Annotated in this window: 88 protein-coding genes, 2 tRNA genes and 1 pseudogene; 34 read left to right on the forward strand and 57 right to left on the reverse strand. The window is 60.8% G+C overall.

Annotated elements, in window-relative coordinates; genetic code table 11:
* Positions 1–877: pseudogene (locus IFT59_RS16045) on the reverse strand (ice nucleation-like protein); the annotation flags it as partial.
* 830 nt (positions 878–1,707) lie between these two features.
* Between IFT59_RS16045 and IFT59_RS16050 the strand changes: the two are divergent.
* The 5 genes from IFT59_RS16050 to IFT59_RS16070 all read left to right on the forward strand — a co-directional run bounded on the left by IFT59_RS16050 (position 1,708) and on the right by IFT59_RS16070 (position 14,729).
* Positions 1,708–3,759 (forward strand): O-linked N-acetylglucosamine transferase, SPINDLY family protein, encoded by a 2,052-nt coding sequence (locus IFT59_RS16050; RefSeq protein WP_192087529.1) that lies wholly within the window; start codon positions 1,708–1,710, stop codon positions 3,757–3,759.
* Between the two features lie 107 nt (positions 3,760–3,866).
* Positions 3,867–10,703 (forward strand): beta strand repeat-containing protein, encoded by a 6,837-nt coding sequence (locus IFT59_RS16055; RefSeq protein ID WP_192087530.1) that lies wholly within the window; start codon positions 3,867–3,869, stop codon positions 10,701–10,703.
* A gap of 154 nt (positions 10,704–10,857) precedes the next feature.
* Positions 10,858–11,940, forward strand: a complete 1,083-nt coding sequence (flhB, locus tag IFT59_RS16060) for a flagellar biosynthesis protein FlhB (RefSeq protein WP_062453826.1) — start codon at positions 10,858–10,860, stop codon at positions 11,938–11,940.
* Between the two features lie 4 nt (positions 11,941–11,944).
* On the forward strand, positions 11,945–12,400 hold the full coding sequence (locus tag IFT59_RS16065) for a hypothetical protein (RefSeq protein ID WP_062453827.1): 456 nt from the start codon (positions 11,945–11,947) through the stop codon (positions 12,398–12,400).
* A gap of 130 nt (positions 12,401–12,530) precedes the next feature.
* Positions 12,531–14,729 carry a DUF1217 domain-containing protein gene (locus IFT59_RS16070; RefSeq protein WP_192087531.1) on the forward strand — a complete coding sequence of 733 codons (2,199 nt, stop codon included), beginning with the start codon at positions 12,531–12,533 and terminating at the stop codon, positions 14,727–14,729.
* Between the two features lie 5 nt (positions 14,730–14,734).
* Here IFT59_RS16070 and visR read toward each other — a convergent pair whose 3' ends face one another.
* From visR to IFT59_RS16140, 14 genes are all read right to left on the reverse strand, one after another.
* Positions 14,735–15,481, reverse strand: coding sequence for a transcriptional regulator VisR (gene visR / locus IFT59_RS16075; protein ID WP_192087532.1), 747 nt, complete (start codon positions 15,479–15,481; stop codon positions 14,735–14,737).
* A gap of 17 nt (positions 15,482–15,498) precedes the next feature.
* Positions 15,499–16,215, reverse strand: a complete 717-nt coding sequence (visN, locus tag IFT59_RS16080; RefSeq protein WP_082471832.1) for a transcriptional regulator VisN — start codon at positions 16,213–16,215, stop codon at positions 15,499–15,501.
* Positions 16,216–16,584: 369 nt separating this feature from the next.
* Positions 16,585–18,267: a flagellar basal-body MS-ring/collar protein FliF gene (fliF, locus tag IFT59_RS16085; RefSeq protein ID WP_062579079.1), complete on the reverse strand. Its 1,683-nt coding sequence runs from the start codon at positions 18,265–18,267 to the stop codon at positions 16,585–16,587.
* Positions 18,268–18,418: 151 nt separating this feature from the next.
* Positions 18,419–18,808, reverse strand: a complete 390-nt coding sequence (gene cheT, locus IFT59_RS16090) for a chemotaxis protein CheT (RefSeq protein ID WP_062453832.1) — start codon at positions 18,806–18,808, stop codon at positions 18,419–18,421.
* A 31-nt stretch (positions 18,809–18,839) separates the two neighbouring features.
* Positions 18,840–19,397, reverse strand: coding sequence for a chemoreceptor glutamine deamidase CheD (gene cheD / locus IFT59_RS16095; protein WP_062453833.1), 558 nt, complete (start codon positions 19,395–19,397; stop codon positions 18,840–18,842).
* The gene (locus IFT59_RS16100) at positions 19,394–19,783 is read right to left on the reverse strand and encodes a response regulator (RefSeq protein WP_062453834.1); all 390 of its coding nucleotides are present in this window, start codon (positions 19,781–19,783) and stop codon (positions 19,394–19,396) included. Before IFT59_RS16100 ends, cheD begins: the two co-directional genes overlap by 4 nt.
* Positions 19,783–20,823, reverse strand: coding sequence for a protein-glutamate O-methylesterase CheB (gene cheB, locus IFT59_RS16105; protein WP_062453835.1), 1,041 nt, complete (start codon positions 20,821–20,823; stop codon positions 19,783–19,785). Before cheB ends, IFT59_RS16100 begins: the two co-directional genes overlap by 1 nt.
* Positions 20,820–21,728: a protein-glutamate O-methyltransferase CheR gene (cheR, locus tag IFT59_RS16110; RefSeq protein ID WP_062453836.1), complete on the reverse strand. Its 909-nt coding sequence runs from the start codon at positions 21,726–21,728 to the stop codon at positions 20,820–20,822. Before cheR ends, cheB begins: the two co-directional genes overlap by 4 nt.
* Positions 21,725–22,204, reverse strand: coding sequence for a chemotaxis protein CheW (locus tag IFT59_RS16115; protein WP_062453837.1), 480 nt, complete (start codon positions 22,202–22,204; stop codon positions 21,725–21,727). Before IFT59_RS16115 ends, cheR begins: the two co-directional genes overlap by 4 nt.
* Positions 22,205–22,209: 5 nt before the next feature.
* Positions 22,210–24,429, reverse strand: coding sequence for a chemotaxis protein CheA (locus IFT59_RS16120; RefSeq protein ID WP_192087533.1), 2,220 nt, complete (start codon positions 24,427–24,429; stop codon positions 22,210–22,212).
* Between the two features lie 16 nt (positions 24,430–24,445).
* Positions 24,446–24,811, reverse strand: a complete 366-nt coding sequence (gene cheY1 / locus IFT59_RS16125; RefSeq protein ID WP_062453839.1) for a chemotaxis response regulator CheY1 — start codon at positions 24,809–24,811, stop codon at positions 24,446–24,448.
* Between the two features lie 2 nt (positions 24,812–24,813).
* The gene (locus IFT59_RS16130; RefSeq protein ID WP_062453840.1) at positions 24,814–25,107 is read right to left on the reverse strand and encodes an STAS domain-containing protein; all 294 of its coding nucleotides are present in this window, start codon (positions 25,105–25,107) and stop codon (positions 24,814–24,816) included.
* On the reverse strand, positions 25,107–26,729 hold the full coding sequence (locus IFT59_RS16135) for a globin-coupled sensor protein (protein ID WP_192087534.1): 1,623 nt from the start codon (positions 26,727–26,729) through the stop codon (positions 25,107–25,109). Before IFT59_RS16135 ends, IFT59_RS16130 begins: the two co-directional genes overlap by 1 nt.
* A gap of 440 nt (positions 26,730–27,169) precedes the next feature.
* Positions 27,170–29,551: a tetratricopeptide repeat protein gene (locus IFT59_RS16140; protein ID WP_192087535.1), complete on the reverse strand. Its 2,382-nt coding sequence runs from the start codon at positions 29,549–29,551 to the stop codon at positions 27,170–27,172.
* 254 nt (positions 29,552–29,805) lie between these two features.
* Here IFT59_RS16140 and bcsN point away from each other — a divergent pair, with 254 nt between their 5' ends.
* From bcsN to IFT59_RS16155, 3 genes are all read left to right on the forward strand, one after another.
* Positions 29,806–30,852 (forward strand): cellulose biosynthesis protein BcsN, encoded by a 1,047-nt coding sequence (gene bcsN / locus IFT59_RS16145; RefSeq protein ID WP_162238117.1) that lies wholly within the window; start codon positions 29,806–29,808, stop codon positions 30,850–30,852.
* Positions 30,853–30,926: 74 nt separating this feature from the next.
* Entirely contained in the window at positions 30,927–33,098 is a 2,172-nt protein-coding gene (gene bcsA / locus IFT59_RS16150; RefSeq protein WP_062453845.1) for a UDP-forming cellulose synthase catalytic subunit, read from the forward strand.
* 5 nt (positions 33,099–33,103) lie between these two features.
* Positions 33,104–35,578 carry a cellulose biosynthesis cyclic di-GMP-binding regulatory protein BcsB gene (locus tag IFT59_RS16155; RefSeq protein WP_192087536.1) on the forward strand — a complete coding sequence of 825 codons (2,475 nt, stop codon included), beginning with the start codon at positions 33,104–33,106 and terminating at the stop codon, positions 35,576–35,578.
* A gap of 10 nt (positions 35,579–35,588) precedes the next feature.
* Here the strand turns inward: IFT59_RS16155 and IFT59_RS16160 are convergent, their stop codons facing one another.
* Complete coding sequence (locus IFT59_RS16160; RefSeq protein ID WP_082471830.1) at positions 35,589–36,182, reverse strand: DNA-3-methyladenine glycosylase; 594 nt, start codon at positions 36,180–36,182, stop codon at positions 35,589–35,591.
* Positions 36,183–36,305: 123 nt separating this feature from the next.
* Here IFT59_RS16160 and IFT59_RS16165 point away from each other — a divergent pair, with 123 nt between their 5' ends.
* Together IFT59_RS16165 and IFT59_RS16170 are read left to right on the forward strand one after the other, a co-directional pair.
* Positions 36,306–36,746 carry a DUF2231 domain-containing protein gene (locus IFT59_RS16165; RefSeq protein ID WP_062453848.1) on the forward strand — a complete coding sequence of 147 codons (441 nt, stop codon included), beginning with the start codon at positions 36,306–36,308 and terminating at the stop codon, positions 36,744–36,746.
* Positions 36,747–36,749: 3 nt separating this feature from the next.
* A complete protein-coding gene (locus tag IFT59_RS16170; protein ID WP_192087537.1) occupies positions 36,750–38,336 on the forward strand; it encodes a PQQ-dependent sugar dehydrogenase in 1,587 nt (528 codons plus the stop codon).
* Between the two features lie 94 nt (positions 38,337–38,430).
* Here the strand turns inward: IFT59_RS16170 and IFT59_RS16175 are convergent, their stop codons facing one another.
* Positions 38,431–39,765, reverse strand: a complete 1,335-nt coding sequence (locus IFT59_RS16175) for an aspartate aminotransferase family protein (RefSeq protein ID WP_192087538.1) — start codon at positions 39,763–39,765, stop codon at positions 38,431–38,433.
* Positions 39,766–40,116: 351 nt separating this feature from the next.
* On the opposite strand from IFT59_RS16175, the gene IFT59_RS16180 reads away from it, so the two are divergent.
* The gene (locus IFT59_RS16180; protein WP_192087539.1) at positions 40,117–45,582 is read left to right on the forward strand and encodes an alpha-2-macroglobulin family protein; all 5,466 of its coding nucleotides are present in this window, start codon (positions 40,117–40,119) and stop codon (positions 45,580–45,582) included.
* A gap of 141 nt (positions 45,583–45,723) precedes the next feature.
* Positions 45,724–47,805, forward strand: a complete 2,082-nt coding sequence (pbpC, locus tag IFT59_RS16185; protein WP_192087540.1) for a penicillin-binding protein 1C — start codon at positions 45,724–45,726, stop codon at positions 47,803–47,805.
* A 52-nt stretch (positions 47,806–47,857) separates the two neighbouring features.
* On the opposite strand, the gene IFT59_RS16190 is transcribed toward pbpC, so the two are convergent.
* From IFT59_RS16190 to IFT59_RS16245, 12 genes are all read right to left on the reverse strand, one after another.
* On the reverse strand, positions 47,858–49,213 hold the full coding sequence (locus IFT59_RS16190; RefSeq protein ID WP_062453853.1) for a pilus assembly protein TadG-related protein: 1,356 nt from the start codon (positions 49,211–49,213) through the stop codon (positions 47,858–47,860).
* 319 nt (positions 49,214–49,532) lie between these two features.
* Positions 49,533–49,608, reverse strand: a tRNA-Phe gene (locus IFT59_RS16195).
* 181 nt (positions 49,609–49,789) lie between these two features.
* Positions 49,790–50,008, reverse strand: a complete 219-nt coding sequence (yacG, locus tag IFT59_RS16200) for a DNA gyrase inhibitor YacG (RefSeq protein WP_062579059.1) — start codon at positions 50,006–50,008, stop codon at positions 49,790–49,792.
* 22 nt (positions 50,009–50,030) lie between these two features.
* The gene (locus tag IFT59_RS16205; protein ID WP_113109473.1) at positions 50,031–50,651 is read right to left on the reverse strand and encodes a Maf-like protein; all 621 of its coding nucleotides are present in this window, start codon (positions 50,649–50,651) and stop codon (positions 50,031–50,033) included.
* A 28-nt stretch (positions 50,652–50,679) separates the two neighbouring features.
* A complete protein-coding gene (gene infA, locus IFT59_RS16210; protein WP_062453856.1) occupies positions 50,680–50,898 on the reverse strand; it encodes a translation initiation factor IF-1 in 219 nt (72 codons plus the stop codon).
* Positions 50,899–51,027: 129 nt separating this feature from the next.
* Complete coding sequence (locus IFT59_RS16215; protein WP_244508870.1) at positions 51,028–51,522, reverse strand: arsenate-mycothiol transferase ArsC; 495 nt, start codon at positions 51,520–51,522, stop codon at positions 51,028–51,030.
* A gap of 5 nt (positions 51,523–51,527) precedes the next feature.
* Positions 51,528–52,001, reverse strand: coding sequence for a UPF0262 family protein (locus tag IFT59_RS16220; RefSeq protein WP_184654088.1), 474 nt, complete (start codon positions 51,999–52,001; stop codon positions 51,528–51,530).
* 2 nt (positions 52,002–52,003) lie between these two features.
* Positions 52,004–53,317 carry a histidinol dehydrogenase gene (hisD, locus tag IFT59_RS16225; RefSeq protein WP_192087541.1) on the reverse strand — a complete coding sequence of 438 codons (1,314 nt, stop codon included), beginning with the start codon at positions 53,315–53,317 and terminating at the stop codon, positions 52,004–52,006.
* A gap of 42 nt (positions 53,318–53,359) precedes the next feature.
* Complete coding sequence (locus tag IFT59_RS16230) at positions 53,360–53,791, reverse strand: DUF2948 family protein (RefSeq protein WP_174195606.1); 432 nt, start codon at positions 53,789–53,791, stop codon at positions 53,360–53,362.
* An 83-nt stretch (positions 53,792–53,874) separates the two neighbouring features.
* Positions 53,875–54,717: an oxidoreductase gene (locus tag IFT59_RS16235; RefSeq protein ID WP_192087542.1), complete on the reverse strand. Its 843-nt coding sequence runs from the start codon at positions 54,715–54,717 to the stop codon at positions 53,875–53,877.
* Positions 54,718–54,870: 153 nt separating this feature from the next.
* Complete coding sequence (gene murA, locus IFT59_RS16240; RefSeq protein WP_192087543.1) at positions 54,871–56,163, reverse strand: UDP-N-acetylglucosamine 1-carboxyvinyltransferase; 1,293 nt, start codon at positions 56,161–56,163, stop codon at positions 54,871–54,873.
* Between the two features lie 129 nt (positions 56,164–56,292).
* The gene (locus tag IFT59_RS16245; protein ID WP_192087544.1) at positions 56,293–56,517 is read right to left on the reverse strand and encodes a hypothetical protein; all 225 of its coding nucleotides are present in this window, start codon (positions 56,515–56,517) and stop codon (positions 56,293–56,295) included.
* A gap of 153 nt (positions 56,518–56,670) precedes the next feature.
* On the opposite strand from IFT59_RS16245, the gene IFT59_RS16250 reads away from it, so the two are divergent.
* Positions 56,671–56,745 (forward strand) — tRNA-Thr (locus IFT59_RS16250).
* Positions 56,746–56,931: 186 nt separating this feature from the next.
* Here the strand turns inward: IFT59_RS16250 and IFT59_RS16255 are convergent.
* Complete coding sequence (locus tag IFT59_RS16255) at positions 56,932–57,816, reverse strand: glycoside hydrolase family 5 protein (RefSeq protein ID WP_192087545.1); 885 nt, start codon at positions 57,814–57,816, stop codon at positions 56,932–56,934.
* 417 nt (positions 57,817–58,233) lie between these two features.
* Here IFT59_RS16255 and IFT59_RS16260 point away from each other — a divergent pair, with 417 nt between their 5' ends.
* Genes IFT59_RS16260 through IFT59_RS16280 form a run of 5 tightly spaced genes read left to right on the forward strand, consistent with a single transcriptional unit; the run spans position 58,234 to position 63,615 of the window.
* On the forward strand, positions 58,234–59,301 hold the full coding sequence (locus tag IFT59_RS16260) for a glycosyltransferase (protein WP_192087546.1): 1,068 nt from the start codon (positions 58,234–58,236) through the stop codon (positions 59,299–59,301).
* Entirely contained in the window at positions 59,294–60,397 is a 1,104-nt protein-coding gene (locus tag IFT59_RS16265) for a glycosyltransferase family 4 protein (protein ID WP_192087547.1), read from the forward strand. Before IFT59_RS16260 ends, IFT59_RS16265 begins: the two co-directional genes overlap by 8 nt.
* Positions 60,398–60,402: 5 nt before the next feature.
* Positions 60,403–61,182 (forward strand): WecB/TagA/CpsF family glycosyltransferase, encoded by a 780-nt coding sequence (locus IFT59_RS16270; RefSeq protein ID WP_192087548.1) that lies wholly within the window; start codon positions 60,403–60,405, stop codon positions 61,180–61,182.
* Positions 61,183–61,190: 8 nt separating this feature from the next.
* Positions 61,191–62,114 (forward strand): glycosyltransferase, encoded by a 924-nt coding sequence (locus tag IFT59_RS16275; protein ID WP_162734834.1) that lies wholly within the window; start codon positions 61,191–61,193, stop codon positions 62,112–62,114.
* Positions 62,115–62,157: 43 nt separating this feature from the next.
* Complete coding sequence (locus tag IFT59_RS16280) at positions 62,158–63,615, forward strand: oligosaccharide flippase family protein (RefSeq protein WP_192087549.1); 1,458 nt, start codon at positions 62,158–62,160, stop codon at positions 63,613–63,615.
* Positions 63,616–63,762: 147 nt separating this feature from the next.
* Here IFT59_RS16280 and IFT59_RS16285 read toward each other — a convergent pair whose 3' ends face one another.
* On the reverse strand, positions 63,763–64,383 hold the full coding sequence (locus IFT59_RS16285; protein WP_249407636.1) for a transglutaminase-like cysteine peptidase: 621 nt from the start codon (positions 64,381–64,383) through the stop codon (positions 63,763–63,765).
* A 370-nt stretch (positions 64,384–64,753) separates the two neighbouring features.
* A complete protein-coding gene (locus tag IFT59_RS16290; RefSeq protein ID WP_062453869.1) occupies positions 64,754–65,188 on the reverse strand; it encodes a BA14K family protein in 435 nt (144 codons plus the stop codon).
* 281 nt (positions 65,189–65,469) lie between these two features.
* Between IFT59_RS16290 and IFT59_RS16295 the strand changes: the two genes are divergently transcribed.
* Positions 65,470–66,474, forward strand: coding sequence for a calcium-binding protein (locus IFT59_RS16295; protein WP_192087550.1), 1,005 nt, complete (start codon positions 65,470–65,472; stop codon positions 66,472–66,474).
* Positions 66,475–66,495: 21 nt separating this feature from the next.
* Here the strand turns inward: IFT59_RS16295 and IFT59_RS16300 are convergent, their stop codons facing one another.
* From IFT59_RS16300 to IFT59_RS16325, 6 genes are all read right to left on the reverse strand, one after another.
* Positions 66,496–68,301, reverse strand: coding sequence for an ABC transporter ATP-binding protein (locus tag IFT59_RS16300; protein ID WP_192087551.1), 1,806 nt, complete (start codon positions 68,299–68,301; stop codon positions 66,496–66,498).
* 2 nt (positions 68,302–68,303) lie between these two features.
* Positions 68,304–69,158, reverse strand: a complete 855-nt coding sequence (locus IFT59_RS16305; protein WP_371816133.1) for an ABC transporter permease — start codon at positions 69,156–69,158, stop codon at positions 68,304–68,306.
* A 5-nt stretch (positions 69,159–69,163) separates the two neighbouring features.
* Positions 69,164–70,105, reverse strand: a complete 942-nt coding sequence (locus IFT59_RS16310; protein WP_192087754.1) for an ABC transporter permease subunit — start codon at positions 70,103–70,105, stop codon at positions 69,164–69,166.
* A 31-nt stretch (positions 70,106–70,136) separates the two neighbouring features.
* Positions 70,137–71,666: an ABC transporter substrate-binding protein gene (locus IFT59_RS16315; protein WP_192087552.1), complete on the reverse strand. Its 1,530-nt coding sequence runs from the start codon at positions 71,664–71,666 to the stop codon at positions 70,137–70,139.
* Positions 71,667–71,728: 62 nt separating this feature from the next.
* Positions 71,729–73,210 (reverse strand): M81 family metallopeptidase, encoded by a 1,482-nt coding sequence (locus IFT59_RS16320; RefSeq protein ID WP_192087553.1) that lies wholly within the window; start codon positions 73,208–73,210, stop codon positions 71,729–71,731.
* 365 nt (positions 73,211–73,575) lie between these two features.
* Entirely contained in the window at positions 73,576–74,664 is a 1,089-nt protein-coding gene (locus IFT59_RS16325; RefSeq protein ID WP_192087755.1) for a D-TA family PLP-dependent enzyme, read from the reverse strand.
* 136 nt (positions 74,665–74,800) lie between these two features.
* Between IFT59_RS16325 and IFT59_RS16330 the strand changes: the two genes are divergently transcribed.
* Positions 74,801–75,664 (forward strand): MurR/RpiR family transcriptional regulator, encoded by an 864-nt coding sequence (locus tag IFT59_RS16330; RefSeq protein WP_113166174.1) that lies wholly within the window; start codon positions 74,801–74,803, stop codon positions 75,662–75,664.
* Between the two features lie 18 nt (positions 75,665–75,682).
* Here IFT59_RS16330 and IFT59_RS16335 read toward each other — a convergent pair whose 3' ends face one another.
* The 7 genes from IFT59_RS16335 to mscL all read right to left on the reverse strand — a co-directional run bounded on the left by IFT59_RS16335 (position 75,683) and on the right by mscL (position 82,332).
* Entirely contained in the window at positions 75,683–76,078 is a 396-nt protein-coding gene (locus IFT59_RS16335) for a RidA family protein (RefSeq protein WP_192087554.1), read from the reverse strand.
* 117 nt (positions 76,079–76,195) lie between these two features.
* A complete protein-coding gene (locus tag IFT59_RS16340; protein ID WP_162237961.1) occupies positions 76,196–77,956 on the reverse strand; it encodes a putative bifunctional diguanylate cyclase/phosphodiesterase in 1,761 nt (586 codons plus the stop codon).
* Positions 77,957–78,127: 171 nt separating this feature from the next.
* Complete coding sequence (locus IFT59_RS16345; protein ID WP_062579001.1) at positions 78,128–78,331, reverse strand: KTSC domain-containing protein; 204 nt, start codon at positions 78,329–78,331, stop codon at positions 78,128–78,130.
* Between the two features lie 170 nt (positions 78,332–78,501).
* Positions 78,502–79,269, reverse strand: coding sequence for a polysaccharide deacetylase family protein (locus IFT59_RS16350; protein ID WP_113109457.1), 768 nt, complete (start codon positions 79,267–79,269; stop codon positions 78,502–78,504).
* Positions 79,270–79,389: 120 nt separating this feature from the next.
* Positions 79,390–80,424, reverse strand: coding sequence for a UDP-glucose 4-epimerase GalE (gene galE / locus IFT59_RS16355; RefSeq protein WP_113109456.1), 1,035 nt, complete (start codon positions 80,422–80,424; stop codon positions 79,390–79,392).
* A 164-nt stretch (positions 80,425–80,588) separates the two neighbouring features.
* Positions 80,589–81,764 (reverse strand): pyridoxal phosphate-dependent aminotransferase, encoded by a 1,176-nt coding sequence (locus IFT59_RS16360; RefSeq protein WP_192087555.1) that lies wholly within the window; start codon positions 81,762–81,764, stop codon positions 80,589–80,591.
* A 124-nt stretch (positions 81,765–81,888) separates the two neighbouring features.
* Positions 81,889–82,332, reverse strand: a complete 444-nt coding sequence (mscL, locus tag IFT59_RS16365; protein ID WP_062578996.1) for a large conductance mechanosensitive channel protein MscL — start codon at positions 82,330–82,332, stop codon at positions 81,889–81,891.
* 187 nt (positions 82,333–82,519) lie between these two features.
* Here mscL and IFT59_RS16370 point away from each other — a divergent pair, with 187 nt between their 5' ends.
* On the forward strand, positions 82,520–86,041 hold the full coding sequence (locus tag IFT59_RS16370; protein ID WP_192087556.1) for a PAS domain-containing hybrid sensor histidine kinase/response regulator: 3,522 nt from the start codon (positions 82,520–82,522) through the stop codon (positions 86,039–86,041).
* 206 nt (positions 86,042–86,247) lie between these two features.
* Entirely contained in the window at positions 86,248–87,492 is a 1,245-nt protein-coding gene (locus IFT59_RS16375; RefSeq protein WP_192087557.1) for an OpgC family protein, read from the forward strand.
* A 72-nt stretch (positions 87,493–87,564) separates the two neighbouring features.
* On the opposite strand, the gene IFT59_RS16380 is transcribed toward IFT59_RS16375, so the two are convergent.
* From IFT59_RS16380 to IFT59_RS16395, 4 genes are all read right to left on the reverse strand, one after another.
* Positions 87,565–89,778: a 3-hydroxyacyl-CoA dehydrogenase NAD-binding domain-containing protein gene (locus tag IFT59_RS16380; RefSeq protein WP_192087558.1), complete on the reverse strand. Its 2,214-nt coding sequence runs from the start codon at positions 89,776–89,778 to the stop codon at positions 87,565–87,567.
* Between the two features lie 15 nt (positions 89,779–89,793).
* A complete protein-coding gene (locus tag IFT59_RS16385) occupies positions 89,794–90,177 on the reverse strand; it encodes a cupin domain-containing protein (RefSeq protein WP_062453884.1) in 384 nt (127 codons plus the stop codon).
* Positions 90,178–90,179: 2 nt separating this feature from the next.
* Positions 90,180–91,388: an acetyl-CoA C-acetyltransferase gene (locus IFT59_RS16390; RefSeq protein WP_192087559.1), complete on the reverse strand. Its 1,209-nt coding sequence runs from the start codon at positions 91,386–91,388 to the stop codon at positions 90,180–90,182.
* 198 nt (positions 91,389–91,586) lie between these two features.
* Positions 91,587–93,380 carry an acyl-CoA dehydrogenase C-terminal domain-containing protein gene (locus IFT59_RS16395; RefSeq protein WP_192087560.1) on the reverse strand — a complete coding sequence of 598 codons (1,794 nt, stop codon included), beginning with the start codon at positions 93,378–93,380 and terminating at the stop codon, positions 91,587–91,589.
* Positions 93,381–93,865: 485 nt separating this feature from the next.
* Between IFT59_RS16395 and IFT59_RS16400 the strand changes: the two genes are divergently transcribed.
* The 4 genes from IFT59_RS16400 to IFT59_RS16415 all read left to right on the forward strand — a co-directional run bounded on the left by IFT59_RS16400 (position 93,866) and on the right by IFT59_RS16415 (position 101,663).
* Positions 93,866–97,780 (forward strand): peptidoglycan-binding protein, encoded by a 3,915-nt coding sequence (locus IFT59_RS16400; protein ID WP_192087561.1) that lies wholly within the window; start codon positions 93,866–93,868, stop codon positions 97,778–97,780.
* A gap of 252 nt (positions 97,781–98,032) precedes the next feature.
* Positions 98,033–98,959 carry a sulfite exporter TauE/SafE family protein gene (locus IFT59_RS16405; protein ID WP_062453888.1) on the forward strand — a complete coding sequence of 309 codons (927 nt, stop codon included), beginning with the start codon at positions 98,033–98,035 and terminating at the stop codon, positions 98,957–98,959.
* Positions 98,959–99,771, forward strand: coding sequence for a TIGR02186 family protein (locus IFT59_RS16410; protein WP_062453889.1), 813 nt, complete (start codon positions 98,959–98,961; stop codon positions 99,769–99,771). Before IFT59_RS16405 ends, IFT59_RS16410 begins: the two co-directional genes overlap by 1 nt.
* 89 nt (positions 99,772–99,860) lie before the next feature.
* Positions 99,861–101,663, forward strand: a complete 1,803-nt coding sequence (locus IFT59_RS16415; RefSeq protein WP_082476242.1) for a chloride channel protein — start codon at positions 99,861–99,863, stop codon at positions 101,661–101,663.
* A gap of 60 nt (positions 101,664–101,723) precedes the next feature.
* Here the strand turns inward: IFT59_RS16415 and IFT59_RS16420 are convergent, their stop codons facing one another.
* Positions 101,724–102,524 (reverse strand): DUF4394 domain-containing protein, encoded by an 801-nt coding sequence (locus IFT59_RS16420; protein ID WP_062578984.1) that lies wholly within the window; start codon positions 102,522–102,524, stop codon positions 101,724–101,726.
* Between the two features lie 310 nt (positions 102,525–102,834).
* Between IFT59_RS16420 and IFT59_RS16425 the strand changes: the two genes are divergently transcribed.
* The 3 genes from IFT59_RS16425 (at position 102,835) to IFT59_RS16435 (ending at position 105,084) form a co-directional block, all read left to right on the forward strand.
* The gene (locus IFT59_RS16425; RefSeq protein ID WP_174196023.1) at positions 102,835–103,359 is read left to right on the forward strand and encodes a sigma-70 family RNA polymerase sigma factor; all 525 of its coding nucleotides are present in this window, start codon (positions 102,835–102,837) and stop codon (positions 103,357–103,359) included.
* Positions 103,356–104,081, forward strand: a complete 726-nt coding sequence (locus IFT59_RS16430; protein WP_192087562.1) for an anti-sigma factor — start codon at positions 103,356–103,358, stop codon at positions 104,079–104,081. Before IFT59_RS16425 ends, IFT59_RS16430 begins: the two co-directional genes overlap by 4 nt.
* 82 nt (positions 104,082–104,163) lie before the next feature.
* Entirely contained in the window at positions 104,164–105,084 is a 921-nt protein-coding gene (locus IFT59_RS16435) for an alpha/beta hydrolase family protein (RefSeq protein ID WP_192087563.1), read from the forward strand.
* On the opposite strand, the gene pdeM is transcribed toward IFT59_RS16435, so the two are convergent.
* The 5 genes from pdeM to IFT59_RS16460 all read right to left on the reverse strand — a co-directional run bounded on the left by pdeM (position 105,063) and on the right by IFT59_RS16460 (position 110,786).
* Complete coding sequence (gene pdeM, locus IFT59_RS16440) at positions 105,063–105,809, reverse strand: ligase-associated DNA damage response endonuclease PdeM (protein WP_192087564.1); 747 nt, start codon at positions 105,807–105,809, stop codon at positions 105,063–105,065. The genes IFT59_RS16435 and pdeM overlap by 22 nt on opposite strands.
* A gap of 87 nt (positions 105,810–105,896) precedes the next feature.
* Positions 105,897–108,419, reverse strand: a complete 2,523-nt coding sequence (locus tag IFT59_RS16445; protein WP_192087565.1) for a ligase-associated DNA damage response DEXH box helicase — start codon at positions 108,417–108,419, stop codon at positions 105,897–105,899.
* Between the two features lie 39 nt (positions 108,420–108,458).
* Positions 108,459–109,103: a YitT family protein gene (locus IFT59_RS16450; RefSeq protein ID WP_192087566.1), complete on the reverse strand. Its 645-nt coding sequence runs from the start codon at positions 109,101–109,103 to the stop codon at positions 108,459–108,461.
* Entirely contained in the window at positions 109,103–109,720 is a 618-nt protein-coding gene (locus tag IFT59_RS16455; protein ID WP_192087756.1) for a YitT family protein, read from the reverse strand. Before IFT59_RS16455 ends, IFT59_RS16450 begins: the two co-directional genes overlap by 1 nt.
* A 139-nt stretch (positions 109,721–109,859) precedes the next feature.
* Entirely contained in the window at positions 109,860–110,786 is a 927-nt protein-coding gene (locus IFT59_RS16460; RefSeq protein WP_192087757.1) for a class I SAM-dependent DNA methyltransferase, read from the reverse strand.
* A gap of 218 nt (positions 110,787–111,004) precedes the next feature.
* Between IFT59_RS16460 and IFT59_RS16465 the strand changes: the two genes are divergently transcribed.
* Together IFT59_RS16465 and IFT59_RS16470 are read left to right on the forward strand one after the other, a co-directional pair.
* Positions 111,005–111,271, forward strand: a complete 267-nt coding sequence (locus IFT59_RS16465) for a DUF6460 domain-containing protein (RefSeq protein ID WP_062453898.1) — start codon at positions 111,005–111,007, stop codon at positions 111,269–111,271.
* Positions 111,272–111,757 carry a CAP domain-containing protein gene (locus IFT59_RS16470; protein WP_192087567.1) on the forward strand — a complete coding sequence of 162 codons (486 nt, stop codon included), beginning with the start codon at positions 111,272–111,274 and terminating at the stop codon, positions 111,755–111,757. It abuts the gene before it with no gap.
* Position 111,758: 1 nt separating this feature from the next.
* On the opposite strand, the gene IFT59_RS16475 is transcribed toward IFT59_RS16470, so the two are convergent.
* The gene (locus tag IFT59_RS16475; RefSeq protein WP_446737844.1) at positions 111,759–112,850 is read right to left on the reverse strand and encodes a quinone-dependent dihydroorotate dehydrogenase; all 1,092 of its coding nucleotides are present in this window, start codon (positions 112,848–112,850) and stop codon (positions 111,759–111,761) included.
* A gap of 8 nt (positions 112,851–112,858) precedes the next feature.
* Positions 112,859–113,206 carry a DUF952 domain-containing protein gene (locus tag IFT59_RS16480; protein WP_062453901.1) on the reverse strand — a complete coding sequence of 116 codons (348 nt, stop codon included), beginning with the start codon at positions 113,204–113,206 and terminating at the stop codon, positions 112,859–112,861.
* A 92-nt stretch (positions 113,207–113,298) separates the two neighbouring features.
* Here IFT59_RS16480 and IFT59_RS16485 point away from each other — a divergent pair, with 92 nt between their 5' ends.
* The 3 genes from IFT59_RS16485 to IFT59_RS16495 all read left to right on the forward strand — a co-directional run bounded on the left by IFT59_RS16485 (position 113,299) and on the right by IFT59_RS16495 (position 115,326).
* Complete coding sequence (locus IFT59_RS16485) at positions 113,299–113,703, forward strand: hypothetical protein (RefSeq protein ID WP_092663642.1); 405 nt, start codon at positions 113,299–113,301, stop codon at positions 113,701–113,703.
* A 98-nt stretch (positions 113,704–113,801) separates the two neighbouring features.
* Positions 113,802–114,449 (forward strand): response regulator, encoded by a 648-nt coding sequence (locus IFT59_RS16490; protein ID WP_062453903.1) that lies wholly within the window; start codon positions 113,802–113,804, stop codon positions 114,447–114,449.
* Between the two features lie 211 nt (positions 114,450–114,660).
* On the forward strand, positions 114,661–115,326 hold the full coding sequence (locus IFT59_RS16495; protein ID WP_062453904.1) for a S24 family peptidase: 666 nt from the start codon (positions 114,661–114,663) through the stop codon (positions 115,324–115,326).
* Positions 115,327–115,343 lie beyond the last annotated feature (17 nt).

Genomic DNA, 115,343 nt, shown 5'->3' on the forward strand with positions numbered 1-115,343 from the left:
CGGAAGACATAGCGCTGAACTGGGTGGATGACAGTGCTGCAATCTGCGTCGAGCTGAGAGCTGCGATGTTGGCAGTGCTGAGCTTGGTAACATCCAGCCCGGCAATGGCCTTCTTGCTGATCGCGGCCATATCTTCGGACGAGAATGTCGCGAGCTGGCCCGAGGACAAGGCGGCAAGCTGGGTCGAAGAAAGTCCTGCAACCTGTGTAGTGGTCAGAGCTTCCGCGCCGCCTGTGCCGAGGCCGGCGACTGCGTCAGAGGAGAGGCCACCGAGAGCCTTGACACTGATAGCGGCAATTTCGTCGGTGGAGAACAAGGCAATTTCTGTGGAGTCCAGGGTTCCGACCTGAGCGGAGCTCAGACCCGCGACCTGCGTGCTGGTCAGCGCCGTTACCTGTGCGGAAGACAGATTGCCGAATTGCGTCGATGACAGCGCTGCAACCTGCGTGGAGATGAGAACTGCGACATTGTCGGTGCTGAGCTTGGCAACATCCAGGCCAGCGATCGCACTCTTGCTGATTGCAACGATCTGCGTGCTATCAAGAGACCCGATCTGCGCAGTGGAGAGCTCAGCTACCTGGCTGCTGTACAGACCTGCCACCTGGGCGGTGGAGAAGCCATCGAGCTGAGAAGAGCTGAGAATTTGGATCTGATCGAGGGTCAAGCCCCCGAGTGCCTTTACCGAGATAGCGCTCATATCCGCTGAATCGAAGCGAGCCAGGCCGGCGGTCGTCAGGGCGGCAATCTGCGTTGAGGTGAGGGATGTGATTTGAGCACTGCCCAAAGCATCGACATCTTCCGAGGTCAATCCCGCGATCGTGGTCGTCGATAGTTTGGAAATCTGCGTATTGGATAGGGAAGAGATGATCGTGGTCATGGACGTGTCCTTGATGTCGTTAACGAGAGGTCACGCCTATCTGCCGTCAGACACCCACACACCTGGCGGCAATCCGACCTTGCGCAAATACAGCGAAACAAAAGGGGACATGGCTCACGTGAACCTCGGCGTCGGAAAGGCATCATGCAATTCGAGCCAGAACATAGCTCGGATTTCCCACGCTCACTTGTGCGAAAACTTGAACGCTGTTTTCGCGCCCTAAAATATTTAGCCGAAAATTCTTAAATGAGGCTTAACAAGGGCACAGGCATAAAGTGTTGGCGCTCCGTCCGACACATTGTTGGGTTAATCCAGCGATGCCTGGAGCTTTCCGCTGCTGCGAACAAGAACAGTTGGTAGGCATGATAGAATCGAAATTCATGAATTACCAAATTCACTTGGCCACAGCTTATTTTTATTAAAAATGCATCCACTACAAATACGGTTACCCATATGAACCGAGAGATCGCAGCTCTTAAGGTTGGAGAACAGATATCAGGCGCTGCTGCGAAAAAACTCAGGCGCTTTCTCCAATACTAACGGCTACTGCACCAACCACGTTTATTCTTCTGCTATTTCGTCGGAGAATTAAGCGATGTGACATACATGGACATGCTGCATAAGACGACCGTCCTCTGGAGCAAAGGTCCTGGATAATCTTATCACGTAGTACGCGACATCGTCGCGCGCGCCACTGCACGTCTGGATTGCCCTCACCCTGCTTCGCGACCGCAATAACAAGCCCGACGCAAGCTAACCCCGATAATTACAAGGATAAGACGCGTGGAGTGCGTCAATCGTCAGCACCGCTGCCTTGGAACGGGATGGTCATGAACGCCAATATCGCACCTGCAACTGCCCAGGCTTCGCCCTTCGCCAGTATTCTGGAGAAGGCGCAGAACCAGCAACTCTCGCTCGGCGATCTGTTCCAGGTTGCAGAAGCGCTCAATTCCAGCGGCCAGCAGGCGCGCGCCGTCGAGGTCTACAAGGTGTGGACCGCCTTCAACGAAACCCACCCGCTTTTGCATGTCGCCTATTTCAACTACTCCGTGACGCTGCGACAGCAGGGCGACAATGCCGGCGCCATTCTCGCCTTGCAGGCGGCCAACAGGCTCGATCCGCTTTTCGGCCCGGCCCATATCAATCTGGGACGTACGCTCGAAGATTCCGGCCTCATCAATCAGGCACTCCAGAAATGGCGCACCTATATCGATCTGACCGACGAAGTCATTCCTGACCGCATCAACAACCGCCTGATGGCCATGCAGCATACTGGCCGCGTGCTCGAAAACGCAGGTCGGCTGGATGATGCCGAATCCATCCTGTGGCAGGCGATCGAACTGCAGCCAAACAAGACGGAGGCCGGCCAGCACTGGAGTTCGATTCGCCAGCGCCAGTGCAAATGGCCGGTTCTGACCACGACATCGCCGCATGTGACGCCGCGCCAGCTTCTCGATGCCATGTCGCCGCTGACGCTGTCGTGCTATTCGGACGATCCGATGTTCCAGTTGGCCAAGGCCTATCGCTACAGCAAGCAGCTTATCGGCGGGCCGTTCGACCTCAGTGCCTTCCCGCGCAAGGCTCCTAAGAAGAAGACCGGAACCGGCCAGCGCCTGCGCATCGGTTACCTGTCATCAGACCTTCGCGACCATGCCGTCGGTTTCGCATTGCGCGAAGTGCTCGAGTTGCACGACAAGGATAGCGTCGAGATCTACGCCTACTATTGCGGCGAGGCCCGCACCAATGACGCGACGCAGGACCGCATCAAGGCGGTCGCCGACCAGTGGCGCGATATTGCGGCACTTGGCGATGCGGAAGCGGCGAAGACGATCCGCGCCGACGAGATCGATATCCTGATCGACGTCAACGGCTATACGAAAATGGCCCGTGCGAAAATCTTCGCCTACCGTCCGGCACCGGTCATCGTCAATTTCTGCGGCTATCCGGGATCGATCGGCAGCCCGTTCCACCAGTACATGATTGCCGACGGTCACATCGTGCCGCCGGAAAACGAGATCTTCTATACGGAGAAGGTGCTGCGGATCGCCTGCAACCAGCCGATCGACCGCAAGCGCGTAATCGCCCCGACGCCGAGCCGCATCGATGCCGGACTGCCGGACGGCGCCTTCGTCTATGCCTGCTTCAACGGCATGCAGAAGATCACATCGGACTGCTTCAATCGCTGGATGAAGATCCTGTCGGCAACGCCCGGCAGCGTCCTCTGGCTGCTTGCGGGGGACGAGGATGCCAATGTGCGGCTGCGCCAGCTGGCCGAGAAGCAGGGGATCGCGGCAGAACGGCTGATCTTCGCGCCGAAAGCGCCGAACGCCAATCACCTTGCCCGCATCGCCTGTGCCGATCTCTTCCTCGATACATTCCCCTACGGCGCGCATTCGACGGCGTCGGACGCCATCACCATGGGTCTTCCGATCCTCACTGTGTCGGGCAACGGCTTTGCCTCGCGGTTCTGCGGCAGCATTGTTGCCGCCGCCGGCATTCCGGAGATGATCTGCGCCACACCGGAGGAGTATGTCGCGCGCGCCATCGGCTTTGCGCATGACCGCGAGAGCCTGCGCGCGATCAGAACGTCGCTCTGGGACAAGCGCGACACGAGCGCGCTTCGGGACATGCCCGGCCTCGCGCGTCGGCTGGAAGAACTCTACTGGCAGATGCAGGGCGAGGCCGAGCGTGGGGAGACGCCGGTGCCTGATCTTCGCAATCTCGACATCTATTACGAAGTCGGCGCGGAGCTCGTTCTCGAGGGGATCGAGTTCGAAACTGCCGATGCCTACCGGAAGCGCTACACATCGAAGCTGGCATATCAGAACGAATATGCGCCGATTCCCTACGACGACCGTTTCTGGAAACAAAACAAGGGCTGAACTGTCCTGACCCGGCTGTTCTCGATCGAGAGCGTCCGGGTTTTCGGCAGTCTCAAAGGCTCAAAATCCATTTTTAAAATCAAATGCCGCATCAAGGATCATAGCGTATGACCTCGACCATTTCCTCCCTGAGTGCCTCTCAGGTCAGGTCCCTCTCAACGGCAAGCGTCGCTGCGTGGACCACGGAAGATGTCGCATCGCTTTCGACCAAGCAGATCGCTGCGATGTCGTCCTCGCAGATTGCGGCCCTTGATGTCGAAGACGTCGACGTGATGAACACGGTGCAGCTCAATGCCATTTCGCAAAATGCGATCATCGGCCTGACGCTGGACCAGTTGTCCATTCTCAACGGGAACGAAATCGCCAGCCTGAGCACGAGACAGGTTTCCTCACTGTCAACCGCACAGATCAGCAGCCTTTCGGACGATCAGGCCGAGGCTCTGACCTCCGTCCAGGTCGGTGCCCTCACCTCGGAACAAATCGCGGCCCTTACACCGGACGAGATCGCAACATTTTCGACCGCCGACATGGCTGCGATCAGCGCGAAAGGTGTGCGCGGCCTGACATCGACGCTGATCGCCGCACTGTCGGAAGAACAGGTCGCAGCGCTCAACACAGCGGCGATTTCCAATCTGGCCACGAGCCAGATCGATGCCTTTTCCGCCAATCACCTTGCCGCGCTGAAGACAATCCAGATCGCCGCTCTCGGCGGGTCGCAAATGGGCGCATTGACCAGCAACGATATCGCGGCGCTATCGACGGATCAGGTTGCGGCGCTCAACACGAGGGCGATCGTCGGTCTCAACACCGATCAGATTGCTGCTCTGTCCATCGACCAGGCCGAAGCGCTATCCTCGGTCCAGGTAAAAGCGCTGACCTCGATCCAGCTCGCGGTTCTGAGCGCAGAAGCGATCGAAACGTTTTCGACGGCGGACATTGCATCGATCAGCAGCAAGGCGGTCTCCGGTCTGACAACCGACGTGATCTCAGCCCTGTCCGAACAGCAGATCGCCGCCCTGACCGTGGGGACGGTTGCGAAGCTTTCGGCAACGCAGGTGGCAGCGCTCTCGGTCGATCAGTTCACTGCCATGGCGACAGCACAGATTGCAGCGCTCAGCGCAACGCAGATCACCGCCATCAGCACGGGCACCATAGCCGAATTTTCCACGCAGCAGATTGCAGCACTCGGAACCGCGACCGTTGCCAAGCTTTCGACGGTGCAGATTGCAGCACTTTCCGAAGATCAAGCGGAAGCGCTCTCCTCGGTCCAGGTAAAGGCCCTGACCTCGTCGCAGATCGCAGCCTTCAGCGATTCGGCAATCGCCACCTTCTCGACCGACGATATCGCTGCCATCAGCAATCGTGGCATTGCGGGGCTGACCGTCGAGAACATTGCCGCGCTGACAACCGGACAGATCGCTTCGCTCAGCACGTCCGCCATTTCCAACCTCGGCACGGACCAGATTGCCGCCCTTTCGGTCGAACAGGCCGAGGCCTTGTCTTCGGTCCAGATCAAGGCGCTGAGCTCGAAGCAGCTTGCCGCACTGTCGCCGGAGGCAGTCGCGACCTTTACCACCGCCGAAATCGCCGCGATCAGCAGCAAGGGTATCGGCGGCCTCAGTTCGGATGCGATCGCAGGACTTTCCATCAGCCAGGTCGCGGCTCTCGGCACGGGTGCGATCGCCAAGCTTTCGACAACCCAGATCGCCAGCCTTTCGGCCGAGCAGGCGGATATCCTATCCACCCTGCAGATCGCGGCACTGACCTCGAAACAGCTTTCAGCGCTTTCCCCCGAGGCAATCGCGACGTTTACGGCCGCAGAAATCGCGACGCTCACCAACAAGAGCATCGGCGGCCTCAGCACCGATATCATTGCGGCACTCACGACAGCGCAGATCGCCGCTCTCGGGACGAGCGCGATTGCCAACCTCGGCACGCAGCAGATTGCGGCACTGTCGACGGATCAGGTGGCTACGCTTTCGGCGGCTCAGGTGAAGGTCCTGTCTTCCAAGCAGGTTTCTGCGCTGACGGAAGACGGTATCGCGACACTGTCGACGAACCAGGTGGCAGCACTGTCAACAGGTGCCATCAAGGGCTTGGTCGCGGACCAGATCGGTGCAATGTCGACCCGGCAGGCCGAAAGCCTGACGTCGGCACAGGTCGGCGCCCTGTCGTCGAAACAGCTCTCGGCGTTCGACGATGATCACATCGCCACCTTCTCGACGCTCGATATTGCAGCAATCGGATCGAGCGCGGTTGGCGGGCTGTCGGAGGATGCGATCTCGTCGCTCTCCGCAAGCCAGATCGCAGCGCTTGGGACAGGTGCCCTGGCGGCACTTGGTACAGGCCAGATCGCAGCTTTTGCGACATCCCAGATCGGAGCGTTGAGCACCCAGCAGATCGCCGCCCTGAAACCGACACAGATCGCAGCGCTCGGCGCGAGCGACATTGCGGTTCTCTCCACGGCGCAGGTCGCCGCACTGAGCGCCTCCGCAGTGGCAGCGCTTGGCGTCGATCAGGTCGAGGCTCTCACATCCGCACAGATCACGGTGCTCGGCTCCAAGCAGATGGCGGCCCTGACATCGACGCAGGTCGCAGCGCTTGATACCGCCGACATCGCACGGCTATCTTCCATGCAGGTCGCAGCCCTAAGCGCCTCCGGCGTTGGGGGTCTCAGCACCAGACAGCTCGCCGTTCTGTCGGTCGATCAGGCCGAAGCGCTGAATTCCAATCAGATCGGTGCACTCACATCGTCGCAGCTTGCTGCACTCGGGACCGACGACATCGCGACATTCTCGACCAAGGAGATTTCGGCGATCGGTTCGGGCGCAATTTCGGGTCTGTCCACGTCAACGATCGCCAGCCTGTCGAGCGAGAAGATCGTGGCGATCAGCACAGCCGGTATCTCCGGCATGACGACACGGCAGGTCGATGCCCTGAGCGCTGGTCAGATCGCGATCCTTTCCACGAAGCAGGTGTCGGCGCTGACCTCGCTGCAGGTCTCTGTTCTTGAGACTACAGATATTGCCGCTCTTTCCTCGAGCCAGGTGAACGCACTCAGTTCCACCGGTGTTGTCGGCCTGACCACGAGCCAGATTGCCGCGCTCTCCTCGGATCAGATCGCAGCGCTGTCCACCCGCCAGGCTGCGGTTCTGAGCTCGTCGCAGATCGTGGCGATCATCTCCAACAATATCGAGGCGTTTTCCGCCAAGAACCTCGGCGTGATCAGCTCCAGCGCGGTTGCCGGGCTTTCAACATCGGTGATCGCTGCTCTTTCGACCGCAGCCATCGCGGCGCTCAGCACGAACGGTATTTCCGGACTGACGACGAAACAGGTGGATGCGCTGACATCCGACCAGGTTTCGGTCCTCACCACGAAGCAGCTCGCGACACTGACCTCGGCGCAGGTCGGTGCTCTCGGCGCCAGCGACGTGACCGTGCTGACGACCTCCCAGATCGCGGCGCTTAGCGCGGCGGGTGTCGCCGGGCTTTCGACCGGCCAGCTGAGTGCGTTGAGCACGGCGCAGGTCGAAGCCATGACGGCCTCGCAGGTCGGCGCGCTCAGCTCCAAGCAGCTTGGAGCGCTCGGCACCGACGATATCGCCACATTCTCCACCGCAGATATCGCCGCGATCGGCTCGGACGCCATTGCCGGCCTCTCCACCGACATGATCGCGGCACTGTCGGTCGACCAGGTCGATTCGCTCAGCACAGCCGGCATAGCCGGTCTCAGCACCAGGCAGATCGACGCCATGGACTCGGCGCAGATCGAGGCGCTGACAAGCAAGCAGGTCGCGGCCCTCAATTCCCGGCAGGCGACGGCGCTCGACACTGCCGATATCGGCAAATTCTCGACGCAGGATATTGCAGCGATCGGCTCCGACCTCATCGTCGGGCTTTCGACCGCCGTGATCGCAGCACTGACCACCGATCAGGTCGCAGCGCTGAGTGCAGCCGGACTGTCCGGGCTGTCGACGAAGCAGATCCAGTCTCTGACAAGCGACCAGATCGGATCGCTCTCATCGTCCCAGATTGCGGTTCTCAACTCCAAGCAGATCGCAGCGCTGGATACGGAAGATGTCGCGGCCCTTTCGGCCGGCCAGATCGCCGCTCTGAGTTCGGGCGGCGTTACGGGGCTTTCGAGCGCGCAGATCAGCGTCCTTAGCACCGCTCAGGTCGAGGCCTTTACAGCGACCCAGGTTGGCGCCCTCAGTTCATCGCAGATTGCAGCGCTTGGCGCCGACGATCTTTCGACCTTCTCGGAAGCCGATATCGCCGCGATCAGCTCGGCTGCGATGCAGGGTCTGTCGACCGCGACCATCGCGGGCTTTTCGGCAGACCAGATCGAAGCGCTAGGCACCGCCAATATCGCCGGCCTGACGACGGCTCAGGTCGGGGCGATGAGCACGGATCAGCTGTCTGCGCTGACCACGAGCCAAATCAAGAACCTGACCTCGCGGCAGATTTCGGCGCTCGGCACATCCGGGATCGCTGCCTTCTCGCACGATCAGATCGAAGCGCTCAACACGGCCGCCATTGCGGGGCTGACAACGGCCCAGATGAGCAGCATGAGCAGCGATCAGATCGAAGCTCTGACGTCCGTTCAGGTTGCCATGCTGAGTTCGACGCAGATCGCATCGCTTGGCACGGACGATCTGGCGACATTCAGCACCGGCGATCTTTCGGCGATCAGTTCGTCGGCCATGCAGGGGATCTCGACAGCGACGATTGCCAGCTTCTCCGCCGATCAGATCTCTGCACTCGGTACCGGCGGCATTGCCGGGCTGACAACGGCCCAGATAAATGTCCTCAGCACCGATCAAGTCGGCGCACTCACCACCGGCCAGCTTTCGGCCCTGACATCGAGGCAGGTGGCAGCGCTCGGCACCGACGACATTCTTGCCATCTCGGCCGATCACATTTCGGCGCTCAACCCGTCGGTGATCGCCGCTTTCTCGACGGTCCAGATCGCAGCGCTCAGCACGAGCCAGTCGGAGGCCCTGACATCCAGCCAGATCGCGACCTTGAGCTCAGGCCAGATCGCAGCCTTCGGCCTTGACGACATCGAGACATTCTCGACTGCAGACATCGCCGCCATCACGTCCAAAGCCGTGCCCGGCCTGTCGACGTCGATGATCGCGGCACTTTCGACCGACCGGATCGCGGCTCTCAGCGCCGACGGCATTGCAGGCCTGTCGACCGCCCAGATCAATGCCCTGAGCGTGCTGCAGGTTGAAGCCCTGACGACTGCACAGTTCTCGGTGATGACGTCCCGCCAGCTTGCGGTGCTCGGCACGGACGATCTGGCGATGCTGTCTCCGAACGATATCGCGGCGCTCAACACAGGCGCGATACCAGGCCTCTCGGCGACCCAGATTGCCGCCTTGACGGTCGATCAGGTGGAGGCATTCACCTCCGATCAGGTGGGCATGCTCACATCCACACAGCTTGCCGCGCTTGGCCAGGACGATATCGAAGCGTTCTCGACCAGTGACATTGCCGCGATCAGTTCGAAGGCGATGCCTGGCCTTTCCACAGCAATGCTGTCGGCGTTTTCGGTCGAGCAGATCTCCGTGCTCGGTACCGGCGGCATTGCAGGACTTTCGACGGCGCAGATCGCCGTCTTGAGTTCGATGCAGATCGAAGCTTTGACGACCACGCAGATCGCGGTTTTCACGTCCAAGCAGATTGCAGCGCTCGACACCGGCGATCTCGCCGTTCTCTCGAGCCAGCAGCTTGCGGCCATCAGCTCGGCCAGCGTTGGTGGACTTTCGACGGCAACGATCGGCGCCTTCACGACGGAGCAGATCGCGGCTTTGAGCCCGGCTGCGATCTCGGGTCTCTCCACCAGCCAGATCAACGCCATCAGCGTCGATCACCTGGAAGCGCTGACGACCGACCAGGTCGGCGCCCTGACCTCCAAGCAGATGGCTTCGCTCGGCACAGACTATATCGCAGCACTCTCGGTCGAACAGATCGCGGCGATCGGTGCCGGCGGCATTTCCGGTCTCGGCAGTGTTCAGATCGCAGCTCTCAATACCGAGCAGATCGACGCGTTCACGACGAGCCAGATCGCGGCGTTGAGTTCCGGCGCGCTGATGGGGCTCTCGTCGGAAGATTTCGAGACCTTCTCGACGGCGGATCTGGCAGCGATCAGCTCATCCGCAATCAAGGGCCTTTCGACCGGCTTTATTGCCGCGCTTTCTAACGATCAGATTGCTTCTCTGAGTGCCGGCAGCGTCGGCGGCCTGACAAGCCTGCAGATCGACGCCATGAGTTCGCAGCAGATCGACGCGCTTTCGACCGAACAGCTTGCGGGCCTCGGCGCCAACGGACTTGGGGGGATCTCGGCAGACGATTTCGGCACGTTCACACTCGAAGAACTGGCCGTTCTCAACCCGACTTCGATCAAGGGACTGCCGGTCAGCATCATCGCAGGTCTTTCCACGATCCAGATCGGCGCGCTGACGACCAGCCAGGTAGCCGGCCTCGGGTACAACCAGATCGTCGCCATGAACACCGATCAGCTCGCCGCATTGTCGGTCGATCAGGTCGGGGCGCTGGGCGCGCTTCAGGCATCGGGCATCGGCGCCGACGATATTCTCGGCTTCACCACCGAGGAGATTGCCGCCTTCAGCACCGGTGCGATCTCAAGCTTGAGCACGCTGGTCATCGCGTCGCTCACCACGGCACAGGCAGAGGCCCTCACACCGCTGCAGGTCAACGCGATGACGTCGGCACAGATTTCCGCACTGACGGATGCGGGCCTTGCGACATTCTCGGCCGAAGACATCTCGCTCATCAGTGCCTCGGGGATCTCCGGCATATCGACGGCAGACATCTCGCATCTGACGAGCGACCAGCTTGCGGCGTTGATCGATACGCAGATGGGATCGTTGAGCCCGGACCAGATCTCCGCCGTGATCGCCCGCTATGTCGCGTAAGTAAGGTTCACCGCGTCGCGGTGAACCGCTCGACGGCCGTTGGGTTCAAAGCATCTGTGAGAAACCGGTAAACCTTGCGGCGCGGCACGGGCGGACAGATGCCACCGCGCCGTGCTTCTGCTAAGCTTGCTGCCGATGAAGCAGGAGTTGGCTCTTGTCCGACGATCAGGATAAAGACAGCAAAACCGAAGACCCGACTGGTAAAAAAATCCAGGACGCGATGGACAAGGGCAACATCGCGATCTCGTCCGAGGTGGCGATCTTCGCCTCGACGCTTGCCTTCTACATCTACCTGATCTTCTTCCTGCCGCAAAATACCGCTCATCTGGCTGAGGTTCTTAAAGATCTGGTCGAACGCCCCGAACAGTGGCGCATCGATTCGAGCGCGGACCTAGTGTCGCTTTGCGCCTATGTGCTGCTTCAGAGCGCTTATTTCATGCTTCCGGCAGCCGTCCTGTTCATGGGCTTCGGGTTGCTTGCGTCGGCAGGTCAGCACATGCCGTCGTTCATTCTCGAACGAATCAGGCCGCAGTGGAACCGGATCTCGCCGATGTCCGGGTTCAAGCGGCTTTTCTCGATGCAGGGCATGGTCCATTTCGGCAAATCGCTGATCAAGATCGTCGCCGCCGGCATCATCATGTACCTGTCGCTGCGCAACGAGTATTTCAAACTGCTCGATTCGATCTTTTCCGACCCGCAGACGCTGTTCCCAATTCTGGCGCGAATCATCAAGAAGATGATCATCGTCGTCCTGGCCTGCACGTTTCTGGTTGCTGCACTGGATATCGCCTGGACGCGGTTCCACTGGTTTACCGAGCTTCGGATGACCAAGCAGGAAATCAAGGACGAGATGAAGCAGTCGCAGGGCGACCCTTTCGTCAAGGCCCGGCAGCGTTCGATTGCCCGTGATCGCGCCCGTCGGCGCATGATCAACAGCGTTCCGCGCGCCACACTGATCATCACCAACCCGACCCATTATGCGATCGCATTGCGCTATGTCGCGCAGGAATCGGAAGCTCCGGTCGTGGTTGCCAAGGGCCAGGATCTGATTGCGATGCGAATCCGCGAAATTGCTCAGGAGCACGGAATACCGATTTTTGAAGACCCACCGCTCGCCCGTTCCATGTTTGCGCAAGTCTCGGTTGATAGCGTCATCCCATCGGTTTTTTATAAGGCGGTCGCTGAACTGATCCATCGGATCTATGCGGGACGTCGTCAGAACAAACGGATGCGCTGACAGAATGAAAAAATGCTCCTATTCCGCCGTACGTGAAGAAATTCTCGCAAAGGCCATCGGCCCGCTTGCATCCGAATTACGGCTCATCGATGCGGCCGATCTCATTTCGCTTTTGCGGCTTGAGTATCATGCCAATATCTCGGACCTCGTCTCTTCGGCGGCCGAGCTGTATTTCCATCCCGGCACCGTGAATTTCGGCGTCGGTGGCGACTATCATCTCGACTGGGATACGCACCCATCGGTCACGCTGGACCTGGAGATCAAGCCGCGTGGCGTGACGATCCATGCTCAGCTGACGCTTCAGGCCGAAAAGGCGAGCGTCGAAATCAACTACATCAGCTTCCTTTCGCCCTCGGCCAATCCTGACGAGAACACCCGGTTTCTCGAGCGCAGTCTTCAGGACGCAGCCTTCGTACCGTCCATGCGCGGTTTGGCCGGCATGGCCGCCACGGCGAACTAAAAGGCGTCGTACCGCGGATCGTAAAGCTCCGCTTAACCGGGTCTCTGGTACATATGCTTGATTCGGCATTTGACTGCCGAATCAAGCGGCGATGCCCGGGAATGAAGCCCGATCTTTAAGGGTGAAGACCATGACTTCGACGACGCTGTCGACCTATACGAGCTATCTGATCGTCAACCGCGACATGAAGTCGTCGCTTGACCGCGTCGCCAACCAGGGCACGGTCGCTCGCGATACCGAATATTACGAAGCCAATATCGACAAGGTGACGACAGCCGACGAATTCGTCGATGACTATCGACTGTATTCCTATGCGATGAAGGCCTATGGCCTTGAGGAAATGACGTACGGAAAGGCCTTCATGAAGAAGGTCCTGGAGAGCGATCTCAGCGATACTGCAAGCTTTGCCAATTCGCTGACCGACAAGCGCTATGCGACCATGGCGGCAGCTTTCAACTTCGGCACGAAGACCGCCGAGGCGCAGACTTCGGTTCAGGAAGATAATCTCGTCAAGGCGTATCAGGATTCCTTCGATCAGGAAGAAAAGGATATCCAGTCCGAGGTCGACTATTACAGCAAGGCCATCGCTAATATCACCGATGTCGACGACCTCCTGTCGAACAGCCGGCTGAAGACATATGTGCTCGATTCATTCGGGCTTGATGCCAAGTACACGTCCACCAGCTATCTGAAGCAGGTGTTGACCAGCGATCTCGAAGACCCGAACAGCTTTGCCAACCAGACCGGCAGCGACAAGTTCGTGGCGCTAGCCGAAGCGTTCAACTTCCAGGCTGACGGCACGGTCGCAGACGGCGACAGCGCCCAGACGAGCGGCCAGATCGAATCGCTGAGGCTCGATTACGTCTACAACAAATCGACGTTCCCATCCGATACGCTCGCGGCCGCCAACCAGACCTATTGGGAAACCAATATTGCCTCGATGACCAGTGTCGACGAGTTGGTCGACGACCCCCGGATGGTCGAGTATCTGACCACGGCCTTCAGCGTCAAAGTGCAGTTCACCTCCACGATCCGGTCGCTGCTGACCAGCGATTCGGCTGCAGCGACGCTCGGCTATACGGGCGTCAAGGCGATGTTCAATTTCCAGAGCGACGGTTCGATCGCCACTGGCGAGACCGCTCAGAACCAGACCCAGCTGGCGTCTACCAGCACCTCCTACCAGACGGCCTTCAAGGCCAACCAGGAAGATGCGGTCACCAATGCGGTCACCAACTATCAGACGCGCATCGCCGAGGTGAAAAGCGTCGATGACTTTCTAAGTTCGAATAAAGACGACGACGACGATACCAATGACGATGTGACGGAGATCTGGGACGTCGCGCTGCGCGCCTATGGGATCGATCCGGCCGATGTCAGCAAGAGCCGGCTCAAGGATATTCTTGCAAGTGATCCGAACGACCCGAAGAGCTATGTCAACCAGCTGAAAGACGACCGGTACGTCAATCTGGTCAAGGCGTTCAACTTCGACGCGGAAGGCGATATCGACACGCCTCTCCTCGTCCAGTCAGCCAGCGTCATCAGCAATTTCGCGACAGACTACAAGACGGAACAGCTCAAACTTCTCAAGGGCAGCGCTCGCGAGAAGGCGGAGGAAGCTGCCGACAAGGAGATCGACTACTACAATACCCAGATGCAGACGATCACCACGGCCGCCGAGCTTATTGCCGACGACCGCCTGGTGTCCTTCGTGCTCGAATCGAAGGGGATCGATCCCAAATCGGTCACCAAGGACGAGCTGAAGAACATGTTCTCGTCCGATCTCGACAATCCCAAAAGCTATGTGAACAGTCTTGCCAACGGCGTGTTTGCTGAGATCGTGGCATCGTTCAACTTCGATAGCGAAGGCAACCTTTCTGCGCAGCCCGTGGGCACGATCCAGCAGCGCGGCGACGTGCTGGCGACCGTCAACAACTACAAGCAACAGACGCTTGAAGAGCAGGAGGGGGAATCCAACGAGGGCGTGCGGCTGGCGCTGTATTTCGAGCGCAAGGCGGCGGACGTTACGAGCGCTTATACGATCCTTGGCGACACGGCGCTGTTCGAGTTTTTCAAGACGACGTTCAGCATGTCCGACTACATATCCAACATGGATACGGATCAGCAGGCGAGCATGATCGAGAAATACGTCGACATCTCGAAGCTTCAGGATCTGGACTACGTGACCAAGTTGATCAAGCAATACACGGCGCTCTACGATTCCGAGAACAGTTCGACGACATCGCCGGCGCTGACGCTGCTCACAACCACCGGCACGACACGCATCAGCTCCGATACGCTGCTTGCCGTCGCCCAGCTTTCATCGAAATAGAGACTTCAGTGGATGTAGCCGAGGCGGATCGCCTTGGCGATCGCCTGGATGCGGTTCACGGAATTGAGCTTGATCGTCGCGGAGCCGAGATAGGCGTTGACAGTGTGAACGGAGAGGCCAAGCTTCTCGGCGATCTCTTCGCTGATACGACCGTCGCCGGCCAGTTGAAGACACGCCACTTCCCGTTCGCTCAGGGATTCGGCCGGCACGCTTCGACGCTCATCGAGTGCCAGAAGGTCCATCATGACCTGACAACTTCTGACGTGCTGGTCGATGATCAGATTGCTGCCCAGCTCCAGCGAGCCCGACAAAAACGTGACGTAGCCATTCCCGAGAGCACCCAACCGCACCGGGAATGCAATTCCTGACGATGGCATGATCCGGTCGTCGATCTTGCGCACGAGCGAGGAAAAATCGCCGGCCTCGCTATAGGCCCCTTTTTCCGTGCCGGTCCACACGATCGGCAGGATCGACATTTCGATATGATCGAGAAACATATCGCCGTAGGAGCTCACGAGTACGCCCTGATGCTCCCCGCTTCCGGCGCCCCAGTTGTCCAGCTCGCAGACCAGCTTGCGCTTGTTGGGAAGCCCGGCGCCGGCAACACGAAACACAGCGAAGTGCCGCGCCTTGAGGTTCCTCTGCATGGCGACGAGTTTGGGAAATATGTCCGAACGACTGGAGGCACGCTGAAGACGCAGATACTGGATGCTGCCCGGTCCATCTGACGTTCCACCGCGGGAAAAGCCCATTGTTGCCCCAAGCCTTCCTAAACCAGATTGTTGCGTACGGCATAAGCGATCGCTTCCGACCGCGTTTTGGTTGCCGTCTTACGCATCACGCTGGTGATGTAGTTGTTGATCGTATTGCGGGAGATCCCGAGGATCACCGCTATCTCATCGCTGGTCTTGCCCTCGGCGATCCAGAACAGGCATTCCAGCTCGCGTTCCGTCAGTTCGAAGTCGCGTTCAGCCTTGGCATCGCGCGCCTCGGCAAAGCTTGCGCCATAGGATGCAAACAGTCCGACTTCGCGAAGTCTTTCCTGCGACAGGATGATGCCTTCCAGGAAAAGCAGCATCAGAGAGAAACGGGTTTTGCCGACGCAGAATGTCAGCGAACAGTATTGGCGGCTGATGTCGTCCGGCGGCGTGATGTCATCGGGCAGGAGCGCGAAGCTCGGGGTCAGCAGCGACAGACACTTTTCGAGTTCCGTCGAACGCGCATAACCACTCGCCAGATCCGCCCCGAGCCGTCGGACGAGATCGAATGGCCAGTTGGAGGTTACGATGAAATCGAGACCGTGTTCCTGGACGAGGTCGTAGCGGGCGAGAAGAAAATGCGAAGCGCCAACGTAGTCTGCGAGCAGCCGCATGATAGCCTGAACGTTGTTCGATCTCGACAAGATCGAAAGCCGTCTTACCAGTTGTTCACGGGAGATAATTTTCGACCCAGGTCCATCGTGATACGCGCGCTGGTCGATCGTCATCTCTGCTTCAGGCAACTCCACCGTTATCTGCTCCCCACCGGCTCCTCTCCCGAAGGGCGACACCGGTATGTTCAAACGACGTATGGCATCCGCTTCCAGAATTAAGGCAGTTCCGGGTGCCGATACCCTGGCGTGACCGGTCCATTCCGAATCAGACTTCACATGTGCAAAGCCTAGACGTTGCCGTACGAATCAGGGCCATTGTAGGAATCGCTTTTGGAAATGCTATGCCGCGAGCGCCGATTTTGCCCACTTCCATCCATAAAGGCTTCATCAATGAGGCTAAAATGCGCCAACTGTATGGCAATGCCCACGCAACAAGGCCGGGACGAGCCCGGCCTGTTGTGATCATATGTTTGTGAAGGCAGTTTAGGCTGCTTTGTCGATCGCCCACTTGCGCAGGATTTTCGCGGCCCGCTCTTCGGAGATCTCGACCATGCGGGAGAGACGTTTTTCCGGACCTTCCTTGACCCGGCGGTTGAAGCCGCCGTCGTCGGCACCGCCCATAAGATCGTCCGAGCTGTCGAAACCGAAGTCGGCGCCGAAGCCATCCATGAGCGCCGGGCTTGCGCCACCCGGTGAGAAGTCGGGAAGTTCGAGGCCGGCCGCATCGGCGGTAAGCTCTCCGGCCGGGACGCTGGTGTTGCCACCGACGGTGCGCACCAGAGGACGAAGGCCAAGCCAGACCACGAGGAAGGCGACAAGAACGAACGCAAGCGAGTTGATGATGCCGCCGATATTACGGTTGAGCACTTCCATCATACCCGGACCAGACGAAGCGGCCTCGTCGAGAAGCTGGGTTTCGACGAAATCCATGGCCGTGAGTGTGACGACATCGCCGCGGTCGCTGCTGATGCCGGCAGCCGAAGACACGATCTTCTGCATTTCGGCAAGATAGGCGTCGACCTTCGCCTGATCCGCGGGCTCGCCCACCATCTTGGCAATACGGCCCTTGTTGACGACGACGGCGATCGAAATCTTTTCAATCTGATAGCCGTTGCGAACTGTCGCCGTGGTCTTCTGATTGATTTCGTAGTTGGTCTGCTCTTCCTTCTTGTCCGACTGGTCGGACGATTTAGGAGCGCCGTCGCCGCCGGCCTGAGGAGCGGCCTGGGGAACGTTCTGCTCGACCGTTGTCGCGCTGTCGTTCTGGGCCTGCTGCGACTTGGAAGCTTCCTTGGTGGAGCGCACCGACCGTTCAACGCGGGAGTTCGGGTCGAAAACGGTTTCCTGGATCTGCTGGCTGTCGGTGTTGAGGGCGGCAGTCACGCTGGAGCGGAAGTTATCCATTCCGAGAAAGGGTGCCAGCGCCTTGTCGATGTTGTTTTCGATTTCCTGCTGGACCGACTGGACCACACCGAGCGAACGGCTGATCTGGCTGTTGCTGCCATCGTCGCCCGAGGCGAGAAGCTGGCCGGTTGAATCGAGGATCGTGACATCGTCGACTTCGAGGCCCGGGACGGCCGAGGCGACGAGATGGCGGATAGACGCAGCGGCTTTGCGACCGGCGGATGCGTTCGCACGGATCATCACGGACGCCGTCGGCTTCTGCTCGCCGCGACGGAAGTTGCCGGCATCAGGCATGACGATGTGGACGCGTGCGGCCGACACGCCGGAGATCTGCTGGATCGAACGGCCGATTTCGCCTTCGAGCGCCCTCACCCGCGTGACTTCCTGCATGAAGGAGGTCAGACCGAGCGAGCCGACATTGTCAAACAGCTCGTAGCCGGCATTGGCGCTGTTGGGCAGGCCGCGTTCTGCAAGCATCAGACGCGCCTTGCCGGTCATACCGACAGGCACCTGGATGCTTGCGCCATCAGAGCCAACCTCAAAGGGCATGTTGGCTTCCGCAAGGGCGATGCTGATCTGATTGAGATCGGCTGTTTCCAGACCGACATACAGTCCCTCATAGGAGGGCTTGTTCACATAAAGGGCAGCGGCCAGAACGATCGCTATCGAAACGACGCCGACGGCGCCCAGCGCGATCAATCGTGTCTGGCCAAGACTGGCCAGATTTTTGAATATTGTTGGAAATTGAGATAACAGATTCATTCTGTCCCACGCCGCCAGATAACATCTCGAGCCTATGCCCAGCATCACCCTAGGGAGCGAAGCTTGCGCGAGCGTTTCGAAACGTCCTGTCTGGTTGCCGCATGATGATTGCAACGCGGCCTGGCAGCAGGGTCAGAGACAGTCTGTGACGTCAGAAGAAATCGAAGTCTCCAGCGGCCTTGTTGAGCGGCTGGGAGTGGCCGTGGCGCATCCCGTTGGCCAGCGCCTTCTGCATGTCGGCAAGTTTGACGAGGCTGAGAGCCGTCGACAGATCCACCATCCAGTCGCTCGGAATGCTCGCGGTGACGGTATCGATGAACTCTGCGAGACCCCGCGTTTTCTGCACCGCGAGATCGATGCCCTGCAGCACTTTTACGCTGTCGGGCGAATGAAGCAGGCCCGGGCCGCCCAGTTCCAACACCTGCGGTTCGATACGCTCGATCAGATAGGCGACATCGTGCAGCTCCGAGACGAGGCGCATCAGTACCTCGGGCAGAGATTCCTCAAGGGAATCGCGTATCGGGGCGGTGATTTCAGTCATGAATTTCCTCGTCTTTACCCAGGCGTAAGAATTAAAAGAATTCGATCGAGCTTTCGACGGGCTTTGGTGGCGTACGGACAGGACGCTGCTCCAGCGCAACCGTCTTTTGCGTTTCGGCGCCTGTGAGAGGATATTGCCGGGCACGGCCGCTGACCGGCCAGAATTCCAGCTTGCGGCCGTGATCGCCTCCGGTCGAGGACCCCACCACCGGAATGCCTTCGTCACGCAGGAACTCCACGGCGAAGGCCGCATTCTGTTCGCCGACATTGGAGAAACTGGCAATCGTCTTTGCGCCGCCGAAGATCTTTGCCTCGAGCCGGTCACGACGGGCACCCTTTTTCAGGAGACCGTTGATCAGCAACTCCATCAGGTGCACGCCGTAGCGGGTCGCGTCGCCCCCCGACGACGCTGCCCCGCCCGAGCCCGGAAGCAGGAAGTGGTTCATGCCGCCGACACCGGCGACAGGATCACGAAGGCAGGCAGCCACGCACGAGCCAAGAATCGTCGACAAAACCACATTGGGATCGCTTTCGACCTTGAATTCGCCCTGGATAATATGGACGCGTTTGGCACCTGCCGGGTCGTTCATTTAAGGGCTCCGAACACCGCCTCGATAGCAGCTTTCATCTTTTCGATTGTGAATGGCTTGGCGAGCACGTTGTTGGCGCCGAGCTGAGCAGCCTTCTGAACCAGAGCGCGATCGCCCTGCGCCGTCAGAATGATAAACGCTGCCTTCTTGGTGTTCGGGTTGGTGCGCACTGCCTGCAGCAGGCCCAGACCGTCCATGTTCGGCATGTTGAAGTCCGAGATCACCAGGTGATGCGGCTGCTCGGCCATGATCTTCATGCCCTGCACACCATCGCCGGCGGCAGTGATCTGCTTGAAACCGAGCTGTGTCAGAGCGTCGCTGAGCAGCAGTCGGCTGGTGACCTGATCGTCGACGATCAGAACTTTGATTTTTTCAGCGAGGGACATTATTCGGTACCTTCTTTTCGGGCGGCAGTTAGTTTCAGTATTTCGTCTCCGATGGAGCCGAGCGGCAGCTGCTGCTCGACTGCACCAATTTCGTAGGCGACCCTCGGCATGCCGTAGACCACACATGTCTTTTCGTTCTGGCCGATCGTGCGAGCGCCTGCGCTGCGCATCCTCAACAGTCCCGAAGCCCCGTCGCGACCCATGCCCGTCAGGATAGCCCCGACCGCATTGCGACCCGCCAACTCCGCGACCGAATCAAACAGGACATCGACGGAGGGCCTGTGGCCGTTCACCGGATCGCGTTCGACCAGCCGGCAGCATGGCGCCGACGGATTGACCACCTGAAGGTGCCGGTCGCCACCAGGCGCGAGATAGATCTTGCCGATCTCGAGACGCGCACCATCGGTCGCTTCCTGCACCACAGGAGCGCAGATACGATTAAGCCGTTCAGCAAAACTTTTCGTAAACGTGGACGGCATATGTTGAGTGATTACAGTCGGTGGGCAGTTCAGCGGAAACTTTTGAAGCACTGCGATCAACGCTTCAACGCCACCGGTAGAAGATCCGATCGCCACAACCTTGCGACCGTTGCGGTAATCTGATGCCGGCGTCGGGACCATTGAGACCGGAGCACTGACCTGTCGGCGTGCAGAGCGTGCCGCGGCCTTTACCTTTTCAGCCAGATCCATGAACGGGCGAACGTCTCCCGGCACCGGCTTTCCGACGCAGTCGAACGCACCGATTTCGAGCGCGGCAAGCGTTGCGTCGGCGCCGCGCTGGGTCATGGTCGAGACCATGATGACCGGCATCGGACGCAGACGCATGATCTTTTCGAGGAAGTCGAGGCCGTTCATGTTCGGCATCTCGATGTCCAGCGTCACGACATCAGGATTGAGCTGCTTGATGGCGCTACGCGCTTCCATCGCATCGCTGGCCTGCCCGACGACGCTGACATCGGGATCGGAATTGAGGACGGCCGTGATCAGGCCTCGCATGGTCGGGCTATCGTCGACGACGAGAACTCTGGCCGGTGCGATCATGCCTTCCTCCCGGCATTCTTACCCATATATTTGTAGGTCGTGATGCCGATATTATCGAACGTGTTCTTCGCTTCGCCCGATACCCGCTCCGAATGGCCGATATAGAGATGGCCGCCTTCCGGCAGAAGCTGGGAGAAGCGCGACCAGATTTTCACCTGGGTCGGTTCGTCGAAATAGATCACGACGTTGCGGCAGAAGATGATGTCGAAACCGCCCTTGAAGGGCCATTGCGCCATCAGATTCAGTTCGTTGAAGGTGATGAGCTTCTTGACGCGATCATCGACCTGGAACTTGCGGCGGCCACCGACGTCGACCTCGCGGAACCACTGCTTGCGCATGGCCGGGGAGACGGTTTCGAGGGCACCTTCGTCATAGGCTCCTGCCCGCGCGGCAGCCAGGATCTTAGGGTCGATATCGGTTGCCAGGATGCGGAAATCATAGTCGGCAGCGTTGGGAAGAAGGCCCAGCACCGTCAGCGCGATCGAATAGGGCTCCTGCCCGTCGGAACAGGCCGCCGACCATATGCGCACACGTCCGCCATTGCGGGCACGCTGGATCAGCCCGGGCAGGACCTCGTCCCGAAGGTGCTCGAAGTGGTGGTTCTCTCGAAAGAAACGGGTGAAGTTCGTCGTCAGATGCGACAGCATCTCCCGGCGTGCCGGAGCGCCCTCAACGGAGGCGACCAGGGTACAGTATTCCCGAAAGCCCCGCAGTCCGAGGTTGCGGATATGCTTGGACAAGCGGGAATAGACGAGCGACGCCTTGGAATCGTTGAGGTAGATCCCGGCATCGGCGTAGATCATCGCCGCAATCTCCGACAGGTCGCGGCGCGTCAACGGGTATTCCCCGCTGGCGAGGACTTCGTCCGGCGACTGTCTGGCTTCTATGGCGCCCAGGGGCATCATGCGGCTTCGCTTTCCTTTTCGAGGTACGTCTCGGGGAAGAGATGATCCAGCTCGATCATGCAGATCATCCGCTTATCGAACGCCAGAATGCCCTTCGCGTATTGTTTCGCCAGGTCGGAGGAAATCTCCGGCACAGGCTGGATATTCTCTTCTGTAATCGTAAGGATATCGGAAACGGCCTCGACCAGCAGGCCGACAATCCGTTTCCCGACCTGCGCAACGATGATGACGTGACGCGCCGTCGGTTCGGCATCCTTCATTCCAAGCCGCGCCGACAGATCGACGATCGGCAGCACGGCGCCGCGCAGATTGATCACGCCGCGCACATCGGCGGGAGCGTGCGGCAGCTGCATTGCCGGCGTCCATCCGCGGATTTCGCGGACAGACATGATGTTGACGCTGAATTCCTGATCGCCGATCCGGAAAGCGATCAGCTCCCGGCTTGCCTGCGTCAGATTTTTCACAGCGTAGGACATTGTGTTCAACCTGTCGCAGCGAGCGACATCTCCGGACTGAGCGACTGACCGCGGGATGCCGCAACCACCGCGTCCACATCCAGGATGAGAGCGACGCGGCCATCACCAAGGATGGTGGCGGCGGCAATGCCCGGAACATGGGTGTAGTTGGCTTCCAGCGACTTGATGACGACCTGACGCTGACCCTGGATGGCATCGACCATCAGCGCGCGCTGACCGCCGCCTTCGGATTCGACCAGCAGTGCCACGCCCTCGACCGGATTTGCCTGTGTGGCGCGGAAGTTGAGGATGCGGCCGACATCGACCAGCGGGCAGAACGAGTTGCGGATCGAGATGAGCCGCTGCGTTGCGCCAAACGAGTGGATGGCAGACGCTTCCGGCTGCAATGTCTCCACGATCGCCGTCAACGGCACGACAAGCGTCTGGCCGGCAACCGTTACCACCATCCCGTCGAGGACGGCGAGCGTGAGCGGCAGGCTCATGGTGAAGGTCGAGCCCAGACCCGGGCGCGAGGAGATCGAGATACGGCCGCCAAGTGCCTGGATCGAACGTTTGACCACATCCATGCCGACGCCGCGGCCGGAAATGTCGGAGATCGTGTCTGCCGTCGAGAAGCCCGGCGCGAAGATGAGGTTGTCGATTTCCTCGTCCGACAGATTGGCATCCGGTGAAATCAGGTCGTTGTCGATTGCCTTCTGCTTGACGCGCTCACGGTTGATGCCGCCACCGTCGTCAATCAGTTCGATCAGGATGCGGCCCGAACGATGCTTGGCCGAAAGCTTGATCGTGCCTTCCGGATCCTTGCCGGCGGCTTCGCGCTTTTCAGGGCTTTCGATGCCGTGGTCGACAGCGTTTCGGATCATGTGGGTCAACGGCTCGGCGATCTTGTCGATAACCGTCTTGTCGACTTCGGTGTTCTCGCCTTCGGTGACCAGACGGATCTGCTTGCCGACCATGTCTGCGACTTCGCGGACGATACGCGACATGCGCTGGAAGACCGGCTTGACCGGCTGCGCGCGGATCGCCATGACCGAGTCCTGGATCTCGCGCGTCAGCTGCTGCAGCTCTTCGAGACCCATATTGACGGCGGAGGTGCCGCTGGCATCGTTTTCGATGACGCTCTGCGAGAGCATCGCCTGGTTGATGACAAGCTCGCCGACCAGGTTGATCAGGCGATCGACGCGATCGAGATCGACGCGGATCGTCTGGCCGGCGGCCGCTGTGGCAGCGGCCTGGGCCGGAGCCGGCGCGGGTGCTGCGGCTTCCTTCTTTTCGACGCGTGCCGCGGCGGCAGCCATCTTGCTGACGTTGGCGGCAGCTTCAGTCGCCACGACGGTGGCTGCCTCGTCGGCAGCCTTCGTGTCGGAGCCGAGCTCATCGTCTAGCGACGAGAGATCGAATGGTACCGGAACCATCGGCAGTTCTTCGTCGCTTGGCTTTGCTGCGGCCAGCTTGACGTCGAGATCACAGTCCCACTCGGCGAATTCGAACACCGAGCGAATATCGGCTTCGGTCTTTTCGGTCGTCAGGGAGATTTTCCAGCTGAAATAGGAGGCTTCCGGATCCAGCTTGTCGAGGGTCGGCAGCTGCTCCATGTCGCAGCCGACGCTCATCTCGCCGAGCTTGGACAGGTCGCGCAGCAGGAGGGCTGCTTCGTTGCCCTTGGCATAGAGATCGTGGCGCGGCTTGAAGCCGATCTCGTAGACCGACCCTTTTGCTGCCGGGACGTCGTCGTCGAAACCATCGAAGGTGAAAGGGATCGGCTGGAAACCGCTATCATCGCTCGGCTTCGGTGCCTCGGCCTTTGCAGGCTTTGCGACTTCGGCATGGGCCGAAGGCATTTCGCCATGGGCAAGGGCTTCCAGTTCCTTGACGAGGCCGCGTGATCGCGCCTCGTCCACACCACCGCCGTCACGGGACGCGGTGACGAGATCGGCGAGCACGTCGGCCGATTTCAGCATCACCTTCAGAACGTCCTGGTTCGGCTCGAGCTTGTTGGACCGGACGCAGTCGAGCGTCGTCTCGAAGACGTGGGCAAAGCCCACGAGATCATCGAGGCCGAAGGCGCCTGCTCCACCCTTGATGGAATGAACGGCGCGGAAGACGGCGTTGACCGTTTCGGGGTCGCGGTCCCCGTCGTTCAGCTTCAGCAGACCAGATTCCAGTTCAGCGAGCTGTTCTTCGCATTCCTGAAAGAAGATCTCTTTGATTTCGTTCATATCCATGGGAGGATTTCCTGGCTCAGGCGGTTACACGCTCGATGGCATCGATCAGTTTGGCGGGATCGAACGGCTTGACGATCCAACCCGTGGCACCGGCCTGGCGGGCGCGGTTCTTCTTCTCCGCGTCGCTTTCCGTGGTCAGGACCAGGATCGGGATGGCGCGGTACTTGTCGTTGCGGCGAACGCCTTCGATGAAACCGAAGCCGTCGAGGCGCGGCATGTTGATGTCGGTGACGATCACATCGGGGTTGCAGCCTTCGAGGACTTCGAGACCTTCGATGCCGTCTTCAGCCTGGATGGTTTCGAAACCGGCGTTGTTGAGGGTGACCAGAAGCATGTTCCGGATCGTCCGTGAATCGTCCACGGTCAGGACTTTTTTCTTCATCGCTAAATCTCCTTAGCAACCAAATTCTGTGTATCGAGGCCGATGAGCTGCATCGTCTTGACGAAGGCATCGGAAGGCTTTTGGACGGCAAAGGACTTCTTGTCGTCATCCCAGGCGTTTGCGCCGGCGACGAGGACCTGGACGCACTGGACGCCGAGACGCTCGACACCGGACGCATCGATGACGATGTCGCTACCGCGCATGGACAGCAGTTTGGCGTGCAGCGCGGACGCCTCGTTGAGGTCCAGCACGGAAGACAGTTTCAAACTTCCCGGACCGGCTTTCTTGGCCGCCATCAGCTTATTCCTTGTCGTTTGGAGTAAAATGTCTCTGAGGAACCGATGCGTTCCGCCGCGGCCCGCGGGGAGATGTCGGTGGCAATTTCCGGCCGGCGTGCAGCCGGTCTTGAGCGGTCGTCATCGTAACGGCCCTGTCGCGCAATCCGGAATTCGCGAACCGTGCGTCCAAGCTCCAGGATCACCGTCTGCAATTCGTCCGCGCCTTCGCCCGAGCGACGCGCCAGAACGGCATTGGATGCGACTTCCTGGCTGAGATCACTGACATGTGCCGTAACGACGTCAAGACCTTCCGCCTGGACCCCGGTATCGCGAGCTATGCCCGCAATCGTGTCGTTGATGGCGGACACCTGCTGGACGATGCCATCGATGGCGCCCTGCGTGCGGTGAACCATTTCGACACCGGCATCGACCTGCGTCTTGGTGCCGTTGACGAGCGTCTTGATCTCGCGGGCGGCCTCGGCGGAACGCTGGGCGAGCGCCCTCACCTCCTGGGCGACGACCGCAAAGCCGCGGCCACTGTCGCCGGCGCGGGCGGCTTCGATGCCGGCATTGAGGGCGAGGAGATTGGTCTGGAATGCGATTTCGTCGATCGTGCCGATGATCTGGCCGATCTTTTCGGCTGACGCTTCGATATCCGCCATGGCGCTGATCGCCTGGCCGACGACCTTGCCGCTGTCTTCCGCTGACCTGCGTGTGGCGGCCGTCGCCTTTTCGGCGGCAGCCGTGCCGACGGCACTCTGGCGGACACCGGCAGCGATCGACGAAAGCGCTTCGCCAGACTTTTGCAAGCGGGCGGACTGGTTCTCGGAAGTTCTGGCGAACGTGCGTGCGCTCTCGGAAAGAGCGTCGGTCAGCATGTCCGCCTGTGTTCCGGTTTCGCCGACGGTCTCGAATGTCGTGCGGATGTCGCCGATGGCGCTGTTGAGGATGTCGCCGAGTTCGCGATAGGCGTCCGGCATGTCGTCCGGAACCTTGGCGGTCAGATCGCGATCGGCCAGCGCTGAAACCACGGAGAGGAACGTCTCAACGGCCTGCGCCTGATCGGCCTGGCGCTGCTCGGTCAGTGCACGCTGGTGCTTGAGGCGCAATTCGTTGAAGCGCAACGACACCGCGATCTCCGCGTCGACCATGACGAGACGCACGATTGCGCGGACGAGATCGTTGAGTTCCTGTTCGCGCTTGCGACTTGCCGGAAGAATGGAGCGGGATGACATTCCGGCGACCGCACCGGTGATCAGATGCTCGAGCATCACCGAATGACCGGCAAGGTGCCAGCGCGGATCAAGACCCATGCGGCTTTCGGTATCGGAGAGGAGTTTGACCCGTTCGGCATACAGTGCATCGAAGCGCGCGTCGCTGAGCACGCTCCAGTGAGACGCCTGGAGGTCATGCAGGCGTTCGATCTGTTGTTCGCTTTCGAAGATACCGGCAGCCTCGGGAACGGACTGTAGTCGATGAAAATAGTCGCGCAATCCGGCTTTGAGATGCGGTTCGAGTTGCGGCCTGCACCGGCGCAGCAAGTCGCGCAGGTCCCCGTCGAGGCCAGCAAAGGCCAAGCGTTCACTCAGGCTGCCTGCCTGGCTCCGTCGCCCCTGTTCTGTCGGCGTGTCCTGCACCAAAACCGTCCCCGCATGAAAGTCAGACCAACCCGACGAGTTGGTGTATTGCCGCCCAGCGAGGCAAATCCGAAACGGGCGGGAGCGTGCCGGGACAGGCCATGACCTGTCTGCGGTGGCGACGCTTATACCGCGAAGCATTTCGTAATCTGTCGATGAGAAATACCGGATTCAGACCGGTACGGCTTGGCGGCTTCATGCCTGTTGGGAGCCCTCGGGACATCCCATTCGCCGTCTATCTAATATGTATGGTTAATTCCTTGCCCGAAGGTTAACACGGGCGGTGTGAAATGCTCTTTCAAGCAAAGTCAGAAACCGGCCATAGCTCGGACTGTCCGCAAAGGTGACAACAAACAGAGGCGCAGAAAAGCTCAACCAAAAGCTTTAAAACTTTCAGTAAAATCAAATGGATCTAATCTGGAAGTTCAGCTTGTGGCAGTGTTTCAATTGTCCGGCGGCCAGATCAGTTCGGCCAGCGCTCGTTGGCCGTCCTTGCTTCCGGTCGATGCAAGGGCCTGAAAAATTCTTCGCGCATCGGGCTTGCGACCGACATTGAGGTAGGCGTAGCCGCGAAGGATCATAAGATCGGTCTGTTCCGGCGTGATCTGGGCGCGCTGATCGAGCGCGATAAGCGCCTCCCGATAGCGACCGAGGTTGAAGGAGCTTTGGGCGCGATTGGCAAGAATGGCGCTCTGAAGCTCCACGGCGCGGGAGTTGGTCTGCTTGGCTGCGGCCGCGGCAACAGACGCCTGATCCGTCAGGCCTGCCCGCAGATAGGCAAGGCTTCGACCATAGGACGCATCGGAGCGGACCACGTCGGAAGCACTGTTTTGCGCGACCTCGAAAGCCTTGACGGCTTCGAGCGGCCTGTTCAGATCCATCAGGCACCAGCCGCGCGATAGCGCCTGGTCCGGATTGGTCTGTCGGAGTTCCGTCAGAGCACAACCGCGAGACGGCGGCCCGGAGCTTGCCTGAGCGGATCTGGTTGCCTGGCGGACCGACGGCTGCACGGCAACAGGCTGCCGGGTTGCAGCGGCACGCTGCGGGTTGGGTTGCTGGACGCTGCGTTGCGACGGTTGCTGATAGGGTTGTCCGTCCTGCTGCGAATAGGCTTCTGCAGTGCGATCCTCGGGCCTGACGCTCGGCAGCGGCGGTTGGCGACGGTAACCTGTCCGGTCGTCGACGCCCGCGACAGATGGTCTGCCGAGATTTGCTATGCGCTCTGAACGATCGCCCCAGGCACGCTGGAGAGAAGCGACACCGGCCCGGTCGCCCAGGTCGTTGCGGGTCAGCGCCAGACCGTAGGCGGAGGGCTCGTCATCCGGCTTCCAGGCGAGTGCTGCCCCGAACCACTCGGCGGCTGTGCGAAGCTGCCGCATTGCTCTTGCATACCAGCCGAACTGTTGTGCCGCGTCGGCATCGCGGGCGGCGATCACGACAGGCGCCATACGGGCCAGAACCTCTTCCTGCAGCATGGGCGGAGGATCGAGTGCAAGAAGATTGGCGACGGCGGAAAGATAGGCCGCCTTGGTGCCTTCGGAACTTTCCCGGAAACGATAGAGAACGTTTTCCGCTTCGAGCGGCGACTTCTGGCGGACCAGGGTGAGCGCCAGCCCCTCAGCAGCGGAGGCCGTCTCTTCCTTGCCATAGGCGCGCCGGAACCAGCGCTCGGCACCGCCGAGATTGTCTCTGCGATAGGCATACCAGCCCAGCAGCAGCGCGTCCGAGGCGAGCCCCTCGCGTTCCGCGAGTTGTTCGAGACGCGTGACATACTGCTGGCCGACGACCAGTTTCGCATCGTCGCCGGCTTCGTTGACAAAGCGGCGCGCGAGATCGTTTCTCAGACCCTCGAATTCCGGCTGACCACCGGCGGGAGTTTTTTCTTTGGCGAGGAGATCTTCCAGCATGGTGGAGGAAAGAAGTTCACTCGCCTTCTGCACCGTGGCGACACGCGCGGCGGTGTCCTCGCAATTGTCCAGAACGTAGAGATAGGCATCCCGGGCGCGACCCTGTCGCTCGGTCTCGGCAAAGGCTTCCGCCACCCGCCACAAGACGTCGATTTCGCTGCAGGTGAGAAGGCTCGGGTTTTCGGCCGCCATGCGGATGACGACGTCGTAATCCTTGCTGTCGGAGGCGCCGGTCAGGCTGACACGTGCCTCGGCAAGCTTTAGCCGGTCGAGGAGATCGTCCGGTGCCTGCCAGCCGCTCTCGGCAGTCTGACGGTCGGCGATTGCCTTACGCACGTCGGCAAAGCGCGACTGTGCATAGAGTTGCCACATGTTTTCGAGCTGTGGATCACCGCTTGCGCGCACAGCCAGCGGATCAGCGGGCGGCGACCAGGTCGGATAGAGCGCGCGCAGGCGCGAGATCTCGGCCTGAAGCCGTGCCGTGTCGCCACGGGCAGCAAAATATCGCAAGGCGCTTTCATCCACGACGACCGGAGGCGGCGTGTTGCCGCGCTGCGCCGTCAAGTTTTCGGGACGCTGCAAGGGTGGTGGTGACGATGCGGCCGGGGACTGTGCGATCAAGGGCATGCCCGAACGCGCCGGGGAAGGCGTATCGGCCGGTTCGGTGGCGGATCCGTTCGGCAGCGTTTGCGTGATCACAAGCGCTGCTGCACCCGGAGACTGCGCGGAAGGTTCGTCTGAGGAGAGCAGTTGAGCCGTAAGCCGCTCGGTCTTGGGACGCGGCTGCATACCGTCTGCCCATGCGGGCGCGTCGGGACTGATGGCGCCGGTCAGCTGCGTCATGTCGACATTGGAGGATTGTCTATCGAGGCTCCAGAATCCAACAGCGGCGATACCTACCACCGTCAATGAGATCATCATAACCTTCATGGACTTCCGATCCCGATCCTAACCCCGACCTGTTGCCCCGCAACGAGGCGTATCAATGGCATGAACGCCATGATGTGTAAGAATGAGCTGATATGGTTAACGAACAATTTAGATTTGTTTAGCAAATTGTAAGCAAGACTCGCGATTCGCTTCGTTGCGTAGACTTTTGTGGAAGCGGAAATCGCGACGGAAGCGATCGGACGATGACTGTCCAATAGATGCGCCATTATATGCGAGTGCCCATGACGAAAAGATCATTTGCCGAAGTTCGCCGGTTCGTACGCAGCGACCGCCGAAGCTTCGCAATTGCCATCGCAGGATTGCTGCCTCTCGTCCTGGCAAGTTGCGGCGGAGCTCCGATCCAGCCGGGCGCCCTGGTGAAGACCGTGCAGGCGGAAGAAGCCATGGTCATGCCCCCGCCATCCGGCCCCGGTATCGTCGGCGTCATCGAGCGGCGCTACGACAACGCCATCGAGCAGGAAATTCCGCTCTTCACATCCGCACTCACGCCCGGCCAGAACTTCATCAAGGCGCAGTTCTTCGGCACGAAGAGCGCGTTCAGCTATAGCTCGAACCGGCTGACGTCGAAAATGGTCTCGCAAAGCGGCACGGCACGCGAAATGGCATCCGGGTTTCCGGGTGTACGGATGGTGCGGTCGCAATTTTACGTCCAGAACAGCTATGGCCCGTTCGGCTATGCGTTCGGGCGCGGCAGGGGCAGCGATCTTTGCCTCTACGGATGGCAGCAGATCCGCTCGCAGGCGCAGAAGATGTCGCCGGTCGATAACTACGGCTCGATCCAGATCCGCGTGCGGATCTGCGAGGCCGGCGCGACGGAGCAGGCACTTCTCGCCTTCATGTACAATTTCACTATCAACGCCTCCGTCGACTCGCTCGGCTGGAATCCCTATGGCGATGCGAGCCCGCTTTCGCCTGAAATCGGACGAACCGGCGCTCCGACCTACCCGCGTCCTGCCTCGACGGAAGCTATCGTTCCGGTCCTGCCGCAACGGCAAGCTGCGCCGATGATCCGCCGCGCAGCCCCTGCCGCGCCGGTCCGGCCAGCCGTAGCACCGGTTGCCAGCAGCATGATGGAGCCTGTCATGCAGCCGGTGGGGCCAAGGATCCCCAGCGTTTCCGCACTTTCTCCCGCAGGCCTCAGTCCGTCAGCGCCCTCGGACGCTGCTGCGTCCCCGAGGTCACTGACACCCGCAGCCGCTCCGCGCGTCACGGTTCCTTCGCCTTCCTGCTCGACACAGGCGGAGGGTGCCAATGTCGTATGTCGCTGAGCGTCAGGCCGGCAATCCCGTCGTGATCCTGCCAACCGTAATCCGGTCGATCGAACCGCAAAGGTAATCCGGCGATGCGTACTTTTATCTCTGCCATCGTGTGGGTTCTCGCCACGATCATGATCGTGACCCTGGTCACCCTGCCGATCAACACGCGCACCCAGTTGATCGCGAGCGTCCTGATCGTCACGGTGATGATCATCATCAAGATGCTCAACGCCGACGGCAAATGGCGTCTCGTGGCTCTCGCCTTCGGCACCGCGATGGTGATGCGCTACGTCTACTGGCGCACGACGAGCACGCTGCCGCCGGTGAACCAGCTGGAGAATTTCATTCCCGGCATGCTCGTCTACCTGGCCGAGATGTACAGCGTGATGATGCTGGCGCTCAGCCTCTTCGTCGTTGCCATGCCGCTGCCGGCGCGAAAGCCGCACGGCCGCACGGAAGGACCGCTTCCGAGCGTCGACGTCTTCGTGCCGTCCTACAACGAGGACGAGACGCTGCTTGCCAACACGCTTGCCGCCTGCCGCAACATGGATTACCCGGCCGACAAGTTGACCGTCTGGCTGCTCGATGACGGCAGCACGCTGCAGAAGCGCCGCGCCGACAACGTGGCGGATGCACGGGCTGCGGATGCGCGCTACAAGGCCCTCAACCAGCTTTGCGAAGACCTCGGCGTCAAATACCTGACCCGCGAGCGCAACGAACACGCCAAGGCCGGCAATCTCAACAACGGGCTTGCCCATTCGAGCGGCGATCTGATTGCCGTGTTCGACGCCGACCACGCCCCGACGCGCGACTTCCTCTTGGAAACCGTCCACTATTTCGAGAAGGAGCCGAAACTCTTCCTCGTGCAGACACCGCACTTCTTCCTCAATCCTGATCCCGTCGAGCGCAACCTGCGCACATTCGAGAAGATGCCGAGCGAGAACGAGATGTTCTACGGCATCATCCAGCGTGGTCTCGACAAGTGGAATGCCGCCTTTTTCTGCGGCTCCGCGGCCGTTCTCAACCGCAAGGCGCTCGAAGTCTCCAACGGTTTCAGCGGCGTCAGCATCACGGAAGACTGTGAAACCGCGCTCGATCTGCACGGTCTCGGCTGGCACAGCATCTATGTCGACCGCCCACTGATTGCCGGCCTGCAGCCGGCGACCTTCGCCAGCTTCATCGGCCAGCGCTCGCGCTGGGCGCAAGGGATGATGCAGATCCTGCGGTTCCGCTTCCCGCCGCTCAAGCGCGGGCTCTCCTTCCCGCAGCGCCTCTGCTACATGTCCTCGACGCTATTTTGGCTGTTTCCCTTCCCGCGGACGATCTTCCTGTTTGCGCCGCTGTTTTATCTGTTCTTCGATCTGCAGATCTTCACCTCGTCCGGCGGCGAGTTCCTGGTCTACTCGCTGACCTACATGATCGTGAACATGCTGATGCAGAACTACCTCTATGGGTCGTTCCGCTGGCCGTGGATTTCGGAGCTTTACGAATACGTCCAGACCGTGCACCTGCTGCCGGCTGTCGTTTCGGTCATGCTCAATCCGCGCAAGCCGACCTTCAAAGTGACGGCGAAGGACGAGTCCGTGTCCGTCAGCCGACTTTCGGAGATCAGCCGTCCGTTCTTCGTGATCTTCTGCGTTCTCGTCATTGCCTTCTTTATCAGCATCTACCGGGTCTATACCGAGCCGTTCAAGGCGGACGTGACGCTGGTCGTGGGCGGCTGGAATCTTCTCAACATCATCATTGCGGGCTGTGCGCTCGGCGTTGTTTCCGAACGTGGAGAGAAGCAGTCGTCCCGCCGTATCCGCGTCAGCCGGCGTTGCGAATTCGGGATCGGCGACCGCTGGTTCACGGCGACGATCGAGGATGTTTCGGTCAATGGTGCAGCACTGCAGATCTATACGGAAGGCGCCAGGGACATCGCGAACGGTGCCATGGGTGTGCTCCGGTTCCAGCCGTTCAGCGACCTGCCGATCAGCGATTTGCCGATCGAAATCCGCAACTTCGATACGGTCGGCGACGTGACAACGGCGGGGTGCCGCTACATGCCCCAGAAATCCACCGATCACCGTTTGATCGCCGATCTCATATTCGCCAATTCCAGCCAGTGGACACAATTCCAGACCTCGCGACGTTACAACCCCGGTCTCTTGCGCGGCACGATCTGGTTCCTGGGTCTTGCCGCCTATCAGACGACCCGCGGCCTCGGCTACCTGTTGAAGGATCTGGGCAAGAGCCAGACGACGAAGGAAGGTTGAGCGACATGATCATCAATACACGCTTCCCCCGCCTTCTATTCGTCGCGGCGATGCTGGCATCGACCGGCGCCCTGTCGGTCTCGTCGCTTGCGCAGCAACCCGCTCAATCGCCGGCCCCCGCATCATCGCCATTCGACATGGGTCCGGAGCGATCCCGCCAAGGTGTAACCCCGACTGCGCCGCCTTCACCGCAGACCCCGGCTCCGGCACCTGTGCCACAGGTTCAACGGCCCATTCCAGCCGATCCGAAAACGCCCGCGGCACCGGCACCGGCGGCCACCGCTTCTCCCTCTCCGGTAACGGCCCCTGCTCCTCAGGCGGCAGCCAAGGCTTCGACCGAAACGGCGCGGCGCTACCTCATCCCTGCCCCGTCGCTGCGCCTGAACGGCGAGGTCCAGCAGCGTTCCTGGTCCGTCTACCTGACCGAGGAGCAGGCGGCGACGGGTGCAAAGCTGCACCTCACGTACCAGAACTCGATCGTCGTTGCGCCGGAGGCCTCGCGCCTTTCCGTGACGATCAACGACGTCGAGATCTATGGCGACAAGATTGCATCGCCCGACCAGCCGTTCGAACGGGTGCTCGACATACCGCCGGGCGTTCTGAAGGCGGGCGGCAATATGGTACGGTTCGCGGCCAATCAGCGCCACCGCACCGACTGCACGGTCGAATCCACGTTCGAACTCTGGACCGACATCGACCCGAAGCGGACGTTCCTGGCGTTCGACGACGAGCGTAGCGACCGGTTCAACCGACTGGACGATGTCAGGGCAGTCGGCGTCGACGGCAGCGGAAAGACGCGATTCCGCTTGATTGTGCCGGCGCTCGACCAGCTGGGCGCGACGGATGTTCTGATGCGGCTTGCGCAGGGACTATCGCTGGTGGGCGGCATGCCGAACCAGTCGTTTTCCTTCCAGAAAACCATCACACCCGATCTGAGGCCCGGCGAACTTGCGGTCTTCGTGGGAACGCCGGACGAGCTTCGACCGATCCTTCCGAACCTGGCGGCAGCCGCTTCCAGTGCAGCCGTTGCAAGCTTTACCGATTACCCCGGGCACGGATCCTCCGCTCTGGTCCTGTCGGGACCAAGCTGGCCGGCGCTTCAGGGCCTTATCGACAGTTTCGTTGCCTCCACCGATGGCGGCAGCATCCAGCGCCGCGATACACTGGCGACCTCGAGCTGGCGCGGCATCGATACGCCATTCCTGTTTGCCGAGAAATCGATTGATTTCAATTCTCTCGGGGTCAGCAGCGAGGAGTTTTCCGGGCGGCTTTACCGTACCGAGTTCACAATCGGCGTTCCGGCGGATTTCTACGCGAACGCCTATGGCGAAGCGCGCATCCTGCTGGATGCCGCCTATGTGTCGGAGGTTCTTCCGGGCAGTCACATCGACGTCTTCGTCAATGGGAATATTGCCTCAACCGTTCCGATCACCTCGGACGGAGGCGCCATTCTGCGCCACCTGCCGATCAAGCTGACGCTGCGTCACTTCAAGCCTGGGGTCAACACGATCACGCTCGAAGCTGCGCTGCTGACCGCGTCGGACAAGGCCTGCGCGCCGGGCGCCACTGCGAATGAAAGCACGCGGTTTGCTCTCTTCGGTACTTCACAGTTCGAGATGCCGGATTTCGCCCGCATTGCCCGCGTCCCCAATCTCGGCGCTACGTCGGGCACCGGCTTTCCTTACTCGACCGGCACCGAGTCCGTTCCTTTGTTCCTCGGCCGGATCGATGAAAAGACCCTCGGATCTGCGGCAACTTTCCTTGGCAAGATCGCGACCGCGTCACATCGGGCAATACCGGTCTCGGTGACGATTTCAACGGCGCGTATCGCCGGGCGCAATGCGCTGTTTGTCGGCGCGATCTCCGAATTTCCAGCCAATATCCTGACGGATCTCGGCATCGAGCAGAAAAGCCGCGGTAGCTGGGGTGAGAACAGCGATCACGTCCCGGCCGACCGGGCGTCATTGACGCTCCAGGACTGGCAGGATCGCAACGGCAACAACTTCTTCGGCCGACAGCTTTCTTCCGTGGCGGATTGGGCCAAGCGGAACTTTGACCTCTCCGCACCGATGCTGCGGTTTGCGCCGGCCGGTGACGCGATCTATGTGCCGCCGAAAACCGCCGGAATGATCATCGCACAGGAAAACGATCCGACCCAAACCGGCACCTGGACGGCAGTGATCGGCGCGACGGGCGATGAGCTTTCCGCCGGGATGGAGGCCTTTTCGGCACGCGAGGCGTGGAACCAACTCGACGGACGCGTGTCCGTGCACGATGTTTCCGAAGCAGATCCGGTGATTGTTCCGGTCAACTGGTTCCACTTCACGCCGACTGCAAACTTTTCACTCTCGAATGCACGGTTGATCGCAACGAACTGGCTGTCGGACAACATCATGTCCTACGGAGTGCTTCTCGTCGCGAGTGCAATTCTCGTGGGGCTGGCAACCGGTGGACTGCTGACCCGGCTCGGTCGGAAATAGGCACGGCAGGTCAATCCCGTGCGGCTGTCGGGTCCTCCGGCAGCCCTCCCTTGCCGGTAAAGCGTCGGCTGACATGCAGCGATCCCTGAAGGCCGAACCGCCAGGGCTGGTCGATACCACGCGATATTCCGATCCGCCGTCCCGCGACCACCAAGGGCGGCGTTACCGGCGGAGCAAGCCGGAAAGGCGCTTCCATGAGCGACAGGCCGTCATGCTCGATACCAATTCCCAGCGCCTGGCAGACGCGTCCGGGGCCGGAGCATAACAGCAGGGGCTCCGCCCTGCCCCGCCGGTGTTCCATCTCGGCAATGCCGTTCACGGGCTGCAAGGCCCGGATCAGCACCGCGCTGCCCGGCGTGCAGACGAAATTCACGCACCAGTGGATGCCGTAGGAACGGTAAACATAAGCATGACCGGCCGGCCCGAACATGGCAAGGTTGCGGGGCGTCGGCCCGCGAAAGCTGTGGGATGCCGGATCATCCGGCTGGTAGGCCTCGGTCTCGACGATGACGCCGCCGACGCCCGAAAGCTCGAATTCAGCGCCGATCAGGTCGCGCGCCACATCCACCGCGGACCGCGTGAAAAATCCGGCTGCCAGTGCCATGTCGTGCCTCACCATTTCTGCGGTTCATGATCCAACCTAACCACTCGATAGCGCCAAGGGAACAAAGGGCGTCGTCACGGGTTGGCGTCCATTCCCTGGCTCTTTGCCTCCCGGAGCGTTTTCATGACTGTTTTTTCTTCCGATAACAGAGACTCTGCGGCCTATCCGCTGCAGTCCCTCTTCGTTCCCTTTCCTTTCGTCTGCTTCACCCTGACACTCGGGACCGACCTGGCCTTCTGGCTAAGCGATGGTCACCTGATGTGGCAGAACTTTTCCTCCTGGCTTCTGTTTGCCGGCCTTGTCTTCGGCGGCGTTGCAATCGTCGCTGGCCTGCTGGATATGCTTCGTCCAAGAACGCGGCCGCTGCGCCCGGCATTTCTCACCATCGTCATCTATATCGTCATTCTGGCGCTGGCTTTCCTCAACAGCCTTGTTCACGCCGGCGACGGCTGGACGGCCGTTGTGCCTTACGGACTGGCGATTTCTGTCGTCACATTCGTTCTCTCGGTTTTCGCCGCCGCGATTTCCGCCCGCAAGTATTCCCGCCTGGCCTGGAGGATCTGATCCATGAAGCCGTCCCGCATTCTCTTTGCCTCCGCGCTTTCGCTGTCGCTCGGCACCGCCTTGCCGGCCTTTTCCCAAAGCAATGACTTCGACGTCAACTCGCAGATTGGCCCCGATCCTGTCCTGCCGGAACCATCGCACCCGCTCATCCCCGACCTGAAAGTCGCGGAAGTGATCGGCTGGAAGGATGGCGAAACGCCGAAGGTTCCTGAAGGCCTAAAGGTTACCGTTTACGCCAAGGATCTTTCGAGCCCGCGCACCGTCCACACGCTTCCGAACGGCGATGTGCTTGTCGTGCAATCCAAGGCGCCGGCAGGCGAGCCGACCTCGAGGCCGAAGGATTTCATCCGCGGCTGGATCATGTCGATCGCCCACGGCGATATTGGCGCTGAGAAGGAAACCAATATCATCACTCTGCTGCGCGATACCAATCGCGATGGCACGGTCGATGAACGGCACGACCTTCTGACCAAGCTCGATTCCCCGTTTGGCCTGGCTTGGGTGGACAATACGCTCTACGTGGCCTCGGCCAGCGCCGTGATCGCCTACCCTTATGAACTCGGCCAGAACGAGATTACCGCGCCGCCAAAGGTGCTGACCCCGCTTCCTGGCGGGCCAATCAACCACCATTGGACTAAGGATCTGGCGCTCAGCCCCGATGGCAAGATGCTCTACGTCTCGGTCGGCTCGAACTCCAATATCGTGGAGAACGGGCTCGAGGCTGAAAAGGGCCGCGCCGCGATCTGGCAAGTCGATCGTCAGACGGGGGCGGCACGCGTCTTCGCATCCGGCCTACGCAACCCGAATGGTCTTGCCTTCAACCCGGATACGGGCGTTCTCTACACCGTCGTCAACGAGCGTGATGAACTCGGTCCGAACCTGGTGCCGGACTACATGACGTCGGTGAAGGAAGATGGCTTCTACGGCTGGCCGTGGAGCTACTACGGCAACCATGTCGACGTTCGCGTTCACCCGCCACGGCCGGACATGGTCGAAAGGGCGATCGCGCCGGACTACGCGCTGTCCAGCCATGTCGCAGCACTCGGCCTGACGTTTTCGGCCAATTCCGCCATGCCGTCCGCCTTCGCAAGCGGTGCCTTCATCGGCGAACATGGCAGCTGGAACCGGGATCACTTCAACGGCTACAAGGTCGTCTATGTGCCCTTCGAAAACGGCAAGCCTATTGGCAAGGCACAGGACGTCGTGACAGGCTTTATCGAGAACGATCAGGCGCGCGGCAGACCTGTCGGTGTCGGGATCGATGGAACGGGGGCGCTTCTGGTTGCCGACGATTCCGGCAACACGGTCTGGCGGGTCGCCAATGCCGACGGCACGGTCATTCCGCAGCCGATCGGCACCGACCAGACCGCGGCAACCGCACAGCAGGCCGCGACCACCGACAAGACGGATCGGGCACCCGTTGCAGCAGTGAGTCCTCCGGCCAACGGGACGACCGGCTCCACGGAACCGGCACTCGCCGCACCAACCGCCCCTGCAGAAGAGCGGCTGACCGGTCAGGCCCCAGTGTCCGGTAAAAGCGATACGCTGCAGCCGTCGCAAACCGACATTGCGCCAGCAGCAAGGCCTTAATCCGGAAACGGTCTCGCGCTTATCGACGCTAGACAGACGAACTCATGTGCAGCCGGTAACGCCTACCGGCTGCACTTTCTTTTTAAGGTCGCCGTCATGCCGCGCGCTTGAGCGCATCACCGAGCATCGAGACGATGGTGCCGATCTGCTCCTTTTCGATGATCAGCGGCGGCGACAGCGCGATCGTGTCGCCCGTGACTCGGACCAGCAGCCCCTTCTGGAAGCAATCGACGAAGACATCATAGGCACGTGCTCCCACAGCGCCTTCGCGCGATGCCAGCTCGACGGCGCCGACGAGGCCAAGGTTTCTGATGTCGATGACGTGCGGCAGGCCTTTCAGCGAGTGCAGCGCCTCTTCCCATTCGCCAGCAAGACCAGCAGCGCGGGTCAACAAGCCCTCTTCCTCGTAGATTTCCATGGTCGCTAGACCGGCGGCGCAAGCGACCGGGTGGCCGGAATAGGTATAGCCGTGGAACAGCTCGATCGCGTTCTCAGGCCCTGCCATCAGTCCGTCATAGATCGTGCGGCTGGCAAACACCGCGCCCATCGGGATCGTCCCGTTGGTAATGCCCTTGGCGGTGGTGACGAGATCCGGCACGACACCGAAGTAATCCGTGCCAAACGGCATGCCGAGACGGCCAAAGCCGGTGATGACTTCGTCGAAAATCAGAAGAATGCCGTGTTTCGTGGCCGTTGCGCGCAGCTTTTCGAGATAGCCCTTGGGCGGCAGGATGACGCCGGCGGAGCCTGACATCGGCTCCACGATCACGGCTGCGATGGTTTCCGCCCCGTGCAGTCCGACGAGACGTTCGAGATCGTCGGCAAGCTCGATGCCATGCGCCGGCAATCCCTTCGAGAAGGCGTTGCGCTCGATATCGAGCGTGTGACGCATATGGTCTGCCGGGATCTGCGGAAAGACGCGGCGATTGTTGACGAGACCGCCGACCGAAATGCCGCCGAAGCCCACGCCGTGATAGCCCTTCTCGCGACCGATGAAGCGAGTTCGTGTCCCCTGCCCGATCGACCGCTGATAGGCGATGGCGATCTTGAGCGCGGTATCGACGGATTCGGAACCGGAACCGGTAAAGAAGACACGATCCAGCTTGGCGGAGGCGCCGCCCGGCGCATGCTCCGCCAGTTTCGTGGCGAAATCGAACGCGATGGGATGACCCATCTGGAAGGTCGGGGCAAAATCCATGGTGGTGAGCTGGCGTTCGACGGCCTGCGCGATCTTCTTGCGACCATGGCCGGCATTGCAGCACCACAGCCCCGCCGTGCCGTCGAGAACCTTGTTGCCGTCGACATCGGTGTAATACATGCCTTCCGCCTGCGCGAGCAGACGCGGCGTCGCCTTGAACTGGCGGTTTGCCGTAAACGGCATCCAGAAATTGTCAAGATTGAGCGCGTTTGTCTTGCTCGCGTGGTCCATGAAAGCCTCCTGTTCGATAGGGTAGATGTCACGGATTTTTTGGTGGCGAACAAGTCTTTTTGTGATGGGGGTGCACCTCGTGCAGGAGTGGCCCCCGAAAGCGGATGTCAATCTGGGTGAAATGCCTCCCTTACTCAGGGCTATGCGGCCGGATACCGAGGCGTAGATTGTCGCGACGAGGAAAACCGTGTGCTGTCATCTCGATAGCCTCAACCTCGGATTAAAGGTTGTCGAATCGATCAGCGTAGAAATAGGCAAAACTGCATCTGCCGGTTGGCTTTACTTCCGTTGACAAGTGCTTACTCAGATCCGACAACATAACTTGGACGGCAGCCACCGGGGGGACTTTTGATGTCTAGGCGCGCGATCTTCGGACTTTCCGCATTGTTGTTTTCGTCTCTCGTTCTGGCGCTGCCTCTTTCGGCGGCGGAGCGGCGGATAGAGACCACGGCGGATGGGGACTATTCGGGTTTTGATCTGCGGACCGTCAAGAATGTCAGCCAGGGTCAGTGCGAAACCGCCTGTATCGGCGACAACCAGTGCCGCGCCTTTACCTATAATGTCAAAGCCAAGTGGTGCTTTCTCAAGTCCGACCACGCTCAGCTCAATCCGTTTATAGGCGCGGTCGCCGGCAAGATCGTCGAAGTGGCGGCGGAACCGGATATCGGAGCGGCGCCGCGGCTCTCCTTTCTGACGGAAGAACTGCTTCAGCAGGCCCGCGAGCAGAAGGATGGCCTGACGCTTGGTGACAACCAGCAGGGCCGGGATGTCGAAAGACTGAAGACCGACGCGCAGGCCGAACTTCTGGCAGGCCGCTTCGATAATGCGATCTATAATTACAAAGGCGCCCTGTCGCTGACGCCGGATGATGGCGCACTCTGGATCGAATTTGCCCGCGCCGCCTCCACTGCCAATGGCAACAGCTCTGCAGACGGCGATGCGACCCTTGGCGCCATCAACGGCTATCTTCTTACCCGCACGACCCAGGCAAGAGCCGATGCGCTTGCCGTTCTCGGCGCAGCGCTTGCCAAGCAGCAGAATTACCGCCAGGCGCTTTCCGCCTACAAGCAGAGCCTCGCGCTGGTCAGCACCCGCACGGTGCAGGCTTCCTATAACGACCTTCGCGAGCGCCACGGTTTTCGCGTGACCGGCAACACGGTCGATGCAGACAGCGCCAATCCGCGTGCCTGCGTCCAGTTTTCCGATCCTCTGGTGAAGGCGGGCGTCGACTATGCGCCCTTCGTGACGCTGGACGGCAAGGCGCCGAAGGCGATGGAGGCGAAGGACAGCCAGATCTGCGTCGAGGGTCTGACCCACGGCCAGCGTTACAAGCTGTCGCTGCGGCGTGGCCTTCCCTCCTCCGTCGATGAACCGCTGCCAGCACAGGTCGATCTCGACCTCTACGTGAAGGATCGTTCGCCTACGGTGCGGTTCACCGGCGACAGTTTCGTGCTGCCATCCACGGCCCGGCGTGGCATTCCGATCGTTTCGGTGAATACCGAAAAGGCCGCTCTCAAGCTCTACCGGATCGGCGACCGCAATATCGCGCCGCTTTTGACGGATTCGGAGTTCCTGACCCAGATGAGCGGGTATACCGCCGACCGCATCGAGCAGGAAAACGGTGAACTCGTCTGGCAGGGCACGATCGATCTCGGCCCGGGTTCCAACCGCGAGCTCAACAAGGATGTCGCGACCAGTTTCCCGGTCGACGAGGCGCTGCCGAACCGCAAGCCCGGCGTCTATGTGCTGACCGCATCGGCCGCCAACGCCATTTCGCAGGAATGGGATAACAAGGCGACGCAGTGGTTCGTCGTTTCCGATATCGGGCTGACCACCTACGCCGGCACGGACGGCCTCAGTGTGTTTGCCCGATCGCTCGGTTCCGCCAAGCCGATCGCCGGCGTCGATCTTCAACTTCTTGCCAAGAATAACGAGGTGCTGGGCACCGCAAAGACCGATGGCGACGGCCGTGCCACGTTTACGGCCGGCCTGATGCGCGGGACGGCGGCCATGGTGCCGGCGGTGCTGACAGCGCAAAACAGCGGCCAGGACTACGTCTTTCTCGACATGAGCCGCGCCGGCTTCGATCTCTCCGATCGCGGCGTGACCGGCCGGCCGGCACCCGGCGCGATCGATCTTCTGCCCTGGACCGAACGCGGCATATACCGGCCAGGCGAGACGGTGCATGCGAGCGCCCTTGCCCGCAATGTGGATGCCACCGCGATCGACAACCTGCCGCTCACCTTCGTCTTCCTTCGCCCTGATGGCGTCGAGGACCGCCGCATGGTGAAGTCAGGCGCGCTCGGTGGCTACACGCTCGATCTCGCCCTGCAGGACACGTCCATGCGCGGCACCTGGACGATGCAGGTCTTTACCGATCCCAAAGGCTCGGCGATCGGCGAAAAGACGTTTCTGGTCGATGATTTCGTGCCTGATCGCATCGAGTTCGACATGACCAGCGCGGCGAAGGAAATCGTGGTCGGCGAACCGGCTACGGTCGAGATCGACGGACGTTTCCTCTATGGCGCACCGGCAGCGGGACTTGGCCTGGAAGGCGAGATCGCCCTCAAGCCGACCCGCGAAAATGCTGCCTTTCCCGGCTACCAGTTCGGCCTTGCAGATGAGGAACAGGCGGAAACCGTCCGCATTCCGCTCGAGGCACTCGACGATACCGATGAAGACGGCAAGGCATCGTTTCCAGCAGATGTCGCGGAGCTTCCCTCGACCACCAAGCTGATCAATGCCGATATCGTCGTGCGCATGCAGGAAACCGGTGGCCGTGCCATCGAGCGGACACTGTCGCTACCCGTCAAGGCGGATGGACCGCGGATCGGCATCAAGCCGGAGTTTTCAGGTGACCTGCCCGAGGGCGCGGTCGGCAGTTTCAACGTCATCCTCGTGGACGAGACCGGAGCAAAGCAGGCCGCGAAAGGCTTGGCCTGGAAACTGGTCAAGGTCGAGCAGGACTATCAGTGGTATCGTGAGGGCAGTTCCTGGCGCTACGAGCCGATCACCCGCACCAAGCAGGTATCCAATGGCAGCGTTGACGTAACTGCTGACGGCGGCCGGATTTCGGTTCCGGTCGCATGGGGCCGTTACCGGCTGGAAGTCGAGACGGTCGATGCCGGCGGCCCGGCCTCAAGCACCGAGTTCGATGCCGGCTGGTTCGTGACCGCTACGTCGACCGAGACGCCCGACGCGCTGGAGATTGCCCTCGACAAGCCGAGCTACAAGGTCGGCGATACTGCCAAGCTCAAGGTTTCCTCGCGTTATGCCGGCGAACTGATGATCATTGCAGGCTCCGAGCAGCTGACCGCGGTCAAGACGGCAAGCCTTGCGGAGACCGGCGGAGAGATCGAGATCCCCGTCACGGCCGAATGGGGAGCCGGTTCCTATGTGACCGCGACACTCTACCGCCCGGGTGCTGCACGTGAAAACCGTATGCCGATGCGGGCGATCGGCGTGACCTGGCTGAAGGTCGATCCGGAAGCGCGCGATCTCGCGGTCGCGATCACGGCACCGGATAAAACCCTGCCGCGCCAGCCATTGGATATCTCCGTGGCCGTGACCGGTGCCGGCGCCAACGAAGACGCTTATGTGACGGTGGCAGCCGTCGATGTCGGCATCCTCAATCTCACCCGCTACGAGCCACCGGCGCCGGACGACTGGTATTTCGGCCAGCGCCGTCTCGGGCTCGAAATCCGTGACATCTACGGCCGGCTGATCGATGGCTCGCTTGGTGCTACCGGTCGCCTTCGAACCGGCGGTGATGGCGGCAGCATCGCGCTGCAGGCAAGCCCGCCAAAGGAAAAGCTGGTCGCTTTCTTCTCGGGGCCGGTGAAGCTGGATGCAGAAGGCAAGGCGAATGTCTCCTTCGACATTCCCCAGTTCAACGGCACGGCGCGCGTCATGGCCGTCGCCTGGTCGAAATCCGGGGTCGGTCATGGGGTGAAAGACGTCATCATCCGCGATCCGATCGTCGTGACCGCCAGCCTGCCGCGCTTTCTTGCGCCGGGAGACGACAGCAACCTCAGACTGGACATTGTCAACACCGACGGACCCGCCGGCACCTATGATCTCGGCATTACGACAAACGACCCGGTTGCGGTCGGCCAGAGCGCGATCAAGCCGGTCGAACTGGCGGCTGGCGGAAAAACGAGTGTGACGCTGCCGCTGGTGGGCATCGGGCCGGGTGACGGCACTGTTTCGATCCGGGTCTCGAATGCTTCCGGCCTGTCGGTCGATCAGGTTCTCAACATCCCGGTTCGCCCGGCGGCCATGCCGGTGACGGAGCGCCGGCTGGTGGATCTGAAGCCCGGCGCAAGCGTAACGGTGGATTCCAACCTTCTTGCCAACAGCGTGCTTCAGGGCGCCTCGGTCAGCGTCAATGTCAGCCGCTCCAACGCGTTCGATATTCCGGCGCTGCTGATGAGCCTCGACCGCTATCCCTATGGCTGCGCCGAGCAGACGACAAGCCGGGCACTTCCGCTTCTCTATCTGAGCCAGATGGCAGTTCAGAACGGGCTTGCCGATGATGCCGAGGTCAAGAAGCGCGTGCAGGATGCGATCTTCCGCGTGCTCTCCTTCCAGGCATCGGCTGGCAGTTTCGGGCTTTGGGGACCTGATGGTGCCGGCACCGATCTCTGGCTGGATGCCTATATTACCGACTTCCTGTCGCGGGCCCGCGAACAGGGTTTCGACGTGCCTGAAAAGCCGCTCGTCCAGGCGCTTGAAAATCTGCAGAACACTCTGGCCTACACAACCAATGTCGCCGACCAGGGCAATCAGATCGCCTATGCGCTCTACGTGCTGGCGCGCAACCGAAAGGCTGCGATCAGCGACCTGCGCTATTATGCCGATACGATGCTCGGCGACTTCCCGACACCGCTTGCCAAGGCGCATATCGCTGCAGCGCTTTCGCTTTACGGCGATGCCCAGCGCTCGCGCACCATCTTCAACGACGCGCTGCAGATGTCGGAAGATGCGCAGATCAAGAAAGTCAGCCTCAGCCGTTCGGATTACGGCTCCTCGCTGCGAGATGGTGCAGCGGTTCTGGCGCTGGCCGCCGAAAGTCGGCCGGTGCCGCCGATCGTGCCTGCACTTGCCAATGTCGTTGCCAAGGAATGGGTGGCGAAGAAACATACAAGCACGCAGGAACAGACCTGGATGCTGCTGGCGGCCCGGGCCTTGCAGAACGGCGACGAAGACCTGCGTCTCAGCGTCAACGGCGCGGCCCACATCGGGACGCTGATGTCGCAGATGCCAGGCGACGTGCTGCTCGACCATCCGCTGACGGTTCGCAACGACAGCAAGGATAAGCTGTCTGCCGCCATCACCACGGTTGCCGCCCCGGCGCAGCCGTTAGCTGCCGGCGGCGATGGTTTCGAGATCACGCGCACCTATTACACAATGGATGGCGAGGAGGCGAATGTCAGCACGGCGCAGCAGAACACGCGTTATGTCGTCGTTCTCAACGTCACGGAGACAAACGACTGGCCGTCTCGCATCGTCGTGACGGATCTCCTGCCGGCGGGTTTCGAGATCGACAATCCGAGCATCGTCAACAGCGCCAGCCTTGCCAATTTCGACTGGATCGAAGAGGTGCAGGCCGCCCATACGGAGTTCCGCAACGACCGTTTCGTTGCAGCCTTCAACCGCGCAGAAGGTGACAACCGCAAGATCACGCTCGCCTATGTGGTACGCGCCGTGACACCCGGCACCTACGATCATCCGGCGGCGCAGGTAGACGACATGTACCGCCCGCAGCTTTCCGCAAGGACGGCGATGGGCAAGATGGAGGTGGTGGCAGCGCCGTGAGAGACGACAGGCAGGTGGCTGCCGTCCGCCTCACCGGGGTGGCAGCTTGCAGCATGAGATTGCGACCGGGGAGCCTCGAATGACGATCGCCTTGCAGAGTGAAGTCGAGGCAGTCAGCGGCAGGACGACAAGAAGAATGCCATGAGACGCAGATGGACGTATTCGTTGGGTCTTGGTCTTTGCGTCGCGCTCGCGGCGGGGCTGGCGATTGGACTTGACGCTGCAGACCGCGCCTATCCGCCGCCGCTCGACAAGGCGCAAACCGTATCGGCAGAGGTGCTTGACGCGGACGGGCTGCTGCTCCGTGCATTTGCCACATCCGAAAGCCGCTGGCGTCTGAAGACCTCGATCGCGGATGTCGATCCGCGATTCCTGAAAATGCTTGTCGCCTATGAGGACCAGCGGTTTTACCAGCATGGCGGCATTGACCTGAAGGCGATGGGCCGCGCGGCGTTCCAGCTTCTCGTCAACGGGCGGATCGTTTCCGGCGCCTCGACGCTATCCATGCAGGTCGCGCGTCTGATCGAGCCCCGGGAAGCGCGATCCTTTTCGGCAAAGCTTCTGCAGATCGCCCGCGCCATCCAGATCGAACGCCGTCTCGACAAGCAGGAGATCCTCGCGCTCTATCTCACCTACGCACCCTATGGGGGAAATTTGGAAGGCGTGAGGGCTGCAAGCCTTGCCTATTTCGGCAAGGAGCCGGGGCGGCTGACAGTGGCGGAAGCCGCTCTGCTTGTCGCCCTGCCGCAATCGCCGGAAACGCGACGGCCGGACCGGCACCCGCAATCTGCCATGCGGGCCCGTCAAGGCGTTCTCTCAAGGCCGGCCGTGGCGTCGCTGACGGGTGAAGGGGAAGCGGAACGTGCATCCCATGACGGCCTCCCCCGGCGCAGACTGCAACTGCCGGCGCTCGCCGCGCATATGGCGGAAGCCGCAATCCGCAAACAGCCCGGGGTGCCGCGATACCAGAGCACGCTGAAACGCGGCATTCAGCAGAAGCTGGAAGAGGTCGCGCGGGAAGCTTCGGCGAAGCTCGAACCGAAGGCATCTCTCGCCATGGTGATGGCGGATGCGGTGACGGGCGAAATTGTCGCCCAGGTCGGTTCGGCCGACTATTTCGATGCAAGCCGCGCCGGCTGGATCGACATGACACGGGTGCTGCGGTCTCCGGGTTCGACCCTGAAGCCGTTCATCTACGGACTTGCCTTCGAACAGGGGTTGGTGGCGCAAGAAACGATGATCGAGGATCGACCGGCGGATTTCTTCGGCTATCGGCCGAAGAATTTCGACATGAGCTATCAGGGCGATGTCACGGTGCGCCAGGCCTTGCAGCTGTCGCTCAACGTTCCGGCGATCCGACTGCTCGATGCCGTCGGCCCGTCGCGCCTGATGATCCGGTTCAGACGGGCCGCTGTACAACCGGTGCTTCCCCCGAACGAGGCGCCGGGCCTTGCGATCGGGCTTGGCGGGGTCGGCATCACGCTAAAGGATCTGGTTCAGGCCTATGCCGCTCTGGCCAACGGCGGCCAGCCCGTTCGGCTCGGCAACGGCATCGACACCATCGCGGCGCGTCTCGACAGCGAACCCTTGCTGGAGCCTCAGGCGGTCTGGAACGTCACCGACATCCTTTCGGATGTGCTGCCGCCAACCGGAAGCCGCCGCCTCGGCATCGCCTACAAGACCGGCACGAGTTACGGATACCGCGACGCCTGGTCGGTGGGTTATGACGGACGCCATGTTCTGGGTGTCTGGGCCGGGCGGCCGGACAATGGTGCGGTTCCCGGCATCGCCGGCTACCAGACAGCGGCGCCGATCCTGTTTGAGGCCTTTGCCCGCTCCGGCGTAGCGATCACGCCCCATCCCTCGCCCCCGCCCGCCACGTCACGGCTGGCGCAATCCGACCTGCCGATCGGCCAGCGGCGCTTCTCGATGACGGCAAGCGGCCTGATCAGCGCCTCGACCCGCGAGGCCGCTCCGCAGATCGTCTATCCTCCCGAGGGCGCCAAGGTGGATCTCGGCGCCCAAACCGGCGAGATCTCGCCGCTGGTGCTGAAACTGCAGGGCGGCCGCCCGCCCTTCCGCTGGCTGGCGAACGGGAAACCCCTCACCGATCTTTCCCGCCGACGCACCAACAACTGGTTACCCGAAGGCGCGGGCTTCTCGACACTGACGGTGATCGATTCCGCCGGCCGGGCTGCAACCGTGCGGGTGTTCGTGGAGTGAGGGCGGGTTAGGCCAGGAGTGAACCGGACCGAGATCGCAATGATCAGGCGCGTCAGCTTGTCAGCCGAACACGACCCACGATCTTGCGAAACAAGACATCCATTGCCTCGCTTATGCCATCGGTCGGACTGACCTCGAAATAGTAGCCTTCCGTGGCGCAAGATTGCATCTGCGTTGGAATTTCCTTCTGAAAGGGTGCGATCCACTTCTTGTAGAAACCGTCTTTGGGCAGAGGCAAATAGGTCGTGTACAGGACTGCGACCTTTATTCCGCGCGCCTTCAGGGCGTTGCAATGACTGGCATTCAACGGCTCCATGCAGCGATCGCCGTTGGATGATGAGAGCTTCTTTGTACAATCGGAACGGTATGCGTCTCCAACGCCGTCCGCGACAAGGAAAACGATTGGCTGTCTATCCGCCGAACTGCTCCCGTCACCGACGGTTTTGATCTTTTGGCCGATCTTGGACAGTATTTCATTGTAGTCGGTCTGCCCGTTCGGCGACGAATGGCTCGGAACGCTCATCAGCTCAATCATCTTCGTGGCCTTTGCCACTGAGGTGAAATTGCTCGTCGGCTCGGAAACGGTGTATAACTGGGCATCGGCAGAGGTTTGTCCGAACGTATAGGCACCGATCTTGAATTGGCCTGAAACGGTCTGAGTCTCCTGCGCCGTTGTCATGAGCGCGGAGACCGCCTCCGCGACAACGTCGATGCGGATGGTCGCGCCAACTTCTTTGGCGAGATAGTAATAGCTGTTTTTGTCGGCGACACCGCTCGTCGAAACGATGTGGCATGCAAAAGCGCAGTTGGCGTCCTTGCCTTTCCCATCCGATCCATTCTTCGTTGCAGCTTCCAGTTTCGCCACGTCGTCGGCAGTCGCGCCGACCCCCATCGATGGCGTGTTGTCCAGCAGCATGTAGAAATCCAGAAAACTCGGTATCAGGTAGGCTGCGGTCGCTTGCCCCGAAATCGCCATCTCGTCATTGCCGAGGATTCGCGTAAAGGTCGTGGGTAGAGTGGCGGCGTATTTCAGTCTCGATGTGACGACACCGTCGGACTTTACCAGCTCCAGCTTGACGTCGATCAGCAGGCTCGACAAACCTTCCATGTTGTCCCCATATCTGGCCGACAACTGAGATTTGAAGATTTTCTTGGCTTCGGTGTCCGCGATGGCGACAGTACCGTCCTCGGCCATTTTCATGGCTTTTGCGACCGCTGCGGATTTTTCGGAGACAGCAGCAAGTACCGCAGCATCCGCAGCGGCATCGAGATAGGATTTTGCCTCCAGGGCGCGTCCGAAATCGATTGCCAATCCGACACTACCGATCAAAGGAACCATGATAAGGCCGGTGAGCACGCCGAAATTGCCCCGGGTGCAGGAAAAAATAGACCTCAATTTTGCAAGCATAAACCGCAATCTGCCTTTTAGTTTTTATAGCGGCATCATGCTGCATTTCGATCAGAGCATTCGATCAGCTCCCACCGTTTCAAATGTTTGTTACTAAAGTAGCTAATTGAAATTGTTAACGAAACGTGTTTTTGCGGCGCCCGGTCTCGTGGCCAGTGGTGGGGAACGGGAGGCCGCTCACCAAAGAAGTCGGCCGATCCTTGTGGAGTCGCGTTTTTGACGAACAACAGGTGAGTGGTAGAGATGCCCGGATCTGCAAAGACGAGAAAAATCGACTTCAACTGGACTCGATCAACACAGGCATTTTCTCGATAAAAAATGGTGCCCGGAGGCGGATTTGAACCACCGACACGCGGATTTTCAATCCGCTGCTCTACCAACTGAGCTATCCGGGCATCCGGGCTTTATGCAAGCCGTTCCGGTCCTTGGTTGACCGGCCGGGGTTTGTATCCCCGGGAAGCGAGCGGGGTTATAACATCTTGTTCGGCCATGTCCAGCACCCCGGACGACTTTTTTGAAAGGTTTGTGAAAAACCTGATTTCATGAGCGAAATCAAAGGCCGAACCGGACGAGGATCTAGTCCTCGTAGTTGTCGGCTTTGCTTTCATCGTCGGCCACGGGGATGGCGTAGCTGCCCTGCAGCCAGCGGGAGAGATCCAGATTGCGGCAGCGGTCCGAGCAGAAGGGATAGTGTTCGCGCGCGGAAGGGCGGCTGCATTCGGGACAGGGCCTTGCCTTGCGCAAAGGCTCCACCTTGCCGCCTGTCGTGATGTCCTTGTTTGAAGTTTCAGCCATATCAGGCCTCCTTCTTAGGTCTTCAGCCTTGCGGCCATGCGCCGGCGACGTCAAAACCTTCGCCAGCCAGCAGACCCGTCACTTCATGAAGCGGCAGGCCGACGACGTTGGAATAGGAACCGACGAGTTTCTGCACGAAGGCGCCGGCGATGCCCTGGATAGCGTAAGCCCCGGCTTTTCCCCGCCACTGGCCCGATGCGATATAGTTCTCGATCTCGCGGGTCGACAGTCGCTTGAAGCGCACCTTGGTCTCAACCACCTTTTGGCGGAACTGGCCGCCCGGCGTGACAAGACAGATGCCGGTATAGACCCAGTGGCCGCGGCCCGACAGAAGATGCAGGGCGGCACTGGCGTCCTGCGTATACTCAGTCTTTTCCAGAATGCGGCGCCCGACGGCGACGACCGTGTCGGCTGACAGGATATAGCTGTGGCGCCAGGCAGGATCGTCTTTGACGGCAGCGAAGGCGGCTTCCGCCTTTTCCGTCGAAAGACGACGCGCAAGCGAACGCGGATGCTCCACCCGCTTAGGTGTCTCGTCAATATCCATCGGCATCAGCCGGGCCGGTTCGATGCCGACCTGATTGAGAAGATCGAGACGACGCGGCGAGCCTGAGGCCAGGATGAGCTTTTGTTCGATCGCCATGGGGACCCGTCTTTGCCGCGAGAAATTCTTACTTGAAGCGGTAGGTGATGCGACCCTTGGTCAGGTCGTAAGGGGTCATTTCGACAAGAACCTTATCGCCTGCCAGAACGCGGATACGGTTCTTGCGCATGCGGCCCGCGGTGTGGGCGATGATTTCGTGTTCGTTCTCGAGCTTCACGCGAAAGGTCGCGTTCGGCAACAGTTCGACGACAATGCCCGGGAATTCAAGAACTTCTTCTTTAGCCATGTATTGGTTTTCTTTCTGTGTTGAAGGTCGGGCAGGCCGAAATCTGATCAGCCGCCTCGAAATTTGCGCGGAAACTACACAATCGCGTCCGGTTTGTGAACCTCGCTTGACAGCGATTCTTGAAGACCGTCAATCGCCTGCCGGAGGTGGCCTGCGAATGGGCCTCATCCGTCGGTCAATCAGCTTCCACAGATGCTCTCGCACCTCGCGATAAGCGTCGAGAACCTGCTCGCGCGTGCCGGTCGCAGCCGTCGGATCCATGGTCGGCCAATAGACCACATCGACGGCGTTCGAACGGGTGAGTTCCAGCGCCGCGTGATGGGCCTCCGGCGTCAGCGTCACGATCAAATCGAAGAAATCATCCTCAAGGTCATCCATCGTCCGCGGCTTGTGCTGCCGGTTGCGGTTGAGCGAAAGGCCCACCTCTTCCAGAACGACATCGACGAAGGGATCGTGCTCGCCGGAACGGACACCCGCCGACTGGATGTAGATATCGGGCTGCAGCAGGCTTTTTGCAATGGCCTCCGCCATCGGCGAACGGATGGAGTTGAAACCGCACATGAAGAGGATCGCGGTCGGAATACCGATCGTCTGCTTTCTGGTCGGTTCGTCTTCCGCCGCCATGGTCGTCAGCCGCGCCAGTAGAGGACGCAGACCAGCGTGAACAGCCGTCTCGCGGTATCGAAGTCGAGGCGGATCTTGCCGTCCAGCCGGTCCATCAGGGTTTGCGAGCCCTCGTTGTGAATGCCGCGGCGGCCCATGTCGATCGCCTCGATGCGCGATGGCGTGGAGGTCTTGATCGCCTCGTAATAGCTTTCGCAGATCATGAAGTAATCCTTGATGATCCGCCGGAATGGCGTCAGCGACAGGATGTGGACCGCAACCCCCTCGCCCGCTTCGCCAGTGATGGTGAGCATCAGCTTTGCCTCGACCAGCGAAAGCTTCAACGTGTAGGGGCCGCCTGCATGGCCGACCGGCTCGAAGGCGTTTTCCTCGACAAGGTCGAAGATGGCAACTGCCCGCTCATGTTCGACATCGGGCGTCGAGCGCCCGATCGAGTCGTCGAGGACGACATCCGAGAGCCGGAAGTGCCCTTGTCCCATCCCTAGCCCTCGTCTTGCGGAGGATGGGCGTTCATGCGGATGGCGACCGAACGGGCGTGTGCATCGAGCCCTTCCGAATGGGCGAGCGTGATGGCGGCCGGCGCCAGTTGCCGCAGCTGATCGGGTCCGAGCCTGAGGATCGAGGTGCGCTTGACGAAATCGAGCACACCGAGGCCGGACGAAAAGCGTGCCGAGCGTGCCGTCGGCAGAACGTGGTTGGAGCCGCCGACATAATCGCCGATGACTTCAGGCGTGTGGCGACCGATGAAGATGGCGCCGGCATTGCGGATGCCGGCCATGAGCCGGTCCGGATCGGCAACGGCCAATTCCAGATGTTCGGCGGCAATGCGGTTTGCCAGCGGCAACGCGGCTTCGAAATTCTCGACCAGGATTACAGCGCCGAAATCGCGCCAGCTCGCGGCGGCCGTTTCTGCGCGCGACAGTGTCTTCAATTGTCGCTCGACGGCTGCCTCGACCGATTTTCCGAATGCGGCATCGTCGGTGATCAGGATCGACTGGGCACCGGCATCGTGTTCGGCCTGCGCCAGAAGGTCGGCGGCGATCCAGTCGGGGTCGTTGTCCTTGTCGGCCAGGATCAGCACTTCGGATGGGCCGGCGATCATGTCGATGCCGACGATGCCGAAGACCTGGCGCTTGGCGGCCGCCACATAAGCGTTGCCGGGACCGACGATCTTGGCGACCGGCGCAATCGTATCGGTACCATAGGCAAGCGCTGCCACGGCCTGCGCACCGCCGACGCGGTAGATTTCCGTAACGCCCGAGATGCGCGCCGCGGCAAGGACGGCCGGGTTGATGCTGCCGCCACCGGCCGGCACGACCATGACGACGCGCGGCACGCCGGCAACCTTTGCCGGCACCGCATTCATCAGCACGGAGCTTGGATAGGATGCCGTGCCGCCCGGTACGTAGAGACCGACGGCTTCGATCGCTGTCCAGCGGGAGCCGAGGCCGACGCCGATCGCGTCTTCGTAGATATCGTCCTTCGGCATCTGGCGGGCATGATGCTTTTCGATCCGCTCGGCTGCGAACTTCAGCGCGTCGATCACCTTGCGGTCCGTTTCGGCGAAGGCCTTGTCGACCTCCTCATCGGTCACGCGGATGCCGGTCGCTGCAAGATCGATGCCGTCGAAGCGTTTTGAATAGTCGACAAGTGCCGCGTCGCCGCGGGCGCGCACGTCATCGATGATGGCGTGCACGACGGCGTTCACATCCTCGGAGACTTCCCGCTTGGTCGAAAGAAAAGCGGAAAAGCGTGTCTCGAAGTCCGGTGCTGTCTGCTCAAGCCAGAGTGCCAAGCGGATATTCCTTCCCGTTCCATGCCATGATCACAAGGCCGGTCAAGGATGGCGCGGCCTCGTTGCGGTTTCCCATGCGCCGCCGATATCTGCAAGAGCAACTTCGATGCATTCGACATCGAGAGCAATGGTGCCGCCGCCGGAAAGCATCAGTTCCACGGTGCCATCAGGCCCCTCGCCCTTGGCCATGAAGCGCACGGCGAGAAGCGACAGGACATCATCCTTGCGGTTGCGGTCGATACCGGTCGAACGGACTGCTTCCACGCGCTTGAGGACGAGCGCTGCACGGTGCCGCTCGAACCCCTTTTTCTTCTCGCCGGCCTTTTCCCAATCAAACCTGTTGGCAGCCAGCGAGAATATCTTTTCCGACGCCGACCACTGCACGTCGGACAGCTTGAAGACCGCATCCTGCATATGGGCAGACACGATCCCCAGATCGTCGGTATCGAGAGCCAGAAGCTTGAGCTCGGTCATGCGCGTCCATTCCGTTCCTGGGCCGCGATGTGGGCCCCGTTGTTTGATGGTCTGGAGATAGGATGGCGCATGGCAAGAAGCAACTATTTCGGGAAGTCGGCAGAGAGCGTCGTGTCCTTCCAGGCAACGATCTCGTCGCGGCGTTCCGAAAGCTTGGCGGTGATGCCGGTATAGGCAATTTCGCCGAGCACGAGATGGCGCGGAGGGTTGGACGCCTCGACGACCTTGATCATGGCTTCGCCGGCACGGACAGGATCGCCCGGCTGCTGGCCGCTATAGCCTGCCGTCTGCGACAGACGGGCGCCTGCGGTATCCTGATACTCGTCGATCTTGACAGGCGTCTGTTTCAGCGAACGGCCGGCCCAATCCGTCCGGAACGGACCCGGTGCGACGCAAGTGACCTTGATGCCAAGCGCTGCAACTTCGGCGGACAGCGCATCGGAAAAGCCTTCAACGGCGTGCTTGCTTGCCGCATAATAACCGGAGCCCGGGAAGCCGATAAAGCCGGCCTGGGAGGTGACGTTGAGGATGTGGCCCTTGCGGCGGGCGCGCATGCCGGGCAGCACCGCCCGCGTCATGGCGAAAAGGCCGAAGACATTGGCATCGAACATGCCCCGGATCTCGTCTTCCTCGCCTTCCTCGATCGAGGCCTGGTAGCCGTAACCGGCATTGTTGACGAGGACGTCGATGCGCCCGAACTTTTCCTCGGCAGCGCTGACAGCAGCTGCGATCTGGCCTTCGTCGGTCACGTCGAGATCAACGGCGAGCGCATTGTCGTGGCCGGCGATGAGATCGGCAAGCCTTGCCTTGTCGCGGGCCGTGACGACGGTCGGAAAGCCCTTTGCAATTGTCAGCTTGGCGAGTTCCAGGCCGAAGCCGGAGGAGCAGCCGGTGATGAACCAGACGTTGGAAGATGCATCAGTCATAAAAATATCTCCGATGGAAAAGCCGGATCATGAAAATGAGGCGGGGCGTGTTGGATGACAATACCTGACATAGGCATGAAAAAAGGGACGGCAAGGTATCCCCCTGGCCGCCCCTCATCCCTCGAAACATGCGGCCTCTTCAGGCCATATTGCTCAGTCGCTGACGCGTTCGACGATGGCGCCGCAGCGTGTCAGCTTTTCTTCAAGACGCTCGAAACCACGATCGAGATGGTAGACGCGGCTGACGATCGTTTCGCCTTCGGCCGCAAGGCCGGCAATGACGAGCGACACCGATGCGCGAAGGTCTGTTGCCATCACTGGCGCACCCTTCAGCTGCGAAACGCCTTCGATACGCGCCATCTGCCCCGACAGCGAAATGCGCGCACCGAGACGGGCGAGTTCCTGCACGTGCATGAAGCGGTTTTCGAAGATGGTTTCGGTGACGTGCGAAACGCCCGACGACATGGTCATCAGCGCCATGAACTGTGCCTGCAGGTCCGTCGGGAAGCCCGGGAAGGGCTCGGTGACGATATCGACCGGCTGGATCCTGTTGCCGTTCCTGACGACACGCAGACCGCTTTCGGTTTCGGTGATCTCGGCACCGGCAAGCCGCAGCGTATCGAGCGCATTTTCAAGCAGCGAGGCCTGCGTGCCTTCGAGCACCACATCGCCGCCGGTCATGGCAACCGCCATCGCATAGGTGCCGGTCTCGATCCGGTCCGGCAGGACGCGGTGACGGGCGCCCGACAGCGAGGCAACGCCTTCGATGGTGATGGTGCGCGTGCCGGCGCCACTGATCTTGGCGCCCATGGCCGTCAGGCATTTTGCGAGATCGACCACTTCCGGTTCGCGGGCGGCGTTGTCGATGACGGTGGTGCCGCGGGCAAGGGTTGCCGCCATCAGCATGACGTGCGTGGCGCCGACCGAAACCTTGGGGAAAGTGTAATGTGCGCCGACAAGGCCACCCTTGGGGGCCGACGCGTTGATATAGCCGGCATCGACCTCGAGGATGGCGCCGAGCGCCTGCAGGCCGTCAAGGAACAGATCGACCGGGCGCGTGCCGATGGCGCAACCGCCCGGCAGCGACACGCGGGCCTTGCCTTCACGCGCAAGCAGCGGGCCGATCACCCAGAACGAGGCGCGCATCTTGGAGACCAGCTCGTAAGGAGCGGTCGTATCGACGATGGTGCGGCAGGTGAAATTGATCGTGCGCGAATAGCTTTCGGCCTGGCTTTCGCGGCGACCGTTGACGGAGACATCGACGCCATGATTGCCGAGAATGCGCAAGAGCTGCTCGACATCGGCCAGATGCGGCACGTTTTCGAGCGTCAGCGTATCGCTGGTCAGAAGCGACGCAATCATCAGCGGCAGCGCGGCGTTCTTGGCGCCCGAGATCGGGATCGTGCCGTGAAGCTCGTTGCCGCCGGAAATTCTGATGCGATCCATGGTGTGGTAACTCTTTCTCTCAAGCGGCCGGGTTTGCGTCTCTAGACCAAACCTTGCCCCGCTTCAATCCGTGATGAAAACTGCGGATGAGAGCAAATCGTGCCACAACCCGTTTATGCACTGCAAAGACTATGATGATTCGTCCGTTTTTGCGGCAGAGGGCGAAGACGCCGGCAACCCTTGCGTCTCGTCCGCCTCGCCGGCGCGCCGCGCGCGCGACTGACCTTTTCGCCGCATCAGGTTTTCCCGCAATTTCGCAGCCGCCCGCTGCTTGCGATCCAGCTCACGCCGCTCGGCTTCGCTCATGGGTGCAGCCTGCGCCTGGCTATCCAAGGTTTCTGGTTTTTTCGACATGGCTTCTCCTTAAAGAAAAAGCCCGACACACGAAAGCACCCCGGGCGTTTTCCCGGATGGTTCTCCAAGAAGTTAGATTTTGCTGCTTGCACTTGCCCCGAACCTATGGCAATAGCCCCCTCGCTGACGACACGAACCCGAACGTCCGCAGATGCTGCTATAGCTCAGGGGTAGAGCACTCCCTTGGTAAGGGAGAGGCCGAGAGTTCAAATCTCTCTAGCAGCACCATTTTTCCTTCCATCCATTATAATTAGTCTGCCAGTAATTTTCGGACAGTCGTACGACCTAGCGCGACGCGAAGTTTCGCTTCGTCGCGTGCGCAAACTACCAGCCGTTTCATTGTCGATTTCGCGTGCGACCACTTTGGTTCGCCGGAGAACCTGAAGTCGTAGAAGGCCACCTCCCCCTCCCCGCCTAGCCACGACACCCAACATACGGCAGCAGCAGCTTCATCTGCTCACTCATGATATCCGGCCTGTCGCGCGGGGGATCAACAGTTTGCTGGTTGGTGTTGCCCCAGACGCCGCCGCCGGCCCAGTAGGTGGCGCCGAGGAAGATATCGGGGTGGGCCATCATGACGTCGAGCAGGTCGCGCAGTTCCCGCAGTGAGGCTTCGGTTCGGCCGGTGGCGAATTCGCCGATGAAGATGCGTTTTCGATGTTGGGTCGCCCAGTCCACGGCGCTCGACAGTATCCGTTTTCCGATGCCTTCGGTGGCGATCGGGTTGGAGCCTCCAAAACCCTTGTCGAGATACTGGTGCATGTCGAAGCCGTAATTGTCTGCAGGATCGAACGCTTGCAACATCACGGTGCCGTTCGAGGTCTTCGTCCAGGAATGGGCGCCCGTCCAGGCGATGCCGGAAAATAAGACAGTCCCAGTGCCGCCACGCCGCCTGATTTCGGCGCATGCGGCGTTCTGGGTGTTGAGGTTGGGAATGGGATCCTGGTCATGCGGTTCGTTCATCAGCCCGTACCAGACAAGGCTGTTTTTCCCGTAACGCTGTGCCAGCTCGCCCCAGAAGGACGCATAGCTTTCGAGCGTTGCCGCGGACGTGCCGTCTCCGATGACGATCTTATCGCGCCTTCCGTAGTCATGCATATCCAGGAGGACAACCGCACCCTCGCCCACTGCCCGGCCGACCAGACGATCGAGGCCCTCAAGTGCCGCCGGCTCAAGCGGTTTTGCAATATCGGGCTGCAGGCGGTTCCACTTGAAGGGGATCCGAAACACTTTCACGCCCAGCGAGAGGTAATAATTCAGGTTCTCCAGGTGAGGCCACTTCCAACGGCCGCCAATCATCTCGAACTCAGCACCGGCCAGGTTAACCCCGATCAGCGGGCACGTTCCCGTTCGGGCACCTACGGAAGGACCTGACGACACAACCGACGCCGCCAAGGCGCCAGCGCCGAGCAACAAATATCTTCTTGAGCATTCATTCATGTAAGACGCCTGTAATAAAGATTTTATTACAATATTGATGCACTAAACAATCAATAACTTACGGATTTTTGTGCAACACCTCAGCGAATTCACACTACAACACCCATATTTAATTCCATTACACGATTAACCTAGCGATTAGTTTTGTTTATTGAGGACTCAGCAAGAGCATATCCATGCTGTAACCACGATTCGATGTCGTGTTACTCGACATTTCACTGATCAGCAGCGGTGATGGACGGCATGCGCGGGTGTCCGGCGACAGCAGGAGTGGGAATGCGAGTGATATTCGATCTGACGCTTGCCACGCGCAAGCCGGAGATTACCGGTGTCGAACGTTACGGGATCAATCTATTCGAGGCATTCCGGAAAATTTGCCCTGGCAGCACGGCCTATGTCATGTCGACGTCGTTTTTTTCGAGCGACGACAACCTGGTCCTCTGCCAGCATCCTTTGATGGCCTGGCTCACTTTGCCGTTCAGACTGGCATCTTCCAGTTACGATGCGGCCGTCTTTCCGAGCATGCCGGCAAGTCCGCTCTCCATATCATCCAGACTGCCCCTCTATCGCATCATTCACGACGACTTCCCCTGGACAAGGGGACAGGAGATGCCGATCAAGGGGCGCCTTCTGTTTCGGGATGTGGAGCGCGCCGTTTCATCCCGATACCGCGCCATCTTTGCGCCAACCGGCTACTCGGCGGCAAAGCTTCGTCCGATCTTTCCCTCCCATGATGTGAGCGAGATCGGCAACGCCCCCGCGCTGCCGTTCGACGGCGAACTGTCCGAGATCGCGGAACTGCGGGGCAAAGACTTCGTCCTGAGCGTGGGGACGGTGGAGCCCCGAAAGAACTACGAGAAGATCATCGACGTCGCGGCAGCGCTTCACCCGCACAATGTCGTGTCGGTCGTTGTCGGGCGCAGCGGTTGGGGGAATATTGTCACCGATCTCGACCGGGCAAGCAACGACCCAACGAGCAACATCCGATGGATGAAGGACATATCCGACAGCCAGTTGCGGTGGCTTTACGCAAACTGCCGGTCGTTCCTGTCCTTGTCGCATGACGAGGGGTTCAATATGCCGCTCGTCGAGGCAGGGTCGCTGGGCTGCAGCATTGTCGCGTCCGACATCGCCATCCACCGGACTGTTTCTCCGCCATGGGGACGGCTGGTCTCGCCGGGCGCACGCGCTGACGAGATCGCGACTGAGATCATGACGGCTCCGCGAGCGACTGAGAGCGCGTATCTTGCCTACAGAGCCCGGTATTCCTGGGATTTTATCGCAGCCAACCTGCTTTCGAAAATCCAGGCCCATAGACGCACCGGAGCACGGTCCCATGCCTGAGCACCAGTTGACCATGCTCTGGCATGAAGCCGGAAACTCGCACTACCATGACCGATTTGTCGAGCTTTCGAAGGTCGCCAATCTCACGGTCATGGGGCCAAAAACCTTTCAAGGCAAAACGTTCGACCCTGAGAAATTCCGCTTCCCGGTGAAGCTGTTTAATTCCGTCTTGTCGTCGCACTGGCTGACATTCATTCCGAGCACCATCGCTTTCTACCGGGAAGCGCGACGGGCGGACATTCTCTACGTTCATGAGGAACCGCACTCGCTTGTCGCGTTCCTAAGCGCCAACCTGCGTCTCGGGCGGCCGATGTACATCGAAAGCTCGGCCATCAATCTCAAGGGAAACCTCTCCGGATGGAATGTCCTCGAGCGGTTCGTCTATAAAACAGCGACCAAGATCATTCCCAAGAACCATGAGGTCGCCGATGTCCTTCACAGACGGGGGGCTCCCCGGAGCAAGATCTCAACCCCCATCGGTAACGGCGTTTCAAAGTCGTCGTTTTCGATCGTCGATAAGTCGGCGGCACGTTCTGCGCTTGCGCAAAAGTATCCGCAGGTCTCCGATGCATTCAAGAAGGGCGGTCTCGTTCTCGGCTATGCCGGGCGGATCTGGCAGCCGAAAGGGATAGAGATCCTGGCGCAGCTTGCACAGGAACTCCCGGTCACGATCCTCGCCTGCGGGCCGGTCGCAGATGATTATCTGGTCGATACACTCGTTGCGGCAGGGGTAGCGGTTCTTCCCAGTCTTCAAAAGGATGATCTGCGGACATTTTACAGCGCGCTCGATCTCTTCATTCTGCCGAGCCTCTCGACGAAGAACTGGCGGGAACAGTTCGGCCGTGTCTGCATCGAGGCAATCTATTGCGGGACGCCGGCTGTCGGTTCGCATGTGGGCGGCATTCCGATGGTGATCGGCGCCAGCCAGACCTTCGAGGCAGGCAATATCGAGCAGGCCAAGGCACTGCTGACCAAACTTTCAGACGAGGCGGAGCGGGCGGAAATCCTGCGGTGGCAGACCGCCCATGTCGATCAGAATTTTTCCTGGAAAGCGATTGCAGAGCAAGTTTTAGCCGTCACACACTTAAAGAGATAAATGCAATGACCGAAGACCGACTTGGGTCCAGAGATAAAATATTCGGTTTATCATTTTACGAATATTCCGACGACGCTCTCGTAGAACAGGCTATTTCTCCCCTTTCCGAGACGGACGGGGTAAAACTGGTCGTCACTGCGAATACGGATCACGTCTCCAACCTGTACAAAAATGCTGAATTCAGACGTGCTTACGACAGTGCGTGGTCAGTCACGATCGATGGCATGCCCGTCTTTCTCTATGCGAAACTGTGCGGCGCGGCCGTCAAGCAGCGGATACCGGGCGCCGATCTCTTTCCCAAGCTGCTCGATGCCCTGACAGACACGAACCATCGGCCGTTCTTCGTCTGCTCAAGCCAGGCGACGGCGGACGGGCTGGCAGTCCAGATGACGGCACGTGGCTTCACGGAGGCCGGCTTCGGCTACGCGATACCGCCGTTTGGTTTTGAAAAACAACCCTCTCATACGCGCGACCTGCTGAGCGCGATCCGCGACAACCGCACAACGCATCTGTTCATGGGTATCGGCGCGCCCAAATCCGAGATTTGGGTGAACCAGAACAGATCCGCGCTTGGGCACCTTTACGCCTTCTGCTTCGGCGCGGCTCTCGAATTCACAGCCGGCACCAAGACTCGAGCGCCAAAGGTTTTCCGTCTGGTTGGAATGGAATGGTTCTGGCGAGTGGCCACCGAGCCCCGTCGCTTGTTCAAACGGTACTTCATCAGTTCCTGGGGCTTTTTCTCAGCCGTTGTCGCCGATCTGAACCAATCCAGAATAAGCTCGTAGGTGGCCCGATGTACGATGTGTCCGTGATCATTCCAGTCGTATCGAAAAGCAGTCGTCTGGCGCGCACGCGCGAAGTGGTGCGGCGATTGCAGGAGCAGAGGGCGATCGCGCTTGAAATCATCATCGTGATGCAGGGGTTCGACGAGACCGAAACGATCGGCATCGACGGTGTGAAAACCATATTCTCGCGCGTGTTCAGCTCGTCGCATTCCCGAAATGTCGGCGCCTGTCACGCGACGGCCGATCTCATCTCGTTTCTGGATGACGACACATTTCCGGCCGCGAGCGATTTCTACCGCAGGGTGAAAACCATTCTCGATGTCGGCGCGGTCGATTTCGTCACCTGCAACATCGTCTCGAACGGCAAGCGGCTGGCTGCAAGCCGGATCGAAAGCGATGTCCAAATCAACAGGCAAACCATCATCGGCAACATGTGGGAACCGGGGCTGACGCTTCGCCGCAAGACGTTCTTAAAATTCCAGTTCGATGCCACGCTGGGTATCGGCGCCATTCATGGATCGGGAGAGGGCTTCGATCTCGGGGCACGTTTGGTCGATGCCGGCCTGAAGGGCAAGCGGTTGGCCGGCCTGGAAATCGACCATCCGCCTTTGCCGTTGAACTCCGAATTCGATGTCCAGCGCACGTTCTACTACTCGCTTGGCAACGGCAGCTCCCTGGTCGCCAGAGGGTTCCACAAGGCCTATGCAAAGCAACTCTTCAAGCAGGTCGCAAAGACGGTGCTCTATCCATGTCTCAACAGGTGGAGCGAGGCGAAGCTTGCCCTGCTGCGGCTTGCCTGCCTGCTGATCGGGCCGGCGATCCCGCGCGGCGTTCCGAAGATCATTCCAAACCAGTTGGCGAAGGACCTGATCGACGGTGAAATCGACCCGTTCCCTAAGGTGGAACCTCGGATCGACCGGGCCACAGCCTAGACCATTCGCATGACGCGACCGAAATATCACCGATCGGGTTCACATGTCCTATTTGAAACTGGCAATCAAGGGTACGAGCTGGTCGCTTGCGCAGGTGCTCGTCGAGCGGCTGACGCAGACCGTGGTGTTTCTGATTGCGGCAGCCTTGCTCGGGCCGCATGAGTTTGGTGTCGCAGCGCTTTCAACCGCGCCGGCCGTGATCATCGCGTCCACCCTGCAGTCCGGAAGCCAGGTGGTGATACAGCGGCGATTGCTCGACGATGACTTCGTCAATTCGGTCTTCGGTCTCTTCCTTCTGCTTGGCCTTTGCGGCTCGGCGCTACTGTTGATAGCGAGCGCCCTTCTCCGCCACCTGGAAACCTTCTCCGGCCTCAGTGCCATGGTTGCCGTGACGTCGATCGCTCCCCTTGTCTCAGCGCTCGCGGTCGTGCCGGAAGGACTGCTCGCGCGAGATTTCGCCTACAAGGTACTGGCGGTCCGAAAGTCGGCCGGGTTGCTTGTGGGCGGGATTGTCTGCTGCGCGCTTGCGTTTTCGGGGTTCGGCGCCTGGAGCATCGTTGCAGTCGTCGTGATAACGCCGATCGTTGCGGCGATGGTCAGTGTTGTGGCGGCGCGCTGGAAGCCAACGGCCATGCCGACGCTGATCTCGATGCGGTCGACGCTGAATTTCTCGTTCGCCGTAATCGGAATGTCGGCAGTCACGCAGATCAACGTGCGCTCTGCCGATGTGGTGGTCGGTTTGGTCGCGACACCGACAGCGACGGGTGTTTTTCGGCTATCACGCACGGTGCTTGATCTCGCATCAAGCCTGTTTCTCAATCCGATCAACAACATCCTGCTGCCAATCTTTTCGAGGATGGGTGAGGATCGTGACCGGATGATAAGCACGATGTGGCGGTCATGCGCGGTAACAGGCCTTGTTGCCGCGATACCCTTTGTCGCTTCCGCGTTTTCAGCGCCCTATGTCGCATTTATGTTTTTTGGAGACAGGTGGCCACAACTGCCCGAGACAATAACAATGATGCTGGTGGCTCTACCGTTCATTGCGGTTGTCGTGCCCGTGCAAACCTTCCTGGTTGCAACAGGACACCCAAGCTTGGCGTTCCTCAACAATGTCTACCAGGCACTTGCTGATGTCGTGATGATTGCAGTCGGAGCATATTTCGGGATATTTTGGGCAGCAGCGATGTTCAGCCTGAGATTCTCTCTGACAGCGTTGTTTATTCTCTTTGCCGTGCAGAAACGATTCAGTGAGATCAACGCGTTTGATGGGATCAAAACAACATTTCCGGCAATTGTCGCGATTGCCATCGTATCAACCCTGACCGGGTTTCTATGGCTATGGCAGCTCGATCTCAAACACTTATCAGTCGCTGTATCATTTAGCGCTGCGGCCTCTCTGGCATACGCATTGATATGCGCGTTCGTATTTCACGATCGTATCCGGCCAGTTCTTGAGATCTGGAAGGCGCGGCGCGTTCGTGCGCCGACTGCTGCCTGACCTAAAGCACGGCTGTCTCGAAGGCTGGCCTCCGTCTCGAGGTCCTGGGGAAGGTTGGTGGTCTGATACGGTATCATCGTAACCGTCGGGGCGTCCGACCTGATCGATCAGGACAGCGCGCCGGTGCCTGACGAGTGCGACCCTAGTTTACCATTGGTTGGCAACAAAGGTCGGGCGGTCGTCGGATGCCCCGATCTTGACCCAGATCCTCGGGCTGTTCTGCGACTGCATCATGATCCAGGTCAGGTCGGTCTTCTTCCACGGCTTGATTTCGGAGGACCGGTTGTCCAGCACCAGGTCGCCGGCGGATGTCTTTGCAACCAGCACCGCATGTCCCTCTCCGGACCGCGTTCTTGCCACAGCCATTCTCAGCGATCCGGAAGGCCAGCCAAGGGAGATGAGGTGTTTGCGCTTCGTGAGCGCGTAATCTTCGCAATCGCCTGACGCCACATCAATGCTCCACTCGTCGGAGCCGTCGGCATCATTGACGGGACGGACGGTGCGATTGATGCCTGAATTCACCGAAAGCAGTTGCGCCTTGCGATCCTCAGTCAGTTCGACGATGCCGTCGCCGCCGGTATCGGCGCACTGTTCCTGATTGCTACGGCAGAATTTCGCAAAAGCGTAAGGCGCAAGCGCAAAACCATTTTCCTGGATGCGCTGCATTGAGCCTCTCACATCCCGCAGAATGCCGACAGGGCCAGCCGCCATCGTTACCGATGGAACTGCGAAAAACGCCAGAGTTATGACTATCGAATGCAGTTTCATGGCACGTCTCCATGTTGAATGGAGAGAAATTTACCTGCATTCGTTGTATATCACGTTTTGAGAAAGTGTAAGATTTTAATCGTCGTGCAGATTGAATTTTTCTGTTTAAGAACTACTGCAGATATCGATTTGCTGATGGTTCAAGGAACTGCTGCCATCAGGGCAATAAAAAAGGCCGGAGCGAATACACGCGCCGACCTCCCTGCATTGCTCTCAGCCACTGCGCCAGTACATCCGTGGTCGCCGACGAAAACAATGTTGTAGCCAAAATATGGTAGCTCGATCCAGATATTCAACAGGGAACCTGGATCAAAAATGGGGGCAGCGGCTCAATGCGCTGCCCCTCATCACCTCAAAAGGCTAGACGCCCTCAGTAAGGCGAGTTGCACTGTGCGCGAACGCCGGCACGTGGCACGTAGCTGTTATCCGATGCACGGTAGCTGCGGTAGCGGTCGGCACACCACTGGACGTGAGCACGGGTACCTGCGCGGGCCGGGCGACTTGTCACGGCACCGCCGATGATTGCGCCAGCGCCGAATGCTGCGAGGGGATACCAGAAACCATCGGAATGGCGGCGATAGCCCGGACGGCGATCACGGTATCCACGGTGGCCCTGGTGCCACCCGCGACGATCACGCATTTCCCGGCGTTCGCGCATGTCACGACGGTACTGGACATGTTCGACATCGGATACCTGAGGCGACTTCACCATCGGCAGGGGTGCCGCAGTCGCCGGGACAAGCGAGGTGAGGCCCAGTGCCACCGCAAGCGACGACGCAGTCAGAAACTTCGTAACAATATGCATATTAGTTCTCCGTGTTATGGAGAGACAACACATTGACGCAACAGGGAGTTCCCTCATCACGCGAGAGTGAGGCCGGCGTTACAGGTGTTTCCAACCTTGAGCGATCGCGACAACGGGAACAGCGGCCAATACATCGTTTAAATCTTAAATAAGCATTCTCCGCTATTTCTGATTGTTCAGAGCGTGCGGAGCATCCCATGGGCTTTTACGGCAACCCCTTTGGCTACGAGTATCAGTTCCCAAACAGGCTTACGCCGTCCCTAGACAAGGACGTCGTCAGCGTGGTTGACACCACCGCGGTTGCCGCGCTTACCGTCAATACAAAGTCGCTGTTCCAGCTGAAACTGCAGGACAACTCGATCCGCTTCGAGTTTACCCAGTATGCCTTGTGGACCTCTGGCTACAAGCCGACCTCAAGCGACACCGCCAGCGCTGTGCACTTCAACGGGCCGGTGTTTACCGATATCAACAACAACCTTTCTCCGATCGTCGGCGTCTCGATCAAGAGCAATATTGCCGGCCTCGACAGCCGGGACGTTTCGTTCGACTACAACAAGATCGCGATCGACTTTACCGGCATCAAGGCGGGTCCGACGTCGTACATCACAGTGTCCGTGACCTTCAATGAACCCAAGCTTGGGGGTGACGGCAACGACGTGCTGAACGGATCGCGTTACGCAGACATCATGTCCGGCGGCAAGGGCGACGACAAGCTGATGAGCAGCGCCGGCGCCGACAAGATGGACGGTGGCGCCGGAACCGATACCGTCTCCTACGCCAATGCCACAACCGCAGTGGTTGCCAGCCTCGCCGCGCCGCAGGGCAATACAAACAATGCCAAGGGCGACACCTATACCTCGATCGAGAACCTCATCGGGTCGCAATACCGCGACGTGCTGACGGGCGACCAGGGCTCGAACGTCCTTTCCGGCGGCCTTTCGAACGATCGCCTGACAGGCGGCGAAGGCGCGGACAGTTTCGTGTTCGACACGCGACTGAACAAGAAGGGCAATGTGGATACGATCACGGATTTCTCCGTCGCGGATGACACGATCTGGCTCGACACGGATATATTCACAAAGGCCGGCGTGGTTGGGGATCTCGCAACGGACGCGTTCCAAAGCGGCACCGCGGCCAGCGATGCATCCGACCGGATCATCTATGACAAGGCGACCGGCCGTCTCTACTACGATGCCGATGGAACCGGGAAATACGGGCAGATGCTGTTTGCCATCGTCGACAAGGGCCTCAACATCACCGCAGCAGACTTCGACATCATCGCCTGACCGTATCCGGCACGAGGGTGCTTACGCCGCCTGCTGGACGAAATGGCCCGGCGAGACCTCGAGATAGGTGCGCTTCGGCGCCACGTAATCGAGCGGCCTCACGGGGCTCTTAATCTCTTCGGACAGTGGCGGCGGCGTCTCACCGCGGCGTGAGGGGTCGGGAACCGGCACGGCGGAAATCAGCCGGCGGGTATAGGTGTGCTGCGGATTGTCGAAAATCGCCGCACGCGGCCCGATCTCCACGATCTCTCCAAGGAACATGACAGCGACCCGGTGGCTCATGCGCTCCACGACGGCCATGTCGTGAGAGATGAACAGATAGGCCAGACCGTGCTTTTCCTGAAGCTCGAGCAGAAGGTTGGAGACCTGCGCCTTGACCGTGACGTCGAGGGCCGAGACGGCTTCGTCGGCGACGATGAATTTCGGCTCCAGTGCCAGAGCACGCGCGATCGAGATGCGCTGGCGCTGACCGCCGGAAAACTCATGCGGATGGCGATCGGCCATTGCCGCCGAAAGCCCGACCTGTTCCAGCAGTTCTGAAACACGCGCCTTGGCGTCGCGCTTGCCCATCATCTTGTGCGCAAGGATGGGCTCGGCAATGGCCGAACCGACGGTGATGCGCGGATTGAGCGAGGCAAACGGATCCTGGAAGATCATCTGCGAATTGCGACGCATGGTTCGCAGATCGCGCGTGCCGGCCTTGGTCACATCCTGGCCGTCGATGACGATCGAGCCGGCGGAGGGATTGAGCAGACGGATGATTGCGCGTCCGGTCGTCGACTTGCCGCAACCGGATTCGCCGACCAGCGACAGTGTTTCACCGGGGCGCAGATCGAAGGATACGTCTTCCACGGCATGGACCCGGCCATTCGGCAGATCGAAGCGGACGGCGAGATTTTCGACCTTGAGGATCGGTGCGACGGTCTGGGAAACGGGTTTCATTTCGCGGCCTTCGGTCGCCACGCCCGTCGCGGGATCGACTTCGGGGAAACGCTTGGGCGCCACGCACGCGCCCATTGCGCCGAGACGCGGGATCGAGGCGAGCAGCGACTTCGTGTAGATCGCTTTCGGGCTTGCGAAGATCTCGGTCGTCGGACCGGTCTCTATCATGTCGCCGCGGAACATCACGACGGTGCGGTCAGCGATTTCGGCCACCACGCCCATGTCGTGGGTGATGAACAGCACGCCCATGTTTTCCTCGCGCTGCAACTCGCGTAGCAGGTGGAGGATCTCGGCCTGGATCGTCACATCGAGGGCCGTCGTCGGTTCGTCGGCGATCAGCAGTTTCGGGCGGCAGGCAAGCGCCATGGCAATCATCACGCGCTGGCGCATGCCGCCGGAGAACTTGTGCGGATATTCGTGCAGCCGCGCCTTGGCGGCGGGGATGCGCACCCGCTCCATCAGCCGCACGGTTTCGGCCTCGGCTTGGCTCCACGACAGGCCGCGATGCAGGACCAGCGCTTCGGCAATCTGGTTGCCGATGGTGAAGACCGGGTTGAGCGAGGTCATCGGCTCCTGGAAGATCATGCCGATCGACCCGCCGCGGACTTTGCGCATTTCGGATTCGCTTGCGCTAAGCAGATCCTCGCCGTCGAGCAATATTCTACCCTCGGTGCGCGAGCGTCCCGGCGGCAGGAGCCGCATGGTGGAGAGCGCCGTCACGCTTTTGCCAGAACCGCTTTCGCCAACGATCGCAACCGTCTCGCCGGCATCGACGGACAGGCTGATGTTGCGGATGACGGCCTTCCATCCTTCCGGTGTCTTGAAGGAGGTCGTCAGGTTTTCGACCGACAGAACCGGCCGGGTCGTTTTTACTGTGTCGGTCATGATCAGCTTTCCTTCGCCAGCCGTGGATCGACGAGATCGCGCAGGCCATCGCCCAGCAACTGCAGGGAGAGAACCGAAAACACGATGGCAAGGCCCGGAAACACCATCAGCCACGGAGCGTTGTTCATGTATTCGCGGCCCGAAGCCAGCATCGTGCCCCAGGTCGGCATGTCAGTGGAAACACCGACGCCGAGGAAAGAGAGGCTCGCTTCCGCCAGCATGGCCGAGGCGAAGACGAAGGTTGCCTGCACGAGGATGGGCGATGCGAGGTTGAGGAGAACATGGCGGAGCAGGATCTGCCATGTCGGTAGGCCCATGGCGACGGCCGCCTCGATATAGGGCAGTTCGCGGAGCACCAGCGTCGAGCCGCGGATGATGCGGGCAAGACGCGGCGCATAGGTGATGCCGAGCGCCAGGATGACGGTGGTCAGCGACGGACCAAGTGCTGCGACGAGCGCGATCGCCAGCAGGATATCCGGAAAGGACATCATTGCATCGAGGAGGCGCGAAATTGGCGCGTCGAGCTTGCGGAAGAAGCCGGCGGCAACACCCAGGATAACGCCGAGAACCGTGGAGATGGCGACCACGCCGAGGCTGACCATCAGCGAGATCCGGCCGGCGAAGATGGCGCGCGAAAAGATGTCGCGGCCGAATTCGTCGGTGCCGAAGAAATTCGCCATCGACGGCGGCTTCAGCTTGTTGACGATCGACAGCTTGTTTGGCGCGTAAGGCGCGACCCAGGGCGCAAGCAAAGCTGCCGCAACGACGACCACCAGAATGATGGCGCCGGCCAGCATCGCGCGGTTTCCGAACAGGCGGCGCAGGCTTGACGCGAAGGGCATGGAAACGGAGGCCATGGTGTTCATAGGCGCACCCGCGGATCAACGATGATGTAGAGCATGTCGACGATGAAGTTGATGAGCACGTAGATGGCGGCAACGACGAGCAGCGCGCCCTGGATGACCGGATAATCACGCCGCAACACGGCTGAGACGACAAGGTTGCCGACGCCGGGAAGGCCGAACACGGTTTCCGTGACGACCGCACCCGCGACCAGCATGGCGACCGAAAGGCCGATGACGGTGATGATCGGGATCAGCGCGTTCTTCAAGGCGTGCTTGAGGATAACGCGGCCTTCGCCCGCTCCCTTGGCGCGTGCCGTGCGGACATAATCGTCACCGAGCACATCGAGCATTGCGGCACGGGTGAAGCGGGTGATCAGCGCCGAGTTGACGACGCCGAGCGCCACGGCCGGCAGGATGAGGTGATGCAGTCGCTCGAAGAACGGCGTACCCGGACCGCCATAGCCGGAGGCCGGGAACCAGCCCTGCCCGACGGCAAAAATCTGGATCAGCATCAGTCCGAGCCAGAAGCTCGGCACGCTTGCCGCAACCATGGTCAGTGTCACGACGATCTGGTCGAAGATCGTGCCGCGCTTGACGGCCGAGAGAATGCCGACGGGAAGCGCGATGGCAACCGCGATCAGGATCGAGAACAGGGTGAGGAAGAAGGTCGGCTCAGCACGCGCGGCAAGGGCAGTCGTGACCGGCTGGTTCAAGAAGATGGACTGACCGAGATCGCCTTTCAGAATGCCCAGCACGAACTGGCCGTACTGGACGAGCATGGGCGCATCGAGGCCCATGCGGGTGCGCAGCTGCGCGATGTCTTCCGGGGTCGCATCCGACCCCAGCATGACAGCGGCAGGATCGCCAGGCGTCACGCGAACGATGATGAAGACCACCGTCACGACGAGGGCGAGCACGATGGCCATGCCCCCCAGCCGTTTCAAGATTGCCTGTGCGATCCTTGCCATAACCAGTCCCTAGTTATCCAGCTTACTTCTTCGGGCTCACGTTCCAGAAATGCGGCCAGTAGGTCGGCTCGTATCCGGAAACGCCGTTGGCGAGACCCGAAACACCATTGAAGTTGCCGACCTTGTAGAGCGGAGCATCGTCATAGATGACCGTCTGGATGGCGTCCCAGGCCGTCTTCTTGGCATCATCGGTCGTGGCGTCCATGTAGGTCGCAACGGCCTTGGTCTTCTGGTCGGAGACGTACCAGCCCGGATAGGTGTCGGTGATCGTGTTGATCGTCGTCGGATCGCCCGGGAAGTTGGAGTGGGTGATGAAGATATCCCACTGCTTGGCATCGGCGCGACGGGTGGTCAGCGTTGCCCAGTCGACCACCTGCAGATCGACCTTGAAGCCTGCGGCTTCCAGATAGGCCTTGGCGACTTCGCCGATCTTGTAGTGGAATTCATACTGGCGGCTGGTCATCAGGCGCAGCGGCTGGCCATCGTAACCGCCATCCTTGAGCAGTTTTGCAGCCGCTTCCGGATCGCCTTCGCCGTAACGGGCAACGCCTTCCTCGGTGTGCCAGACGGAGCCTTCCGGGAAGATCGAGGCATCGACGCTGAAGAAGCGGTCATCGGAGAAGGCGGCGAGCATCATGTCGGATGCATTGAGCGCTGCCTGAACGGCCTGACGAAGTTCCTTCTTAACCAGAAGGCCTTCCTTCATGTTCATGTTCATCGACGCCCAGCCGGCATTCTTGAAGATCACGGGCTTGGCATTGCTGCTCTTTTCGACGCGCTCATAGGCGCTGACCGGCAGCGAGTCGGCGAAATCGAACTGGCCGGAGATCAGGCCTTCGACGCGGGTATTGGCGTCTGGAACCGGTACGAAGCGGATTTCCTTGGCGATTGCCTCGCGCTTGCCGGCATAGTTGCTCGGCTCACCCTCGGGCGACTTGTAGCCGTCGAAGCGGACGAGCTGGGTGTACTGGTCAGGCTTGCGTTCCTTCAGCGAATAAGGACCCGTGCCGACAAATTCGGTCAGCGTATCGGCGATCTTTTCGGACGGCAGGATGACCGACGCCTGCGACAGCGTTGCCAGCAGCGGCGCATAACGCGACTTCAGCTTGATGACGATGGCATGGTCGCCATCTTCCACGATGCTTTCGACGACGCCGGCAACCTGCTTACCCTTGGAATTGATCGTCATCCAGCGCTTCAGCGACGCCGTGACGTCCTTGGCATCGAAGTCGCTGCCATCGTGGAACTTGACGCCTTCGCGCAGCGGGATCTTGTAGGTGAGACCATCTTCCGAGAGCGTCGGCATGGCGGCGGCCAGAAGCGGCACGGATTTCCACTCGGCGTCGTAGGTGTAGAGCGTTTCGAAAATGTGCTGGTCGATCGTCAGCACAATATCGGTCGGCGTCTGCATCACGTCGAGCGATGGCGGCTCGCCGATCGTCGCAACCGTCAGCACGCCGTCGCCTGCCTGGGCATTGGCGTTTGTCAGCGCCAGGCTGCTGGTGCCGGCCAAAGCCGCCAGCGTCATGAGAACAAGTGCACTCTTTTCCATGGTCATCCCCTTGTTGTCTTCAGTAATCAAATCCCGGCCGGCTTTCCTGTCCGGTCGAAAATTCAGGCATCCAGTCCCAGCGGATCGGCGACCCGCGGCCATATTTCGAGGCTCGCTTTGCGATAGGGCGTCGTTGCGGGATTGGTCGGGTAACAGGTCGGCGCGGCGATATAGACGATCTCGGAGGAGACCGGCTGGAAGCCCGCGTGAAAATGGTTGGTCGACTTGACGAGCAGATAGGATTTCGCCGCGAAATCGATGCCCTGATTGGCAAAGATGTCGGGCTGGTAGGTCTGGGTGCGGCTGGTGATCAGCACGATATCGATACGGGTGCCGACCGGGCGCACGACGGCGGTGCTGCCGAGCGTGACGCGGCTGTTGCGAAAGCTCTGCCAGCCCGCATCGAATACGCTTTGCACCGTGACGCGCAGATCGAGCGGTTCACCGCCTTCCGGACCGGATTTTCCACCAATGCGCAGGCTGAGTTCCGCGCCCTCTCCTGCCGCCTGGCAGAAGGTGACGGCAATCGGATCCCAGATGGTCGCAACGGCGAAATCATCCATGCCGCGTTCCATCATCCGGCGCAGGATGAAGGTCGCATCACCCGCCACGCCGCCGCCGGGATTGTCCCAGACATCGGCGATCGTCACCGGCAATCCGGGATGCGAGGCGCGGATCAACACGGCCTTGTCGAGGCCCGCTTCGGTATCGAGCATGGGCATCGCAGTCTGCCGGCGCAGGCTGTAGAGCTCGCGCCCCAGGGAGGCCGCCAGCGCATCGCCCTTCGCCTTGTCGTTGTCCGTCACGACGACGATGCGGGTGCCCATGTCGGGCAGGTCGCCGGCCATGAAGCCATGGATGACCGAGGCCGACAGGATGCCGTCCTTGCCTTCCATTGCCTGCATGCGATCGACGAAGGAGCGCATCGGCTCGCGGCTGGTCGGGAAGATCGTGATCATCCGGCAGTCGAATGTGGAGATGACCGGCTTGATCTTGCCCTTCAAGGCCTGCAGCGCCAGCTCGATCACGTGTTCGCCGCGCTGTTCGAAATCCGTATGGGGGAATTCGAGGAAGGCAGCCATGATATCGAGATTGGCGACACGCAGCGCCGTCAGGTGACTGTGCGGATCGAATTCGGCGGCAACCAGAACATCCGGGCCGACAATCTGCCGGACACGGGCCAGAAAATCACCTTCGGGATCGTCATAGCCCTGCGCGGCCATTGCACCGTGAAGGCCGAGCACGACGCCATCGACGGGAAGCGCTTCCGTCAATTCGGCGAGGATCAGGTCGCGCAGCGCTTCATAGGTCTGGCGCTGGATCAGGCCCGCGGGCTCTGCCCAGCAGGACGTGCCCTCGATCACGGTAAAACCTTCGGCCCGGCCTCGGCGGCGCAGAATTGGCACGACGGACGAGCACAGCGTCGGCGTATCCGGATGCTCTCCGGGCCCGGCGAAGAACGCCGCCTTGAAGGCGTTCATATCCGTCGGAACGGGAGAAAATGTGTTGGTCTCGGTCGCCAGCGAGGCGGTGAAGATGCGCATATGTCTTATCCAGATAGGTCCGACGGCATCAGGCTCCCGTCATGGTCACCGAGCGCCAGCACCCCTATTGCATGAATTTTGTCGATCGCCGGAGCAGGCATGCCACGCTCCGGAAAACCTCAGTCCCGTTTCTCGTTCAGTTCGCCCATTCACCATTTTGGTGTAATTTATTTTCTTCATAATGCGTCAAACCCGGCTGAAGTCAACGAATTTCCAGACATCGCACCGATTTGTGTAATTTATTTTCTACAGGTCTAGATTCGGGGAAATTTTCACCTCCACGGCATTTCGCGCTGCGAACATGAAAAAGGGCGCCCGAAACAGGCGCCCCATTTTCATTCCGTCTGGGGAAATCGATCGGTAAGCTACCAGACGGTGCCGCGCGCATCGACGTTTTCGACGCGGGTGACGATGCCGTTCCGGTGAAACACCATCTGGTCGAACAGGTTGGTGACGACGCAGGTGTGGTTCGGCACGACCTTTACGATCTGGCCGATCTCCGCAAATGGCACTGCACAGCCCGAGAGATCGACCACCGCATGTTCTTCCGACAGCGAGACGATCCGCGCGCCCTCGAAGCCGACGAGTGAACCGTAATCCGAAAAGCCGAGCAGATCGGAGGTCAGCGCCTTCGAGCCGCAGTCGAGCACCGCCCGGTCAGGCGCCGGCTTCGAAACGACCGTTGCGAGGATATTCATGGCCAGATCGTCTGGCGTGCAGTGACCGGCGCGCACCATGCTGCGGTCGTTATAGACATAGGTGCCGGCCCGATGTTCGGTGGCGGAGGGCACCAGATGCGCCGAAAACAGATCCGGTGAACCGCCGCTGGACCGCACCGGGCATTCGATGCCCTTTTCCGACAGAAGCGACATGGTGGTCGCCATGAACTCCTCGACGGCCTCTGCGCCACCGATGGCCGGGTAGGTCATGATGCCACCGAAGCGCAGGCCGGGCGCCGCCGCAATCTTCTCAGCAAGAGCCACCGCCTGTTCCGGCGTCTGCACGCCGCAGCGTTTTGCGCCCGTATCGCATTCGATCAGGACGGTCAGCGGGCGATCGGCATCGAACGTTGCAGACAGGCCCGACACGGTCGTTTCACTATCTGCGACGACGGCAAGCTTTGACACGCGCGCATTCAGCGCCTTCAGCCGCGCAAGTTTCACCGGTCCGAGGATATTGTAGGTGATCAGGATGTCGTCGAAACCGGCATCGGCGAACACTTCAGCCTCGGTGACCTTCTGGCAATTTAGGCCGACGGCGCCGGCTTCGATCTGCTGGCGGGCGACGGCTGCGATCTTGTGGGTCTTGATATGCGGTCGGAACGCCTTGCCCTGCGCATCGCAGTAGGCCTGTACCCGCGCAATATTGGCGGCAAGCCGATCCTCGTCGATCACGGGCATCGGCGTTGCGATCTGATCGAGCGGCGTGCCGGGTTCAGGCCAGGGATAGTTCATGATGTAAACCTCTGTGGGCATGGCTGGTTTCGTTGATGCTTGCCCGCTTTGTGCTATCAGGGCAAGAACTGGTGAAATTCATTTTCACGATTGTGACGTGCTTCGTGTCTGCGCCAATTTTCGAGGAAAGTACCTGATGGATCTGTTTCACGCGCTTTCCGATGAAGAAGGCAGGCTCTCGGGCCTGGAGACGAAACTGGCGCAGTTTGCGCTCGCCAATGTCGATTTCGTGGTCAATTCCTCGATCAGCGACCTGGCCGAGCGCGCCGGGGTTTCGCCGCCGACCGTGACAAGGTTCTGCCGCCGGCTGGGTTGCCAGGGCTATTCCGATTTCAAGGTGCAGCTGGCCAAGATGGCCTATGTCGGCCTGCGCTATCTGAAACCGGAAGCGCCGACCGCGACGGTGGAAGAGGTTGCCCAGGACATCATCTCGAAAGCCCAGAACGCGCTTTTCGACCTGCATCGGCAGCTCGATCTCGCCGCGATCGAGAAGGCGGCGCAGATGCTGCGCGGCGCCGACTTCATCCAGGCCTTCGGTGCCAGCGGCAATTCCGCGATGGTCGTCAACGAGCTGCACAATCGCCTCTTTCGTCTCGGCTGCCGCATCAATGCATCGAACGACCACAACATGAACCTGATGATCTCGGCGGCAGCCCAGCCCGGCACGGTCGTGTTCGGCTCGTCCTATACCGGTCGCGACATGGGCCTAGTCCAGTGCCTCAAGCTTTTGCGCCAGCATGGCATTCCCACCATCGTGATGACGCAACGTGGCTCGCCTGTTTCCGATGCCGCCGACCTGACGATTGCCATCGACATGCAGGAGGGCAAGAACATTTTCCGTCCCACCTCGACCCGCTTCGCCTATCTTGCCGCGATCGACATCCTTGCCAACATGGTCGCCTATGCCGACCGCAACATCGCCCTCAAGGCGCTGCGCAGCATCAAGGAAGAACTGGTGCGCAACCGCGACGGCGACGACCGCCAGCTTCTCGGAGACTGACGGTCAGCATCTCGAAAATCAGTCGATCGGCTTGTAGGCAATCACGTCCATCTCGACCTTGGCATCGACCATCAGCGGCGACTGTACCGTCGAGCGGGCCGGCGGATGATCGATGAAATGCTTCTGGAACACCGCATTGAAGCTGGAGAAGTCACGGGCATCGTCGAGCCAGACATTGACCTTCACGACATCGGCCAGCGTGCAGCCCGCAAGCGCAAGCACGTCCTTGATGTTCGCAACGACCTGTTCGGTCTGGGCCACGATGCCACCGGTCACCACTTCGCCATCCACCGTCGGCACCTGGCCGGACACATAGACGAAATCGCCGGCGCGCACGGCCTTGGCGAATGGACGTCGCTGGCCGCCCGCCTGTGCGTCGGCCGCAGCGAGACGTTCGATTTTCTTGTGACTCACGATGCTCTCCGTAATTTATTTTCACCGACCGCGAATCTAGCACTGCCTGGATGCGAATTTCCAGCACCTCGGGGGAATACGAGAAAATTATTTACGGTAGTTAAAACTGCTCGGATATCAGCGACGCCTTGCCGAAGACGCGCGCGAACCGGTCGGCGCCGTCGTATGGCGCTTCTCCAAGCGCTTCTCGACGACATGTGCCGGCTCCGGCCGGCCAAAGGCAAAACCTTGCAGCAGGTCAACGCCAAGACTTGCCAGCACGTCCGCATGGCCGAGCGTTTCGACGCCCTCGGCGACGACTTCCATGTCCAGCGTCCGGGCGATATCGACCAGTGCGGCGACCAGGCGCTGCTGGGGCAGGCCATCCAGCATGGGCAGGATGAGCTGCCGATCGATCTTGACGCGGTCCGGGCGAAGCTTGATCAACCCGAGCAGTGAGGCATGGCCCGAACCGAGATCGTCGATCTCGATTTCAATCCCAAGCGACCGGATCGCATCGATATTGGCTCTGATCTCCGGTGTGAGCTCATCGAGGAAGATCGTCTCGACCAGTTCGAAACTCACCTGGCCTGCCGGGATATCGAGACGCTTGAGCTTTTCCTCCAAATCAGGATCCGAGAGGCGGGAGGCCGACATGTTGACGGACACGCGCGGCAGAGCAAATCCCTCGGCTTGCCATCGCCTCAAGTCGGCAAGGACGAGGCGCAGCATGATTTCGTCGATTTCGTCAATCAACCCGTTCGTCACCGCAGTCGGCAGAAATGCGCCGGGTGGTTTCAGCTCTTCTCCATGTTTCCACCGTACCAGCGCTTCGAGGCCCTTGATCGCGCGGGTCCGGGCATCGACCTGTACCTGGTAGAACGGCACGAAATTGCCGTTGGTGATGGCGCTGCGCAGCTCGTAGAGGATGTGTTTTTCGGCGATCGATGCGGCTGCCATGGCGGGCGAGAACCATTCGGCGCGGTTGCGTCCGTTTCTCTTGGCCTCATAGAGCGCGAGATCGGAACAGGCGAGCAGTCCGGTGACATCCGACGCCGAGGTTTGCGCCACGCCCATCGAACAGGTGACAACGACATTCTTGCCGTTGAGAAGAACGGGTGATTGTAGCTCGGCGCGGATTTCGGCGACGATCTTCTCCATCGCGTTGAGGCCGCGGTCCATCGAAACGATGGCGAATTCGTCACCCCCCAGCCGCGCCACGATATCTCCCGGGCGGCTTGCCTGCTTCAGGATCGACGCGACATGGGCGATGACCACATCTCCACAGGCGTGGCCATATCGGTCGTTGATTTCCTTAAAGTTATCGACGTCGAGATGGCACAGCGACACGAAGTCCAGCTCACCCCGTTTTGCAAGGCTGGCACATATCGCGTCGAAGCTGCGGCGGTTGAGAAGTCCGGTCAGGTGGTCGTGGTCAGCAGCATAGCGCGCTTCGGCGCGGCTCTGGTCTGCGGCTTCCCGCTCTTCCGCCAGTTGATGGCTTCGCATCACATCGTCGGTGACATCCCATTCCGCGCCGACGAAGCATGGCTCGCCATTCCCGTCGATGAAGAACTTTGCGCGTGAGCGAAGGTGGCGAATGGAGCCATCCTGGCGGATGATCCTGAACTGCGACGCATAGTCTTCGCGGTTTTCGATTGCCTTTTCGAAATGCGCATTGGCGGCATCTCGGTCGTCTGGGTGGACGCATTCGAGCCACACCACATCCGTCGGTCCCTTCGGGACACCGTAGAGCTCCTGTAGCTGCTCATCCCAGCGGGTCTGGTTCTTGCGCAGATTGTGCTGCCAGATGCCGATGCCGGAAGCCTCCAAAGCAACATTCAACTGGCGCAGGAGGTCGTCCAGTTCGTTGTTCGTCCAGATGCGTTTGTTTTCCATGGCTTGCTCTGCCGACATCAGTGGCGACGACAATAACAGCCATTACTTAGCGAATACTAAAACAATGTGCACGTGTTATTATGAGGGAGCTCTACCCTTTAAACACCGGCGATCCGCGTCAGCGAGATAGCTCAGGCCGTTCGCGACCGCCGCGCGACGCCGTTTCGGCGATCAACCGAACATCGGGAACTTGGACCGTATGTTTTCGATGTAATACTGTCCTGGCGACCGGGACCCTGCCAATTGCTGGAACACCTGCACGGGTACCGTCTCGAATTCGCGAATTTGCCCGTTTTTCATGAACAGCCGGAGACGCTCTGCACCTTCATCATAAGCAGCAGCATCGAAGAGAGATGAGTTTAGCTCTGCTTGCATAATCGCACTCCTTGAACGGAGACAATAATGCAGTGCAGCATAAAAATTGCAAGAAAATTTAAGCTTAATTAAGTAATCGAGATGCTCACGCTCTCTTCGTTGCTTTCACATGAAATTCGGAGGAACTAGCAATTTCCGAGCCCTACTTTTGAGGCTGATCCCGATCCACCTCAAAACAATCCAGGCAGCTTGGCGGTCGTCTCATGGTCGCCTGAGGCCTCGAAATCAGAGAGGCGAACGAATTCTGCGCCTCTGTTTTTCAGATCAACCAGTGCACGAGCGACCCCCTCGCCGGCGGCATGAGTCGGCTGGTTGATGTGTGAAATCACCACATCGCCATCCTTGGCAGCAGCAATCCGTTTTTCGGCAGCCGCGGCGCCGAGGAGCGAGCCATCATCGCCGTTCAGCGAATAGCCGGCGATCTTGAAACCCATGGCCCGGATCTCCCGGATGGCCGAGAGATCATATTTTGCCGTCGCGCCGCGAAACCAGTGCGGTCTCGGAAGACCGGCTGCAAGCATGGCGTCGGCTCCTCTCCCCACCTCGCGGCCGACAGCTTCAGGCGAGCCTGCGGCCGGTATGCCATAGATTGCGATCGGAATATCGACTGCGGGAATGTGATTCTCGCCGTGATTTTCCAGCTCGAAGAGATCGCTGTTTTCACGCAGAACAGCGACGGTTTCCGGATTGTGCTTCAGCCAACGTGACGTGACGAAGATCGTTGCGGGAATTCTTTCACGAACCAGCGTCGTCAGAATACGCTCGTCGGCCTTGCCCATGCAGGCATCGAAGGTAAGGGCAACACGGATGTGTTTCGCATTTCCCGCAGGCGCCACCGTCAGACGCGGCTCGACCAGTTTCTGAACCGCCAGAGTGTCTGCCTTCGCCAAAGGCGCAAGACAGCAAAGGAGGATAGCGGCGGTGGACAAGAGGCGCATGGTCAGTTTCCGCAGGATCGGGTTGTTCCAGAATCCCGCTTTTAATCCCCTGCACGCCATTCGACCATGCGCATTCTCACGTATCAGCAATGCGGCCGCATCACTGCATCATGCTTGCGCTCAGAAGCTCGCCGACGCGAGCCGGGTGCGGATCGCACGGATGCTTTCCGGACGGCGATCGCCCAGTTCCCGTTCCCAGCGGATTGCGGTTTCGACGATCAGGTCGAGATCGTCGTGGCGCGGGATCCATTCAAGAAGGCGCCGGGCGAGCGTCGCATTGGCGACGACGCTCGCTGCATCGCCCGGGCGACGCGGGCCGTAGTTGATGTCGAACCCGCGGGCTCCGGCTTTCTTGACCGCTTCGAGCACTTCCAGCACCGAATAGCCGCGCCCATAACCGCAATTGGCGATCAGAGGTTCGCCGCCACGACGCAGATAGCTCAGTGCCTTCAAGTGCGCTTCGACCAGATCGGTCACATGTATGTAGTCGCGCACACCGGTACCATCGGCTGTCGGATAATCGGTGCCATAGACATCGACGCCGCGGCGCTTGCCAAGAGCCGCCTCGCAGGCAATCTTGATGAGATGCGTCGCACCTTCCGTGGAAAGACCGGTGCGCCCAAGCGGATCAGCACCGGCGACGTTGAAGTAGCGCAGCGCGACGAAGCGGAAATCATGGGCTGCAGCCGCATCGCGCAGCATCAGTTCGGACATCAGCTTGGACTGACCGTAGGGGTTTTTCGGCAGCGTCGGCGCGCTTTCCAGAACCGGCGTGTCATCCTTCTGATCGCCGTAGACGGCGGCGGTGGAAGAGAAGACAAAATGCTTGATGCCCGCTTCGACGGCGGCTGCCGCCAGGAAGCGGGTCTTGCCGGTATTGTTCTCGTAATAATCCAGCGGATGCGCGACCGATTGCGGCACGACGATCGAGCCTGCGAAATGCAGGATGGCGTCGATGTCGTTTTCAGCAAATATCTGCTTCAGGATGATGGAATCGCCGACATCGCCGAGATAGAAGCGCGCCTCGTCCGGAACCGCCCAGCGAAAGCCTGTCGACAGCCGGTCGAGCACGACGACATCCTCGCCAGCGTCGAGCAGCGCCCAGACCATGTGACTTCCGATATACCCTGCACCACCCGTGACCAGAACAGCCATTTTCTCGCCCCTGCTTTTTCTTTCGCAGAGAGAAACACGGCCGTTCTTCAGCAAACCTTACCACCGGGCGGGGCCGCCGGGTTTAACGCGGAACACGGAAAACACGGCGTTCAGGCGATCGATAAAATTTTACAGACCGCCCTCTTTGCGGTGATGGAGCGGGGTTAGAGGCGCTTGATATAGTCCGCCAACCGACCGGCGGCTTCTTCGACATGGGCCGAATTGCGCAGAAAACAGGCCCGCAGAAACAGTTCGCCACCCTCTCCGAAGGCAGAACCGGGCGCCAGCGCCACGCCGATCTTGTCGACGATGTCCATCGCCGTCAGGCGGCTGTCGGTCACGCCGTCCACCTTCAGGAAGGCGTAGATCGCGCCATCCGGTTTCAGCGTCTGCACGCGGTTGGTGGCGATCAGCGCATCGCAGAGGATATCGCGGCCGGCGACGGCGCGGGCCACGTTCTCGTTGACGAAGCCATCGCCTTCGTTCAGCGCCACGACCGCGCCGCGCTGCATGAACTGGGCAACGCCCGAATTGGAATACTGGATGAGGTTTTCGATCACCTGTCCCATTTCCGGCGGGGCCACCAGCCAGCCCATGCGCCAGCCGGTCATCGACCAATTCTTGGAGAAGGAGTTTGCGAAGATGATCCGATCGCCCTCTTCCATGATGTCGAGGAAGGACGGAGCCCTTGCCGCACCACCGTAGTAGTAACGTGCATAGATCTCGTCGGCGATGATCCAGATCCCATGTTTGCGGGCGAGCGTCAGAATGTCTCGGAGATCATCAAGCGTTGCCGTCCAGCCGGTCGGGTTGGCGGGCGTATTGATGAAAAGGCCACGTGTCTTTGGTGTGATCGCAGCGTCCAGCGTGTCGAGATCGAGAGACCAGCCGCCGCCGGTAAAGGCAAGCGGCAGGCCGATGGCGGAAGCGCCGGAAAGCTCGATCGCGGAGATGATGTTCGGCCAGGTCGGCGAGAGGTAGATCAGTTCATCGCCCGGCGAGGCGATCGCCTGCACGGCCATCATGATCGCATGCATGCCGGAGCCGGTGACATAGAAATGCTCTGACGACAGCGTCTTTGAAAAATGACGCGTGTAATAGTCTGACAGTGCCTGGCGCAGTTCGGGAATTCCGCGCTGCCAAGTATAGAAGGTCTCACCGCCCAGAAGCGCGCTCGAGGCCGCCTGATTGATGAAATCCGGGCTCGGCAGGTCGCCCTCGCCTGCCCACAGCGGGATCAGGTCGCGGCGGCCACCGGCGCGGGCGTGATTGATGATCTCGACAATACCGCTTTCGGGAGTGGAGACGGCGCGCGGGCTGAGACTTGCAATGATCGACATGGTTCCTGAACATTTCCCTATGCTTTAATTCTGTTTAGCGCAGAGAACTCGGAAAATCCCATGACAATCCGTGGATCGGCGATCGTTTTTCTTGATGGATCGCCGATCTGTTGACGCGGTTGGATTACCGGATCGGGTTACCCGTCTTCAGAAGATCGCGGATTTCCGAAAGCAACTGGATATCGGCCGGCGGCGGGGCCGGTGTGGCATCCGCAGGCTTCTTTTCTTCCATGGCGCGGAGCTTGTTCACGCCCTTGACCATGAGGAAGATGATGAAGGCGAGGATGAGAAAGTTGATCGCGACCGTGATGAAGCTGCCATAGGCGAAGACCGCGCCCTGCTTGCGGGCTTCTTCCAGCGAGGGCGCTGTGACCGCGCTCGACAGCGCCACGAAGTAGTTGGAAAAGTCGAAGCCACCGCCTGTCACGGCACCTACGACCGGCATGACGAGATCGTTGACCAGTGATGTGACGATGCCGGTAAAGGCGCCGCCGATGATGATGCCGACGGCGAGATCGACGACATTGCCCTTGGCGATAAAGGAACGGAATTCGGAAACAACGGACATAGCATTACCCCTGCTGCTCGGGTTGTTGATCCGCCCCAACATAGTGCATCACCACTTGCTGAAAAGGTGAAAAAGACAGAGACTTAAAGATGACCAGGCATTGGACTTTTTGCCAATGCCGCGGCGATTTGCAAACCCTTGCTTTTGACCTAATCTCATCCGCGTCGCGGCATTGCGGGGAGGAGACATGCTTTCGGGCTGGGTGATCATCGTCGCCGCTTTCGCCTATATTCTGCTGCTGTTTGCGGTCGCAAGTTATGGCGACCGGAGAAGCCGCGTCGTGGGCGTGCCGAAGATCGGCCGGCCCGTGGTCTATGCGCTCAGCCTGGCGATCTACTGCACCTCGTGGACCTATTTCGGTGGCGTGGGTCTGGCTTCCCGTCGCGGGATTGAATTCCTCGGCATCTATATCGGCCCGATCCTGATGCTGACGTTGGGCATGCCGCTGATCCGACGCATCGTCGAACTCGCGAAAGCCGAGAAACTGACCTCCGTCGCCGACTTCGTCGCTGCCCGCTATGGCAAGAATTCGACTGTCGCGATGATTGTCGCGATCATCGCGCTGGTGGCCTCCGTGCCTTATATCGCGTTGCAACTCAAAGCCGTGTCGAGTTCGGTCGCCGTGATGGTCAATCCTTCCGACTACGGGATTGGCAGCGGCAACCTGCATTTCATCGATCTGGCCCTGATCGTGACACTGCTGATGGCCGGTTTCGCCGTCATGTTCGGCACACGCCATACGGATGCGACGGAGCATCAGGACGGCCTGATCCTGGCAGTGGCGATGGAATCCGTCGTCAAGGTCTTCGCCTTTGCAACCGTTGGGCTGACGGTGCTGTTCGTGCTGTTCGACGGCCCGGCCGACCTGATGGCCAAGGCTGCCGACAACCTCCTGATCACCTCGGCACTGTCCTACGAAACGCCGCTCAGCCGCTGGCTGGTTTTGATACTCCTCTCGGCCTTCGCCATCCTGCTTCTGCCTCGGCAGTTCCATGTGACGGTCGTGGAAAACCGCACGGATCGGGAACGCAAGGTCGCTTCGTTTCTGCTGCCGATCTATCTCGTCGCGATCAACCTGTTCGTGCTGCCGGTGGCGATTGCCGGACTGGTCACGTTCGGTGGAACCGGCAATGCCGACCTCTACATTCTCACGCTTCCGCTCCACGGCAATCTGCAGGTCGTGACGCTGATCACCTTCATCGGCGGCTTTTCCGCCGCAACCGCGATGGTGATCGTCGAATCCGTCGCACTGTCGATCATGGTGTCGAACGACATCATCATTCCTGTCTTCCTGCGCCGCAAGCTGATGGCGGCACGCTCGGCGCATGGGGGTCGTGCCGATTTCACCCGTGCACTTCTCAATATCCGACGGCTCGCGATCTTCGCCGTGCTGCTTCTCGGCTATGGCTATTACCGGATGGCGGACACCCAATCGGGTCTTGCCTCGATCGGCCTTCTGGCGTTTGCGGCGATCGCGCAGGTGGCGCCCGCGCTGTTCGGCGGGCTGATCTGGCGGAGGGCGAATGCCCGAGGCGCAATCCTTGGCATGTGCCTCGGGTTTGCGGCCTGGGCCTATCTACTGTTCGTGCCGAGCCTCGGCGGACCGGACAATTCCCACATCGCCGCGGCCGTGCTGAATTTCCTGATCCCCGGCACCGGCATATTTTCGGGTCCCGAAACCGATCCTCTCGTCAACGCGACGATCTTCAGTCTGGCGCTCAACATGCTTGCCTTCGTGCTCGGCTCTCTGTCACGCAATCCGCGACCGGTGGAGCGTTTGCAGGCCGGGATTTTCGTCAAGCGGCATCTGCGCTCGGAGTTTGCGACCCGCGGCTGGAAGACCCGTGTCAGCGTGGGAGACCTCAAGGCGACGATAGCCCGCTATCTCGGCGAGGAGCGCATGCAGCGTTCGTTTTCCCATTATGAGCGCACCGCGGGACGCCGGTTCGAGGACGACCAGCCGGCCGACATGGCACTGGTGCATTTTTCCGAACAGCTGCTGGGAAGCGCGATCGGTTCTTCCTCGGCACGGCTTGTCTTGTCGCTGATCCTGCAGAAGGCCGAGGATGCCAGTGCCGACACCGCCTTCCTGCTCGATCAGGCGAGCGAGGCGCTGCAGTATAATCAGGACATGCTGCAGACGGCGCTTTCGCAGATGGACCAGGGAATTGCCGTGTTCGACAGTGCCGACCGGCTGACGATCTGGAACCGGCGTTTTCGCCATCTTCTCGACCTTCCCGACCAGGTCGGCCAGGTCGGATTTCCGCTCTCAGATATCGTGGCGATGCTTTCGGACCGGGGTGACATTCCTGCAGACGAACAGGCGGATGTGGTCAACCGGTTCAAGACGCTGGATGCGTCGTTCTCGCTTGTCGTTGCAAGCGGCGAGCGGATCATCGAAGTGCGCACCAACCCGATGCCGGATAGCGGCATCGTTGCAACCTTCACCGATATTTCCGACCGTGTTGCGGCGGCAAAGGCGCTGAAACAGGCGAATGAAACGCTCGAACAGCGGGTGACAGAGCGCACCTCAGAGCTAACCCGCGTCAACCATGCACTGGGCCAGGCGCGTGCCGAGGCCGAGGAAGCCAATATCGGCAAGACACGTTTCTTTGCCGCTGCCGGCCACGATATCCTGCAACCGCTCAATGCCGCGCGGCTGTACTCATCCGCACTGGTCGAGCGCATGACGCCTGCCGACCGCAACGGTCCGCTGGTGCGCAACATCGATTCCGCGCTCGAATCGGTTGAGGCGATCCTTGGGGCGGTACTGGATATTTCGCGGCTCGACACCGGCGCAATGAAGCCGCAGCTTGAAACCATCGCCCTCGACGACCTGTTGCGCCGAATCGCGACCGACTATGAGCCGATGGCGCGCGAGAAGAACCTGACCTTCGTGGTGATGCCGACCTCACTCAGGGTTCGCTCCGACGCCAATCTCCTGCGCCGGCTGGTGCAGAATCTGGTGTCCAACGCGATCAAATACACAATCAGCGGCAAGGTTCTGGTCGGCGCGCGGCGGCATGGCGGGCGAGTATCGATCGAAGTGCACGACTCCGGCATCGGCATTCCGGCAGCGCAGTTCGAGACCGTGTTCAAGGAATTCGCAAGACTCGACGAAGGGGCGAAAACCGCAACCGGTCTCGGCCTTGGTCTTTCCATCGTCGACCGTATTTCGCGCGTGCTCGACCACCCCGTGCAGCTTGCATCGAGGCCCGGTCGCGGAACCATCTTCAGGGTGGATCTGCCGCTCGACGCATCGGTCGCGCGACCGGCGAAAGCCTCCGAGCGGCCTGAACGGCGCAAACGCTCGCAGCCGCTGACCGGGCTGAGGGTTCTGTGCATCGACAACGAGCCGAAGATTCTGGAGGGGATGGCGCTGTTGATTACGGGTTGGGGTTGCACGGTCAGGGAAGCGCAGTCCATCACGGCGCTGGACGAAATCACCCGTTCGGGTGAGCCGGCGCCGGATATCATTATCGCCGATTATCATCTCGATGACGGCGACGGGATCGCGGCGATCCAGTCGCTGCGTGCCGCTTACGAGGCCGATGTTCCGGCCCTGCTCATCACCGCCGATCGGTCCGCGGATGTGCGCAACGAGGCTGAGAAACACGGCATTTCACTGCAGCACAAGCCGGTGCGACCGGCGGCGCTGCGCGCTTACCTCACCCAGATCTCCGGTCTGCGGCGTCTCGCGGCGGAATGACGCAAACTGCTTAAAAAGCTGTTCATCGAATAGTCATCACAGACTGTTTACGGTTGAAATGTCTGAACGTCAGATACAAAGCGAGTGTCGCTCGGAACTCTCCGGCGCGTCGCGACGTTTAGGCGCGTGACTTCCCGGCCCGAAGAGGCCTTACGGACCGAAAGGCACGAGGCCATCGGAACCGGTAGAGACGGAGACCGCGACCGATGAAACGATTCGAGATCATTGACGGGATGCGGGGATATTTCCTTGTATTTATGGTTCTCAACCACCTGATATTTGCCGGTGGCTACTTCCTGGTCAAAATCAACCACAACCAGCTTGCTTTTGTCGAGGATGCGCAGGGCTTCGTGTTCCTGTCCGGCCTGATGATCGGCATGGTCTATGCCCGCAAGATGATGAAAGGCGGATATGCCGCCGGTCGCACTGCGATCTACAGCCGTGCCTTCGAGCTCTATCGCTATGCGATGGGCATCGTGATCGCCGTGCTGGTGGCGCAGATGCTGCTGCCGGGGGCCTATTCGGTCTGGTTCAACTGGCTGGGCTACACCAATTTCGACGATCCGCTGCGTCTCGCTGCGATCGCCACCTTCCTCTACCAGCCGACCTTCATGGACATCCTGCCGCAGTATATCGTCTACATGCTGTTTGCACCGATGCTCATCAAGCTGGTGCTTGATGACAAGTGGCACTACGTGGTCGCCGCCTCGATCATGATGTGGATGGCCGGACAGCTGGGTCTGCATCAGATCGCAACGATCCCGATCAATGAGCTGATCATGGGTTCGGACGATCAGGGCATCCGCGTCTCGTTCAACCTGTTTGGCTGGCAGATCGTGTTCTTCTCGGGCCTCGTTCTCGGTGCGTTGACCTCGTCCGGTAAGATCAACTGGGGCAAGATCCTGTCGCCAGACAACACGTTCATCCCCAAGGTGGCGCTGGTGCTGGTGATGTTCTTCCTGCCGCTGCGCCTGATTACCGCCAACGAGCTGATGCCGGCCTACATGATCGGCAAGTTCGCCTCGATGGAAATCCGTGCCGATTTCGGTCCGGTCTATCTCCTGAACTTCGCCGCGATGGGTCTTCTCGTCACCTGGCTGCTCGTTGCCGGTCCGCAGCACAAGGCAAACTGGGTGCGCAACATCGCGTCTGCCGTGACCTGGGTGTTCACCCTGCGGTACCTGCGCCTGCTCGGCCGCCACTCGCTCTATGTCTACGTGTGGCACGTCGCGATCGTCTACTTCGTCTACTACTTCGATGGTCGTACGCCGGAACTCGGCGAGTGGACGAAGACTGCCATTGCACTGACCGCCGTCGGCCTTCTCTCGATCCCTGCCCTATGGCGCGAGCGCGACAAGTTGCTCGGCACGGCGGAGCCGGCACCTGCGAAGAACCTGAAGTCGCCAAAGCCGGCGGCCCAGAGCGTTCCGCAGCAGATGGTCATCCGGTAAAGACGACTATCGTTCGCATACAAAAAAGGGCGGCTCCAAGCCGCCCTTTTTCATGGTCGCTTGACGGCGACGTCAGGCCGCCTGGCCGATTTTCGCATAAGGGTCGAACCGACCGTAGAAGGTCTCTCCGTTCGCCGCCATGTCCTTGAGCAGCTGCGTCGGCTTGAAATGGCTGCCATATTGCGCGGCCAGCTTTTCGGCGAGTTCGACAAAGGTCTTCACACCCATGCCGTCGATGTAGGACAGCGTGCCACCCGTATAGGGGGCAAAGCCGAAGCCGAGGATGGAGCCGACATCGGCTTCGCGCGGATCGGTGACGATGCCTTCCTCGACGGTGCGGGCGGCTTCCAGTGCGATCGTCACGAGGAAGCGCTGCTTCAGCACGGAGACGTCGACGTCTCCAGCTGGCTTCTGTGGATAGAACTCCTTCAGGCCGGGCCAGAGCGATTTCTTCGCGGGCTTGGCGGGGTAGTCGTAGAAGCCCTTGCCGTTCTTGCGACCGCGGCGATCGAGCACATCGACCATGTTGTCGATCAGCGCCATGTGTTCCGGCTTGACCGAGTTGGGGCCGAGATCGGCGATCGAGGCCTTCATGATCTTCTGGCTGAGATCGACGGCCACTTCATCGTTGAGAGACAGCGGGCCGACCGGCATGCCGGCCATCTTGGCGGCATTCTCGATCATGGCTGCCGGCACGCCTTCGGCCAGCATGTCATAGGCTTCGTTGATATAGCGGAAGACGCAGCGGTTTACGAAGAAGCCTCTCGTGTCGTTGACGACGATGGGCGTCTTCTTGATCTTGCCGATGAAATCCAGCGCCACGGCAAGCGCCCTGTCGCCGGTCTTTTCGCCCAGGATGACTTCGGTCAGCATCATCTTTTCGACCGGCGAGAAGAAATGCACGCCGACGAACTGGTCCGGACGCTTGGAGTTTTCCGCGAGGCCCGAGATCGGAAGGGTGGAGGTGTTCGACGCGAAGATCGTGGTTTCCGGAATAACCGCTTCGACCGCCTCGATCACGGCCTTCTTGACGTTGCGGTCTTCGAACACCGCCTCGATGACGAGATCGGCATCTGCAAGTGTTGAATAGTCCGGCGTGGCGGTGACGAGCGAGAGGAGCTTTTCGCCCTCCTCCTTCGTCAGGCGACCCTTGGCGACGCTGTCGGATACCAGCTTTTCGGAGACGGCCTTGCCCTTGTCGGCTGCTTCCTGGCTCTGGTCGATCAGCACGACGGGAATGCCGGCGGCAGCGGTCACATAAGCGATCGAGGCACCCATGAAGCCCGCGCCGACCACGCCGACCTTCTTGAACTCGCTTTTTGGAACGCCTGCCGGACGACGGGCGCCCTTGCCCAGTTCCTGCATCGAGATGAACAGCGAACGGATCATCGAGAAGGCTTCGGTGGTGCCGAGGATCTGCGTGAAATAGCGCTGCTCAACCTTGAGCGCCGTATCGAAGGGCAGCTGAAGCCCCTCATAGACGCATTTGAGGATGGCGAGCGCGCCCGGATAATTGCCCGCCGTCTCGCGGCGCAGGATGGCGGGGGCCGCCGGGAAAAGCTGGGCAGCCTGTGGCGTCCAGACACCGCCGCCGGGTGCCTTGAAGCCCTTTTCGTCCCAGGGAGCGACGGGCTTCAAACCATCCTTGATCATCTGCTTTGCAGCGGTCACGAGCTGATCGGGTTCGACGACCTGATGCACGAGACCCATCGCCTTGGCGCGTTGCGGCGTCAGCGTCTGACCGGTCGTCATCATTTGCAGGGCGGACTGGGCATCGGTCAGGCGTGAGACACGCTGCGTGCCGCCGGCGCCTGGAAAGATGCCGACCTTGACTTCAGGCAGCGCGAGCTTGACCGACTTGGAATTGGCGACGACGCGACCGTGGCAGGCCAGCGACAGCTCGAGAGCGCCGCCCATGCAGGTGCCGTTGATGGCCGATACCCAGGGCTTGCCATTGGTTTCGATGGCGCGGAACAGCCAGGTCATTTGCCCTGCAACCTCGAACAGCTTCTGCTTGGCGGTAACCGGGTCCTGTGCGGTCGCTTCCTGCAGCATGGAGAACATGCCGCGGATCATGGTGAGGTCGGCACCGCCGGAAAACGAGGATTTGCCGCTGGTAAAGACGACGCCCTTGATCGCGGCATCCGCGACCGTTGCATTCAGGATCGCGTCGAGTTCTTCCAACACCTCGGCGGTAAAGACGTTCATCGACTTGCCCGGCATGTCCCAGGTCACGACAGCAATGCCGTCGGCGTCGGTTTCGATGGTGAAGTTGGTGTAGGTCATTGGGTTCCTCCCCTATCAGGCCGACAAATGGCTGCGCTGGGTTTCCAACGTCCTGGTCTTTTCGACCACGACATCGCCGGTGTGCTTCGTCTCGGACGGCTCGAACAAGAGTATCCAGCACTCATCGGCCGCGACCGGATTGTGCTCGACGCCCTTCGGAACGACATGGAAGTCGCCTGCCTTCATATGAACATGCGGCCGGTCCCGATATTCGATCGTGAGTTCGCCCTTCCAGATGAGGAACAGTTCGTCCTCGTCGCGATGCGAATGCCAGGTCAGATGATCCTTGACCTTCGCGACCTTCACGCTCTGTCCGTTGAGATCGGCAATGACGCGTGGCGACCAGTGGTCGTCAACATGCGCAAATTCGTCTTCGATTGTACCGGTATTGAAGCTCACGGTCAGACCCTCTCGATCACGGTAGCAGTACCCATGCCGGCACCGATGCAGAGCGTGACCAGTGCGGTGTTGAGATCGCGGCGTTCGAGTTCGTCGAGAACGGTGCCGAGGATCATCGCGCCGGTGGCGCCGAGTGGATGCCCCATGGCAATCGCGCCGCCATTGACGTTGATGATGTCGTGGGAAATGTCGAACGCCTGCATGTAGCGCAGCACGACGGCGGCAAAGGCCTCGTTGAGTTCGAACAGGTCGATATCGGCAATCGTCATGCCGGTGCGGGCCAGCAGCTTTTCGGTGACGTCGACTGGGCCGGTCAGCATCAGCGCCGGGTCGGAGCCGATGTTTGCGAACGCGCGGATACGGGCGCGCGGCTTGATGCCCATGCTTTCGCCGCCGGCCTTGGAGCCGATCAGGACGGCTGCAGCGCCATCGACGATGCCAGACGAATTGCCGGCGTGGTGGACGTAATTGATCTTTTCGATTTCCGGATGTGCCTGGATGCCGACAGCTTCGAAACCGCCCATTTCGCCGGGCATCTGGAACGAGGCATTGAGCGAGGCCAGCGCCTGCATGTCGGTTGTGGGCCGCATATGCTCGTCGCGGTCGAGAATGGTCAGGCCGTTCTGATCCTTGACCGGGATCACCGAGTTTTTGAAGTAGCCGGCATCCCAGGCTTTTCCGGCGCGCTTCTGGCTTTCGACGGCATAGGCATCGACGTCATCGCGGGAGAACCCGTATTTCGTCGCGATCAGATCGGCCGAGACGCCCTGCGGCATGAAGTAGGACGGGAAGTTGACCGAAGGGTCCATGTACCAGGCGCCACCGGACATGCCCATGCCGACGCGCGACATCGATTCGACACCGCCGGCAATGACGATGTCGTCGGATCCGGCTGCGATCTTACCGGCGCCGAAATTGACGGCATCAAGGCCCGATGCACAGAAACGGGAGATCTGCATGCCGGGCGCCCGGGTCGAATATCCCGCTTCGAAGGCTGCGGCCTTGGGGATGACGGCGCCGCTATCCATGACCGGATCGACGCAACCCATGATGATGTCGTCGACGGCTCCCGTATCGAGCCCGTTGCGATCACGGATGGCTTCGAGGGTCTTTGCCGCGAGACGGACGGCCGGCACTTCGTGCAGCGAGCCGTCCTTCTTGCCGCGACCGCGCGGCGTGCGCACGTGATCGTAAATGAAGACTTCGGTCATGGTGTCATCTCCCTTGGTGGCAAATTACATTGCCTTTGTTTCACTGCGGGAGAGAAGACCCCTCCCAAACCCTCCCCACAAGGAGGAGGGCTTATCCCGCCGCGCCGCCGATGTTCAATCGGGACGAGCGGTCGCCACACATTTTCTCCCCCCTTCTAGGGGGAGATGGCCGGCAGGCCAGAGGGGGTAATCAACGCCTCAGAACGCCTCGGCGGCCAGTTCCATCATGGTGTCGGAGCCGGCCTCGATGCGCACCTTGCGCAGCGCGGTTTCCGGCATGATACGCTCCATATAGAACTTCGCCGTGACGAGCTTTGCTTTCAGGTACTCTTCGCGCGGGTCCCCGGCGGCCAATGCGGTTTGAGCTGCCTTTGCCATCTTCGCCCACATGTAACCGAGCGTGACGAGGCCGAACAGGTGCATGTAGTCGGTCGAGCCGGCACCGGCATTGTCGGGCTTGGCCATGGCGTTCTGCATGAACCACATGGTCGAGGCCTGCAGGTCGTTCAGACCCTTCTTGAGGCCCTTGGTATAGAGAACCATCGCCTCGTCGCCGCGGTTTTCCTCGCAGAAATCACCGATCTCCTTGAACATGGCCATGACCGCGCGGCCGCCATTTAGGGCCAGCTTGCGACCGACCAGATCGAGGGCCTGAATGCCGTTGGCGCCTTCGTAGATCATCGCGATGCGGGCATCCCGGACATACTGGCTCATACCCCATTCTTCGATATAGCCGTGGCCGCCGAAGACCTGCTGGGCCATGACCGCGTGGTCGAAACCCTTGTCGGTCAGCACACCCTTGAGGATCGGCGTTGCAAGACCGAGGAGATCGTCGGCGTTCTGGCGTTCCGCTTCGTCTTGCGAGCGGTGGGCGATATCGGATTTCAGCGCCGTCCACAAAACGAAGGCACGGCCGGCCTCGTTGAAGGCCTTGATGGTCATCAGCGAGCGGCGGATATCCGGGTGGACGATGATCGGATCGGCCTTCTTGTCCGGCGCTTTTGCGCCAGAAAGCGAACGGCCCTGGATGCGCTCGTTGGCATAGGCGACGGCGTTCTGATAGGCGGTCTCGGCGATCGACAGGCCCTGCAGGCCGACACCGAGGCGGGCCTCATTCATCATCACGAACATGGCCGAGAGACCCTTGTTCTCGGCGCCGATCAGATAGCCGGTGGCATCGTCATAGTTCATGACGCAGGTCGAGTTGCCGTGGATGCCCATCTTCTCTTCGAGCGCACCGCAGCTGACGCCGTTGCGGGCTCCGAGCGAACCGTCATCGCCCACCATGAACTTCGGCACGATAAACAGCGAGATGCCCTTGGTACCTTCAGGCGCGCCCTCGATCCGGGCGAGAACCAGATGCACGATGTTGTCGGTCATCGAGTGTTCGCCGGCCGAGATGAAGATCTTCTGGCCGGAGAGTTTGTAGGAGCCATCATCCTGCGGCACCGCCTTGGTGCGCAGCAGGCCGAGATCCGTGCCGCAATGGGGCTCGGTGAGGTTCATGGTGCCAGACCAGGTGCCGCCGACCATGTTGGGCAGATAGGTGGCCTTCTGCTCGTCCGTGCCGTGGACGAGGATGGCGGCGATCGCCCCTTGCGTCAGGCCCGGATACATCATCAGCGACATGTTGGCCGACGACATGTATTCGCCGACGGCGGCATGCAGTGTGTAGGGCAGGCCCTGGCCGCCGAACTCTTCCGGTACGGCCAGGCCGATCCAGCCGCCCTGGACATACTGGTCATAGGCCTGCTTGAAGCCGTTGGGCACCAAAACAGTGCCGTCGTCGTTGCGGGTGCAGCCTTCCCGGTCGCCGGAAAGGTTGATCGGGAACAGGGCCTCTTCGGCCACTTTCGCCGCCTCGCCGATGATCGCCTCGATCATGTCGGGCGTCGCATCGGCAAAACCCTGCAGGTTGCCGTAACGCTCCAAGCCGAGCACATCATTCAGAACGAAAAGTGTATCGTTTACCGGTGCCTTATAGACGGGCATCGTTATCCATCCTCCAGATTAGCCTGACGCTTCCTCCCGGGCATTGCAGCCCGTCGTCTCCTGCACTTACTTAATTGACGTTCGCGTAAACGTCAAACAGTTGGAGGCTCATATCGCGAGCCGATTTTGACCCGGCGTTAGCATCACCTAATAGGTGCTTTCGCCTGCATTGCCGAGGAAGTCGCGCCCGCCGCGCTGCATCACAGTGATAGCATCGTCGAAACCCGTGTCATCCGGGCAAACATGCGGAATCGTGGCAAAAAGGTTAAGATCTTAACGAACATTAACGATTTATTTACTACGTTTCTGGAAATAGTGGGGACTACGGGAGGTCAGTCAAATCCATCCAACGAATGAGTCGTTCTTTCATAAGGCAAGCCTTGCGTAAGAAATGTCTAATATGGATGTGATTCACCGGTGCCAATAGGCGGCGGATGAGGCTGAAACCGAGCGTCGGCAGGTAAAACGCGGAAGCGAGCGAGCACATGAACGGATCACGATCGAATCCCAACCGCCCGGGCGAACGCTCCTCTCTTGACGCCCTGAACCGTACGATCGAGGGCCTGGAGGCCCGAATCGAGGATCTGATGTCGGGCGCCGGGCGCGAACGCCGCCAGCCCGCTTCCGACCCGCGCCTCGAAAAACCGGCGTCCGTGCAGCCCCCGCAGATGCAGAGGCCAGCGGCGCCTCGCTTTGCCGACCCGCTGGCGGAAATCCGCGAGCGCCAGCGCATGCTGGGATCGGCCCGCGAGCGCATGGCAAGCGCACAGCAGTCGCATGCGGCCGAACCGGTCCGCCAACCCGTCCAATCACCACTCCGCGATAAGATCACGCCGCCGGAAGCCTATCGTCCCAGCCAGGAGCGCCGTCCGGCTGCACCGGTTGCGGCAACTGCCACCGAAGTTTCTGCGAGCCGCTTCGAGCGGGCCGTCGCCAGCCGCGATATGCAAATGCGGGAAACCCGCCAGCAGGCGACCGATGGCGCCTCCATGCGCGAAATCGCCGAAGCGCTGGTCGGCTTGCGTCATGAACTGAAGCAGGACATCGCCGAAGGCGTCGCCCGCGAGATGGGCGCACTGCAAACCGAAATCCGCTCGATCCGCTCGATTGCCGAAGATCATCGCGGCACCGAAGACCTGCGCGGCGATTTCTCCCGTCTTGCCGACAGCATTAGTCAGCTGGGCTACAGCAATTCTCCCGATGCGGAGGCCCTGCGCGCCGAGTTCGAGGAACTGCGCAATGTCATGGCCCAGGTCATGGATGGCGTGGCACGCGAAGATTCCGTGCAGCGCATGGAAAGCCGCTGGCAAGGGCTGGAAGAGCGAATCCACGGGCTTGAGCCAGAGCTTCTGCGCGACGAGGTTTCGCAGCTCGCCTACCGGATCGACGACATCAAGACCCAGCTTGGCGGCATGAACGACAGCCCCGCGCTGCGCGCGCTGGAGCAGAAGCTGATTGCGATCGCGACCGCGATGGAGCAACTCGGCAGCCGCATGCAGCCATCCGACGAACTGCTTGCCGAGCAGTTCACCATTCTCGACGAGCGTCTCGACGAAATCACTCGCGCCGTTGCCGCCGGCAGCCGTGCTTCGGCTGCAGCCACGCTCGACCAGGCTTTCATGCAGAAGCTCGACGGCCGGATCGTCGCTATCGCAGAGCAGGTCGATCAGATCAGCCAGGCTGCTGCCGATCCGAGCGAGATGCTGTCCGGACGGATCGAAGCGCTGACCGCGCGGATCGAGGAACTCTCCGACGAGCAGGCCGCCATGCGGCTGGAAGAGCGGCTCGACCAGCTTTCGGTCATGCTGACGCAGGCGCAGAAGCCCGCGTATCAGACCGAGCTTTCCGACCACCTCGCCGATATCTCGCGCAAGATCGATGGTCTTGATCACAACTCGATCAACGACATGCTGGGCGAGCGGCTGGATGATCTCGCCCGTCGTATCGACGAGATCGAATATCGCCCGGCGCCTGCCACCGACGAGCGGGCCTTCGACCGGTTGGAAACCCGGCTGACCGACATCGCCATGCGACTGGACGAAGCAGCCAGCGCACCGCGCGGCGACGAAAACGCCCTGCGTAGCCTGGAAGACCAGATTGCGCATCTTTCGAGCCTGATCAGCGAGCCGCAGACATCTTCGGTCACTGCGCTACCTGATGGTTTCGAGCATCGGTTCTCGGCAATCGAAAGCTACATGTCGACCAACGACGAGTACATTCTGGAAGCCGCACGGCAGGCCGCAGAAGCCGTCGTCGAGGCCTATTCGCGCAATACCGGCGCCGGCGGCATGGCCGTCGCGTCCGGCGACATGGCAGCCCTTTCAGCCCTCGCCGACGATCTTCGCCACCTTGAAGAACTGACCCGCGGCACGGAAACGCGCAGCCATCAGACGTTCGAAGCCTTGCACGGAACGCTGGTGCAGATCGCCAATCGTCTGGACACGCTGGAAGACAGCATTTCCACGGCCCGTTTCGAGCCCGCCTATCGCGATGCGCCGGCCAGTCGCGAAGCCCAGACCGACCAGCCGCTTCGCCATCCCAAGATGCCGGCCGCAGCGCAACTGTCCGTTCCAGCGATGGAATTTGCCGGCGCCGAGGACCGCCATGTTGCTTTGGCAGATGCGCCCGTCGAAAACGACGAGGTCGTCGTGCCCCCTGCAGCCGCGCGGGAAGAGCCGGCCAAGCCCGGTCTGCTGGCCGGCCTCTCGAAGCGTTTCAAGTCGGGCACCCGCGATGCAGGCGAAAAGCCGGCCCGCACCGTCATAGAGCCAACGCCTTCGATCGATCCAGCCGACATTCTCCCAGCCGGCCGTGAAAACGACCTGCTGGAGCCGGGCTCGGGCGCTCCCGACGTCAAGAAGATCCTCGAGCGCGTGCGTGCCAGCCAGGCCGCCGGCGATTTCAGTGGCGAGAAACCCGGAACGGCCGACAAATCGGACCGCGCTGACTATATCGCCGCTGCCCGTCGTGCAGCCAAGGCCGCAGCACAGGAGACGGATCCTTCACAGGTCAACGCGGTCAAGAGCGTTCGCTCCGCCACCAAGTCGCAGACCACGTCGGTTGCCGGCACGCCGTCCGAAAAGACCGGCATGTTTGCCAAGTTTTCGCAGCATCGCCGCCCCATCCTGATGGCCGTCGGCGCCGTGCTGCTGGTGATGATGTCGATGCAGGTGGTCAAGAACGTGACCGGAAGCAGCGACAGCGCGCCCGAACAGGCTGCCCTCGAAGCCCCGGCTCCGGTCTCCGTGCCGGAAGAGACTGCGCAGGCGCCGAGCGCACCAGTCGAAGCTCCCGCTCCTGTCGACACCGCTCAGGCCCCGGCCGAAAGCCCTGCAGCCAGCGATGGTGACGGACAGGATGTGGCAGCGACGCCGCCTCCGGTCGCGCCCGACGCCGCGACAAACCACCTGATCGATCCGGTTCCCGCAGCCGGAGATCTCGCTTCAATGCGTCCGGCCGCCGAAGCTGCTCCGGCACCTTCAGAAGACGCCGGCTTCACGGCACAAGCGCCGGCTGCCGCTGAAATCGAGGCACCGGCTCCGATCGTCGTGCCTGTCGGCCTGGAGCCGAAATCGCTTGCCGACGCCGCATCGTCGGGCGATGCCAACGCGCTGTTCGAGATTGCCACCCGCTTTACCGAGGGACGTGGCGTCAAGACCGATCTCGCAGAGGCGGCAACCTGGTACAAGCTTGCCGCCGACCGTGGTCTTGCGCCTGCCCAGTACCGCATGGCGAACATGTTCGAAAAGGGAACGGGCGTCGAGCGCAACCTCGGTGAAGCCGTTCGCTACTATCAGCTGGCCGCCGAAGCCGGCAATGCCAGCGCCATGCACAACCTCGCCGTTCTCTACGCGTCCGGTGCCACGGGCCAGCCTGACTACACCCAGGCCGTCAAGTGGTTCACCCAGGCCGCCGACCACGGTGTGGCCGACAGCCAGTTCAACCTTGCCATCCTGTTTGCCCGCGGCAACGGCGTGAAGCAGGATCTGGAAGAGAGCTACAAGTGGTTTGCCGTCGCGGCAAAGGCTGGCGACAACGACGCCGCCCAGAAGCGCGACGAAGTGGCCAACGCCATGCGCAAGGAACAGCTGGAAAGCGCCCGCGCCAAGGTCGACCTTTGGAAGGTGATGACACCCGAGCCGCGGGCAAATGCCGTTGTTGTTCCGGATGAATGGGCCGCCGGCAAGCGTCTTACCACCGCATCTGTTGACATGGAAAAGGCCGTCCGCAACATCCAGGCGATCCTCAACAAGAACGGCTTTGAAGCCGGACGGCCGGACGGCAAGCTTGGTGCCAAGACGGTAAGCGCAATCAAGTCGTTCCAGTCCTCGATCGGCCAGGAGCCTTCCGGCCGCATCAACGACGCACTGGTTCGGGAATTGCTGGCACGCAACAAGTAGCCAGCAACCCGTAAGACGACCAATCTGGTCGGGCTGGGGACTATCGGCCACGCCCATTGGAAAACGCTGAAGCTGCTGTTTTCCCCGCGGATTCACGAATTGACACCCCGGCAGGCCAAGCGCATGACGGGGTGTCCTTCATGCGCGGTTCATCGCGTCTGTGAAAGGGTTCCCCAAAGCCAGAGCGACGGCCATCTTGAATGCGTGCCGCCTGCAACGGCGTTGTCTTTTTCGACGTGTCGAGGTTCAGCCGTGACTGTCTACCTGCCGATTGCAGAGCTTTCGGTGAACATCTTCATCATCCTTGGCATGGGTGCAGCTGTCGGATTTCTGTCCGGCATGTTCGGCGTCGGCGGTGGCTTCCTGATCACGCCGCTTCTGATTTTCTACAACATTCCACCCGTCGTTGCCGTCGCAACCGGCGCCAACCAGGTCGTTGCCTCCTCGATCTCGGGCGCGATCACCCACTTCCGGCGCGGGTCGCTGGATATGAAACTGGGCACGGTGCTGCTTGCCGGGGGCCTTGTCGGCGCGACAGTCGGTGTGTGGATCTTTTCCTGGCTACGGCGCATCGGCCAGCTCGACCTGTTCATCTCGCTTCTCTATGTCGTGCTTTTGTCGACGATCGGCGCGCTGATGCTGCAGGAGAGCCTGAGAGCCATGCGGCGGGCAAAGAACAACCAGCAGCTTCCGCTGAAACGCCCGGGCCAGCACAACTGGGTGCACCGCCTGCCCTTTAAGATGCGGTTCAAGAAGTCGAAGATCTATCTCTCCGCCATTCCGATCCTGGTGCTCGGTTTCGTCATCGGCGTCCTCACCTCCATCATGGGCGTCGGCGGCGGCTTCATCATGGTGCCGGCGATGATCTATCTCCTGCGCATTCCGACCAATGTCGTGGTCGGCACCTCGCTGTTCCAGATCATCTTCACCACCGCCTATACGACGATGGTTCAGGCGGCGACGAACTACTCCGTCGATATCGTGCTTGCGACGATCCTGATGATTGCCGGCGTGATCGGCGCCCAGTACGGCGTGCGCGTCGGCCAGAAGCTGCGCGGCGAACAGCTGCGCGCGCTTTTGGCGCTGCTGGTTCTCGCCGTCGGCATCCGTCTTGCGATCGGCCTGATCGCAACGCCGAGCGACGTCTATTCGGTGGCCGTCGGAGGACTGTCCTACTGATGCGCAGGCTGATCCTCTCCCTCCTTCTTCTTCTCTCATTCGGATTGTCGCTGGCAACGCAGGTCGCGGCCCAGACGCCGTTCGACACGGCCTCGCCGATCAAGGAAGGGCTGGAGATCGGAGCATCGTCGAGCGAGATTGCCATCACCTCGGATTTCCGCGGCGCCGACCTCACCATCTTCGGGGCCATTACCAATCCGGACGAGCTGCTGCTCGCGATCGGTCAGTACGATATCGTCGTGACGCTTGAAGGTCCGCGCGACTATGCCACCGTGCGGCGCAAGGAACGCGTGCTCGGGATCTGGATGAACACTCAGGCGATGACGTTCGAACAGGTGCCGGAGAGCTATTCGATCGCCAGCACACGCCAGCTGAACGACCTCGATCACCAGGCGCCGTCCTTCAACAATATCGGGGTCGGCATCGAACACCTGCCTCTCAACCCCACCGGCTACATTCCGAATTCCGGTCTGATCAGCGATTTCCGCGAGGCCTATCGCCGGCAGAAGCTCAACAGCGGGCTTTACCAGCGCGACACGAGCGGTGTGCGCTTCGTCTCGTCCAGCCTGTTCCGAGCCTCGTTGCGGCTTCCAGCCAACGTGCCCGATGGCGTGCACATGGTCCACGCCTATCTGTTCAAGAGCGGCGACCTGATCTTTCAGCGGGAGATGCCGTTGCGCGTGGTCAAGACCGGCCTGGAGCAGGCGATCACCGATGCAGCCCACGAGCGTCCGATCGCCTACGGTCTGTTCTGCGTGTTGATCGCTGTCGTGACCGGATGGGGCGCGAGCATCATCTTCCGCAAGGACTGATCGTCTAACAAATTCGCCGGAACGGTTTCCAATCCTCTCCTCACGCCCTAGTTAGGGCGCAACATACAGTTCCAATGCAAAGCGTCAGCATGTTCCGCCGGATCGCCGCACGCCTTTTGGCTTCCCTGTCCCTCCTCCGTCCGCTGCTTCGGCCGTCCGAACTGCGCGCAGTCATCAGGCGCAGCGAATTCGGCCTGATCCTGATCGCAGGCGTTGTCGGGGTTCTCGCCGGCCTCGCGGTCGCTGCGATGAGTTTTATCTCGCACGCGCTGCATGTCCTGATCTTCAAGATCGGCAGCACCGAGCGCTTAAGCTCGGCAGCGTTTCTCGAGCCGACGACGGTGCTTTTGGCGCCGGTTGCCGGCGGTGTCGTGATGGGCCTGCTGTACCTGATCCTTCGCAAGTGGCGTAAAAAGCCGATGGTCGACCCGATTGAGGCCAATGCGCTGCATGGCGGTCGCCTGTCACTGACCGACAGCATCATCGTCGCGGTGCAGAACCTGATCTCCAACGGCTTCGGCACCTCGATCGGGCTTGAGGCCGGCTATACGCAGCTGTCCTCCGGCATTGCGTCGAAGATCGGGTCATTGGTGCAGTTGCGGCGAACGGATCTGCGCGTGCTGGTTGGCTGCGGTGCTGCCGGTGCCATCGCATCCGCCTTCAACGCACCGCTGACCGGCGCCTTCTACGCGTTCGAGCTGATCATCGGCACCTACACGATCGTGAGCCTCGCGCCCGTCGTCGTCGCAGCGCTTGCGGCAACCTTCGTCACCCGGCTTTTCGTCGGCGACGCCTTCATGATCGATATCGGCAAGATCGGTACCGTCGTGCCCGCCGATTACCTGCCGGCGGTGGTGCTGGGCATCGTCTGTGCGGGCGGCGGCATCCTGCTCATGCAGGGTGTGACCAAGGTCGAGGAACTGGCGCGCGCCAGTTCCATCTCGTCCGCCTTCCGGCCGGCGATCGGCGGACTTGCGGTGGGCCTGCTGGCGCTGATCGATACGCAGGTGCTTTCGGCCGGTCACGGCGCGCTGCATGCCAGCCTCAACCAGAATATGGCGATTGGCGCGGTGCTGGGCCTGCTTCTGCTGAAATCCGTCGCTTCGGCCATTACCATCGGCGCCGGTTTCCGTGGCGGCTTGTTCTTTGCCTCGCTGTTTCTCGGTGCGCTGATCGGCAAGCTGTTTGCCTATTCGACACCCTACATCTTCGCCAATGCGACGCTGACGCCAGTCATCTATGCCGTGGTCGGAATGAGCGCGATGGCCGTTGCCGTGATCGGCGGACCGCTGACCATGACCTTCCTGGCGCTCGAAGTGACCGGTGACTTTCCGATCACGGCGCTGGCGCTTGCCGCGGTCATCACCTCGTCCGTCGTGGTGCGCACCACATTCGGCTACTCGTTTGCGACATGGCGTTTTCACCTGCGTGGTGAAAGCATCCGCAGCGCCCATGACGTCGGGTGGATCCGCAACCTTACCGTCGACAAGCTGATGCGCGCCGACGTGAAGACGGCACCGGCATCCATGACGCTCGAGGATTTTCGCAAGGAGTTTCCGCTTGGATCAACCCAGCGCGTGATCATGGTCGGCGAAGACGAAAAATATATCGGCATGGTGCTGACGCCGGAAATCTATTCGGCGGCGACCGAAGGCGGCGAGGAAAAGCCGCAGCTTGCCGATTTCATCCGCTTCAAGAACGACGTTCTCCTGCGCAGCATGAATGCCAAGCAGGCAGCGGCGATGTTCGACAAGACGGAGACGGAAGCGCTGGCCGTGGTCAACAACCAGATCGAGCGCAAGGTGATCGGCCAGCTTTCGGAAAGTCATACGCTGCGGCGCTACACGGAAGAGCTGGACCGCAGGCGCCGGGAGATCTCGGGCGAGATCTAGGCGGTACGCATCGTTTGAGTCGGCGGGGCGGAACCGCTGTGGTCCGCCCCGCCGGTGGCATTACATAGCAGGCAGAACCGCGATGTCACGTACATCGGTCTCGACGCCGGAGATTGTACCGACTTCGGTCGCAGCGCCCGTTTCCAGGTTGACCGTGTAGAGCATCTTTCCGGCTGCGAGATAGGCGGTGTTCTTGCCGCCGTCTTCACCCTGAATATCGAAGGCGTAGGTCGCAGGCTTGTCCTTGAGACCGAGCTTGCCGATTGCCTTCAGGGTACCGTCGTTCGGCTTGGTCTGCTGGATCAGTGCGCCGATCGTGGCATCGATGTTGTACATCGCGGTCTTCTCGGGCTTGCCGATCGAATTGGTATAGGCCGCGGCGACGATGTTCGGGGCCTCGCCCTTGTGCATGTCGCCCTCTTCGAAGGCGAGCGTCCCATCGACCGTGACGGCGCCCGTATCCGGATGGACGCGGTGGTTGGTGGTGCCGGTCATGAAGCGCAGGCGGTCCGCCATCGGGTTGAAATCGACCACGACCGGAGCGTCCGACATGGTCAGCATCTTGTCCATCTTGGCGACTTCGGTGGCGGCACCGGTTTCGAGATTGATCGAGACGATCGCGTGTTCCGGCGTGACGCCGATCACGGTCTTGTTGCCCGGACGGAAATCAATGCCAACCAGCTTGGTGACGCCGGTGACTTCCATCGTCTTGGTGACTTCAGGCTTTGCCGTGTCGAACATCACCAGCGTCTTGTCGCCGGTAAGACCGAGGACCGGGGCGGCGGAGGCGGCAACTGCGCCCGTGACGGCTGAAGCTGCGAGGATCGAGGATGCGATCAGAGCGTGGCGAAGGGTCTTCATGGTGTCTGTTCTCCCGTTGAAACCTTTGACGAGAGCATGTCGGCGCATGGCCTTTCCGATGCTCTCAGAAGGGAGACACACGGGAGGATACGTTTGGATGCAGCAGACGAAAATATTTTTCGCTGCATCCAGTTTCCGGTTTGGCGTGTCCTTAAGTTCGAAGGCGACTTTGCAGCCGGTAAACCTTTCGAGACTGGACGAGCCCATGCCCGCCGTGGCAACAGCACAGAGACGATATTCGCGTTCCTGCGAACGCGCATGGGGAGAGAGCGGCTTGGCCCTGGTGACCGACCAAACACACGATCTCGAGATGGCGCTTGCCGCCTGCGCTGCGGGCGACCGTCAGGGCTTGCGCCGCATCTTCGACCACGAGGCCGGCCGGCTGGTCGCCGTCGCGCAGCGGATCGTGCGCCGGCGGGAACTGGCGGAAGAAGTGGTGCAGGAAGCCTTCATCCGCATCTGGACGCATGCGCATCAATATTCCCCCGAGCGCGGATCGGCGCGCGGCTGGATCTACGCGATCGTGCGCAACCGCGCACTCAATCTGTTGCGCGACGGCAAGCGTGAGGATCTGGTCGGCGAAGACCGGCTCGAGACACTGCAGGACGGCGAGCAGCTGGACCAGATCATGGCCTCTTTCCACAGGCTCGACCGCAACAGCCGTCTGCACGAGTGCCTCGGTTCCCTCGACGAGATCAAGCGACGCGGCATCCTGATGGCCTATGTCGGCGGCTACACGCATGGCGAAATCGCCGGACGCCTCAAGCTTCCGCTTGGAACGGCAAAATCGTGGATCCGGCGCGGACTTTCCTCGCTGCGGGAGTGCATGGCATGAGGATCGAGGAAAGAGACTTTCCGGCCATCGCCGATGACTATGTTCTGGGTCTTCTCGACGCAGCTGAGGCTGCCGAGGTCGAGGCAGCCATCGAGCGCGACGGCGGCCTTGCCGAAGCAGTCGCCAGGGCACGCGAGCGGTTCCTGCCGCTCGACACCAGCGTCGAGCCGGCTCCGGTATCCTCGGCGCTGTGGGACGCGATCTCTTCCCGTCTGCCGGAGCAACCGGGCGCCGCTGCCCCGTCTCTCGCGTCGGTTTCGCCGAGACTGCCTCTCGCCGGCAACGACAACAGCCGCTCCGGCTGGCGGGCAACCGCGCTCTCCGCGATCGCGGCTTCGCTGATCCTTGCCGGTGGTCTGGTCTGGAGCGTCACCCGGGTGAACGAGCCGCTGGTGGTGGCCGTGCTCCTCAACGAGGCCGGCGAAATCCAGGCCGTGGTCGAGGATTTTGGCAACGACACGGCAAGTGTCAGACTGCTCAGCGACTTTACGGTGCCGCAAGACAAGACGATGCAGGTCTGGACGCTGCCCTCGCGTGACATGGGGCCGATGTCGCTCGGCCTTTTGGAAGGCGCGCATTCCGCAACGCTGCACGGCCCTGCGCTGCCGAGACCCCAGGATACCCAGCTCTACGAGATCACCCTCGAACAAGCCGGCGGCTCCCCGACCGGCCGGCCGACCGGCCCGATCCTCGCCAAGGGGTTCGCAAAACTGGCGCGGTAGAGGCGCGCAACCGCCTTGGCCTTTCGGCCAATTGCGCACCAAAAACCGGGCTGTATTCTCCCTTCGCCGAAGGGAGAATGGGATGACGCTGAAGCAGGACACACCACGTCCGACAGGTGAACCGATGACGATCACCTGCCAGGACGGTGTGGTGCTCGGCGGTCACATCTGGCCGGCATCGGGGCCGCCGCTTGCCAGTGTCGTCATCAACCCGGCAACCGGCGTCCTTGCCCGCTACTATCACTATTATGCAGAGTTTCTAACGAGGCACGGCTTCGATGTGCTGACCTACGATTATCGCGGCATCGGACTGTCGCGACCGGCGAGCCTTAAGGGCTGCGGCTATCGCTGGCGGGACTGGGGCGAGCAGGATTTCGACGCAGCGCTTCGGTTCATGCACGACAGGTGGCCGGATCAACCGCTGCAGGTGGTTGGCCACAGTATCGGCGGCTATCTGCCCGGCCTATCTCCGAACGGGGCACGGATCGACCGGATGCTGACGGTGGGCGCGCAATACGCCTACTGGCGCGATTATGCGCCGGGGCACCGCGCCCGGCTGTTTTTCAAGTGGCATGTCGTGATGCCGGTGCTTACCGCCGCATTCGGCTATTTACCGGGCAAGCGGCTCGGCTGGCTCGAAGACCTGCCGGCGGGCGTTGCCAACGAGTGGAGCTTTCGCGGCGCCCGGATGGAGATGACCCATCCGGTCGGCGAGCGCGACGGGGTTCTGCGCCGGTTTGCGGCCGTCACGGCACCCATCCTGGCCATTGCCGTTGCGGACGACGACATCGGCAGCGTGGCAGCTATTCGCCGCAGCCTTGTTTATTATACCGGCGCCGAACGGACGGAGGTTCTGCTGGAGCCCGCGGTCTACGGGCACTCACGGATCGGGCATTTCGGCCTGTTCCACGCGCGCCACAGTGAGGAGTTCTGGACCGACACACTGCGTTGGCTGAAGGAGGGGATTGATCCCTGGGGCGATCAGCCCAGCAAATTGCCGTAGCGGACGGAATAGATGCGGTCGCGGCCGAGGAGGTGGGCGACCAGGGTTTCGCGGTCGAATATGCCGTGCATCGCCTTGTGATTGAGGTCGAGGCCGCCGGCGAGAACGCCGAAGGCGGGCATGAGGAGGCGGTGGCCGTCACTGGCAAAGCACGGACGGCGGACGGACTTTTCGCGGCGGCGGACTGTGGCGGATGGGTGAAGGTGGCCTGCGACCTCACCCTTGACGGCGTTCGGGCCTGTTGCCAGGCTCGGTTCATGGCGGAAGACGAGGTCGCCATAGACGAGTTCGTCGGTGCAGGTGCCCGGCAGACTGATCGTTCCGTCCGGATCGTGGTTTCCGTTGATCCAGATCCAGTCGCGGCCGCGCGCCATGTCTGCGATCATGGTGCGAAGGTTATCCGGCAGGTATTCGGAGCCGCGGCGATCGTGGAAATTGTCGCCGAGCGAGACGACCACTTTCGGATCGTAGCGGGCAATGACGGCGGCGAGGATGTTGAGGGTGGCGATCGTATCGTAGGGCGGCAGCATCATGCCGCGACGCGCGAAGGCAGCGCCTTTCTCCAGATGCAGGTCGGACACGACGAGCATGCCGGTTGCCGGCAGATAGAGGCCGCCGAGCGGATCGCAGACGGCCGCGACGCCATGGACGACGATCTCTTCCGCACCGGTCGCGACCGGGGTCACCGTGCTGGATTGGGCGGCTAGGCGCAGGCGGTGCAGCAATGTCTTTCCGTCTTTCCTGTGTTTCGGTGCAAAGCCTTTTATCCCCGCGCAGGGCCTTTGTCCGGGCCACGCATCGCGAATAAAGCCTTACCCCATCGCCTCGGCGATCAATTCGTCTGCGGCCTCGGCCAGCACCACGTCCTGCGCTTCGCCCGGTACCGTTTCACGGCCGATTTCCAGCATGATCGGCACCGCCAGCGGCGAAACGCGATCCAGCGCACGGTGGGTGATATGCCCTTTGATTCGGGCCAGCATATCTCCTAGCCGCCCAATATCCAAAAGCCCCGTTGCCGCATCGCGGCGTGTCGCCTCCAAAAGAACGTGATCAGGCTCGTGGCTGCGCAGCACGTCGTAGATCAGATCGGTCGAGACCGTGACCTGCCGGCCGGTCTTTTCCTTGCCCGGATGACGCCGCTCGATCAACCCGGAAATCACGGCGCAATTGCGGAAAGTCCGCTTCAGCAGATAGCTTTCGGCGAGCCAGGTTTCGAGATCGTCGCCCAGCATGTCTTCGTCGAACAGGTCGGAAAGGCTGAGGCTGCCATCGGCGATCATGCCCCCCATGTCGTTGAGACCATAGACGGCGAGCGAATAGTCGGTGGCGACGAAGCCGAGCGGCCTGCCGCCTGCGCGTTCCAGCCGGCGTGTGAGAAGCATGCCGAGCGTCTGGTGGGCGAGCCGCCCTTCGAAGCAGTAGGCGATCATGAAGAAGCGTTTGCCGCGCGGAAACGTCTCGATCAGCAACTCGTCGCGGCGTGGCAGGATGGAGCGTTCCTTCTGGATCGCCAGCCAGTCGCGCACCTGATCCGGCAAAACCTTCCAGCGCTCCGGATCGGCCAGCATGGCGCGCACCTGATCGGCGAGGTAGGTGGTGAGCGGAAATTTTGCGCCCGCATAGGTCGGGATCATCGGATCGGTGGAATAGGTGTTCGACACCAGGCATTCGTTCTCGCGGATGGTTTCGAACCGCAGCACCTTGCCGGCAAACAGAAACGTATCGCCGGGCACGAGCTGTTCCAGGAACTGTTCCTCCACCTTGCCGAGCGTCATGCCGCCGCGGCCGACCGCGCCCTTGGCATTGCGCTTGACGAGGCGGACACTGAGCTCGGTCGCCTCGACGATGGTGCCGAGGTTGAGCCGGTATTGCTGGGCCACCTGCGCATTCGACACCCGCCAGCGCCCCTCCTCCGTCTTGCGGATCTTGGCGTAACGCTCGTAGGCGCGCAGCGCATAGCCGCCGGTGGCGACGAAATCGACGATCCGTTCGAACATTTCCCAGGAAAGGCCGGCATAGGGAGAGGCCGAGATGATCTCGTCATAGAGCTCGAGCGGATCGAACGGCTCGGCGCAGGCCATGCCGAGGACGTGCTGGGCCAGAACATCGAGCGCACCTTCGCCGACCGGCGGCGTATCCTGGGCGCCCAGGTAATTGGCATCGAGCGCCGCCTGGCATTCCATCACCTCGAACCGGTTGCCGGGCACGAGGATCGCCTTCGACGGCTCATCCATGCGGTGATTGGCGCGGCCGATACGCTGGGCAAGACGCGAGGCACCCTTGGGCGCGCCGATATGAAGCACGAGATCGATATCGCCCCAGTCGATCCCCATGTCGAGCGTCGAGGTGGCGACGACGGCGCGCAGCTTGTTTTCGGACATCGCCGCTTCCACCTTGCGACGCTGGCCGGCATCGAGCGAGCCGTGGTGAAGGGCGATCGGAAGATTATCGTCGTTGATGGTCCACAGCGCCTGGAACAGGAATTCGGCCTGGAAGCGGGTGTTCACGAAGATCAGAGTCGTCGCATGGCGCTTGATCTCGCGGTAGACGTCCGGAATGGCATAGGCCGAGACATGGCCGCCCCAGGGGATGCGGTTTTCCGTGTCGAGAATGGTGATATCGGGTGCAGCACCGCCCGTCACATGGACGAGGCCGGCGGGTGGGGCCGGATGTTCGCCCTGCGGCACCAGCCAGCGCTGGAGATCCATCGGATCGGCCACGGTGGCGGAGAGCCCGATCGTCTGCATGGTCGGGGCCAGGCGGCGCAGGCGCCCGAGGGCGAGCGACAGGAGATGGCCGCGCTTGGAGGTGACCAGCGAATGCAGTTCGTCGAGGACGACGTATTTCAGGTCCTTGAAGAAGCGCTCCGCTTCCTTGTTGGCGAGCAGCAGCGACACCTGTTCGGGCGTGGTCAGCAGAATATCGGGTGGGTTGAGCTTCTGGCGCTGGCGTTTCGACTGCGGCGTGTCGCCGGTGCGGTTCTCGACGGTGACGGCAAGCCCCATTTCGGTGACCGGCTTCATCAGGTTGCGTTCGATATCGACCGTCAGCGCCTTCAGCGGCGAGATGTAGAGCGTGTGGATACCAGTAAACGCCGAGCCGGGCGGGATCTTGCCGCGCATGACCAGATCGGTCAGCGACGGCATGAAGCCCGCAAGCGTCTTGCCGGCACCGGTCGGGGCGATCAGCAGCATGTTTTCGCCGGCCTGGGCGCGGGCCAGAAGTTCCAGCTGGTGGGCGCGCGGAGACCAGCGCTTTTCCGCGAACCATTTGAGGAACGGGCGGGGCAGAGCGACAGCATCAGAGCCGGGCGTTGGGTTTTCGACGAGATCCACGTCGTTAAGGTAAGACGAACCTGGCGAAAATGAAGAGCATTACCGAACGATATATCTATCGGTGCGGTGGTTGATCGCAAGTGTCAGGTTCAGCGTCACGGCGGCGATGACCGAGCAGAGGATGACGAAGGGGCTGGCAACGAGGAAGGACAGGATCAGCACGACGCAATCAAGCCCGAGCTGCACGAAGCCGGCGCGCCAGCCGAGACGGTCCTGCAGGTAGAGGGCGAGAATGCCGAAACCGCCGAGCGAGGCGCGATGGCGAAACAGGATCAGCATGCCGCATCCGATCAGGAGACCGCCGAACAGGGCGGCAATGACCGGATCGATGGCGCTGATGGTGATCAGCTTCGGCAGGACGCCTGTCAGCACCGACGTGACCGCGACGGCGGAGAAGGTCTTGACCGTGAAAACCGGACCGAGCCGCTTGTAGGCAAGCCAGTAGAAGGGCAGGTTGAGCAGGAAGAAAGCGGCACCGAAACTGATATCGACGGAATAGCGCAGCAGGAAGCCGATACCTGCCGTGCCGCCGATCAGAAGGTTTGCGGCCTGCAGCAGCACGACGCCCAGCGCTGCCAGCATGGAACCGGCAAGGATCGCCTGCACATCTTCGATGAGCGAGTGTTTTTCCGAGCTGGACGCCCATAGGCCGACGGGGCTCTTTTTGTCGGTCACGTTTGCCATCAGCGCACCGCGATGTAACGATCGGAGCGATGGTTGACGGTCAAGAGCAGATTGAGCACGACAGCACTCAACAGCGACCAGACCACGGTCATCGGGCTGACGACGAAGAAGGCGGCGGCCATGACGCAGAGATCGAAGCCAAGCTGAACGAGGCCTGCCGGGATCTGGAACCGGTCCTGGATATAGATCGCGAGAATGCCGATGCCGCCGAGCGAGGCGCGATGCCGGTAAAGGCCCAGAAGGCCGAAGCCGATCAGGATGCCGCCGAGCAGCGCTGCCCAGAATGGATCGAGATACTGGATCACCAGAAAGCGCTTCTCCAGCTCGGCAATGACGGAAACGCCGGCAATGGCGATGAAGGTCTTGACCGAAAAGCCGAGGCCGAGGCGCTTGAAGGACAGGTAGTAGAACGGCAGATTGACGACGAAGAACAGGACGCCGAAGGGAATATCGAACGCATAATGCAGCAGGAAGGCAACGCCGGCCGTGCCGCTGGTGAGGAGCCCGACCTGGTTCAGGAGATAAAGACCTAGGGCTGCAACCATGGCACTGATGAAAAGGCCCTGCGCATCTTCCAGCATCGTATGGCGTGCCGGATCAAGGCTGTAGAAACCCATACGGCGCCTTGCTGCAACCTGTTCGTCGGCCACGCTATTCCCCTTGATTTTTGGCGGATTGTGCACCGCGATAGCAGCTTCATCAAGCGACATCGCTGCGCGCGCCGACGGCCTTTCGAAATAACAACAAAGTGAAGGCTTACCCGGTCTTTCGCGACAGAAACAGTATGCCGTGGATGGGTTTGCCGGCATCCATGCGAATGGTCGTCCGCTCGACGGCGATGAGAACGAAGCCGTAATGCGCGAGCAGGCCGCCGATATAGACTTCCGAATGGGCGTAACGGAGCGAATCCTTGAGCACAAACGTCTCGTCCTCGCCCGCATCTTCCACCGAGAAGGCGAACAGGCCGGCCGGTGCCAGGAGTTCGTTCACGAGTGGGAAGACGGTTTCCAGCGAGCCGAGATACATCAGCACATCGGCTGCCGAGACGAGGTCGGCGCGGTGCGGTGGAAGCGTGTCGAACAGGCCGGACTGTGCTGCCTCAAGGCTGAGGTCCGATTGGCTCAAGTGATCGTAGAGGTGTTTTTCCGCAGCCTTGGCCAGCATGTTGGCAGACAGGTCGAACCCTTCGAGGCGCCCTGCCCGGTCGCGGATCTCGGCCCCGAACAGGCCGGTGCCGCAGCCGAGATCGACCACGGTCGCAAACGGCCCATGGGGCGCAACCAGCGTGCCAAGCTTTTGCGGGACCGAGTAGTTGAGCTTTTCCACCAGTGACGTATCGAACCTGTCGGCATAGTCGTCGAACAGGCCCTCCACATAGCGGCTGGGCGGCTGGTCCGGGACATCGCCGGCGCCGATCAGCGCGAGCCGCAGGCTGGCGCCGAAGATATCGTCCGGCTGCAGCTCGAGCGCGCGGCGATAGGCGTCGGCAGCATTGGCGAGTGCCGCCTTGTCGCGGTATTCGCCGAGCCTGAACCATCCGGCGGCCCAGGTGGGGACGAGCTCAAGTGCCTGCTCCATCAGTTCCGCCGCTGCGGAGAAATCCTGTCCCTCGGCCAGCATGCGGGCATAATCCGCACGGCGGTCGGCAATGACGTCACCGGAAGAGAACTGGATCGCGCTCATGGCGTGACGGCTTTCACTGGAGTTGCGGCGGGCATTACGGCGACGGCGGAGTTGCGTCATCTCGCCATTCCCCTCGCCCCTCCTGTCACCCGGGCCACAAAAAAACTCAAGTTGTATTTGAGAGGCTAGTGAAGAGTGCCTATGTGACTGGTTGCGGGACTGATCCTGCAGGGCTATGGCAATCCCAAACCAATTTTCAACGGTGGAGACGATCGACGATGGCGGATGGCGTGAACAGGTTCCTCGGCGATTCGATCGGCCGCACGATCATCAAGCTGATCGTCGTCTGCCTGATCGTCGGCTTCGTGCTGGCGTTCTTCGGCTTCACGCCGGACAATATCGTCGACACCATCCGCTACTACTTCCTCGACCTCTGGTACAACGGTTTCCAGGCACTGGGACGCGTCGGAGACTATCTCCTTCTCGGCGCGATCATCGTGGTGCCTGTCTTCATCGTGCTGCGGCTTCTGAGCATTCGCCGCTGAATGTCGATGGTGTCTCTCCCCTCCCGTCGCACCTTTCTGGCGCTCTCCGGCACCGGCCTTCTCCTTGCCGGCTGCTCCACCACATCTGTCATGACGCCGACGCCTGGTTCTGTCGACGAGACGGAAGCAGCGCTTCCGCTCGTCAACAAGCTGCGCCAGGCCCAGGGCCTTTCGCCGCTTGGCCTCGACAGGCCGGCCCAGCAAGCAGCCGGACGGCAGGCCGTCAGAATGGCGAAGGCGAAAGAGATGAAGCACCTGATCGGCTTCGGCGACGATTTCGGCGACCGGATGCGAAAGAGCGAGGTGGCGCTGCCAGCCGCCGAAAACATCGCGACCGGACAGCACACTGTCGGCGAAGCTGTTCAGGCCTGGATCGATTCGCCGAAACACCTGCGCAACATGCTGGGCAGCTACAAGAGCCTCGGCGTTGCCGCCGCCCGCGCAAGCGACGGACGGCTTTACTGGGCGATGGTACTTTCCAACTGATCTAGAGGCTTTTGGCCGCCCACTGGTCGAGATGCGTGTCGCGCAGTTCGCGGATCGATGTGGCCTTTTCCTGGTCAAGCAGAGATGACAGGCCGCGGACGATCGCGGATGGCAGGCCCGGTCCTTCATAGACCATGCAGGAATAGACCTGAACGAGATCGGCTCCGGCGCGGATCTTTTCGAGCGCTTGCGCCGCACTTCCCACACCGCCGACGCCGATGATCGGCAGATCCTTGCCGACCCGCTGGCGCATCTTGGCAAGCACGGTTGTCGAGCGTGAAAACAGCGGCGCGCCGGAAAGGCCGCCCGCTTCTTTCGCCTGGGTCCGGTTGCGCAGACCGTCACGCGCCAGTGTCGTGTTGGAAACGATCAGGCCATCCAGAGCATGGGAGGTCGCTTCTGCCGCGACGTCATCCATTCCCTCTTCGGTCAGATCCGGGGCGATCTTCAGGAAGATCGGCACCGAACGGCCGTGGCGGGTCGCCTCTTCGTCTCGCACCGACAGGATTGCCTCGAGCAGCGCCTTCAGACTGTCGCGCGCCTGCAGGTCGCGCAGGCCGGGCGTGTTTGGAGACGAGATATTGGCTGTGAAATAGGTGGCGAGGCCATAGAATTTGCGAATACCGGCGATGTAATCGGCAACGCGGTCCTGCGCATCCTTGTTGGCGCCGATATTGACACCGACGATGCCGCTTGCGCCGCGGCGGGCCGACAGGCGCTGGAACGCAGCCTCGTGCCCCTCGTTGTTGAAGCCGAGCCGGTTGATGATGCCGCGATCTTCGACCAGCCGGAAAATCCGCGGCTTGTCGTTGCCGGCCTGCGGCTTCGGCGTCACGGTACCGACCTCGGTAAATCCGAAGCCGAGCTTCAGGACCGCATCCGGCACTTCGGCATTCTTGTCGTAGCCGGCGGCAAGCCCGATCGGGTTTTCAAAGCGGATGCCGGCGATGGTCTGGGCGAGCCGCGGATCGGCTTTCAGGCTGCAGGCCGGCACGACACCGCTTTTCAGCGCCGCGACCGACAGGCCGTGGGCCTTCTCCGGATCGAAGACGAACAGACTGCGCGACGCCAGCGCCGAAAACGGCCGCATCACTGTTCCGATCATGGCATTTTCTCCGGGAAGGCATGCTGGCCGTCAACGCCGATCAATAGCGGCATTTCCCAGAGCACGGCTGAAAACGGCAGGAAGCCATATAGGTGGGGGAAAAGATCGCCGCCGCGCGAGGGTTCGAATTTCAGGGCATCGCCCAGAACCAGCGTGTTGACGGCGACCAGCATCAGGCCTGTCAGGCCGGCGAAATGCCGCTTGGCCGTTTCGCGCGCCTGGGACCCGGTGGAGAAATGGATGTAGCCGTCGCGCAGGTCGATTTCCGCACCTTCGAAGCGACCAGTCTCCTTGGCCTTGCGCCAAAGTGAATCGGGTACGATCTTGTAGACGATATCGGGCATCACGAACTCCCATAGTCCGGCTCTGATCTATGATCGGCACCGTTTGCCGCAAAGGGCGTTGATTGTCCATGGTGCAATGAGGAGGAAGGATCATGAAAAGGATCACTGCGACACGAGTCTTTGTAACCGTTGCGCTCTCGACGCAGGTGCTTTCGCTGCCGGCTCAAGCGCAAGACGACCGGCGGTTCCAGCTGGAGCGGACCGAACAGGGGATCGTTCGGCTGGATACGCAAACCGGCGCGATGTCGCTGTGCAACGACACCGACGGAGAACTGGTCTGCCGCATGGCACCGGACGAGCGGGCCGCCTATGAAAAGGAACTGGATCTGCTCGAAAAACGCGTAACCGCGCTGGAACAGCGTCTTGCCGATCGCCCCAAGACCTTTCCTGATGACGATGCTGTCGACCGGTCGCTCTCGATCATCGAGCGGTTCATGCGCGGCGTCATGTCGATGGTACGGGAATTTGGCGGCGAGCCGCAACCGGACAGGACCTGAGTCATGCTATTTTGCAGACTTGTGTCGCGCCACACTCGGCGCTACACATTAGGTATTACAGGGAAAGCACGACTATGCCTTTGGGAGGGGGCGTGGACATGCAGACACTCAACATCATCATCGCCGACGACCATCCGCTTTTCCGCGGTGCGCTGAAACAGGCGATACAAGGCGTTGCCGACGAAATTGTCATCATCGAAGCGGGCGACTTCGATGCGGCGAGAACAGCGGCGCAAGACAATCCCGAAACCGATCTCATGCTGCTCGACCTTGCCATGCCGGGCGTGAGCGGATTTGCGGGCCTGACGTCGCTCAGGTCGGCCTTTCCGGCGCTACCGGTGATCATTGTTTCAGCCACGGACGATCGCAGCACGATCAGGCGGGCGCTCGATCTGGGCGCTTCCGGCTTCATTTCCAAATCCTGCGGGCTTGACGATATCAGGGCCGGAATACAGGCCGTGCTGGAAGGCGATATCTGGGTGCCGAAAGGCGAGACATCGCAGAGCGAGGAAGACGCCGCAAGATCAGACATTCTCGACCGTCTGCGGACGCTGACGCCCCAGCAGCACCGGGTTCTGTCGATGCTTGGCGAAGGCCTGCTCAACAAGCAGATCGCCTACGAGCTGGGCGTCTCTGAGGCGACCATCAAGGCGCATGTCTCGGCTATTCTTTTGAAGCTGAACGTCGATAGTCGCACCCAAGCCGTCATCAAGCTCGGCCGGCTCAACATGGCCATGGTGGCGTAGGATAGCAGCAAAGGATTTTATTCCTTTTCTGCTTTACGAAATCCCCCTGCTGGGCTAAATTCTGCGACGAGCAAGCGGAGATCGCCCATCTCCGGGCGGCGGCGCCTTGAGGGCCGGTATCCTTGACGCTTGCATCCAACGGGACTGATCGGCAATGGCAGGCGGAAGGCGGCAACGGCTGTTTCCTCTTGCGCCGGGGGCAGGGACGACGATGCTGTCACATGAGACGATATGGATCGCGATCGACACGCTGGCTGAGCGTCATCAGCTGTCGCCGTCTGGGCTTGCCCGACGCGCAGGACTGGATCCGACCTCGTTCAACAAGTCGAAACGGCTTGGCCCCGACGGACGACTGCGATGGCCCTCGACGGAATCGATTGCCAAAGTTCTGGAAGCGACCGGCGCAACGGTCGATCAGTTCATGAGCTATCTGCCGCATGCGATGGGCAGGTCGCAACTTCCCGACGGCAATTTTCCCTCCCAGAACGGCACGATCCCGCTGCTCGGCTTTGCCCAGGCCGGCTCCGGCGGCTTTTTCGACGATGGCGGTTTTCCTGCCGGACAGGGCTGGGATGTGGTGGAGTTTCCCGTCGATCCTGCTCGAAAAGCCGGTGTCTACGCGCTCGAGGTCCAGGGCGATTCCATGATGCCGCTCTATCGGGACGGCGACGTGCTGATCGTCGAGCCCGGCGCACAGGTTCGGCGTGGCGACCGCGTGGTGTTGAAAACCCGCGAGGGCGAAGTGATGGCGAAAGTTCTGGCGCGCCAGAGTGCGCGCCTGATCGAGCTTCTGTCGCTCAACCCCGAACACGCGAACCGTTCCTTCGACACGGCCGATGTGGAATGGATGGCACGGATCATCTGGGCGAGCCAGTAAGCCGCGTTGCATTCAAC

The sequence above is a fragment of the Rhizobium sp. CFBP 8752 genome (genome assembly GCF_014842035.1).
In the GTDB taxonomy this organism is placed as follows: Bacteria; Pseudomonadota; Alphaproteobacteria; order Rhizobiales; family Rhizobiaceae; genus Neorhizobium; species Neorhizobium soli.

Bases quoted from the DNA above. Each gene is read 5' to 3' on its own strand.
- IFT59_RS16285 (WP_249407636.1), bottom strand. From the start codon at position 64,383: ATGAAACTGCATTCGATAGTCATAACTCTGGCGTTTTTCGCAGTTCCA.
- mscL (WP_062578996.1), bottom strand. From the start codon at position 82,332: ATGTCCGTTGTTTCCGAATTCCGTTCCTTTATCGCCAAGGGCAATGTC.
- IFT59_RS16140 (WP_192087535.1), bottom strand. From the start codon at position 29,551: ATGATCTCATTGACGGTGGTAGGTATCGCCGCTGTTGGATTCTGGAGC.
- IFT59_RS16160 (WP_082471830.1), bottom strand. From the start codon at position 36,182: ATGGCACTGGCAGCCGGATTTTTCACGCGGTCCGCGGTGGATGTGGCG.
- infA (WP_062453856.1), bottom strand. From the start codon at position 50,898: ATGGCTAAAGAAGAAGTTCTTGAATTCCCGGGCATTGTCGTCGAACTG.
- IFT59_RS16245 (WP_192087544.1), bottom strand. From the start codon at position 56,517: ATGTCGAAAAAACCAGAAACCTTGGATAGCCAGGCGCAGGCTGCACCC.
- IFT59_RS16155 (WP_192087536.1), top strand. From the start codon at position 33,104: ATGATCATCAATACACGCTTCCCCCGCCTTCTATTCGTCGCGGCGATG.
- IFT59_RS16115 (WP_062453837.1), bottom strand. From the start codon at position 22,204: ATGTCCTACGCTGTGAAAAATCTGACGCAGGCAAGCCGGGAGCTGATC.
- IFT59_RS16395 (WP_192087560.1), bottom strand. From the start codon at position 93,380: ATGCCCGTCTATAAGGCACCGGTAAACGATACACTTTTCGTTCTGAAT.
- IFT59_RS16340 (WP_162237961.1), bottom strand. From the start codon at position 77,956: ATGGAAAACAAACGCATCTGGACGAACAACGAACTGGACGACCTCCTG.
- IFT59_RS16260 (WP_192087546.1), top strand. From the start codon at position 58,234: ATGCGAGTGATATTCGATCTGACGCTTGCCACGCGCAAGCCGGAGATT.
- IFT59_RS16255 (WP_192087545.1), bottom strand. From the start codon at position 57,816: ATGATTGGCGGCCGTTGGAAGTGGCCTCACCTGGAGAACCTGAATTAT.
- IFT59_RS16165 (WP_062453848.1), top strand. From the start codon at position 36,306: ATGACTGTTTTTTCTTCCGATAACAGAGACTCTGCGGCCTATCCGCTG.
- bcsN (WP_162238117.1), top strand. From the start codon at position 29,806: ATGACGAAAAGATCATTTGCCGAAGTTCGCCGGTTCGTACGCAGCGAC.
- IFT59_RS16180 (WP_192087539.1), top strand. From the start codon at position 40,117: ATGTCTAGGCGCGCGATCTTCGGACTTTCCGCATTGTTGTTTTCGTCT.
- IFT59_RS16055 (WP_192087530.1), top strand. From the start codon at position 3,867: ATGACCTCGACCATTTCCTCCCTGAGTGCCTCTCAGGTCAGGTCCCTC.
- IFT59_RS16120 (WP_192087533.1), bottom strand. From the start codon at position 24,429: ATGGATATGAACGAAATCAAAGAGATCTTCTTTCAGGAATGCGAAGAA.
- murA (WP_192087543.1), bottom strand. From the start codon at position 56,163: ATGGATCGCATCAGAATTTCCGGCGGCAACGAGCTTCACGGCACGATC.
- IFT59_RS16450 (WP_192087566.1), bottom strand. From the start codon at position 109,103: ATGGCAAACGTGACCGACAAAAAGAGCCCCGTCGGCCTATGGGCGTCC.
- yacG (WP_062579059.1), bottom strand. From the start codon at position 50,008: ATGGCTGAAACTTCAAACAAGGACATCACGACAGGCGGCAAGGTGGAG.
- IFT59_RS16380 (WP_192087558.1), bottom strand. From the start codon at position 89,778: ATGACCTACACCAACTTCACCATCGAAACCGACGCCGACGGCATTGCT.
- visR (WP_192087532.1), bottom strand. From the start codon at position 15,481: ATGGGCTTTTCCCGCGGTGGAACGTCAGATGGACCGGGCAGCATCCAG.
- IFT59_RS16300 (WP_192087551.1), bottom strand. From the start codon at position 68,301: ATGACCGACACAGTAAAAACGACCCGGCCGGTTCTGTCGGTCGAAAAC.
- IFT59_RS16100 (WP_062453834.1), bottom strand. From the start codon at position 19,783: ATGTCCCTCGCTGAAAAAATCAAAGTTCTGATCGTCGACGATCAGGTC.
- IFT59_RS16370 (WP_192087556.1), top strand. From the start codon at position 82,520: ATGCTTTCGGGCTGGGTGATCATCGTCGCCGCTTTCGCCTATATTCTG.
- IFT59_RS16220 (WP_184654088.1), bottom strand. From the start codon at position 52,001: ATGGGACAAGGGCACTTCCGGCTCTCGGATGTCGTCCTCGACGACTCG.
- IFT59_RS16480 (WP_062453901.1), bottom strand. From the start codon at position 113,206: ATGCCCGATATCGTCTACAAGATCGTACCCGATTCACTTTGGCGCAAG.
- IFT59_RS16280 (WP_192087549.1), top strand. From the start codon at position 62,158: ATGTCCTATTTGAAACTGGCAATCAAGGGTACGAGCTGGTCGCTTGCG.
- IFT59_RS16190 (WP_062453853.1), bottom strand. From the start codon at position 49,213: ATGCTTGCAAAATTGAGGTCTATTTTTTCCTGCACCCGGGGCAATTTC.
- IFT59_RS16460 (WP_192087757.1), bottom strand. From the start codon at position 110,786: ATGAGCGCGATCCAGTTCTCTTCCGGTGACGTCATTGCCGACCGCCGT.
- IFT59_RS16495 (WP_062453904.1), top strand. From the start codon at position 114,661: ATGCTGTCACATGAGACGATATGGATCGCGATCGACACGCTGGCTGAG.
- IFT59_RS16215 (WP_244508870.1), bottom strand. From the start codon at position 51,522: ATGGCGGCGGAAGACGAACCGACCAGAAAGCAGACGATCGGTATTCCG.
- IFT59_RS16230 (WP_174195606.1), bottom strand. From the start codon at position 53,791: ATGACCGAGCTCAAGCTTCTGGCTCTCGATACCGACGATCTGGGGATC.
- cheB (WP_062453835.1), bottom strand. From the start codon at position 20,823: ATGATCGCACCGGCCAGAGTTCTCGTCGTCGACGATAGCCCGACCATG.
- IFT59_RS16415 (WP_082476242.1), top strand. From the start codon at position 99,861: ATGTTCCGCCGGATCGCCGCACGCCTTTTGGCTTCCCTGTCCCTCCTC.
- IFT59_RS16130 (WP_062453840.1), bottom strand. From the start codon at position 25,107: ATGGCGGCCAAGAAAGCCGGTCCGGGAAGTTTGAAACTGTCTTCCGTG.
- cheY1 (WP_062453839.1), bottom strand. From the start codon at position 24,811: ATGAAGAAAAAAGTCCTGACCGTGGACGATTCACGGACGATCCGGAAC.
- bcsA (WP_062453845.1), top strand. From the start codon at position 30,927: ATGCGTACTTTTATCTCTGCCATCGTGTGGGTTCTCGCCACGATCATG.
- IFT59_RS16465 (WP_062453898.1), top strand. From the start codon at position 111,005: ATGGCGGATGGCGTGAACAGGTTCCTCGGCGATTCGATCGGCCGCACG.
- IFT59_RS16350 (WP_113109457.1), bottom strand. From the start codon at position 79,269: ATGCGCCTCTTGTCCACCGCCGCTATCCTCCTTTGCTGTCTTGCGCCT.
- IFT59_RS16390 (WP_192087559.1), bottom strand. From the start codon at position 91,388: ATGACCGAAGTCTTCATTTACGATCACGTGCGCACGCCGCGCGGTCGC.
- IFT59_RS16345 (WP_062579001.1), bottom strand. From the start codon at position 78,331: ATGCAAGCAGAGCTAAACTCATCTCTCTTCGATGCTGCTGCTTATGAT.
- IFT59_RS16470 (WP_192087567.1), top strand. From the start codon at position 111,272: ATGTCGATGGTGTCTCTCCCCTCCCGTCGCACCTTTCTGGCGCTCTCC.
- IFT59_RS16290 (WP_062453869.1), bottom strand. From the start codon at position 65,188: ATGCATATTGTTACGAAGTTTCTGACTGCGTCGTCGCTTGCGGTGGCA.
- IFT59_RS16435 (WP_192087563.1), top strand. From the start codon at position 104,164: ATGACGCTGAAGCAGGACACACCACGTCCGACAGGTGAACCGATGACG.
- IFT59_RS16455 (WP_192087756.1), bottom strand. From the start codon at position 109,720: ATGGGTTTCTACAGCCTTGATCCGGCACGCCATACGATGCTGGAAGAT.
- IFT59_RS16330 (WP_113166174.1), top strand. From the start codon at position 74,801: ATGGATCTGTTTCACGCGCTTTCCGATGAAGAAGGCAGGCTCTCGGGC.
- IFT59_RS16050 (WP_192087529.1), top strand. From the start codon at position 1,708: ATGAACGCCAATATCGCACCTGCAACTGCCCAGGCTTCGCCCTTCGCC.
- cheD (WP_062453833.1), bottom strand. From the start codon at position 19,397: ATGAACGACCCGGCAGGTGCCAAACGCGTCCATATTATCCAGGGCGAA.
- IFT59_RS16360 (WP_192087555.1), bottom strand. From the start codon at position 81,764: ATGTCGATCATTGCAAGTCTCAGCCCGCGCGCCGTCTCCACTCCCGAA.
- cheR (WP_062453836.1), bottom strand. From the start codon at position 21,728: ATGATGCCCCTGGGCGCCATAGAAGCCAGACAGTCGCCGGACGAAGTC.
- IFT59_RS16175 (WP_192087538.1), bottom strand. From the start codon at position 39,765: ATGGACCACGCGAGCAAGACAAACGCGCTCAATCTTGACAATTTCTGG.
- fliF (WP_062579079.1), bottom strand. From the start codon at position 18,267: ATGAATCTGTTATCTCAATTTCCAACAATATTCAAAAATCTGGCCAGT.
- IFT59_RS16400 (WP_192087561.1), top strand. From the start codon at position 93,866: ATGAACGGATCACGATCGAATCCCAACCGCCCGGGCGAACGCTCCTCT.
- IFT59_RS16315 (WP_192087552.1), bottom strand. From the start codon at position 71,666: ATGGAAAAGAGTGCACTTGTTCTCATGACGCTGGCGGCTTTGGCCGGC.
- IFT59_RS16490 (WP_062453903.1), top strand. From the start codon at position 113,802: ATGCAGACACTCAACATCATCATCGCCGACGACCATCCGCTTTTCCGC.
- IFT59_RS16205 (WP_113109473.1), bottom strand. From the start codon at position 50,651: ATGGCGATCGAACAAAAGCTCATCCTGGCCTCAGGCTCGCCGCGTCGT.
- IFT59_RS16425 (WP_174196023.1), top strand. From the start codon at position 102,835: ATGGCGCTTGCCGCCTGCGCTGCGGGCGACCGTCAGGGCTTGCGCCGC.
- cheT (WP_062453832.1), bottom strand. From the start codon at position 18,808: ATGACTGAAATCACCGCCCCGATACGCGATTCCCTTGAGGAATCTCTG.
- IFT59_RS16305 (WP_371816133.1), bottom strand. From the start codon at position 69,158: ATGGCCTCCGTTTCCATGCCCTTCGCGTCAAGCCTGCGCCGCCTGTTC.
- IFT59_RS16275 (WP_162734834.1), top strand. From the start codon at position 61,191: ATGTACGATGTGTCCGTGATCATTCCAGTCGTATCGAAAAGCAGTCGT.
- IFT59_RS16320 (WP_192087553.1), bottom strand. From the start codon at position 73,210: ATGCGCATCTTCACCGCCTCGCTGGCGACCGAGACCAACACATTTTCT.
- IFT59_RS16170 (WP_192087537.1), top strand. From the start codon at position 36,750: ATGAAGCCGTCCCGCATTCTCTTTGCCTCCGCGCTTTCGCTGTCGCTC.
- IFT59_RS16070 (WP_192087531.1), top strand. From the start codon at position 12,531: ATGACTTCGACGACGCTGTCGACCTATACGAGCTATCTGATCGTCAAC.
- visN (WP_082471832.1), bottom strand. From the start codon at position 16,215: ATGACGATCGACCAGCGCGCGTATCACGATGGACCTGGGTCGAAAATT.
- IFT59_RS16410 (WP_062453889.1), top strand. From the start codon at position 98,959: ATGCGCAGGCTGATCCTCTCCCTCCTTCTTCTTCTCTCATTCGGATTG.
- IFT59_RS16270 (WP_192087548.1), top strand. From the start codon at position 60,403: ATGACCGAAGACCGACTTGGGTCCAGAGATAAAATATTCGGTTTATCA.
- IFT59_RS16430 (WP_192087562.1), top strand. From the start codon at position 103,356: ATGAGGATCGAGGAAAGAGACTTTCCGGCCATCGCCGATGACTATGTT.
- IFT59_RS16065 (WP_062453827.1), top strand. From the start codon at position 11,945: ATGAAAAAATGCTCCTATTCCGCCGTACGTGAAGAAATTCTCGCAAAG.
- IFT59_RS16375 (WP_192087557.1), top strand. From the start codon at position 86,248: ATGAAACGATTCGAGATCATTGACGGGATGCGGGGATATTTCCTTGTA.
- IFT59_RS16235 (WP_192087542.1), bottom strand. From the start codon at position 54,717: ATGACTGATGCATCTTCCAACGTCTGGTTCATCACCGGCTGCTCCTCC.
- IFT59_RS16420 (WP_062578984.1), bottom strand. From the start codon at position 102,524: ATGAAGACCCTTCGCCACGCTCTGATCGCATCCTCGATCCTCGCAGCT.
- IFT59_RS16265 (WP_192087547.1), top strand. From the start codon at position 59,294: ATGCCTGAGCACCAGTTGACCATGCTCTGGCATGAAGCCGGAAACTCG.
- galE (WP_113109456.1), bottom strand. From the start codon at position 80,424: ATGGCTGTTCTGGTCACGGGTGGTGCAGGGTATATCGGAAGTCACATG.
- IFT59_RS16485 (WP_092663642.1), top strand. From the start codon at position 113,299: ATGAAAAGGATCACTGCGACACGAGTCTTTGTAACCGTTGCGCTCTCG.
- pbpC (WP_192087540.1), top strand. From the start codon at position 45,724: ATGAGACGCAGATGGACGTATTCGTTGGGTCTTGGTCTTTGCGTCGCG.
- IFT59_RS16325 (WP_192087755.1), bottom strand. From the start codon at position 74,664: ATGAACTATCCCTGGCCTGAACCCGGCACGCCGCTCGATCAGATCGCA.